Here is a 113,102-nt window from a genome sequence, read left to right on the forward strand (position 1 = left end):
CGCTTGTCCTCACCCATTTCGAGCACGACTACCTACCGGGAATTCGCTGAGATCACGTCACTGATCACGGCTTGTTTTGCTCTCTAGGGCAGACTCGATGTAGCCCAGCTCTCGGCGGCGAACAGCTCTGGATCTCCAGGCAGCTCACCCGCGTTGGCGGCCAGTTCCTTCACCGGCAGACGACCAAGACGGAGGACTCAACCACCTCACTACCGCTCTTCGGCCTTTGCGTTTCGGCCCTCAAGCACCGCCAGCGCGTCCAGGAGGAGGCACGCAAGATGGCCGAGGACGACTGGAAGACCTCGGACCTGACATTCACGACCCGGACCGGTACGCCGATCGAGCCGCGTAACTTCAACCGGGCATTCGAGAGCCATTGCCGTCGAGCGGGCGTTCCGCGCATTCGTGTGCACGACACCAGGCACACCTGCGCCTCGCTCCTGGCCGCCCTCGACGTCCACCCGCGTGTGGCGATGCGCATCCTGCGGCACTCCCAGATCTCGATGACCATGGACGTGTACACCCAGGTACCAAGCCCCGAGACCCGCAAGGCGCTCGACCGGCTGAATAAGAGTCTGGCTACGGATCAGAACGCTTAGCCGCAGGCGTTGCTGTACAACGCTGCTGTACGACCACGAAAAAGGCCCTTCGGACTAGTACCGAAGGGCCTTTGAGCTGGAGCGCGGCCGACAGGAGTCGAACCCGTGACCTTCTGACTGCACGCCGGCCAGGTCGTCACGGTGCACGTCAGCGACAGCACGCTGACCATCGAGTTTGGGCGAGGGCCCGCGCACCGCACCACCGACCTACCGGTCCGCAATGTCAAAGCCCATCGGCCCCGCAAGGTCGACCATGTTTCCTAGATCACCTGTCGCCTATGTCCTGGGACGGAAACGTTGCGCATCTCGTGGGACTAGACACCGCTCTCGCGGTCGAGCGCTGAGCATCGGCTACGCCAGCGGGCGGGGGAAGCCGAGCTGATACAGGCCGGAGCCGAGGCCGTGACCGGCACTATGACGGAGCTGGCGGAGAAGTGCTCGCGCTGTGTGCTTTCGCCGTGTGACATGGGCCTCAAAGTTTGTACAACTTGTTGAACGGTGTAGTGATTCGTTCCTGCCGCGATCCGAAATCGACTATCACAGCGATCTCACCTTCTACAGTGATGACGATTCCGAGACCATATCGATCATGGGTCACTTGGTCGTTCACGATGAACCGCTCGGCAGGCGGGACGGGGGGTGGGGGCTTGAAGGGACTTGTGGGCAGGTGACGATGGGACGCATCGCTGGCTGGCTTCATTCCCTTCAGTATGTGCCGCCCGTGAGACGCTCGCTACCAGGGGATGGAGATCGCCTCTACGCGCACGCCTCTCTCGACGACCACCGACACCCTGACCCACGCCGTTCAGTACGCGGCCAAGACCGTCACCCTCACTGCATCCGCCTATGAGGACGATCCCGAGCGTGCCCTGCCGCAGGCGTTGCTGTACAACGCTGCTGTACGACCACGAAAAAGGCCCTCTGGGATGATCCCAGAGGGCCTTTTACCTGCTGCGCGGCCGACAGGAGTCGAACCCGTAACCTTCTGATCCGTAGGTCCCCAAACGATCTTCATGAGCGTTCGTAGGCATCCGTCACCTCGTCTGGCGGTACTCGCGCAGTACGTCTCCGTCCGCCGCAGTTCATGATCGTCCGCTCAGGTGGCTCCCAAGGTGGCTCCCAGAAAGCTTGACGGATCACCTGCTTGCGAAGACGCATGCCAATCTTTGCTTGACCTGCGAAATCTCAGCTCAGCACCTTGACTGCGCACCCCGCGACTCCCCGCTGTTCCCTCTTGTTTCCCGCCTCAGCGGGCACGGCACGGAGCGACACTCTCTGGAGGGCGATGATCGGAACCAACCTGTTGCCTGCAGACTCGCTGAAAGAATCCTCCACATGCTGATCACCGGATTCGAGAGCTACCCCCTCACCGATGGCTCCTATCTCTTGGGAGATCCGGTGTTCTGGGCGCTCCACCTCGCGCAGATCGGAGCAGGCGGGCTCAATAACCTTGAGGAAGCATTCGGGGCGGACATCGTCGAGGCCGAAGAACTCTACGACCGGATGTTCGATCACGACCACTGGCCCGCCTTCACCGTTCCACTGCGCAGCACAGGCAATATCCACGTCATCTACCGGAACCTGGACGGTGACATGGGCTTGGACTACGTACTGACCCACCCTGACTGGCCCCATGATCTCTGCCTCGCCGCAGTAGAAGGATGCTTCATCGGCCCTGGTCTGTCCTGGCCGGAGCTCGTCACCATCGCCAACCAGCCACCCAGGTCCGGTGATAACACGCTGCTGGACGCTGCCAGTCGACTCCTCATCCTTCTGCCCGCCTTCGGTGACGCCGACCTACCCGTCGCCGCCGTCCCGACCGTGGCTGCGGCACTCTCTGAATTGACCACCAGCCCAGAGCCCACCCGCATCGCGGAGATCCTTCTTCACAACAACGAGGCATACTGGGAACCAGCCAATTGGCAGCAACTGAGCAACGGCGTGATTGTCTGCGACGAGCCCCACAGCCGCCGCTGCCTCCATGGCTCGGGGGCATTCACCACCGACCAAGCCATCGCTGTCACCCGCGCCCTCGCCGACACCTGAGGTCGAAGCATTTGGAGTACCTGGATGAGGATGCCCTGGACCAGATCCCGTACTAGCTTGTGTCGCGCGATGATCAGCCACATTGCTCAGTGGGCCGGGGCTGAGGAACGAAGCCCTGGACCTTCGATCGCCCCCAACCACGTGCCACGGCCAGCCAGGCTTTGGCGATCGTGAGGGCTGTATCTGTGCGGCGGCGTGGCAACCCCGGCCGGTGCGTTCGGCCAGTACGGTGCGGCGGGCGTAAGGCGGCCGGCCCGGTGTCCCGCCGCCGTCCGGGACCGGCCCCCAGGCCGCACGCCCGGACGGCGGGCGGGCGGAGGGCCGGGGGTACGGCGGCGCGCCGCGCCGCCGCTTGATCTCTACAAGAACAATTCGGCAGTGTGATCCGCATGGCCGAGTTCCTTGAGGTCCATGTGACCGTGCCGGATCATGTTGTCGCTGAGCGGATCGCCTCCGCGGTGGTGGCTCAACGCCTGGCCGCCGCAGCGCAACTCGTCGCGCCGATTACGTCCGTCTACTGGTGGGGTGGGGAGATCAACCAGGCCGATGAATGGTTGTTGTTCATGAAGACCACGGCTGAGCGGTTCGACGAGCTGGCCGTTGCGATCCGGGAACGGCACCCCTATGAAGTGCCGCAGATCATCGCCGTGCCGCTGGTCGCCGGGACGGCGGACTACCTGGCGTGGATCAGGCGGGAGACGACCCCAGAGCCCGGCGTGTAGAGACGAGGTCACTGAGGAGTTCGCGAGCGGCAGGATCCTGCTGACTGGCGAGCGCCTTCTCTACGGTGCTCAGGTGTTGCAGGCCCCACGTCGACTCGGTCCGCTGGGCTGTGTCCAGGGCGCGGCGGGCGTAGGTGACACCGGTCGGGATGTCGCCGATCTGGAACTGAGCTTGGGCGACGTCGGCGTAGATGACGGCGATGCGCTTGTGGTCGCCGTCATCGTCAACGGAGCTGAGGGCCTGCTGCCCGGCTGCGATCACCTGCCGTTCGTCGCCCAGCCGCACATGAACGGAGAGCTGGAAGGCGGCCATGCGCCCGGCGTCCAGGAAGCGGGTCCAGGCGCGTTCACGGTGCGGGCGGGCGTGGTCGAACGCCTCTTCCGCCTGTCTTAGCCGTTCGGCTGCTTGCCGGTCCCCCATGGTGGCGAGGTGTTCGGCCTCCAGGCAGAGCAGCCAGGCCCGTGTGGCGTCGTCGCCCTGGGCCGGTAGGAACTGCTGTGCCTGCCGTACCGCCTCGATAGCGGCACGCCCTTCTCGCGCGTACGAGCGGTAGGCGTGTGTGCACGCCTGAATGATTGGGTGTCCGCTCTCCTCGGCCGCGAGCACTGAGACGCGGTCGAACGATGCCGACTGCGCGGGCCGCTTGAGATCCCAGGCAAGCCACGAAGCCAGTGTTGCCGCCTCCCCGGCCGTGGCGGCCAGTCTCCTGCGGAACCGCTCAGGCGCGCCATGGAGAAGGCTGCTCAGCTCGTTGAGGTGGCTGGTCAGTCCTTGGTAGAGGGCGCTGGCCGGGAGTTCGTACTCCAGTCGGTGGAATCCGATGGTCCGGGCTTCGAGGCGTTCAACGGTCTCCTCATCGAGCGCTTGGGGGCCGGCAAGGGCTCGGGTCAGGCGCTCCCAAGGGTCGGTGATGGAGGTGGCGGCTTTGGCAGTCAGTCCGGCTGCGAGCAGAAGCATCGTTCGGCGGTCCACGTGTGCATCCAGCCTTCCCACGATCCAGGCCAGCGTCAGCATGTCAACGTCGCAAGTGTCGTCGGGCTGGCGCGAGCCGATGACTACTTGTTCCACGCTAAGAAGGCTGCTTGCTGGTGTTCCATCCCGTGGCGGGATAGGTGTGGGCGGCAGGGTCACGCCGGTGAGGATCCGCGGGGCGAGGCCGAGAGTGACGCGGGCGGGGTCGGGCATGCCCAGGCCTTCCGCGATGCGCTCGAAGACGTCGAGTGCGGTGACTTGGGCTTTGTCCGTCATGTATTCGCTGACTTTGCCCTGGCTGAAGCCCACGGCGACACCGATGCGAGTTTGGCTGATGCCTGCGTACTGGCGGACGAGCCGGAAGAGGTGGCCGATGTCGCGGTTTGTGAGTGCGGTGTGCATGTCGGGGCGTTGCCACAGGTCGGCCGGTATGACGACCGGTTCGGCCCCGTCTGCGGGCATGTGCCGTTTCCCCTTGTGTCCTTGGACTGCCGGTAACTCCACGCTCACGGTTCGGAGTTATCCCGTCAAGGGATATTGCTGATCCCGTCCGAGGATTCCGGCTCGGGATGGGTTGCCTTGCCGCAGGTGAAGACGCTTGTCCCATGACTCGAAGCGATCAACCGACAAGTGAGAGGTGCCGGGCCTGCCGGGCCAAGGGATGGCGCTGGGTGCGCAGAAGCCGTGCCGATGCGCTGCGCCGTCTTGACGGGACGGCGGTCGAGCTTGTGCAGGTGACCTGCTTCGAGTGTTCCGGAGTCGGCAGAAAGCGGGCCATGTAGTGGAGATCATCACGGGCTGTCTCAGTCCGCACGTCAGCGAGGTTCGGGAGGGGCACATGCAACTGGTCTGGCGCAAGCCGCCGAAGGCCGAAGACCGTGCCCGGGTGGTGGCCTGGTCATGCCACTGCCGGTCAACCGTGTACGAGCTGCGTTGCCTGGGTGGTCAGTCGTACATCCGCCGGACGGAATACGACAGCGACGGCGGGGAGACGATCTACGAGACTCACCGGTGGCCCTACAACAAGGCTGCCGAGGTCTGGGCGACCTTGCTGGAAAGTCAGACGGTGTAGGTGTCGATTGACGGCGCGGTTCCCTGGATGTGGGGGGCTGCGCCGTCGTCGTTTTGGGGTACGTCTATCTGTCGCTAGAAGGGGTTGCCTAAGCGGCATGCGCTGATAGCCTGCTTGGCTAGACAGGCATGTTGAATGTGGAGCCCTGATGTCATTTGAGTACACGCCTCCGAAGTACGCGCAACTGATCGCGGAACTTGAGCGGCGCATCGACTCGGGCGAATACCCGCCCGGCTCCCCGCTGCCCAGTGAACACCAGCTCATGGCCGAATTCGCGATGGCGCGCCCGACCGTCGTCAAGGCCCTCGGTGTGCTGCGCGATCAGGGCTGGATCGTCACCCACCAAGGCAAGGGCCGGTTCGTGCGCGGGCGCCCGGCCATCCCCACCGGCCAGCAGGCACGGGCCGGACGCGAACTCCTCGACCGCAAGGAAGCCCAGGTCTCCAGCCGCTTGCTGGTGACCGGAGAGGTCGAGGCACCCAACCGGATCGCGTCGTATCTGGGGCTCAAGCCCAAGTCGCCGGTCATGCTGCGACGATCGCTGACCGAGCACGACGGCGAGCCGACCGAGATCTCTTCCGCCTGGCTGGCGGTTGAGGCGGCGCAAGGTACGGCGCTGGCCGAGTCGGAGGAGTTGAAGCAGGGCGTTCGGCGCTACGTGGAGAGTGTGGCCGGCGCTTCGCTGGATCACATCATCGAGCACGTCACCGCGCGCAATCCGACCAAGGAGGAGTGCTCGCTTCTGGGGGTCAAGAGTTCGGCTGCACTGCTGGTCGTCTACGCGGTGGCGTGCGATGCCACCAGTAAGCCGTGGGTGGTCGTGGAGTCTGTTCTGCCTGGTGACCGGCACGAATTGGAGGATGCCTACCCAATTCGGTAGCTGGAGTTCCAACTTCTCCCACGAAGCTCACTTGGTGCACTTGACTGGCCAAGTGAGCTTCGTGCTTAATGGGCTTACAACTTGATCAGTCAAGATGGCTGACCGCACAAGAGGAGAAGTGATTCACCATGGCAATGCAGGGACCCATCCCCGTGACGTTCGCTCAGGTCTTCCCGCACGGCTGCTACACGGTCGGGGAGGTCGAGCCGGTCAAGGACTTCGAGGCTTCGACGAACGGCCGGTTCGTTCAGGCGCGGGACAAGCAGACGGGCGAACTCGTCTGGCAGATCCCGGTCATGGACGCCGACCCGTCGCTCAAGGCGGCCCAGAAAACGGTGGCCGTCAAGATCCTCAGCCCCACACAGCCGGTTGCCCCGGCTTCCGTCGCAGGGCTGCCGTTCACGCCGGTCGAGTTCGACGGGCTGACCGTCACCCCGTACGTCAACGGGTCTGGGCGACTCGCCTACTCGATCAAGGCGCGACAGATGCTCGCGCCCCGCACCAACGTCAAGTCCACCAACAACAGCAAGGAGGCCGCCGCATGATCGAGCACCGTCCCTACACCTACGTCACCTTGTCCATGAAGCCTGAGTCCACGCCGTACGTGGGGGTCTCCTTCCACACGCCGCGCCTGAAGGTCAGTGCCGGGATGTTGCTCAGCAACCCGCGCCCATACCTGGAGTTCCGCTCATCGGAGGCGGACGTGCACATCTCCACCACCGGGGCCGGGTCGGTCACCGACGCCGACCTGGACCTGGCCCGCCACATCTTCAACGCCGCCGCCCGCTACCTGGCCGACTGCGAGTGCCTGCACGCCGAACAGTCGGCCCAGGACGCAGCCGACTCGGTGGCCTGACAAGCAAGCGGGGCCGCTGGAACTGGTCCTTCCGGCGGCCCCTCATCTCCCCTGACGCGAATCACGAGAGGTCTACAGCCTAATGTTCAAGAGGCTTCCCGGTGACGAGGCACGCAACCTCGTCACCACCGCCCCGGACACCGCCGTCGTCTTCCAACCGGCCGTCGTCCGCACACCCGCCATCATCACCCTGGTCATCTACCTCTACCGCTTCCTCATCGCCCTGATCCGAACGATCTGGCGGCACCCGGTGGCGACGGCCATACCCGCTGCCCTCGGCTTCACCTGGTACCAGTACGGCTGGCCGCTGGCGACGTCCCTGTTCGGAGTCGTCGCGCTGAGCCTGCTCTCCTGGGCCTTCATCGACCGGCCGTCCTTCGCCCGCCTCGTCGGCTGGCGACTGCTGGCCTGGTGGCGGCTCATGTCGGTCTACCGCCGTCACTGGCAGTCCGTCATGGACGTCTCTGGCCTTGGCAAGCGGGTCTACGGCCGTAACTACTTGCCCCGGCTGATGCGCGTCCAGTGCGACGGCTGGGCCGACCGCATCACCGTGCGCATGCTGCGCGGCCAGGCGGTCAAGGACTGGTCCGACCGCATCGAGAACCTCGCCCACGGCTTCGGCGTCACGTCCTGCCGGGTGGCGCTCATCAAGGGCGGCAGACTGCTGCTCATCTTCCCGCGCCGCGACCCCTTGGCCACGCCAATCCCAGCGCTACCCGTTCCCGACGAACCGACCGTGGGGCCGGTCGAGATCGGCAAGCAGGAAGACGGCCGACCGCTCAAGCTCAAGGTCCATGGAACCCACGTCCTGATCGCGGGAGCGACCGGGGCGGGCAAGGGGTCGTTCCTGTGGGACACAATCCGCGGTTTGCTCCCCGCCATCCGGGCGGGCCTGGCCGAAGTCTGGGCACTGGATCCCAAGCTGATGGAGCTGTCCTTCGGGCGCGAGCTGTTCCAAGGCCGCTACGCCGCCGATCCGGCCGACTGCGCCGATCTCCTCGACGAGGCAGTCAGCGTCATGCAGAAGCGCGCGGCCCGCTTCGCCGGTCTTCAGCGCTCCCACGTCCCGACTGTTGAGGATCCGTTCGTCCTGGTGCTCGTCGATGAGGTGGCGTTCCTGACCGCTTACCAGCCCGACAAGCAGCTCCGGCAGCGGATCTCCGCTGCCCTGGCCACGCTCGCCACGCAAGGCCGATCGGTCGGCGTCGGTGTGATGGCGGCTCTCCAGGACCCGCGCAAGGAGGTCATGAACATCCGCAACCTGTTCCCCGACAAGATCGCGCTGAGGCTCGACGAGTCGGAGCAGGTGGACATGGTCCTCGGGGACGGCGCACGCGACCGGGGTGCCCTCGCCGACCACATCTCACCCATCCCCGAGCAAGGGGCCGGCGTCGCGTACATGCGGCTGGAGACCTCGCCCGAACCGATCCGAGTTCGGGCCGCCTACGTCTCCGACGCCGACATCCGCGCCATGGTCGCGCAGTTCGGGGAGGCCGCATGATGCTCGCTCACTACCTCACGGGCACCGACGAAGGGAGGTCCCTATGACCCAAGCACAAGACCGGGCACTACCCCGCGCGGTACGGCTGGCGATGCCCCTCGCCCGCGATGTCGTCGAAGAGGTCGCCAAGCTCCATGGCGTGTGCATCCGGCCCGTCCCGCTCAAGCGACTCGACACCCACACCGGCAGGTGGGAGATCATCGACGCCCCCTGCGGCTCCTCGATGGACAGCAAGTGCCCGCCGTGCGCCAAGCGCAACAAGCAACTGCGCAAGGCCCAGTGCCGGGAAGGCTGGCACCTCGACGCCGAACCCACGATCACCCCGGACGAGCCCAACGAGGAACAGCGCTGGCTCGTGGAGTTCCGCGCCGACATCCAAGCCCAGCGCAACGACGCTGAAAAGGCCGGCGACGACACAACCGACTTGGACGCGGTCATCGAGGGCCTGGACGATGAGATCAACGCGGCGGGCATGCGCGGCAACGTGCTCGGCCGGACGGCGTCCAAGCGCTCCCGCTCGACCAAGCGGCGGCAGGATGCGCCGGACCTGCCCAAGCGCAAGATGGTGCACACCACGTTGGGCCGGACCTTCCAGGCACCGGACGGCAAGACCTACCGGCCCTCGCTGTTCGTCACGCTCACCTTGCCTTCGTACGGCAGGGTCCGTGACGGCGTGCCCGTCGATCCGGATACTTACGACTACGCGCGGGCAGCTCGGGACGCGCTGCACTTCTCCAAGCTGGTCGATCGGTTCGTGCAGAACCTGCGCCGCGTGGCTGGCTTCGACGTGCAGTACTTCGCGACCGTGGAGCCTCAGAAGCGGCTCGCCCCGCACCTGCACATGGCCATCCGTGGAACGCTCCCACGAGCGGAGATGAAGCAGATCGCGGCAGCCACCTATCACCAGGTGTGGTGGCCTTCCGTCGATCAGGTGGTCTTCGAGGGTGAGCACCTGCCCGTCTGGCAGGAAGGGGCCGGCTACCTCGACCCCGACACCGGAGAGGTCCTGCCCACCTGGGACGAAGCCCTCGACGAGTTGGACGCTGACGAGGACGCCGAACCCCTGCATGTGATCCGCTTCGGGGAGCAGGTGGATGTCAAGGGCGTGCTCGCGGGCACCAAGGACGCCGATCAGTGCATCCGCTACCTGTCCAAGTACCTGACCAAGAGCCTCGGCGACGGGCTCGACAACCAGGCCCAGCACGAGCACGCGGCCCGCTTCGTCGATGCCCTGCGCTACGAACCCTGCTCGCCCACCTGCCCGAACTGGCTCCGCTACGGCATCCAGCCCAAGGGCGCCAAAGCCGGGATTGCTCCCGGCCGCTGCCGCTCCAAGGCCCACAAGCCCGAACACCTCGGCTACGCGGGCCGTCGTGTCCTGGTCTCCCGCAAGTGGTCCAACAAGACCCTGACGGAGCACAAGCAGGACCGCCGTACCTGGGTCCTGGAAGCCCTCGGCAAGACCGACGAGCCCGTAGATCCGCACCGCTACGTCTGGCGGCCTATCCCGCCCGGTGACGCCAACGTCGCCCCTCTGGCCGTCCGGCTCCTGCGATCCGTACGCGAGCGGCAACGCTGGCGCGCTCACATGGCCGAACTCCAGGCCAGAGCAGACGGACAAGATCTTCCGGCAACCGAGTCCACAGGGAGGGCCGCATGACCGCGAACATCGCTCCCCTCCTCCTACGGCCCGAAGAGGCGGCCGACTACCTCGGCATCGGCCGGACCAAGGTCTACGAACTGATCCGCTCCGGCACGCTCAGGTCCGTTCGCATCGGCACTCTCCGTCGAATTCCGGCGACCGCACTTACCGAGTTCGTTACCCAGCTTGAACAGGAAGCAGCATGAGCACCAAGAAGCGTGGCCAGAACGAGGACTCGATCTACAAGGACGGCGACCGTTGGCGTGGTGCCGTCTCCCTCGGCTATGGGGCAGACGGGAAGCGCATCCGCAAGAAGCTCTCCGGCAAGACCCGCGCCGAAGTCGTTGAGAAGGTACGCAAGCTCAAGGAGATTCTCGCCAAGGGCGCTCCCGTCCCAGATGACCGGCTGACGGTCGGCACGTTCCTCGATCGCTGGCTGCTCCACTTGCCCGGCCACGTCTCCGATGGGACCTTGGACGACTACGAGGACACGGTACGGCTGCACCTCAAGCCGGGGTTGGGCCGTCACAAGCTGACCAAGCTCACCGTGGTCCAGGTCGATGCCCTGTGGCAGGCCAAGCGGACGGCTGGCTATAAGGCGAACAGCATCCGGATCATGCGTGCCGTACTCCGGAAGGCCCTCGGACAGGCAGAGCGGGAGGGCCTGGTCGGACGGAACGTGGCCGCGCTGTCGATGCCGCCGCGTGTCCGTACCGAAGAAGGGCGGACGCTTACCGTGGATCAGGCCAAGAAGCTCCTTGACCAGGTGGAAGGTCACCGCATGGGCGTGCTGGTGCTGCTGTCGCTGGTCTTTGGACTGCGGCGCGGTGAGGCTCTCGGGCTCATGTGGAACGCGTTCGACCCAGAAGCGCGTACGCTCCGCATCACGCACGCCGTCAAGCGGATCAAGAACCGTGATTCGGATGCTTCGACGAGGACCAAGCTCGTGATCTCGGAGCTGAAGACGAAGCGGTCACGGCGGCTGCTGTGTCTCACTCCTGAGCTGGTCGAAGCGCTCAAGAAGCACAAGGTCGCGTACAACCAAGAGCGGCTCCAGGCGGGCGAGAGCTGGACGGATCACGGGCTGATCTTCCCCACGGTTTTCGGCAACCCCTCGGATCCGGACACGTTCTCGCACCTGTTCTCCAAGCTCGCCAAGAAGGCGGGGCTCGGGCACTGGCACCCCCACGAGCTGCGGCACTCCGGCGCGTCGCTGATGCTCGCGCAAGGTACACCGCTCCACGTCGTCTCTGAGGTTCTCGGGCACGCCAGCATCTCGATCACGAAGGACGTCTATGGTCACCTGCTGGAGGGTGACAAGCGTGCGGCGACAGAGGCGATTTCCGGCGCTCTCCTGGGGAAACTCCGGCCGGTGGCTCCCAAGGTGGCTCCCGAAGGGGCGGAAGAGACCGGTTGAAGATCGGAAAGCACAAGGCCCCTGACGGCGTAATGCCTGTTCAGGGGCCTTTCGTGTGGAGCGCGGCCGACAGGAGTCGAACCCGTAACCTTCTGATCCGTAGTCAGATGCTCTATCCATTGAGCTACGGCCGCTTGCTGCGTAAGCAAGCATAGCGGGTTCTGGCGAGTGGCTCGAACCAGATACCGCAATCTTGAGGTCGTGGGCTCGGTCTGGGCCGTTGGTTGTGGGTGGGCAGGGGGGTTGGCTGGTCGGGTGTGGTGGTGACCAGGGTGACTGGTTTGGGTGTGTCGGGTTGAGTGGTGGGGCTCGTCTCACATGGCTCGGATCTTGAGGGCGCGCTCGATCATGGCGGTCAGTTCGGTGAGTCGTTGGTGGATGGAGGCGTGCTGGTCCTGGGATTGTGACTGGAGGTTGATGAATTGGTCGGTCGTGTGCCTTCGGGAGCCGCCGATCTCGTCACTCAGGGCGGAGATGTCTTGGTTCAGCTCGGTTTGTAGGTCTTTGATCTGGGCTGTTATGTCGGTCGCCGCCATCGTTGTCGGGGTGATGGCGGTTTGGATGTCCTCCATGGGTGTGCAGTTCTGGGCGGGGAAGCGCATGCGTCGGCGGCGAGTTGCCAGGCGGCGTCGGCGGCTTGGTGCCGGGACTGTGATGCCCGAGCATGCGTTTGCTTCAAGGGCTGCTACACGGAGCTTCAGCTTGCGAATCTCCGTCTCTATGTTCACTGATTTCGACCTTTGCAGTAGCTGGAGGGGATCCTTGCTCTGGGCCGGTGTCCCACGTTCAGTGAGCATATGGTTTCAAGGAGTGCGTGATCGCGGAAGCCCTTTGGCGGAGGCCGGATATGGATTCGTCTGCCGAGGGCGATGGAGGTTCCCGGAGGAGTCGGGTTTTGCTGCTCTGTTTCGAGAGTGGAGGTGTTTCTGTGTGACTTGGCGGTAGTTCGTATGGCTTCGGGGATTTGTGGGGGTTTGCGGGCGGGGCGCGGGTGGCAGCTCGGCCGCACGCCCCCACGCCCACGGTGGTGGGCGGGTTGTGGATACATCGAAGGGTGTATCCACAGGCGGACCTTCGCAGGAGGGAAAGGTTGGCGGGAGGTGGTGGGATGGGGGAATGACGCGAGTGGTGTTGGGGGCCGGGGCGGCCTTCGCCTTGGGTGTGATGCTGATCGCGGGTAGGGCGTTCGTCGATCGCGGTGTGCCTGTCTGGGTGCTGGTCATCCCCTTGGCCCTTACGTGCGTTGGGGTGTTGGTGCGGCAGCGGGCTCCTCTCGCCTCTTTGGGGCTCGGCGTGGCCGGGATCGTGCTGGATGGGTTCGTGGGGCCGTCCTTGGGGACGGTGCTGGTGTTCACCGACAATCTGTACGCCGCCGCGCTCTATGGGCCCGCGCGGTTTGCCCGGGTGCTGCTCGGCATCACCGCGGTGCTGGCGGTCGTCACCGGAGCCGTGGCCGGGTTCCTGGCGAGAGACTGGCGGTTGCTGGCTGTCATGGGCGTGCAGGCCGGGTTGGTGTTCATCACGCCGGTGACCACCGCGCTGGTCCTGCGGGAGCAGCGGGACCGGGCGGCCGCGGAGCGGGCACGGGCCGACCAGGTGGCTCACCTCGCTGAGCTCGACCGGCAGGCCGCTGTGACGGCTGAGCGTACGCGGATGGCTCGCGAGCTGCACGACATGATCGCCAATCACTTCAGCGCCATCGCCATTCAGTCCACAGCCGCGCTTTCTCGTAAGGACCTTGACCGCGAGACGGTTCGGAAGGTCATGGAGTCCGTACGGGAGAACAGCGTCAAGGGCATGGCCGAGATGCGGGCCATGATCGGGCTTCTCCGGCAGGACGGCGACGACGGTGAGAACGAGGTCACCCGGCCCCGTCTGGCCGACGCGGAGACGTTGGTCGACCGGGTGAGGCAGGCGGGGATCGACGTCGAAATGCGGGTCGAGGGCGAGGCCAGGGAGTTGCCCGCGTCCGTGGACATGGCGGGCTACCGGATCTTGCAGGAGTCGCTGACGAACGCGCTCAAGCATGGGCAGTCGCCGGTGTCGGTGGTCGTTGCTTATGAGGGGGAGCGAATTCTGGTGAATGTGGAGAATGCCCTTGGCGGGGAGCGGGACAGCGGATTGCCGGGGGCCGGGGCCGGGCTCATCGGCATGCGGGAGCGGGCCGCGTTGGTCGGCGGGTGTTGCGAGGCGGGTGAGGTCCGGGGAAGGGCCGATGACGCGAGCCGTGATGTGAGTGTCGTCGGTGGCGGGGTCGCCGGTGCCATATCTGGTGATGGTGATGGTGATGGTGATGGTGCGGGTGCGGGGCTTTGGCGCGTGTCGGCGGTGCTTCCTATCGATGAGGAGAGGGCTGCCGCGTGGGGGCCTTCATCGGTTCGCGGTAATGGGGGGATCTCGCAGCGCTGATCTGGTGCTGTTCAGGTAATTCGTTGCTCGAATTGTGGGAGGTGGCTGTGGGCATTCGGGTGCTGGTGGCCGATGACCATGCGGCGGTCAGGGTCGGGATCGTGTTGATCCTGGACGGCGTGGACGACATCGAGGTCGTGGGTGAGGCCGGCGACGGTGAGCAGGCTGTGGCCATGGCTCGTGAGTTGCGGCCTGACGTCGTGCTGATGGACGTACGGATGCCGCGGCTCGACGGGATTTCCGCCACGCGTGAATTGGCCGGGGTTTGTGATGTGCTGATTCTCACCACGTTCGATGTCGACGAGTATGTGTTCGGGGCGTTGCGGGCCGGGGCCGCTGGGTTTTTGCTGAAGAATACGGATGCGGAGTCGTTGGTCGAGGCGGTTCGGGTGGTGGCTCGGGGGGATGGGCTCATTTCGCCGGGGGTTACGCGGAGGCTGATCGCGGCGTTCGCCGAGCAGGTTCCGATGCGGCGGGAAGAGGCGGCGGCGGATCCGGCAGGGTTGACGCCTCGGGAGCGGGAGGTGTTGGCATGTATTGGGCGGGGGTTGTCCAACGCCGATATTGCGAGAGAGCTCGACATGGCGGAGGCCACGACCAAGACCCATGTCAGCCGGGTGCTGAACAAACTGGGACTGAAGAGTCGGGTGCAGGCGGCGATTTACTATTCGGATTACTATTCTGAGGGTGTGTAGGCGGTCGGTTGTTGGTTTGTTGGGCTCGGGGGGTTGGGTTTGTTCGCGGCCCGCGGGCGGGGCGGCTTGTGGTCGTGGCTGTGGCGGGGGCTCCGTGGGGGAGTCGGTGCCCTGGCAGCCGCCTGGTGCTGGGTGGCCGCTTTTTGTGGCGCCTGACCGTCGGGGGTTCGTCCCATAAGGGCCGGGAGCCGGGTATCGCGTGGGAAGGGGTCTCTGGGCAGAGAGGGCGGGTGTGTCGTACGGACCCCCGTCTCAAAGTGCGGCGCCGTACGGAATGGGTATGGGCGGCGCGGTGGCCCAGCGGCCTCGCGCCGGGTCTCGGGGAGCGGAGGCGGTGTCAGAGCCCGAAGGCGCCGCCCTCGACGAGGATGAGCAGGCCGATGCCGACCAGGACCAGGGGCAGCAGGACGTGACCCCACCGGCTGAGGGCCTTGGCGACGACGGGACGGGTGGCGAAGTACCGTCCGGCGGCGCACCATACGGCGACCAGCGCCAGGAACACGACGACGTGCACGCTCGTCGAGCCTGCACCGGCGGTGGCGAAGACCGGCACGTACACGCCGATGTTGTCGCCGCCGTTGGCGAAGGTGACCGCGGCCACCTCCAACGCCGTGGGTCCGTTGGCGCGGTCTCGGGACGGGTCGTCGTCCCCGCCGCCGTCACGGCGGTCCTTCCACGCCTGCCAGCCGGCCTTGAGGCCCAGGGCGAGGGGGAGCAGGCCGAGGTAGGGGATGACCGGGGCGGGCAGGAAGGTGGCGCCGAACGCGCCCGCCGCCGCGACGGCCACGATCGCGATGAACCCGAGGTACTGCCCGGTCACGATCCGGGCGGCGGTGCCGCGCCGTCCGGCGCCCTGGGCGAAGAACAGGGCCAGGACCACGATGTCGTCGATGTTGGTGACGGCGAAGAGCCCGGCCGCCTGCCCGACGATGTCCAGGTTCACGAGCCGAACGCACACTTTCGGGTTGGGAGGGAGCGGACCCGCGGTGCGGCGTCAGGACGTGGCCGACCCGCGGTGCGGTGTCGCGACGTGGCCGACCTGCGGGCCGAGGCTACTCGGCGGGAACGTACAGGCTGAGGGTCTCGGCGACGCAGGCCGCCCGCTTCTCGCCCTCGATCTCGACCGTCATCTTCAGGCTGGACAGGTAGCCCGCGGGGGTGCCCTTGACGTCGGTGAGCTCGCCGACGGCCCTGATGCGCGCCCCGACCGGCACGGGCCGGGGGAAGCGGACCTTGTTGAGGCCGAAGTTGACGCCCATCGCGACGCCCTCGACCTTGAGCAGGGAGAACATGAACGACGGGAGCAACGCCAGGGTCAGGTATCCATGGGCGATCGTGCCGCCGAACGGACCTTCCTTGGCCCGCTCGGTGTCGACGTGGATCCACTGGTGGTCGTCGGTGGCGTCGGCGAAGAGGTTGACCTGGTCCTGAGTGACCGTGCGCCACTCGGTCGGCCCGAACTTCTCGCCGACGGCCGCCTTGAGCTCCTGAACGTTCGCGAAGGTCCGCATGCCCGAACGCTATTGCTCGGGCGCGACGGCTGCCAAGTTGGGTAACCGGCCAGCGCGTTCGGCTTGTTCGCGAAGGCTCCGGGAGCGCGCCGCGCCGTACGGAGTCGTCCGGGACGCCGGCTTTCCCGGAGGCGCAGGAGGCCGCGGGCAGTTGCAAAGATCTTTACTCGAAACCATCGCATAGGTGTTCGAGTCCGCGCTACAGTTCTGTGTACCGCAATCGAACAGAGGTTCGGCCTGGTGAGAGGGGGTGTGTCCGATGACGGTGCTTGCGCCGGCCCCTGCTCGGACACGCCGTAGCACTTTCTTCCCAAATCTAAGACGGCCGCTATATCCGGCAATAAAGTCCGAGAGCGTGGACCCTGTGCGAAACCCCTACGCTCCCGGTGCCGGGCAACGTCCGCCGGAGCTCGCCGGGCGCGATCGTGAGCTGCAACAGTTCGAGGTCGTGCTGGAGCGGGTGGCCCGCGGCCGTCCCGAGCGCAGCATGGTCGTCACCGGCCTGCGGGGCGTCGGCAAGACCGTCCTGCTCAACACGTTCAAGTCCATGGCCATGCAGCGGCTGTGGGGCACGGGCAAGATCGAGGCCCGGCCCGACCAGTCGATCAGGCGGCCGGTGGCGGCCGCCCTGCACATGGCCATCCGCGAGTTGGCCCCGCGCCACCGGGCGCCCGAGCGCATCGAGGAGTTCCTCGGCGTGCTCAAGGCGTTCGCCATGCGCGATCCGTCCGCGGCCAAGGGCACCTCGCACTGGTCGCCCGGCATCGAGGTGCCCGCCAGCCGCGGGCGCGCCGACTCCGGCGACCTGGAGATCGACCTCACCGAGTTGTTCGTCGACGCCGCGAGCGTGGCCACCGACCTGGCGGTGGGCATCGCGCTGTTCATCGACGAGATGCAAGACGTGCAGCCCGCCGACGTCTCCGCGCTGTGCGCCGCCTGCCACGAGCTGTCGCAGTCGGGCGGGCCGCTGATCGTGGTGGGGGCAGGGCTGCCGCACCTGCCGAGCGTCCTGTCGGCCAGCAAGAGCTATTCCGAACGGCTCTTCCGCTACGCGCGCATCGACAAGCTCGACCGAGACGCGGCCGACCTCGCGCTGATCCTGCCGGCCCGCGAGGAGGAGGTGGAGTTCACCCGGGAGGCGCTCGACGCTCTCTACGAGGCGGCCGACGGCTATCCCTACTTCGTGCAGGCGTACGGCAAGGTCGCCTGGGACCTCGCCCCGCGCAGCCCGATCACCATCGACGACGTCAAGGTCTCCGCCCCGGAGGCGGAGGAGGAACTGGCCGTCGGGTTCTTCGGCAGTCGCTACGAGCGTGCCACCCCGGCCGAGCGCGACTACATGCACGCCATGGCGCAGATCGGCGACGAGCCGGTCGCGACCGCGGAGGTGGCCGACGTTCTCGGGCGCAAGCCGTCCAGCCTCTCGCCCGCCCGCGACAGTCTCATCAAGAAAGGGCTCATCTACAGCGCCGAGCGCGGCCTGATCGCGTTCACGGTGCCGCACTTCGGGAAGTTCCTGCGCGCTCAGCCGGTCTGAGCGACGCCCCTAGACCTCTATTGGGCTGTCTAGTGGGGAAGCTAGACAGCCCAATAGAGCTGTATCACTGTGCCTGTCGAGCGGAATCTACCGCTTTCTAGCGTCAGGCCGATACTGGCGTATATTCCGGCAGAGAGCCGCTGTCCGCCGCGCTGACCACCGCCATACGCACCACCGGGCGCCTGCCGCTGAGGTAGACGGCGAAGACCACGTCGTCTTCGTCGTGGTTGCGGAAGGCGAAGAAACGCCAGCACAGCTCGCGCCACGTGTCGTACGGCTCGTCCGTGGCCAGCTCGCCCTGGTGGGCCCGCCAGGTGCCGCTCGACCGGAGCCGCGACAGGGTGACCGACTCGGCGGGGCCGCGGCGCTGCTCGCAGGGGGCGCGATACCGTACGCGGTCGATCAGCTCCTCGATCTCGGGCGACAGCGCCGCGAGCACGACCAAGCCGATGGCCGCGTACCAGGTGGGGTGGGCCGCGGCCGTCCAGCCGGTCACCGGCGCCCACACCGACACCCCGGCCATCCCGGCCAGCGCCACCGTCCGGCCGATCGAACGCAGCCCGACCGGCGCCGAGCTCACCTCGCCGAAGCAGCCGCAGCCCGCGTCGGGCCGCCGTCTGCGCAGCTCCAGCAGCACGTACGTGGACAGCGCGAAGAAGGCGACCGTGCCCCACCGGAACAGCGGATGCGTCGTGACCAGCAGGCCCACGGCCAGCGCCAGCTCACCGGCCGCGCACACCAGCAACGCCGGGGCCTGCAGGCGTCCGGGCACCAGCACCGCGGGCCCCAGCCTGGACAGCGACCCCGGCTCGCCCCCGGAGCTGACAGTGATCACCTTCGCCACCGTGCCGAGCACGAGGATGACGATCAGGAGCGGGAGCTGTGATTCCAGCACGGGCATCACCCCAATCCGATCTGCGCGTTGAAGCACCCTTTGACCAGCTCGCCGCCGAGCTCCACGTAGGAGGACGGCGACAACTCCGCGACCCGCCCGCGCGGCGAGGTGTCGCACTCGACACAACGATCGCAGAACCGTCCCGCCATGCACCCGCAGGCCACCACCGGCACGTTGGCGGAACGGTTGGAGCACACGTTTCTGACCTGGAGCAACGACCCGATCGCGAGGTAGGGCAGCCCGGCGCACGACACGCCCGTCTGCGGGCAGCCGGTGTCGGGGCGTTCGAGCATGGGGTAGGCCGCGCCGCGCTCCTCCTCGTCGAACGTGTCGGACCAGGTGGCGGTGCCGGAGATGCGTGACTGGGTGCCCGCGTACGCCGGGGGCGGAGGCGGCACGGACCGCGACGGGTAGGGGGGCTGCGAGGTGGCGGGCAGCAGGGCCTGGCTCGCGCCCTCCTGCCGGACGCCGATGGCGTCGAAGAGGTAGCCGGGTTCGAACTTGGGGTGGCGTACCTGGATGCGGCCGGAGGCCCGGTAGGGGATGACGGCCGTACGGTGGCCGCGGTGGGGGCCGCAGTCGAGCTCGACGGTCAGGTCTCTGCGGCCCTCTATGGACAGGATCGTCCCGGTTATGCGGGTGGTGTCGGCCCAGATGCGCTCGACCACGCGTCCCTCGCGCAGGGTCCGCATCAGCACCATCGAGCCCGTGGGCACGTCGGCGGGGGTGACCTCGGAGCCGTGCCAGGCGGTGGCCCAGGGCGCGATCACGAGGCGTTCTTCGCCGCCTCCGGGGGTCTCGATGATGATCAGGTGCGGGCTGACGTCCAGCACCTCGCCGGCGACCGCCCGCAGCGGGCCCCCGTCGCCGGGATCGGGGCCGGGAACGCCTCCCTCTCGGCCGAGCGCGGCCGCGGCCAGCACCCTGCGGCGCTCAACCCTCGGATAGCCCATCCGCCCTCCCTCGTCGGTTACCAGATTCACACGAGTCGGGGGGTTCGGTCACACCGTGGAGGCCGGTAGGAGAGCAAAATACGCATCCCTGGGGAAGTGCCTTCACCTACGGCGTCGTACAAACCGCCACCGACCTTGTCTGACCTTTGTCTTCGGTGGGCCGAAACCTGAATTGGGGTTCAGGCGCAAAGGGGCATCTGCCTGCGATTCTGGCCACGATGCAGACCACCGGATGGGAAGACGAGTTCCGCGAGTACGTCAGGGCGCGCGGGCCCGCGCTGCTGCGCACCGCCCACCAGCTCACCGGGCATCCGCTGGACGCGGAGGACCTGTTGCAGAGCGCGCTGACGAAGACGTACCTGGCGTGGGAGCGCATCGAGGACCGCAGGGCGCTGGACGGATACGTGCGGCGGGCCATGGTCAACATCAACATCTCGCAGTGGCGGCGGCGCAGACTGGAGGAGTACCCGTCGGACGAACTGCCCGAGCAGGCGGCGGCCGGTGGCGAGCCGGTGGTGTCGGAGGTTCACGAGGCTCTGGAGCAGGCGCTGCGGGAGTTGCCCGAACGCATGAGGACGGCGATCGTCCTGCGTTACTACGAGGACATGACGGAGCCGGAGATCGCCAGGACGCTCGGGATCAGCGTGGGGACGGTGAAGAGCACGGTGTCACGGGCGATGGCCAAGCTCAGGACGGCGTTGGGACTTCCCGGCTGACGTCGGCTCCCTCGCTCAGTGGCCCGTTCGGCGTCTCGGTGGCGCCGGCGGTCGCGCAGGGTCGTACGACGCTCCTGATCTTCCGCAGGCTGGTGAGGAACGCCTCCAGCTCGTCGGCCGCCAGCAACCCGGTGAAGCTGTCCTGGATGTCCTGTAGGTGCTGCGGCAGGACGCTCTTCAGCCGCTCACGCCCGGCGGCGGTGAGCGCGGCGTACGACGCGCGCCGGTCGGTGGCGCACGCCTCCCTCGTTACCAGCCCTTCGCGCTCAAGGCGATCGACGACCCTGGTCACCCCGCTCGTGGACAGCCCGATCTGGGCGGCGAGATCGCTCATCCGCAGCCGCTGGTGAGGGGAACGCGCCAACCGGATGGCGGTCTCGAAGTCGATCTCCGACAACCCCGCGTCGTTCAGCACAGGAGCCAGCCGGCCCATCAATCCGGAGTGCACCTCGGCCAGCAGCCCGACGGCGGTGAGCCGGGGGTCGTCAAAGTTCATCACATTCATACCTTATCTGATGATAGTTGACGGGAGGAATATTCCTCAGGTAGAAATTTGTTGGCGCAGACATCCGCATGGCAACCTTACTGAGGAGAACCCCGATGACCACTCGTACCTGGGAGTCCCTGACCATCCCGGCCGCCGGTGCCTACAACCTCGACGCCGCCCACACGACCATCGGTTTCGTCGTCAAGCACATGATGGTCAGCAAGGTCCGCGGTCGCTTCCAGACGTTCAACGGCTCGGTAACGATCGCGGAGAACCCGCTGGAGTCCAGCGCCCAGCTCACGATCGAGACCGAGTCGATCACCACCGGCGCCCCCGACCGCGACGGTCACCTGCGCAGCGACGACTTCCTGTCCGCCGAGAAGTTCCCGCAGATCACCTTCAAGAGCACCCGCGTGGTGGGGCACTCGGGCGACGAGTTCACCGTCGTCGGCGACCTCACCATCCGCGACGTGACCAAGGAGGTCGAGCTCACGGTCGAGTACGGCGGCGCCGGCACGAACCCGTGGGGCCAGGCCGTCTGGGGCTTCTCGATCACCACGGAGTTCGACCGCGAGGACTTCGGCCTGACCTGGAACCAGGCGCTGGAGACCGGTGGCGTCCTGGTGGGCAAGAAGGTCAAGATCGAGATCGAGGGCGAGGCCAACCCGGCCGCATAACGATCTCGCCATCCGTGCGACGGAGCCCTCCGGCGTACTGCGGGGTTATCCACAGGCTCGAAGCCCGCTCCAACTCTGGGCGGGCTTCATCCACAGCAAGTTACCCACAGGCTGTTGATAACTCTTGGTGAAGGCTGGGAACGCAATCGCTTTGCCGCCTCGCCAGAAGGCCGGTACGCTGTGCTGAGCCGCGCTGGCTCCGGGAGGATTCGCCTAGTCAGGTCTATGGCGCCGCACTGCTAATGCGGTTTGGTCTTACCGGCCATCCGGGGTTCAAATCCCCGATCCTCCGCAGGTGAAAGGCCCTCTACCGAACTTCGGTAGAGGGCCTTTTTTGATCTCTGCGGACGTCAGGGTCGCGGTTCGGGTTGCAGTTGCCCGTCAGGGCGGGCCCCAGAGTCCCTGGTCCATGCGGTTGCCGGCGTCCTTCATCTGAAGGGTGGCCACGTGGGTGTGGCGCTCTGTGGTCGTGACGCGAGTGTGGCCGAGGATCTCCTGTACGACCCGGATGTGGACGCCCCACTGTCGGCGCAAGTCGGCCTGACCCGGCAGGGCTGGCTCAGGCCGATGACTCTCTCCCCTCAGCGCCCGAAGGCTCGGCATCACCCGGCCCCCATATTGGGCACCCGATGCCTCCGGATGTTGAGGGCTCCGCCCTTGTCCTCGTGGCCCTGGCCCGCTTCCCCGTCGGGCGGGTCGACGGCAGACGGGATGATCAGCTAGGAGGCGTGTGCGTCCGCGCGGGGATGTGGCCGGGTACGTTGTCGCAGCACACGGCGAACCCGCTGTGGCGGGGGCACTCAACCTCTTCCGAAGTGGGGCAGAAGTAGATGTCGGGGCAGCCGCAGTCGTAGAAGACCGGCAGCGGATCGGGGAGCGTTGGAGCGGTCACGTGCCCCAGGATGCATGATCGAGAAGGTTGTCCGTTTTGGCCTGGCACCGGTTCGTCCGAGCGTATGGCCGGCGCACTTGCGGCACCCGCCGGTGGGTGCCGGCTGTCGTAACCGACTTGCGGCGATCGAAGTCCGGGGTTTCCGTTTCTCAGTCCACGTCTACCGGACGATGTGGTTGGCGTGCCCGATGGGACGGGAAAGCAGGGGAGCAGTGGGGAATCGTTGGGGTTGCGATCCCTTTGTTGAGCTGTAGCTACGCCGGTCGAGCAAGATCGGCGCGCGTCCGCGTGCGACGGCCAAGGCCGCGGCTCCCCGTGTGGCAGACATGATCCCATCCCCGATGGGACCTGTGGCTGATCCTTACCTTCTCAGGATGGTGGCTGCCGGTTCTCTACAGTCCTGTCGAACCATGCCATGGTCAGCTCGATCGGGTTGCGGTGAGTACGGCGATGTCACGGTCGAAGCAGACGATGATGTGGCCTTGTGGGGTGGCAGCGACGGCATTGACCAAGCCGGGGAATTCGATGTCAGAGATGATCTTGTTGAAGGTGGTGAGGCTCCATGCCGCCACCGTTCTGTGGCTGGCGGCAACTGCGATGGGGTGGCCGTCGATCGTGGTGGCGGCGAGCGCACCCACGGTTCCCGTGGAAAATTGGCCGATCTGCTGAGCGGTGGCGACGTCCCATACCTTCATCGGTGGGTCGCGCCAGTCATCGTTCGTGGTGATGGCGATGGGTCGTCCGTCCACGATGGTGGCGGCCACGAGGCGTACCGGTTTGCCGTTGCTTCCGGTGGTCTGGAGTCCGGTGTCGCGGTTGACAGTGAGGTCACGGACCCGGAAGCCGCCGCCCCACCGTCCGAGTAGGGCGACGGGCTGGTCGTCGAGCGTGGTGGTGGCGAGGTCGTGTACCCATCGATGGTCGCTCTTGCGGGGGTTGCCGGTCTCTTCGCCGGTGCGGAGATCCCATACCCGGATGGTCTTGTCGTCGCCGGCGGTGATGGCCCGGGGTAGGTCGCCCGTATTGTCGGCCGCGACGGCGGTTATCGGGCGGCGGTGGGAGGTCAACGGCGCTCCGGCCGCTTTCCCCAGTGTGAGGTCCCAGAGTCGGACATTGCCGTCCTTGCCTCCGGTGATCGCCACCGCGCTACCGTCCACTTGGATCGCGGCGACAGCAGTGACGGCGCCGGTGTTGTCCGTGAGTGGCCGGCACACCTGCTCGCCGGTGTCCAGATCCCATGCTCGTACGGTTTCGTCCTCGCTGCCGGTGACCGCCACCGGTCGGCCAGCCACTGAAGTGGTGGCCACCGCCGTGATCGCGGCGTCGTGGCGAACTGATTTGTCGGCCGGTTCGCCGACGACCAGATCGGACACCCGGACCGACCCGCCGTCGCAACTCGACACCACCACCTGCCGGCCATCCACCACTGCCGTCGCCACCGCATGCACCGTCCGAGGATGCTGAGGGAACAGCTCACCCACCAGTTCGGCCGTTTTCAGGTCCCACACCTGGATGGTCGGCTCGTTGGAGTTGCAGGTGATCGTCACCGGCCGGCCGTGCACAACCGTGGTCGTCACGGCCTCCAAGTCGGCAGACAGGGGGAGGTCACCGACCGGAAGTCCGGTGGCTAGGTCCGACACGCGTGTGGTCGTCTGGTAGCCACCAGAGACGACCACCAGATGGCCGGCAGTCGGCTCCGCGACCGCAACCGCGCCCACATGTCCGCTGTGGCCAGTGAACGGGTTACCCACCGGATCACCGGTACCCAGGTCCCATACCCGGACCGTTCGATCGCCGCCCGTGACAGCTACCCAGCGACCGTCCAGCACCGCGGTCGCCACTGCGTACACCGGGCCGGTGTGGCCGCGGATCGGTGCCATCACCTCCTGCCGCGTTTCCAGATCCCATACCCGTACCGTCGTGTCGTAGCAACCGGTGACCACCACCTGGCGGCCATGGCGTTCCGCGATCGCGAGGGCCTCCACGCTGCCAGCCTGAAGGTGGAACGGCTCGCCCACCGGCCTACCGGACGCGAGTTCCCACACCCGCACGGTGTCGTCGTCACCACCGCTGAGCACAACGGGGCGACCGTCCAGAACGGACATCGCCAGCGCCCGCACCGCGTTCGTGTGACCAGCCCATGAGGCTCCGACCTGCTCGCCGGTTGACAGATCCCAGACCCGTACGGTCTCGTCGCCGCCCCCGGTGACCGCCACGGCACGGCCGTCGAAGACCGCGGTCGTCACCGCCGCCACCCAATTGGTGTGACCGTCGGTGGTGCCCAACGGCGGGCATGACGTCACACCCTTCGGCAGCAGACTGGTCCAAGTTTGCCGCACACGCCAGGCAGCAGGACGAACAACCGAGACCTCATGGCGGGACAGTGACGACATGCCGCGCATAGTAGTTGCCGGCACCGGGACACGTCTCCAGAAAGCCCGGGATGATCGTCTTCCTGGGCGGCGGTGCGTGGCCGGAGCTGACGGGTCCTATGGACAACATTGGACGGTCCTTCCGACGCAGGCGAAAGACCCCTCTATCGAACCTTCTCTTCTAATGGTCGTCGCAACATCCCAGATGAGGGGATGCGACGGACTTCGAGATCCGGGAGGACCGGGAACGCAGCCAGGGCCGCAGGGCTCTTTCCTGAGAGCGGGCGGCGTACTTGCGGCTCGTGCAGCAGGGCTTGAGCCGCAAGGAGGCATGCCGGATCGTCGGCATCAACTCCCGGACCGGACGACGATGACGAAGCGGACGCAATCCGACCGGCCAAGCACGTGGGGGCGCTACCGACAACCTTGGCGTCGTCCCCAGACGTGCGTGGCCGCTACCTGAACGAGGCCGAGCGGATCCACATGGCCGACCGGGCGCGGGAGAACGCGTCGATCCGTGAGATCGCGCGCCCTCCATCATCAGCCGGGAGATCCGCCGCAACCGCCACCCTGGCAACGGACAGGACCGGCCGCACGCGGCTCAGGCTCGAGCCGACGCGCGCCGCCCCCGCCCATCGGCAAGAACGGCAACTCCGCCATCGGCACCCTCGCCGAGCGCTCCACCCGCTACGTGATGCTCGTACACCTCCCGCACGACCGCAGCGCCGAACTGATGCGCGAGGCTCTCACCCAGACCGTTACGACCCCTGTCACGCCACCTGCTGCGGGCGGGTACCGAGCGCGTGTCGCGTGGCAGCCGTAGTGGCGCTCGATATGGGGCTGGTGTCGCCTTCGTGCGTGTCGGGAATTGTGCGGGTCGTGTCGTTCCGGACGCTGGCACCGTTGCGCCGCCGGGGACAGGATTTCCTCTGTAAGTCACTTCGAGCGGGTGGGAGCAGGGTTATGGGATCGGGTCGGAACGTGGCGGTGTTCGGGGCCTATGGGCACACCGGGCGGTTCGTGGTCGCGGAACTGCGTGAGCGTGGATACGTTCCGCTGCTGCTCGGCCGTGACCAGGGCAAGTTGACGGCGCTGGCGCAGGCTCAGCCGGGGCTTGAGACGTGGCAGGCATCGGCCGACGACCCGGCCGCGCTCGACCGCGCGCTGAAGGGCGCCGATGCCGTGATCAACACCGCCGGGCCCTTCGCCTCGACCGCCGGCCCGCTGGTCGAGGCGGCGCTGCGGGCCGGTATCCCGTATGTCGACGTGGCGGCCGAGATCGAGGCGAACGTCGACACGTTCGCGCACTTCGCCGAGCGTGCCGGTGCCGCGGGCATCGCGGTGGTGCCGGCGATGGCCTTCTACGGCGGTCTCGGTGATCTGCTGGTCACCACCGCGATGGGCGACTGGACGGCGGCGGACGAGGTGCACGTCGCCTACGGTCTGAGCAGTTGGCACCCCACCGCCGGAACGCTCGCCTCGGGCACGGTCTCGTCGCAGCGGCGGGGTGGTCGCCGGGTCCGCTACTCCGGCGGGCAACTGCAGTACCACGATGACGCTCTGCCGACGCTGGAGTGGCCCTTCCCGGCTCCGCTGGGTCCGCAGAGCGTCATCGGCGAGTTCTCCATGGCCGACGTCGTCACCGTTCCCAGTCATCTGGCGGTTCCGGAGGTGCGTACCTACATGACCGCCAAGGCGGCCGCGGACCTGTTCGCTCCCGACCCCTCGGCGCCGACCGCGGTTGACGAGCGGGGTCGTTCCGAGCAGACCTTCGTGGTCGACGTCCTCGTCCGCTCCGGTGACACCGAACGCCGTGTGGCCGCCGCTGGTCAGGACATCTACGCCATCAGCGCGCCGCTCGCGGTCGAGGCCGTCGACCGCATCCTCACCGGCCGCACCAGGACCACCGGCGTCGCCTCCGCGGGCGCGATCTTCGACGCCCCCGACTTCCTGCGCGCCCTGTCCGCGCACCTCACGGTGCACCTGCCGCTCGACATGCGTGGCTGACCGACGACCCGTATCGGGAGCCAATTTTCTGTTCCGCTCGGCGTCGGTTCGGTCGATGGCGAGGGTGTCCATGGTCACACCCGGAGTCTGCCGTCGGGATCGCGATGCGGCTTTCGAGGCGGGTCGGTCGATCTGGCAGGGTGGACGAGGAGCAGGAGAAGCGGCAGGGCGGAGATGGGCGCGTGGCTGGGTGGAGCGCGATGGCGGGTACGCACGACTTCGTCGTGGCCGACGAGGCGGTGGCGCGGGCGCTCGCCGGGCGACTCGCGGAGTACGGGTTCCCCCGGGTTCTCGCCCGTCCGCATCCGGATGGTGGCTGGCTGGTGATGGCGCTCGACGCGGGGCCCTACCCGGTCGACACCGTGGGACACCGGCAGATCGCGGCGGTGCGCAGGGAAGCCTTGGCGATCGCGCGGACGTACGGTGGCCGACCCAGCGGCGGCAGCCAGTTCGACGTCAGCCAGGCGGCCGAGCATCGCAGATGGACGGCCCCTGTCGAGGTGAGGGGGACGAAGGCGCGTCCGCCGGTTCCCGAGGTCACCGTCGTTCCTGCGCCACCTCGGCGACAGCTGGCGCTCACACCGGATCACGCCACCCCGGGGACCGTGGAACCGGCCGGTCTCGACGACGTGCCGTGGGGGGAACTGGGGCACGCGCACGGGTCCGCCGCCGACGTCCCCGGCCTGCTGCGTGAGCTGGCGGACGGCACGGAGGAGTGGGACGAGGTCCTCGACGAGTTGTTCGGCGACAACCTGCTGCACCAGGGCGACTGCTACGAGGCCACCGCCCCCGCGCTGCCGTTCCTCACCGAGTTGATCGTCGCCGACGTGGTGCCCGCACGGCGGCGCCGGGAGCTCTACCTGTGGCTGGTGGTCGCCGGTGGCCGCCGCAACGACAACCTGGTCGCGTTCGCGGACCTCGCGCTGGACGAGGAGGAGCCGCTCCGGACGGGGGCGTGGACCGAGGAGGTGTTCAGGACCGTCGGTGACCAGGTCCCGGTGCTGCTGGATCGGTGGGAGGTCGAGCCGCCGGGGATCCGGTTCGTGCTCGCCGTCCTCGCCGCGCAGCATCCCGGGCACGGCGTACGGGTCGCCGACCGGATCGCCGCGATGGCCGCCGAACTCGACGGCACGCAGCAGGGGGCGTATCTGAGGCTCGCGGTGGAACTCGTACGCGGGCGCGACGAGCGGGCGCTGGCCCTCGCCTCCGAGATCATCGGCTGGGAGGACCGTCTGAGGCCCGAGTGGCTGGAGGCTCCGGGGGTGCCCGACGGCATCAAGGCGGCGCACGTGCTGGCCGAGGGCGTGCTCTGCACGATCGAATGAATGACGCGGATCGTTCTGATGCGAACGGCGTCTTGAAGGCCGTCTCTCTCAGCCCTCTTCGGAGGAGGGGGCGGCGGGCGGGCTCTGGGGCGAACGGGGTTCTTTTGCGGTAGGACTGTCGATCAACGTTCGATCGACAGGAGTGGGTGGACATGGGAAAGGGAATCGCTCGATTAGAGATCGGGCTGATCGTGGCGGGGCTGGTCGCGATCGCGGTTCTTCGGCCGCACGGGTTGTGGGGGGACGGCGGGGTTCGGTATCTCAATCTCACCGAGTTGTTGACGACCGGTGAGGTGTCTGACGGTAAGTATTCGCTGATCGGTCCGTTGTTGTCGGCCCCGATGTGGTTGGCCGGTCAGTTGGTGGGCGCGCGGGAGGCGTGGGTCGCGCACTACAACGGCGTGGTTCTCGCGCTGGGTCTGCTGGCCTTCTATTGGATGCTGCGCGACAGGATGCCTCGCGAGGTGCTGCGTACGTTCCTGTTGTTGCTGGTCTTCGCCTCGATGTTCGCCAAGCACGTCACCCTTTACTACGGTGAGGTGTTCACGGCCGTCCTGGTCGCGGTCGGGACCATCGTGGTGGTCACCGGGCGTCGCGGTGGCTGGGTGGCGGTCGTCACGGGTGTGGCCAATACGCCTGCCGCGCTGGTCGGCCTGGGGTTGCTGGCGCTGCGGCGGGCGTGGGACACCCGGCGGGCATGGTGTCTGCTGGTGGTCTTCGCGGCGGGTGCCGTCGTGATGGCCGAGGCGTGGATACGGCGCGGCAGTCCGTTCCGCACGGGATATGAGAGCGGGAACCAGGACCACCACACGGTCATGCCGTATTCGGGAGGGGAGGGGTTCAGCTATCCACTGGTCTTCGGGTTGCTGTCGCTGCTGCTGTCGTTCGGCAAGGGGCTCGTCTTCTTCGCGCCCGCCTTCTTCCTGCCGGTGCGCGAGAGGTTGAAGGATCTGCGCGCCCGTGCCGATCTGGGCGCGCTCTACGGCATGTGGATGGCTTTCACCGTTGGGCTGATCCTGCTTTACGCGCACTACTGGGCCTGGACGGGGGCGCATTTCTGGGGGCCGCGCTATCTTCTGTTCGCCTCCCTTCCCGCCTGCCTGGTGTTGGCGGTCCGGATGCACCGGCCCTACGAGTCCCTTCTTCCCAACGTGCTCACCTTGGTGGCTCTCGCGCTGTCGGTCTGGGTGGGGGTGAGCGGGGCCGTGTTCGGTGACAGCGCGGCGACGCCGGCCGGTTGCCTGGTCGACGGGCCCAGGTACGAGGCGCCGCTGTGCTACTACACCCCGGAGTTCAGCGCGCTGTGGTACCCGTTCGTCGAGCCGCCCACCATGGACGCGGCCCAACTGGCCTACCTGGTCTTCGGGCTGGGCGCCGGGGCGTATTTGCTGGCGCGCCCGGCGCTCGTCGTGTTCCGTCAGGTGTCCGCACGGGTGGCGGCTGTGCGGTTCACGCCCGATCGCGGGCTCTGATGGGCGGGGCCGTGCGCTGGTTCTCGTCAGCCGGTCGCACGTTGTACGGTGCGGTGGAGGAAGGCGGGTGGCGAAATGGCGGATGAGCAGATCACGACCATCCACAAATGTCACTTGTGCAAGCGGACCTTCGGCCTCACGCCCGCGAAGGCCATGACGATCATGACGGTCATGATGGACCCCGAGACCAATCTTCCGCTGGGTATGACGGTGTCGGGGGTGCTTCGCGAGCCGACGCCGGAGGCCGCCGCCAGAGCGGTCGAGGCGTACGTCTGCTCCGACTGCGTCGACCGGGTCAAGCAGCTCAAGGAGTTCATGGATCGGCCCGTCGGGCGGTTCGGGACCTGGCGGTGACAGAGCCCCTGGTCGGCCCCTCTTCTCCGAGGTTCGCGACGAAGAGGGGCCCGGGTCGGGTCTACGGCTGCAGGACCGAGAGGATGTTGCCCGACGGGTCGGTGAACCAGGCGATGGGCGGGCCGCCGTCGCCCCTGGCCACGCCCCGTTCGTCCTGCTCGAAGCCCTCGTAGCGCAGGAAGCGCACCCCTCGCGCCGCCAGGTCGTCCACGGCCCGGTCGATGTCCTCCACCGGGAAGTTGAGGATCGTGAAGGTGGCCGGGACATGGCTGTCGCCCTTGGGGTAGGCCAGGACCTCCGTGCCGCCGCCGAGGTGCAGCGTCAGCAGCCCGTGCTCCTCCGTGACCCGGATGCCCAGGGTCTCGCCGTAGAACTGCTTCGCGGCCCCGGTGTCGTTCACCGAGAACCCACTGAACGCCTTCGCTGTGCCGAGCATCGCTACATCCCCCTGCGGTGTTGCTCGCTGAGCTGAATGATCTGTACGTAGTTCCCGTCCGGGTCGATCGCGGTCGCGAACAGGCTGCCGTCGCGGTCTTCCAGCGGGGCCAGCCACCGCGTGCCCGCCTGGTCCATCCGGGTGGCGACGGCCCGAGCGTCCTCGACGTCGAAGTTCAGTATCACCCTGCCGGGCTCCGGGTTCTTGTCGGCCACGTCCGCCCGCGTGTCGATGAACAGGAAGAACTCCCCGAACTTGAGCACCCGGTAGCCGTTGACATCGGCGTCCTCCTGCGGGTCGAGCGCGGAGACGTACCAGGTGCGCAGCCGCCGGGGATCGGTGCTGGACAGCAGCAGGCTGCCCAGGACGGGTCGTTTCATCGCGAAATCCTTTCTCTCGTCGATGTGCAGACCCGCCCTCCGGCGAAAACTCATCGGACCGGGGCAAAAGCGAGCGCGGCGCGCCCCGGGGGAAAGGGCACGCCGCGCCGTCACTGCGGAAGGTCAGCCGGTCGTGAGCGTGAGCCCGTACACGCTCAGGATCTCGTTGACCGGCTGGTGGTACGTGGTGCCGCCGACGGTGCAGTTGCCCGAGCCGCCGGAGGTCACGCCCTGGGCCTGGCTGCCGGAGATGAACGAGCCGCCGGAGTCGCCCGGCTGCGCGCACGCGCTCGTCCTGGTCAGGCCGCTGACGGTGCCCTGCGGGTAGGTGACGCTGGCGTTGTGCTGCTGGATGGTGCCGCAGCGCCAGCCGGTGGTCGAACCGGAGCGGCAGATGGACGAGCCGACCGCGGCCTGCGTGGAGCCGCGTACGGTCACGTTCGCGCCGCCCGAGCCGCGCACGTACGGCGTGACGGTGTTGCCGGGAGCGGCGACCCAGGCGTAGTCGTTGCCGGGGAACGACGAGCCCTGGAAGGTGCCCGTCGGGCTGGTCGTACCGGAGCCGGCCCGGCCGCAGTGGCCCGCGGTGACGAAGCCGGGAGTGCTGCCCCTGGTCACGGAGAAGCCGACGCTGCACCGGGAGGAGCCGATGTAGTACGCGGCCCCGCCGATGATGTTGATGAACGTCGTCGGCCGCTCGGCCGTCGCCGCCACGGTGATCGCGTTCCTGTCGACGCCGGCGGCCGCGACGAGGGACTCCGCGGCCTCGACCGTGGGCGCCTGGACGGAGACGGTGTTGGTGGTCACGTCGGCGTACCAGAGGGCGGCGCCGGACTTGGCCTTCTTCGGGGCCTGGTCGAGCTGCTGCATGATGCCGTTGAGCTGGGCCAGCGAACGCTGCACGACCACGGGCTGCGCGCCCTGCGCCTCGATGGCCTTGGTGGTCGCCGGGTCCGTGGTGGCGACCGAGAGCTTGGACGCGTCCGCGTTCAGCCAGGCGCCGCCGAACGAACCGCCCAGTGCGGTGGTCAGGTTCGACTCGACGGCCGCGGCGCGCTCCTCGTTGGCCAGGCGGGCGATGGCCTGCGCCTCGGTGAGGCCGAGATCGCGCTCGAGCGCGTCGATCATGGAGGGGGGTGCTGGGGAGGCGGATTGAGGTGCCGGGTCAGCCGCTGCTGCCGCTGGGCTCAGGGGGGTGGCCAGGCAGACGGCGAGGATCACGCCGCCTGCCACCGCAGAGCGTTTACTCAACATGTGCACTCCTCGGGTGGGGGTGCTGTCAAGTTAACGGCTGGTAGGGATCCTGCTTAGATACCAATCGGGCTCTATTTCGGTGTTATGGGTGCCTTTCGGTCATAAATCCGGATGGGTAATGGCCAGCCGTAAAGACGAACGTCCTGATGGGTGGCCGGGCACCGGGCGGTGGGAGTCAGCCGGTGCTCCGCTGCAACGGCCGCGTCCGGGCCGTCAGCAGGGCGATCAGCACGTACGGCAGCGTCAACAGCGCGAACGTCACCCCGTGCGAGGCGTACGGCGAGGCCGCCCCGTAGGCGGCGTAGACCCCGAGCGTCACCACGTTGGTGCCCAGCCCGGCGACCGAGGTCACGGTGGCCCGCGCCGGCCCGGTGATGCGCTCCTGGAGACGTACGCCGGCCAGCACCCCGGCCAACTGGAACGCCCCGAAGGCCAGGGCGATCAGCACGAACCCGGCCGGGTGACCGCTGATCGCCCCCGCGGCCATGACGAGCGCCGCCAGCCCCAGCATCAGGGCGTACGGGCGGGCGGGCAGGCGCTCGGCGGCCCCCGCCAGCAGGCCGCCCCCGGTGGCGCCGACCCAGACGAGCAGGATCAGCAGCGGGATGAACGTCTGCGCCACGCCCATCTCGGCTCCCAGGAACGGGACGTACTCCTCCAGCGCCCCCCAGATCGCCGTCACGAACGCGACCAGCAGCACAGCGTGCGTGACGCCCCGGTCGGCGCGCGCCTGCGTGATCCCCTCCTTCAGAACCGACAGGTAACGCCGATCATCGGAGGCGGCGCGCGTCCGGTGCTCGGGGAGCGTCAGGGCCGTGGCCGCGCACAGGACGCAGGCCAGCACGCTGGCCGTGGCCACCGCGGGATAGCCGCCGGTCGCGAAGACGGGGACGGCCAGGCCGATCGCCGCCGCGTTCGCGACGAGACCGAGGGCGCTCGCCCGGCCCATGACCGTCGCGTACCGTCCGGCCTGGCCGCGCCGTTCCAGCTCCTCGTACGCCAGCGCCTCGTAGGCGCCGGACACCAGCGCACCCTGCGCGCCCCACAGCACGAACCCGGCCGCGAAGACCCAGTAGGAGGGGAAGAGCACCCACAACGCGAAGCCCAGAGCGGCCAGCAGCGGGCCGAGGCACAACAGCAGCCGTCTGGACACGGTGTCGGCCCAGGCGCCGGAGGGGATCTCCAGCAGCGTGCCCGTGACCGACCAGATGACGAACAGGGACGACGCCTGGGCGACGGAGAGCCCGGTATCGGTGAACAACAGCGCGTACACCGGGTAGATCAGGATGAATTCACCGAGGAACGCATAGGCGTACAACGATGCGATGAGCATGGGGCCTTCCAGGGGAGAGACGAACGGGGGACTCCGAGTGCTCGCCGCCTCGGAGGCCCGCGCGCCCCGCGCCGGCCCCTGGTTATGGATCAATGTCGCCAGGTCATGCCGAGGATTCTAGGCGGCGAACGCCTTCGACGCACTCAGGAAAAGACCGGCGCACGCTCGTGCTCGGCCGCCCGGGCACGCTCCGGCCTGAGCTACGCTGCCGGACGTGGCGCAGGCACTATGTGTGGTGGTCCGATATCGCAAGGCGGTGACGTACGGCGTGCACGCGCTGCTCGCCGCCCTGGAGACCGCGGGGGTCGAGCACGAGCTGCGGCTCGGCACCACCCCCGAGGAGAGCGCGGGGCACATCGCGGCCACCGGCGCCGACCGGGTGCTGACGCTCTGGTCGTTCTACTCGCCCGACGCCGAGGCCATGGCCGCCGAACTGGCCGCGGTCAGGTCGCTCAGCGGCGGGCGCGGGCTGCACATCGCCGGAGGCGTGCACGCCACGGCCGAGCCCCAGCAGGTCATCGACGCGGGCTGGGACCTGGCGGGCATCGGCGAGGGCGAGTCCACGATCATCTCCCTCGTCCGGGCGCTCCAGCGGGACGAGCCGCTCACCTCCGTGCCGGGGCTGGCGGTCAAGGACGCCGACGGCGTCGCCCTGCGCACCAGGCCAGCGCCGCAGCTCCCGCTCGACGCGTTCCCCTCCTTCGCGGGCAGGAACGGGCCGATCGAGATCACCCGGGGCTGCCGGTACACGTGCCGCTTCTGTCAGACGCCGTTCATGTTCGGCGGGCAGTTCCGGCACCGGTCGGTGGCGAGCGTACGCGCGCACGTGCGCGAGATGGCCGGCCGGGGGATGCGCGACGTGCGGTTCATCACGCCCACCTCGCTCTCGTACGGCTCGCCCGGCCCCGATCCCGACCTCGACGCGGTCGAGGAGCTGCTGGCGGGGGTCGAGGAGGAGCTGCCGCCGCACGGGCGGATCTTCTTCGGCAGCTTTCCCTCCGAGGTGCGCCCCGAGCACGTCACGGTTGAGGCGATGCGGCTGCTCAAACGGTACGTCGCCAACGACAACCTGATCATCGGGGCGCAGTCGGGGTCGGACCGGGTGCTGGCCGCGTCGGGGCGGGGGCACGACACCTCACCCGTACGCGATGCCGTCAGGATCGCGGCAGAACACGGCTTCCGGCCCAACGTCGACTTCATCTTCGGGATGCCGGGGGAGTCGCAGGAGGATCAGGAGCAGTCGCTCCGCCTCGCCGCCGACCTGGCCGACCTCGGCGCCCGCATCCACACCCACACGTTCATGCCGCTGCCGGGCACGCCGTGGCGCGACGCGGAGCCGGCCTTCATCCCGCTGTCCACGATGAGCGAGCTCGACCGGCTGGCCCAGCGGGGCGACGCCTACGGGCACTGGCGCAAGCAGGCCGAGCACGCGGCCCGGCTGGCCGAGACGGCCAAGGCGTACCCGCGCCGCACCCGCCGCCGCCGGGCCACCTGAGCCCCCCACCTGAGCCCCTGGGACAGGTCAGTCGTCGCGAGGGCCGTCGGGGTCCTCCAGGGAGTCCAGGACGCGTTCGAAGGCATCGCTGAGCGGCCGCAGCGCCTGCGAGAAGGCGTTGACCAACGGGCCGAAGATCTCGCTCACCTCGGTCATGAGGTCGGTGTCCTTGGCCTCGGGAGGCGCCCAGCGCATGGCGTCCGCGCTCAGCGTCTCCCACTCCTCGACGACGCCGTCGATCGCGTCGACCACGTGATCAGGATCGCTTGGCATGGCCGTTCTCCGTGAAGTCTGTGGAAGTCAGCCGTGAAACGGGGCCCTCCGCAGGGGAGGGCCGACACTTCCACGGTACGTCAGGCGGGGGTCGACACGCCCACGCCGCCCCGGGTCTGTGCGCCGTAGCGCTGCTTGTCGGCGTTCAGGTCGAGGGGGCGGATGGCGGCGCGGCCGGCGATGATCTCCTCGGTGAGCAGCGTGGCCGGTACCAGCCACGACACCTCGAACTCCAGCCCGTCGGGGTCGCGCGCGTAGAGGGCCTTGGTCGTGCTGTGGTCGGACGAGCCCACCAGCGCGCCCAGCTCGGCCAGCTTGGCCTGCACGCGCTCCAGCTCCGCCAGGGTGTCGACCTCCCAGGCCAGGTGGTAGAGCCCGACGGAGGTGCGCCCGGCGGGCGAGGGGGCCGCGTGCTCGCCGATCTGGAACAGGCCGAGGTCGTGGTCGTTCGACGAGTCGGGGGCCTGGAGGAAGGCGGCGCCCTGCATGCCCATGACGACCTCGAACCCGAGGGCCTCGCGGTAGAAGGCGACGCTGCGCTCCACGTCGCGGACGTAGAGGACCGCGTGGTTGAGCCGCTGGACCGGCATGGTTCGCCCCTTTCGGCAGAGTTCGAGGTTAAGCATATGAGCGTTCAACTAAATTGAGAGGGTGGCCCGATGACTGGACGCGTGCCGGAGTCGGTTCGACGTCCTCACTCCCGAGCGGGTGCGGCGGTTGGCCGAGATTTGCGCGGACGTCAGGGACACGTTGGAGGGGTAGCGAGAAAAGTGTCGTTCGCAGGCCGTAGCGTTCTCCCCGGTACCCGACCGAGGAGAGGCCGATGCACGACACCGAAGAGGCGCTGTTCAGGGCTGTTCACGGGATCGCGGGGCGGTTCGCCGGCCAGCCTGTCCCCGTGGTGATGGACGCTTTGCTGCGCCACCTGCCCAAGGCTCCCGGCCTCGAGGTGACGGAGATCAGGAAGATCGCCGAGGAGATCAGCGTGGGGCGTGACCCCTCGGGGTTGTGAAACGACCGCTTGTGGACATCCGGTCGTCAGGGGAGCATCGAGCCATGCGCGCGCCAACCCCTGACGATCGCTCCACGCGAGGGTCGTGGACGGTCGGTTTCCCCCATTCCCCCCAGCTCGCGCTGGAGCACGTGTTAGGAGTTCACGGGTGACGCTGGTCGCTGGGGTCGATTCCTCCACGCAGAGTTGCAAGGTCGTCATTCGTGACGCGCGGACGGGCGAGCTGGTGCGGCAGGGCAGGGCCGCGCATCCGGCGGGCACCGAGGTGCACCCCTCCCACTGGTGGACCGCGCTGCTGCGGGCCCTCGACGAGGCCGGCGGGCTCGACGGCGTGTCCGCCGTCAGCGTCGCCGGGCAGCAGCACGGCATGGTCTGCCTCGACGAGTCGGGAGCGGTCGTCCGTGACGCCCTGCTGTGGAACGACACCCGCTCCGCCCAGGCCGCCACCGACCTGATCGCCGAGCTGGGCGGGCCGCGGGCGTGGGCCGAGGGCGTGGGACTGGTGCCGGTCGCCTCGTTCACGGTGACCAAGCTGCGCTGGCTGGCCGAGCACGAGCCCGGCAACGCGCGCCGCACGGCCGCCGTGTGCCTGCCGCACGACTGGCTCACGTGGCGGCTGTCGGGCGCGCTCGGCTCCGGCCTCCCCTTCGACGTGGCGGCCTGGGAGAGCGCGCCGCTGCCGCCGCTGTCCCTGCTGACCACCGACCGGGGCGACGCCTCGGGCACCGGCTACTGGTCGCCGGCCACCGGCGCCTACCGTACAGATCTGCTCAAGGCGGCCTTCGGCGCGGTCCCGCTGCTGCCCAGGGTGCTCGGGCCCGCCGAGCCCGCCACCGAGGGCCCGGTGCTGATCGGGCCGGGCACCGGCGACAACATGGCCGCCGCGCTGGGCGTGGGCGCCAGGTCCGGTGACGTCGTGGTGTCGCTGGGGACGTCCGGCACGGTGTTCGCGGTCGCGGAGGCGCCCAGCGCCGATCCCACGGGCGTGGTAGCGGGCTTCGCCGACGCCACGGGGCGCTTCCTGCCGCTGGTGTGCACGCTCAACGCGGCCCGGGTCCTGGACGCCGCCGCCCGCATCGTCGGGGTGGGGCTCGACGAGCTGAGCACCCTGGCCCTGCGGGCGCCCGCGGGGGCCGACGGGCTGACGCTGGTGCCGTACCTGGAGGGTGAGCGCACCCCCAACCGGCCCACGGCCACCGGTTCCGTGCACGGGCTGACGCTGGCCACCTCGACCCCGGCCCATCTGGCGCGGGCGGCCGTCGAGGGCATGCTGTGCGGCCTGGCCGACGCGCTGGACGCGCTGGCCCTGCGGCCTGAGCGGGTGCTGCTGATCGGCGGGGCGGCCCGCTCCGAGGCGGTCCGGCGGATCGCGCCCACCGTCTTCGGCGGGCCGATCACGGTGCCGCCGCCCGCCGAGTACGTCGCCGACGGCGCCGCGTACCAGGCGGCGACGCTGGTGACCCGGCCCGAGTGGCGTTCTGGCGACGTGGAGACGTACGAGGGGGCGGCGGTGCCCGCCATCCGCGCCCGCTACGCGCGCGCCACCGAGCACGTCCTCGACTGAACCCGCTCGCGCGCCCCTGAGCACCCCGGCCCTTGGGCGCGCGGGCCCCAAGGGTACGGGCCCCCCAGGGTCGGTAGGGGACGGGGGTCAGGGTCGGGTCAGGGACGTATCGGGGCAGGAGCCGGATGCCGGGCACCCCGTACGACGGCGAGAGTATCCCCATGACCGCGGCAGCCAAGAGGCTCTCCCCCTACATCGCCTGCGCGTCGATCCTGTTCGCAGTGATCGCCGTGGTGGTGGGCCAGTTCGACCCTGACCCTCACCTCGATCCCTTGAACATCACCATCAGCGAGTACGCCGTGTCCGACCGCGGGGGCGTCACGGAGGTCGCGATGGCGGTGCTCGGGATCGGTTCGCTGGTGTTGCTGGTGGGGCTGCGGGTCGCGGGGGCGCCCGTACGGGGCTGGCCGGAGCGGTTGCTGATGGTGTGGTCGGGCGCCCTGGTGGTGGCCGCGGTGGTCCCGACCACGCCCATCGGCCACGACCTCGACCTGGCGGCCCAGATCCACCGGTACGCCTCGATCGCCGCCTTCGTGAGCCTGCCCGCGGCCGGTGCGCTGATGGTCCCGCGACTGGCTGCGGACGCGGACTGGAAGCCCGTGGCGCGGGTCGTCGAGTGGGTGGCGCTGGCCGGGGGGTTCGGGCTGCTGGCGATCACGTACGTGGCCCTGCCGGGCGACCGGGTGCTGATCGGGCTCGTCGAGCGGGTGCTGCTGGGCGCCGAGGTGGCGCTGCTGTCGGTGCTGGCGGCCTGGCTGGTACGGCTGGCCTGGCGGCGGAGCACCCCAGAGGTCGCAAATTTCCCGACATATCACAGATTTATCGCCAGTCGATCTTAAAAACATCTGTTTCGGTGCTATTCTCTCCGCGATCTTCTATCCGGGAGCAGGTACCATGGCATCGGGCAGATCCATCAGATTCAAGATCTCGACGCTGCTCGTCATCCCTTTGGCCTCCCTGATCGCGCTCTGGGGCTTCGCCGCGAGCACCACCACGGGGGAGGCTCTCAACCTGCTCAAGGTCGAGACCATCTGGACCGGCATCATCAACAATGCCGACGCTCTGATCTCCGACCTGCAGACCGAGCGCCTGGCCTCGGCCGAGCGGCTCGCCGGCACCGCGAAGGACTCCGGCGCCCTGGCCAAGGCACGCGGCGAGGTCGACGCCGACAACCAGACCCTGCGCAGGAACGCGACGTCCGAGGAGACCCGGGCGGTGCTCACCGCCGACATGGAGTCCCAGCTCCAGACGGTCTTCGAGGCGATCGACCGGCTGCAGGACATCCGGCGCAAGGTGGACGAGCGCCAGCTCACCCCCGGCGGCCTGGTCACCGAGTACGCCAAGATCCCCGACGAGATCCACCTCCTGTACTCCCGGCTGGTGGTCAGCACCGACCTGGATCTGTCGCTCCAGGCGCAGGGCCTGATCGCCGCCGACGAGGTACGCGAGCTGCTGGCCCGCGAGCACGCCATCGTCATCGCCTCCAACGGCCGGGCGGACATGCGTGACATGCACCTGCTGGCCGGCATCGACGGCTCCAGGACCTACCTGTTCCCCAAGGCCCTGGCCAACCTCGACACCGAGCTGCGGGCCCCGTTCGAGAAGCTGTACTACTCGCCCCGCTACGTCACCATGGAGAACCTCCTGGAGTCGTACATCAGCGGGCGGCCGCTGGACCTGGACCTCTGGCACGGCATCGCCGACCAGGTGCAGAAGGAGTACCGCGAGGCCGTCTGGAGCACCGGCGACAAGCTGCTGGCCAGGATGGAGCCCGCGGGCACGGCGGTCATCGTGCAGGCCGCGGTCACCGGGGTGCTCGGCCTGGTCGCGGTCGTGTTCTCCGTCGTCGTCTCGATCCGGGTCGGCCGCCGGCTCACCCGCGAGATGGGGGCGCTGCGCCGTACCGCGCTCGACCTGGCCGAGATCCGGCTGCCCGACGTCGTCGCCAAGCTGCGCAAGGGCGAGAGCGTGGACATCGCGGCCGAGGCGCCGCCCATCACCGTCGGCCGGCGCTCGACGAGCGAGGTCGGCGACCTCGCCGCGGCGTTCGACAGCGTGCAGCGCACGGCCGTGGACGCGGCCGTCGGGCAGGCCAGGCTGCGCGAGGGCGTCTCGGAGGCGCTGCGCAACCTGGCCCGGCGCAGCCAGTCGCTGTTGCAGCGCCAGCTCAAGCTGCTCGACGAGATGCAGCATCAGACCGAGGAGCCCGAGGCGCTGGAGCGGCTGTTCAAGCTCGACCACCTGACCACCCGCATGCGCCGCCACGCCGAGGGCCTGGTGCTGCTCTCGGGCGGTTCCGCGGGCCGCAGGTGGCGCGCCGCCATCCCGGTCGAGGACGTGCTCAGCGGCGCCTCGGCCCAGGTCGAGGAGTACACCCGGGTCCGCGTCTACCCGATGCCCGAGTGCGGCGTGTCGGGCTCGGCGGTGGCCGACCTCATGCACCTGTTCGCCGAGCTGATCGAGAACGCGACCACCTTCTCCTCGCCCGGCAACGAGGTCTCCGTGCGCGGCGAGATGGTCGGCAAGGGCTTCGCCGTCGAGATCGAGGACCGCGGCCTGGGCATGGACGAGTCCACGCGCAGGGCCCTCAACGAGCGCCTGGCCAGCCCGCCGGACTTCGACCCCGCGCAGACCGAACGGCTGGGCCTGGCGGTGATCGGCATGCTCGCCGCCAGGCACGACGTCAAGGTCACGCTCAAGCCCTCCCCGTACGGGGGCACCACCGCCATCGTGCTCGTGCCGGCCTCGCTGATCGAGCCCATGACGGCCCCGATGCAGGCGGTGGAGTTCGAGTCCGTCTCCGTCTCGGTCATGCGGACGGACCGGCAGGAGACCACGGAGCCCGGCGAGCTGCCGCGCCGGGTCCGTACCAGCAAGCGGGCCGCCAACGGCGACGGCCATGGCGGCGCGACGGGCCTCGCTGCCCTGCCGCAGCAGGCGGGCTCCACGGACGAAGCGGCGCCACGGCAACTGCCGCGCCCCGAGCGGCCGACCGCCCTGCCGCAGCGCGAGCGGTCCACGGGCCTGCCGCAGCGAAACAGGACGAGCGCTCTGCCGCAGACGCTCAACCAGGCGCCGACCCCCGCCTCACCGGTCGAGGAGCGTTCACCAGAGGAGACCAGGGCGCTGCTCTCCTCGCTCCAGTCCGGCTGGCAGCGCGGTCGGCAGGACAGTGATCAGGATGGGGGAGCTCAATCGTGAGTCGCGAGCACGAGTGGGTCGACGAGGAGGCCGGGCCCGTCGTGCGGCCGTACGCGGTCGCGCGCGGACGCACCAGGTCCGCCTCCTCAGAGGTCGACCTGCTGGCGACCGTCGTCCCGACGGGGGTGCCCGCCCCGGCCAAGGCCGAGCTGAGCGCTCAGCACCGGCGGCTGTTGACCGGGCTGGCGGGGCAGGGCAGGCCGGTCGCCGAGCTGGCCGGGGAGCTCGGCCTGCCCGTCGGCGTCGTACGCGTGCTGCTGGGAGACCTGCTGGAGCACGGCCTGGTGACGGTGCGCCCGCCGCGAGACAAGGCCGCCGCCCCGTCGGAGAGCCTGCTCCGCGAGGTGATCAACGGCCTACGGGCGCTCTGACCCGTGCGCTGTCAGCTCTGACCCGTGACGCGGTCAGTTCGCGGAGGTGAGCGTCCGGAGGGAGTGCTCGACCAGCGTGATCATGACCTCCTTGGCCGACGTGCGCCGCCGCACGTCACAGAGCATGACCGGCACGTCGTCGTCCAGGTCGAGCGCGACGCGCACGTCGTCGATGCTGTGCCGCTCCGCGCCGTCGAAGCAGTTGACGGCCACCACGAACGGCGTGCCGCGCTGCTCGAAGTAGTCGACGGACGGGAAGCAGTCGGTCAGCCGCCGGGTGTCGGCGATCACGACCGCGCCCAGCGCGCCGTAGGACAGCTCGTCCCACATGAACCAGAACCGCTCCTGCCCAGGCGTGCCGAACAGGTAGACGACCAGCCCCTCGCGGATCGTGATGCGGCCGAAGTCCATCGCCACGGTGGTGGTGGTCTTGGACTCGACCCCGTCGATGTCGTCGACGCCGATACCGCGGTCGGAGAGCACCTCTTCCGTGCGCAGCGGCTTGATCTCGCTGATCGCCCCGACCAGGGTGGTCTTGCCGACGCCGAACCCCCCCGCGACCAAGATCTTGAGCGCGACGGGGTCCTCAGAGAGCACGGAGTCCATTGATCACTTCCTTGAGAATGCGCTCATTCGACCGCGACCCTCCGGCGGAGGGCGACGTCACCGAGATGAGGCCGTGGTCACGCATGTCACCGAGCAGCACCCGGACGACACCGACGGGCAGGTCGAGCTCGACGGCGAGGTCGGCCACCGAGATCGGACTACGGGCTGCCCGCAGGATGAGTTGTTGTTCCGGCCCCGATCCGTCACCGGGCTCGCCGATGGCGCGCACGGAGGCCACGAGGTCGAACGCGTCTCCGGAGGAACGCGTGCGACCGCGGATCAGAGCATAAGGCCGGACGACGGGTCCCGCCTCCTCATCGAACCACTGCGGGCTATCGCTCATGACGCCCCAGCGCGCGGATTGGTGGAGATGTGCTGGCCCACCCGCTTGACCAGCATCGCCATTTCGTAGGCGATCTGGCCGACGTCCACGTTCGCCTCGGCGATCACGGCCAGGCAGGTGCCCTGGCCCGCAGCGGTGACGAACAGGAACGCCGACTCCATTTCCACAATGGTCTGGCGTACGTCGCCGCCGCCGAAATGACGGCCGGTGCCGCGCGCCAGGCTCTGGAACCCGGCCGCCACCGCGGAAAGGTGCTCGGCGTCCTCCCTGCTCAGACCCTTGGAATAGCCCACCGCCAGGCCGTCGGTCGACAAGATGACCGCCTGGCGCACCGCCGAGACCCTGCCGGCAAGGTCGTCCAGCAGCCAGTTCAGCTCACCGGTGTTGGTGGTCGGCGCACTCATGCATCCCCCTTAATCATGGCCCCTCCTCAGAGGCTTCTTCTCGGGCGCGTTGCGTTCCCCGCTGGAACGCGGAGAACAGGTCGCGTACCTCGTTGGGAGAGCGTTCGGCCTGTGACTCCGGCTCAGGGGGTGATTCCTTGAGCTGCGGGGCCAGGCTGGCCTGGCGCACTCGCCTGGGCAGCCCCGCGTGGGTGCCCGAGGTCACGACCGCGAGCGCCTTCTTCCGCGTACGGCCGGGCAGCGCGGCCTTGCCGTCACCGCCGACCGGTTCCTGCGCGCTCGGCTCGTTCACGATCGAACGCGGCGCCAGCACGATGGCCGTGGTGCCCCCGAAGGGCGAGCGGCGCAGCAGGACCCTGATCCCGTGCCGCTCGGCCAGCTTGGCCACCACGAACATCCCCAGCCGGTCGCTGTCGGCCAGGTCGAACTCAGGGGGCGCGGCCAGCAGCGTGTTCAGCCGCGCGTAGTCGGTGGCCGACAGCCCCAGCCCCTTGTCCTCGACCTCGATCGCGTAGCCGTTGCTCACGAGGTCGCCGCGCACCAGTACGTGGGTGTCCGGCGGCGAGTAGATGGTGGCGTTCTCGACCAGTTCGGCGACCAGGTGGGTGAGGTCGGCCGCGGCCGTGCCGTCGATCGCGCTGACCGGCATCGACTCCACAGTGACCCTGGTGTAGTCCTCGACCTCGGAGACCGCGGCCCGGACGATGTCGATCACGGGCACCGGCTTGCGCCAGGAGCGTCCTGGGGCGGCGCCGGAAAGGACGATCAGGCTCTCGGCGTGCCGCCGCATGCGGGTGGTCAGGTGGTCCAGGCGGAAGAGCTCCTCCAGCCTGTCGGGGTCGTGCGTGCGGCGCTGCATGCCGTCCAGCAGCGCGAGCTGGCGGTGCAGCAGGCCCTGCTTGCGCCGGGCGAGGTTGAGGAAGACCTGGCCGACCCCGCGGCGCAGCGCGGTCTGGCCCACCGTGGCCCGCACGGCGGTGCGCTGCACGGAACCGAAGGCCCTGGCCACGTCGATGATCTCAGCGGAACCGCTCACCCTGATCGCCCTGGCCTCCTTCCGCACGTCGACGTCCTCGCCCTTGCGCAGCCGCGCCACGAGGTCGGGCAGGCGCTCCTGCGACAGCTCGACCGCGGCGGTACGCAGCCCGGCCAGCTCCGCGGCCAGGCGACGACCGAAGCGTACTGAGATGATGATCGACGCGAGCACGGCGATCAAACCGAGGCCGCCCGCGACGGCGATCTCGACCACGGTGGCGGCGGCGGCCTCGGCCGCGCGGGCCGCCAGGGTGGCGGAGGAGTTCGCGCCGAGCTCGTCGAGGCGGGTGGTCAGCCTGTCGACGGTCTCGCGCCATGCGGCGGCGTCGGGGGGCGGCGCGCCGGACTTGACGACGCGGGCTTCCATGGTGGCGAAGGTGAGGAACGGCTCGGTGGCGAACACCTGCTCGTACGGCCTGCGCAACGCCACTTCGAGCCCGGCCAGGCCGCGCGAGTGCAGGAACTTCCTGGAGGCCGCGTACTCGGTGAAGGCGGTCGCCTCCGGGGCGGTGAACCGCCCGTCTGCCAGGCCGCCGACGACGAGGGCGTGCTCTCTGGCGATGTGCTCCCTGGCCATGCCGATGGCCTGCAACGCCGACGCCTGCTGGAAGATCGACAGGTCGGCGACGGGCACCAGGTGGTCGTAGACCGTGAAGAGCGAGTCGATGACGCTGTTGTACTCGTTGAGGCCGGCCAGGCGGGAGGTCAGGCCGTTGTCGATGTTCGTCCTGATCGTGCCGAGGCGGTCAAGAGCGGTGTCGAGGACGTCGAGCGGCACCCGCAGCTCGCCGTCGACGGCTCCGCCCGCGTCGGCGACGGACTGCCTGAACTCGGCGACGGATCGGTCGGTACGCGCGCGCTGGCCGCCGAGTGCTCCGGACAGATCACGCTCGGTGAGCGATTCGGCGGAGCGGACGCGTTCGGCCTGAAGCTGTAATCCCAGGTCGGTGGAGGTGATGCCGAGAGTCCGGTAAAGGGCGTCCGCGCGAAGTAGTGACTGGGCGTCGCCCATGGTGAGGTTGAGGACGAAACCCCAGAGCGCGCTCAGAGACAGGAGGGGTAGCAGTAACAATAGGAAGATCTTGAACCGAATTGACCGGTTTTGCGAGCCCATGTCCCAACCTCGAGTCGGGGGCATTTCCACACCTTGTGTAAATACACCTCCGGAAGATCGCACAGGAGACTAGCACCGTTTATGGTTCCGGCGCAGTGGGAGGAAGGCGTTCATTACCGTGATTATTGGGGCATGGTCTGGCGATCGCGTCGGGCGGAGGCGAGGAGGCCGCACAGCCACGCGAGCGCGACCAGCGAGATCACGAGGAGTCCCGCCCAGTTCAGCAGCGTGTACACGTGCACCTGCCAGGCCGACACGTGCGGCACCCGGCCGATGCGCAGCAGCTCGAACTGCCAGGGCTGCCCGGTCAGCACCAGCGTGATGGCGATGGCGATGGCGCTCATCGAGTCCCACAGCGCGTGCAGCACCGAGACGCCCAGGTACGTCAGCAAGACCGGAGCGGTGAGCCTCCCGCGCGCGGCGAACAGCGCGCCACCGGCGATCGCGGTCCACAGGCCGTGCCCGACCGGCGTCAGGATGCCGCGCAGCACCTCGGTCTCCACGACCTGGCCCAGCGACAGCCCGTCGGCGGTGAACAGCGCGTTGAAGGCGTAGCCCGCGCTCTCGAAGGCGGCGAAGCCGAAGCCGACGGTCGCGCCGAGCACCACGCCGTCCCTGGTCGAGCGCCTGGCCAGCCGCCTGGTGACGAACATCAGGGCGGCCAGCTTGACGCCCTCCTCGATCAGGCCGACGAGCAGGTACATCAGGATCGAGGGCCGGATCAGCCAGCTCTCCAGCAGCGAGGCGCCGAGCACGCCCAGCACGCCGCCCACCACGAACGCCTGGAACAGCACCTCGACCGTCACGTCCGGCGAGCGGTCCCGCCCGTACGCCCAGACCACGAACGTGACCGGCACCAGGAAGCTGCCGAACAGCACCACCGTCGGCACGAGATTGGAGTTCCCGGTCCATCCGGTGACGGCGACCGTGGCCAGCCAGAGCACCAGCCCGGTCAGGAAGATCCGCAGCCACAGCGACTTGGCCGGCGTCTTCACGGGCGTCCGCATCGGCGGCTTCATCGCGACAGCTCCTCCACTGCTCGCACGGCGGCGGCGACGGCGGCCTCCCCGCGGGCCACGGGCTCCGACGCGGACCCGGCGCACGAGCCCGCGTCGGAGCCGGCGATCGCGATCCGCCCGAACGGCCCGCGCGCGGCCTCGGCGGGGAACGGCCCGTCGGGGTAGAACGGGTGCCACGGCCGGCAGTACTCCGGCGCGAGCGCGTGGCCCCACCGGTGGACGGTGATGGCCGCGATGTCCCCGCCCGGGTCGAAGCCGACGGGGCCGAGCAGCCGGGCGAGCTGGTCGCGGACCGACCGCTCCAGCGACTCGTACGGGGTGCGGAACAACTCCCGACGGCCCGCCGCAGAGCCCTCGCCCGGCCCCAGCTCGGACCGGCACGGCGTGGCCAGCAGCCGCACCCCGCCGGGCGGCGCGAACTCGCACCAGCTCCAGTACGCGCCCGTCCACCGCACCCGGCGCACGCCCAGCCGCCGCCAGGCGCCCGCGTCCCGCAACCGCACGGTCGCCGACACCAGCGGCACCCGTACGGCCTCGCGCAGCGCCCGCCGTCGCGCCTCGGGCAGTGCGGGCACGAGGTACGGGACGACCGCGTTCCAACAGGCGAGGATCACCGCCCCGGCCTCGACGGTACGCACCCGGTGGCCGTCGAAGTAGCCGACGCTCGCCGAGCCGGCCCCGTCGCGTACCGACACCACGGGGCTGGAGGGTCGCAGGCGTGCGCGTTCGTCCGGCGCGGGAGCCGGGGGCACCGGAACGGGGCCGTGCCACTCCCGCCGAACGGTGGGGGAGTTGTACCGCGACGGCTCGTCCCGGCCGAGCCCCAGCCCGCCGAACCCCGGATACCCGGTGCCCCAGGCGTCGATCGCGCCGAACGCCCGGGTGTCGTAGCCCCACTCGGGACACGACATGGTCCGGCAGAACCGCTCGGCGTCCGGATGCGCCCCGCACACCTCACGCAGGAACTCCGAGTACGTCAGCCCCGCCAGCCGCTCCTGCCTGCCCTCGGCCGAGAGCCCTGGAAACCAGTCGGGCGCGTCGCCGTACAGCGTCAGCAGGTCCCGCCGCGCCTGGGCGGCGATCGGCAGCCGGTCGATCCAGCCGGGGGAGGAGAGCCCGACCAGCGTGTCCGTGCCGAAGCTCTCCGCGTCGCACATCACGGCGTCAGGAGCCGTCCCGCGCCGCAGTGGTCCCGCGCCCCGCCCCGCGCTCCGCCGCTCGCCGTGACTGTCGTGCTCGCCGTACTCCTCGCTGGGCTCGCCGTCGCGGTTGTCGAGGACGAGCACGCTCGCCAGGGGACGGCGGCGCAGCCACTCGGCCGCCGCGCTCAGCCCGCCGCGCCCCCCGCCGACCACCACCAGGTCGAAACGCTCCCCGGTCGGCACGGGAGGGCCGGCGTGCTCCCAGAAACGCCCGTCCCGCAGCGCGTGCGGCACGCTGAGCGCCTCTCCGGTGTCCCCGCGGACGGTGAAGGGCGCGGCGCGATCCTGCGCCTCCTGGACGGCCTCGCGGGCCGGTTCCGCGGCGGCCCTCCCCGGCGCGAGCACGCATCCCACGGCGATGCCGTCGAAGAGGTCTCTGCGGGAAATGGGCAGATCCATCCCGAGATCGCGCGCGGTCAAGCTCATGGCGCGATCATCATCAGCCCGGAGAAAAGCCGCACAGCGCCGCGCAGTGCCCGGTGAACATTTTGCGGGCCCTAGGGCGGCTGATGCCGGTTTGGGGCACATATCGCGAGGTGGGACGGCAGCGGTCGGTTCAATACGGGTGAAGCGGAAATCCCTCGCGAAATCTCTTAATCCCTTGAATAGCGACGTTGCGCGGCCCCCGGCATTCCGTTTCCTCTAGCGTTTGAACAATGCCGCTGAAGTCAAATGGAGAACCCATGCGTAAGGCCGTTTCCGGCATATTTCTCAGCACCCTGGTCATCGCCGGATGCTCATCAGCGGAGGAGAGCCCGGCGCCCGCCGCGGCCTCGACACCCGCGACGCCGTCGGGGGCCGACACCACCCGCCTGCGTGCCGCCCTGCTGCCGGTGCCCAAGGGCATGACCGTCGCGTACGGGCCGGAGCTGGGCGCGTTCGGCACGCTCAAGTCCACCCAGCAGGGCCTGGCCGCGGTCCGCCAGGCCAAGCTGCAACATCCCGAGTGCGCGGGCGCCGCCCAGCTCGACGCCGCCAAGCCGGAGGTCGCCAAGTCGCCCGCCGCGGTGATCGCCTTCTCCGCGGCCCGCGGCTCGATCACGCAGGCGGTCGTGTCGCTGCCCGCGGCGGCCTTCCCCGCGCCGCTGCCGAAGCAGTGCGCCGCGTACACGGCCGACGTCGGCGGGACGAAGGTCACGTACAAGACGCGCACGCTGGAGATGCCCACCAAGGGCGACCAGTCGAGCGCCTACCTCACCACGGCGGCGGGTGACAAGAAGAACGCGCAGATCGGCTCGGTCATGATCAGGCGGGGGACGCTGGTCATGAGCATGCTCGTGGTCGGCGAGCGGGTCAAGCCGCAGGGCCTCTACCAGCTCGCCGCCCTCGCCGACCAGAACCTGGCCCGGGTGAGCGGATAGACCCGCCCGATCCCGCGAGCCGGGCGCGTCGCCGTCTCGTACGAGGTGGCGCCACGGCTCCGGGCGCCCTCGTCAGATGAGCACGTGGTCGTCGGGGCGGCCGACGAAGGCGAACTGGGCGTTCCTGGTCAGCTTGATGTGGTCGGCCTGCCAGGTGTGCATCGAGGTGTCGGCGCTGCGCCAGTAGACGAAGTTGAACCGGTCGGCCGAGTAGATCTTGACGCGGTCCTCCTTCAGCCGCCGTACGAGATGGGTGTCCTCACCTCGTGTGATGTCGGCGAAGGGGTACGAGTGGAACAGGTCCGCCTTGCCGAGGAACGTGCCGCCCTGCACCAGCCACGAGTACCGGTGCTCCAGGCCGGGCAGCCGGAGCATCGTGGTGTTGCCGCCCTCGAAGTACGCGTAGTGGGCGCCCTTGCCGGTCAGCTCGGCGTCGGTGTAGTCGAACGCCCGCGCCAAGTCCGACAGGTAGTGCTCGCCGTAGAGGTTGTCGTCGTCCATCTTGGCGATCAGCTCGCCCTCGGCGGCGGCGATGCCCATGTTCATGCACGCCCCCAGCGTCATCGAGGCGTCGGCGGGCAGCACCACGACGTCGATGAGGCCCGCCATCCGCGCCTTGTCGGCCACCACGACCGGATCGATGTCGAGGCCGTGCAGCACCATGACGAGCTGCAGCGGCCGGTGGAGCTGCTTGGCCACCGAGGAGATGGCGTGCTCGATCTGTGAGGCGCGGTTGGTCGGCAGCACGACCGAGATCGAGCGCGACCGTGCCGGCACGCGGTGCCCGAGGTTCTGCAGGATCTGGTCGACCCGGTGCGAGAACAGGTGCTTGTCGAACACCTCCCGCATCGCCAGGTGTCCCATCCGCGCCCGCAGCTCGGGGCTGTTGATCAGGTGCAGCACCTGGTTGTACGACTCGATCGGCTCCCGCGCGATGGGCACGAGGTCGCCGAAGGTCTCCTCGACGGCCCGCGACCACCCCGACACCACGGGGGTCGCGCACGCCGACAGCTCGAAGACCCGCCGCGCGCACATGGTCGGCGAGTCCAGCACGGAGTTGACGTTGAGGAAGACCTTGTACATCCGGTACGCGGCCAGCATCTGGTCGTAGGGCAGCTCGCCGACGATGTGCGGGCGGTACTTCTCCGGCCAGGCGTACTTCTCGTCCACCTCGCCGTTGCGCGCGAAGATGTGCAGGCCCAGCTCCCTGACCGGGTCGATCACGGTCTCCATCTGCTCGCGGCGCTCGGGGTGCTTGTCGCGGAAGTACATCCCGGCGAAGACCACGTCGTGCAGGCGGCCCTTGTTCTGCTGGATCGGGTTGTGCACGCGGGGCTGGGCGGCGAACTGCAGCACGTCCACCCGGTCGTGTCCCAGAATTTCCCGATATTTCGTCAGCATGTCACCGTCGCAGGTGAACACGTAGTCGAACAGCTTGGCCGTGTCGATGAAGAAGTCGAAGTTCGGCGGGTCCTCCTTGTTCCAGAAGACCGTGGGGATGCCCTCCTGCCTGCACCAGGCCACCAGGTCGCGCAGCGGCTCCTTGGGGGCGTTGGTGCCGGTCATCTGGTAGCGCCAGCGGCCCTGGTTCCCGTGCCAGGCCGACTCGCAGAACAGCAGGTCGGGCCGCTTGTCCGCGAAGATCTCCGGCCAGTCCTTGAGCCCGAACTCGATCTGGTCCCACTCGTAGCGGAAGGCCATCCTGGAGAAGTCGTCGAGGATCACCGCGACCTTCAGCTCCGGCCGGTTCACCGGGCCGCCCGGCCACTTGACCGCCGGCACCTCCACCAGCGGCGGCCGGTGGTTCGCCGTCTCGATCGCCTCGGTGACGGGGGCGGGCGGCTTGGGCGCCTTCTCCCTCGACCTGACCGCCTCGACGATCTTCCCCGGGCTCTTCGCGCCCAGTGCCTCGCCCAGCTTGAACGTGCGCTTGGCCTGGGTGGCCTCCAGCTTCCACGTCGCGTACGCGGCCTTGGCCTCGGCTATCTCCAGCCGCCGGCGCAGCTCCCTGACCTCCGTCTCGAAGCGCTCGACGAGCTTGCGCTCCTCTGGCAGCCAGTTGACGGGGCCGAGCCGCTGGTAGGTGGGCTCGTCGGGGGTTTCGGCCATGGTGGTACGCCTATCGCTCAGCGGAGGTCTGTCATAGTACGGCGGTTTCTGCCGCTAATCCTGGCGTTTGCCCTGAGAGGCGGGAGCGAGGTTGTCCCCCTTGAGCCAGGCGGCGATCACCGTGGCGATGCGCGGCCCCGACTTCCCGTCCCACAGCACCGGCGGCTCGCCGGCCGGCGTGGCGGCGCCGTCGGCCAGCGCTTTCTCCGCCGCCGCCGGCAGCAGGGCGGGCGTGACCAGGCGGTTCGTGCCATGGGTGATCGTGATCGGCCGCTCGGTGTTGGGCCTGACGGTCAGGCAGGGGACCTCCAGCATGGTCGTCTCCTCCTGGACGCCGCCGGAGTCGGTGACGACCAGCGCGGCCCCGCGTACGAGTGAGAGGAAGTCCACATAGCCCAGCGGGTCGATCACCCGGACCGAGTCGCCGTCCACCAGGCCGGCCTCGGCCAGGCGAGCCTTGCCGCGCGGGTGGACCGGCACCACGAGCGGGATCTGCCGGGAGACCGCCAGCACCGCGTCCACCAGCTCTTTCGCGGCCTCGGGGGTGTCCACGTTCGCCGGGCGGTGCAGGGTGCCCACCGCGTAACGCTCGGGCAGGCCGAACCGGGCCACCACCGGCGCCGGGTCCAGCTTCGGCAGCGCGGAGAACAGGCTGTCGATCATGGGGTTGCCCACCAGGTGCACCTTGGACGGGTGCACGCCCTCGCTCGCCAGGAACGCCAGCGCCTCCGGAGAGGTGGCGAAGAGCAGGTCGGCGAGCGCGTCGGTGACGACCCGGTTGACCTCCTCCGGCATGCCCCGGTCGAACGAGCGCAGCCCGGCCTCCACGTGCGCCGTCGGAACGCCCAGCTTGGCGCAGACCAGGATCGCGGCCAGCGTGGAGTTGACGTCGCCGTAGACCACCACCAGGTCGGGGTCCTGCTCCTGGACGACCTCCTCCAGGCCGACCAGCAGCGCCGCCGTCTGCTTGGCGTGGCTGCCGGAGCCGACACCGAGGTTCGCCACCGGCTCGGGCAGGCCGAGGTCGGCGAAGAAGACGTCCGACATCAGCGCGTCGTAGTGCTGACCTGTGTGGACGATGCCCTGCCGCACGCCGAGCCCGCCGAGTGCCCGCACCACCGGGGCCGCTTTCACGAAATTGGGACGAGCACCCAATACGTGCAGGACCAGGGGGTTCTCCCTCATTGACCTCGCCTTTCATAGCGGAAGGGAAAAACGCTGCCTATGGTACGGTCCCACCGTGGCATCCGACGCCAGTCGTCAAGACTCCCCCAAGGTTTCCGCGAAGTCCGCCCGTGCCGGCGTCGGTGGACTTCTCAAGGGCTTCGTCCAGCATCCGATCATCGTTTCCCGGGTGGTCATGACGAAGGTCAAGTCCGACCCGGTCCGCGTGGCCCAGGCCGCCGCCGAGTCGCTGCCGCCCAGGCTCCGTCCGATCGTGGGCGGCGTCGCCTGGCCGGCCGCCCGCAGGGCGCGGCGCATCGTGCGCAAGTTCGGCATGCGCGTGGTCAAGGGGCCGTGGAACGAGGCCAAGGAACACTGGAACGCCGGCCGGATCAGCGAGGCCGCCGCACTGCTCGAGGCCCACACCAAATACCCGTTCGTCAAGCGCAGGGCCGCCTACTACCGGGGCGAGCTGGCCGCGATCAGCCCCGGCCCGATCCCGCCCGGGCCCAAGGTGACCCTCCTCGACCGGGTCGACAACCGGGTGCTGCACGTGGTCACGAACGCGCTGCCGTACACGCAGGCCGGCTACACCGTCCGCACCCACCGCATCGTCACCGCCCAGAAGGTCGCCGGGATCGACCCGCACGTGGTCACGAGCTGGGGCTGGCCGATGCTGCAGGGGCACGCCGACGCGGAGCCGTACGAGGAGCTCGACGGCATCCCCTACCACCGGCTGCTGCCCGACGGGCACGGCGAGATGCCGTTCGAGACGCAGGGGCGCATCACCAGGGCCGCCGACCGGGTCACCAAGCTCGTGACCGAGCTGTGCCCGCAGCTCCTGCACGCCGCCACCGACCACCGCAACGGCTCGATCGCCCACGCCGTGCGCGACAGGACGGGCACGCCGTTCGTCTACGAGGTGCGCGGCTTCCTGGAGGAGACCTGGGCCTCGCGCGACCCCGTCCGGGTCGGCAGCGAGCGGCACGTACTCCAGCGCGAGCGCGAGGCGTTTCTGATGCGCGAGGCCGACGCGGTCGTCACGCTGGCCGAGACGATGGCCACCGAGATCGTCGAGCGCGGCGTGCCCAGGGAGAAGATCCACCTGGCCCCCAACGCCGTGGACGACTCGCTGCTGACGGTCCAGTACGACGGCGCCTCGTTCCGACGCCAGTACGGCATCACCGACGGCGAGATCGTGGTCGGCTCGGTGTCGAGCATCGTGGCCTACGAGGGCTTCGCCACCCTGCTGCGGGCCGCCGCGCTGCTGCGTGACGCCCGCACCCCCGTACGCGTGCTCATCGTGGGCGACGGCACCGAGCGCGACAACCTCTTGGAGCTGGTCGAGGAGCTGGGCCTGAAGGACGCCGTGCTGCCCGGCCGGGTCGGCCCCGACGAGGCGCTGCAGGCGCAGGACGCCATCGACATCTTCGCCTGCCCGCGCGAGGACTTGCGGGTATGCCGACTTGTTACCCCATTGAAACCCGTCGAGGCGATGGCGCTCGGCAAGCCCGTCGTGCTGAGCGATCTACCTGCGCTGTCCGAGCTGGTGGGCTCCGACGGCGCCGGGCTGCTGGTGCCGCCGGGCGATCCGGAGGCGCTGGCCAAGGCGATCGCCGGGCTCAGCGAAGACCCGGCCAGGCGTGCGGTGATGGGCGAGGCGGGACGGGCGGAAGTGTCCGCCAAGCGCACGTGGAGCCGCGTTGCCGAGACTTATCGGGCTCTATACCGGTCTCTCGGGAAATGATGACCATGATGAAGGGTGTCTCTTGTGACGGGTTCGCTCGCATTAGGCGTGAGCCAGGTGGACTTGAGATAACCTTTGCGACCATGAAGTGTTGTTTCCGGCTTTCAAAGGCACGGCCGTGACAGAGATCGACCTGGCTGTCATCGGGCTGGGCTACGTCGGCATGCCGCTCGCCAAAGAGGCGGTCGGTGCCGGCCTGCGCGTCGTCGGCCTCGACGTCGACCCCGAGAAGGTGGCCGCGCTCAACGCCGGGCAGTCCTACATCGACGACCTGACCGACGCCGACCTCGAGAGCATGCTGGCCAACGGGTTCAGCGCCACGCTCGACGAGACCGTGCTGGCCAGGAGCAACACGATCGTCATCTGCGTGCCCACGCCGCTGGACGAGGACCACCGGCCCGACCTCTCCGCCGTCGAGGGCGCGACCAAGGCCGTCTCCCGCAACCTCACCGAGGGCACGCTCGTCGTGCTCGAGTCCACCACGTGGCCCGGCACCACCGACGAGGTGGCCCGGCCGATCCTGGAGGTCTCGGGGCTGGTCGCGGGTGAGGGATTCCACCTGGCCTTCTCGCCCGAGCGCATCGACCCGGGCAACGCCAAGTACGGCATGCGCAACACCCCGAAGGTCGTGGGCGGCTACACGCCGACCTGCCGTGACCGGGCGACGGCGTTCTACGGCCAGTTCATCGAGCAGGTGGTGCCGGTCAGCGGCACCCGCGAGGCCGAGATGGCCAAGCTGCTGGAGAACACCTACCGGCACGTCAACATCGCCCTCGTCAACGAGATGGCGATCTTCTGCGACGAGCTGGGGATCGACCTGTGGGAGTCGATCGAGGCGGCCGCCACCAAGCCGTTCGGCTTCCAGAAGTTCCTGCCGGGGCCGGGGGTGGGCGGGCACTGCATCCCGGTCGACCCGTCGTACCTGTCGTACACGGTGCGCAAGCTGGGTTACCCGTTCCGGTTCGTGGAGCTGGCCCAAGAGATCAACGAGCGGATGCCGTCGTACGTGGTGGCTCGCGTGCAGCGCCTGCTCAACAGGCACAAGAAGGCTGTGAACGGCGCCAGGGTGGTTCTGCTCGGCGTCACCTACAAGCCGGACATCGCTGACGAACGGGAGACTCCGGCCCTTCCGGTGGCGCGTGCGCTGCTGGAGCTGGGGGCCGAGCTGTCCTTCGCGGACCCGTACGTCAAGGAGTGGTCGGTCGACGGCACCCCGGTGCCGCGTGAGGAGGATCTTGCCGAGGCCGTGATCAACGCGGACGTGACGTTGCTGCTGCAGCAGCACTCCGCGTTCGACCTCGGGATGATCGAGTCGAAGGCCAGGCTCGTGCTGGACACCCGCGGCGTCCTCGCCGAGGGTGAACGCGTCAAGCGGCTGTAGCGACGGAGGGCTGCGCGCAGTGCACGTGCTCGTCATGACGGTGGTGCATAACCCCGAGGACGCGAGGATTCTGCATAGGCAGATCCGGGCCCTTGTGGACGCTGGTCATGAGGTCACGTATGCCGCGTCGTTCAGCGCGCACGGCGTCGTCCCCAGACCGTGGGTCACCGGGGTGGATCTGCCGCGCGCCGCGCAGCGCAAGCGGGTGGCGGCCGTGCTGGCCGCCCGCCGGTTGTTCAGGCGCATGCGCGACAAGGTCGACCTCGTCCTCATCCACGACCCCGAGTTGCTGTTCGCCGTGTGGGGCGTCCGCAACCGGCCGCCGGTCGTGTGGGACGTGCACGAGGACACCCCCGCCACGCTCTCGCTCAAGCCCTGGCTGCCGTCGCTGCTGCGACCGCCCGTGCGGTTCCTGGCCCGGATGCTGGAGGGCACCGCCGAGCGGCACCTGCACCTGCTGCTGGCCGAGACGGCGTACGCGGGACGGTTCAAGCACGCCCACCTGATCGTGCCGAACGAGACCTGGGTGCCCGACTCCGTGACGCCGCCGGGCGACGACCGGGTGGTCTACCTCGGGTGGCTGTCCAGGGCGCGGGGCGTGTTCGAGGCGGTCGAGGTGGCCAAGCTGCTGCAGCCGTACCGGGTGGCGGTGGAGCTGATCGGGTACGCCGACCCGCAGAGCCGTCCGATGCTCAACCAGGCCGTCACCGAGGGTCTGCTGGAGTGGCGCGACTTCATGCCCAACGACGAGGCGCTCAAGCGGCTCGACGGGGCGCTGGCGGGCCTGTCACTGCTGCACGACGAGCCGAACTACCGGCACTCGATGCCGACGAAGATCGTGGAGTACATGGCGCACGGCATCCCCGTCATCACGACGCCGTCGCCGCGCGCGGTCGAGTTGGTCGAGCGCTACGACAGCGGCGTGGTGGTGCCCTGGGAGGATCCCAAGGCGGTCGCGCAGGCCGTGCTGACCCTGCGGGACGACATACGCGAGCGGCGGGCGCAGGGCGCACGTGGGTACGCGGCGGCCCGCGCGAACCACCACTGGCCGAACTCCGCCAGGAGGTTCGTCACACAACTGGAGTCTTGGGCCGGGGTCAAGCCGTAACCACGAGGGCGGGAAAGGTTTCCTGAACGTGCGCTGGCTCTTCGTGGTCGTGGGCGCTGCCATCCTGGCCGCCGTCGCGGCCGTGATCATCGTGCTGCCCTCCGGCGAGCCCGATCCCACGGCGGCCAAGTCGGCGACGCCCAAGCCGTCGAGCACCGAGCCGACGCCGAAGGTGAGCGAGTTCTCCGACCCTTGTGGAACGTTCGACACCGGGGAGATCGCCCCGTACGCCGTCTCCGGCTACTGGATCACTCCCAAGTCGAACCCCTGCACCTGGCGCAAGCAACTGCAGGAGATCCACCGCGTCGGCGGCGACACGATCATCAGGATCGGCTACGGCCTGCAGTTTCGCACCGTCTCCGACTCCGGCGAGGTGCTGGCCAAGGACGGCACGGTCGACTCGCTCTACAAGGCGTGCGAGGAAGACGGCCTGACCTGCTACGAGGCCGCTGAGCGGGACTTACAGGCGGCCAACCCGGGCAACCGGATCGGCCGCACGTACGTCTACCGGACCGACGAGTCGTTCGGGCCCGACCTGCTCCGGTGCCCGCAGATGGAGCACCCGATCGAGGTCGGCGAGCGGATCTACTTCCGGCTCATCACCCAGGCCGACGGCTCCGACGACGCCACCTGTGACTTCAGCGGCAAGGCCGCGTCGTACGACATGATCCTGGTGGCCGGTTCGAGCAACGACAGCCTGCGAGAGTTGCTCGGCCTTGCCGACCAGTTCGGCATGCGCGTCTTCCCGGCGCTGCCGCTCGCCCCGCGCGACTCGAAGACGCCGATCAGGGCCGAGACGCGCCACCTCGGCACGCTCACCACCCTGACCCGGCGCATCCTTCAGGACTACGGTGTGCGGTTCGCCGGGCGTGACTCGCTCGGCGGCGTGTACCAGCCGTTCGAGGTCCAGATGTCGGACACCCTGGCCACGAACCCGACCCTGGCGGTCTACGCCGACCAGCACACGATCGTCGAGCAGGAGCTGGGCAAGCCGATCCTGATCAGCCCCTACCTGGACGCGCGCAAGAGAGTGGCCTTCGGGCAGACGCCCGCGCAGGTGGCCGAAGGCTTCAAGGCGCTGGTGAAGACCGGGGTGGGCATCATCGCGCCGCAGGACAGCCGGGGGACGGGCAAGGTCGGGCTGTTCTGGCCCGACGAGCGTGACAGCGAGGTGGACGAGCGGCTGCGGCCGGTGGTGGGCGAGTCGACGTACGACACGGCGTACCACGGGTCGACGCGCGACTACTACCGCGAGATGGCCGCGGCCCGGCAGGAGATGATCGACTCCGGTTACCGCGTGGAGCTCTGGGCGAACGTGGAGGCGTTCGAGCCGTCGGGCGAACGGCCGTGCGCGCCGCAGGGGACGCGCGGCAAGACGGACAAGGAACGGTTGGACCAGGCGATCACGATGGCCGGCCGGTACGTCCAGAAGATCGTCTCCTACATGTGGAGCGACTTCATGACCTGTGGCGATCCGTCGCTGGAGAAGGAGATTCTCGCGGACTGGCGGCGTCCGATCGCGGTGGACGCGATCCGGCGCCCGCGCGACATCCAGGACGGCCTGGAAGTACGCGGCTACAACCTCAAGGGCGCCACCATCGCCGTCGAATGGTCGGGAGGCGCCAAGGAGATGGCGGTTGCAGCCGTGGGCTGGCTGGACGAGGACCCGATCGACGAGGAGTTGCCGGACGGGATGGCCACGGCGTGGGTGCCGTTCGACTGGTCGCAGGTGCCGGCGGGGGAGTGGGTGAAGATCGGCGTCAAGGTGCCCTCGGGGCAGACGGCGACGGAGCCCTTGCACGTACGCATCCTCACGTAGCCGCGGCATACGTGTACATGGGCGTATACCGGCGTTGACGTACGGTTCGCTGCTGACGTACGACTGCGTGTAACGTGCCTGCCATGGTCCCGAGCATCCCGGTCAGTGTCGACCTGGTCGTGCTCACTGTGCGTAACCAGGCGTTGAGCGCTCTTGTATGGCGTCGCGACAATCCGCCGTTCCTGCGCCGCTGGTCGCTTCCCGGCGGTTTCATCCACCTCGACGAAGACCTGCCGGCCGCCGCCCACCGCATCCTCGCCGAACGGGCCGGCCTGCCCGGCGCTCCGGTGCACCTGGAGCAGCTCCAGACGTACGGCTATCCCGACCGCGACCCCCGCCAGCGCGTGCTGAGCGTCGCCTACCTCGGGCTCGCCCCCGACCTGCCGGCCTCGGAGAAGGCCCACATGAGCTGGCAGTCGATCGGCTCGCTCACCGTCATGGCCTTCGACCACCGGCGTATCATGCTCGACGGCATCGAGCGGGCGCGCGGCAAGCTGGAGTACACCCCGCTCGGGGCGGCCTTCTGTCCGCCGGAGTTCACGGTGGCCGACCTGCGCCGCGTCTACGAGATCGTCTGGGGCCGTTCCCTCGATCCGCGAAACTTCCACCGCAAGGTCACCAAGGCCGAGGGCTTCCTGCTGGAGACGGGCGGCACGACGACGCGAGACGGGGGCCGTCCCGCCAAGCTCTACCGCAGGGGCCCCGCCGAGTTGCTCCACCCCCCGATGCTCCGCAGCCTCAAGGAGTGACCCCGGCCCTGGCACACCGGCGGGCCGGGATCAGCGGTCTCGAAGAGTGACTCCGTTTCATGAATCCGTGACTCTCGTCCGGTTCGCCCCTACTATCTGATCTATCTGAAATGCCCGCGCCCCGCCGGAGCCGAGGACAGGAGACGACGGATGCCAGGAGACCAGCAGACGCGTCTGTCGGCACAGTTGTCGGCACAGTTGTCGGCACAGTGACGTTGCTCGCAGGCCGCTACCACCTGCTGACCCAGCTCGGCCGGGGCGGCATGGGCACGGTCTGGCGGGCGATGGACGAGCTGCTCCAGCAGGAGGTGGCCGTCAAGGAAGTACGGCTCCCGCCCGACCTCGACGAGGCCGAGCGCGCCGAGCTGGCCGGCCGTACGATGCGCGAGGCGCGGGCGGCGGCGGCCTTACGCGCGCACCCGTCCATCGTGACCGTGCACGACGTGGTCCTCGACGACGGCCGCCCATGGATCGTCATGGAGCTGGTCCGCGGCCGTTCGCTCGACAGGGTCATCCGCGACGACGGGCCGCTGCCGCCGCCCAGGGTCGCCGAGATCGGGCTGCGCATGATCGACGCCCTCGCCGCGGCGCACGCGTCGGGCATCCTGCACCGCGACGTCAAGCCCGCCAACGTCATGCTCACCGACGACGGGCGGGTGCTGCTGACCGACTTCGGCATCGCGACCATCGCGGGCGACGCCGCGATCACCCAGACAGGGCTGCTGACCGGTTCCCCCGGCTACATCGCCCCTGAGCGGCTGCGCGGCGAGGACGACGGCCCGCTCGCGGACCTGTGGGCGCTCGGCGCCACGCTGTACGCGGCGGTGGAGGGCAGCCCGCCGTTCGCCCGCCCGAACGAGGCCGCCGTGCTGGCGGCCGTTCTCATGCAGGAGCCCGCACCGTACCGGCTGGCCGGGCCGCTCGCGCCCGTGCTGGCCGCGATCCTGGACAAGGATCCGGCCACCCGCTGCCCGCCCGCGGAGGCGGTCGAGCGGCTGGCGGCGGTCGCGCAGGGCGGTTACGCGACCGGCGCGCCCCTCGGACCGTTCGTGAGCGGCGCCGCGCTCCAGCAGCCCGCGAGCGGTGCGGCGCTCCAGCAAGCGGCGAGCGGTGCGGCGCTCCGGCGGCCCGGGCCCGTGACCGGCGCGCCGCTCGGACCGGCGCACACCGTACCGGGGCGGAAAGGACGCCGCCGCACCAAGGTCATCGCGGGATCCGCCCTCGCGCTCGTGCTGGTCGTGGCGGCCGGGGTCGTGGTCGTCCCCCGCCTGTTCCCGAACGTCGTCCGCCTGATCGGCTACGCGATCGCCCCGCCCAGCGTCTACACCCCGTCGCCGGTGTTCACCGGACTGCCGGTCCAGCCGTCGCCCAAACAGCCGCTCATCGGCGAGTTCGAGGCGTGCGACCTGCTGACCAACACACAGATACGCTCGCTGTTCGGCCACTCGCTGAAACGCCGGTGGCTGTTGGAAGGGAGCTGCACCTGGAGCGGCACGGACTACGTGATGGTGACCCTGACGACGTTCCGGTCGCCGAGCGCGTCGATCACCACCATGTCGCACAAGTTCACCGTCGACTACATGAAGGACGAGCCCAAGCGCAATCCCGGGACCAAGGTGCGCGAGGGTCCCGACGTGGGCGACGACGGCGCCTACAGTCACACCCGTGAGATGGGCAAGGCGCTCTACGGTTTCGCGCTGTACGAGACGAAGGTCGCCTTCCCGATGTCGAACGTCTCCGTGTCGATCGACGTCCGCGCGCGGCGGTCCGGGTACGGCACCGCCGACAAGATCGCCCAGCTCGTCGAGGCGGCACTCGACAAGCGCCGCCAGCCGGCCGGGACCACCGGGACCGGGTGACCGGCGCGCGGCGGGGACCGGGTGATGCTTCGCCGCGCGACGCCTCTTATGGTGATGGCATGCCTCGTTTCCGCCAGATTCTCGACACCATGACCGCCTACTCGCCGGGCAAGGCGGTCGCCGCTCCCGACGGGCGGTCGTACAAGCTGTCCTCCAACGAGTCCCCCTACGACCCGCTCCCCTCCGTGGTCGAGGCCATCGCCGAGGGCGCGCGGCAGATCAACCGCTACCCCGACCCCGGCTCCGTGAGGCTGACCGAGGCCATCGCCGAGCGCTTCGGCGTGCCCGTCGGGCACATCGCGCTCGGCGCCGGGTCGGTCACCGTGGCACAGCAGCTCTTCGAGTCGGTGGGCGAGCCGGGCGCCGAGGTCGTGTACGCGTGGCGGTCGTTCGAGGCGTATCCGCTGCTGGCCGACCTGGCCGGGGTGAAGTCGGTCACGGTGCCGCTGGCGGGCGAGGACCACGACCTGGACGGCATGGCCGAGGCGATCAACGACCGGACCCGCCTGGTGTTCGTGTGCACCCCCAACAACCCCACGGGCACCGCCATCCACCGGGGCGCGCTGGAGGCGTTCCTCGACCGGGTGCCGGAGCACGTGCTGGTGGTGCTGGACGAGGCGTACCACGAATACGTACGCGACGAGGACGTCCCCGACGGCCTCACCCTCTACCGCGACCGCACGAACGTCGCCGTCCTGCGGACCTTCTCCAAGGCGTACGGGCTGGCGGGCCTGCGCGTCGGCTACCTGATCGCGCAGGAGCCGGTGGCCACGACCGTGCGCAAGACGATCGTCCCGTTCGCCGTCAACCACCTCGCCCAGGTCGCCGCCATCGCCTCGCTGCGGGCCGAGGACGAGTTGCTGGAGCGGGTCGAGCGGGTGGTCAAGGAGCGCACCCGGGTGCGCGAGGCGCTGATCGCGCAGGGCTGGACGGTGCCGCCCACCGAGGCGAACTTCGTGTGGCTCCGGATCGGCGAGCGCACCCTCGACTTCGCCGCCGCCTGCGCCACGGAGGGCGTGGCCGTGCGGCCGTTCGCGCCGGAGGGCGTACGTGTGTCGATCGGCTCGCCCGAGGCCAACGACGCCTTCCTCGCCTGCGCCGCCGCCTTCCCCCACTGAGCGAGCGGGGCACACGCATCCCTCCGGCCCGCGCGCCGGAGGGACGCGCGGACGACGGGACTCGCGGGCGACACGTCACGTGGGCGATGGGCCAGGCGCGTCAGGTGGCCCCGACCTCCTCGGGGACGGGCACCCGGGACTTCGCGCGCCGTTCGGTCGACACCACCAGGGCGACGCCCACCAGGATCACCAGGCCGCCGAGCATGATCTGCACCGTCACGTGCTCGTTCACCACGAGCACACCCAGGATCACGGCGACGACGGGGTTGACGTACGCGTACGTCGAGACCAGCGAGATCGGCGCGTTGCCGAGCAGCCACGTGTACGCGGTGAACCCGACCAGCGACCCCACCAGCACCAGGTAGGCGATCGCCGCCCACGAGCGCCCCGAGACGGCGGCGAAGTCGAGCCGCTCCCCGACGGACGCGCCGACCACGGCCAGCCCCGCGCCGCCGACCAGCATCTCGACCGCGCTGGCCGTCCACACGTTGGCGGGCATGGGGATGCGCCCCGACAGGAACGAGCCGACCGACCACGACAGCGACGCGAGCAGGATCACCACGATGCCCGTCGTGCCGGCCGCCTCGCCGCCGCCGTTCAGCGACAACGCCGCCACCCCGCCGAACCCGACCAGCACCCCGGTCACCGTCAGCACCGCCGGCCGGTCTCTGGCCACGATCCTGAGCACCACCAGCCACAGCGGCACGGACGCCACGAGCAGCGCGGCCAGGCCGCTGGAGATGTGCTGCTCGGCCACCGCGACCATGCCGTTTCCGCCGGTCAGCAGCAGGAGCCCGACCAGCGCCGCGCCGCCGAACTGGCGCAGCGACATCCGGAACGGCGCCAGGCCCTTCCTGATCAGCAGGAACCCGGCGAGCAGCAAGGCGGCCGTCACGAACCGGAGCGCGCCGTGGAGCAGCGGCGGCATGGTCTCGATGGTGATCTTGATGCCGAGGTAGGTCGAGCCCCACACCACGTAGACGATCGCCAAGGCGCTCCAGACCAGGAGGGGGGAACGACCGTCAGTAGCGTTTGCACTCATGGGTCATGACTGTACAGGTGAGACCCGACAAAAGGCTCGCGAGTATCAGACGTTGGACTATGGCGGGATATCAGCGACAGATGGGCCCACCGCTCGTTGGCCGCAGTCCCCGCTCGCCGCCCGCACTCCCCGCCCGCACTCCCTGCTCGCCGTCCGTGCCCGCCGCTCGGCTGACACGCTGACGGCGTCGGTGCCCGGCATCGCACGCGCCCACCGATCTGGGAGACCGCTCACCCGTGGAACGCGCTCCCACCGCCCTCACAGCCCCGCGCAGCCCCATGCTGGCCCTCGGACACATGAGTCATTTCCCCAACGCCCCGGCAAGCTGCCCGAAACCCATCAGATCTCTACCACCAGCCCACAGCGTTGCTCGAAACAGCGTGGAACCCACCAGAACCATTCATCAAGAACGCCGTCACCTCAACGCACCCATGCGGAGAACCGGCGCCGGAAGAATTTGGTGCCCCCGTCCGAATCCCATCGATCGGGGGCGTCCGTGAACATACCCCCATCTACACGGGTCAACCAATTAGTTCACAAGAGTCAATGCGCAAGTTCGCGAACCTGACACCATCCGTCAATGCCGAGGCCACGCAGAGGTGGCCCGCCGCGTGGACAGCGGCGGGCCTCCCCGGAAAAACGCCAGGTCAGCGGGGGCCCAGCTTCTCCACGATCAACCGGTAGAGCTGCCGGGGCCGCCCGGGCTGCGGCGTACGGTTAGGCGGAAGCGGCCACGCGAGTCCCTCGTCAACCAACGTGCGCAGCAACCGCCGGGCCGTACGAGGCGTGACCCCGAGCATCTTGCCCGCGCCCTCGGCGTCGACCACCGTGTCTCCGCCTTCGAGCTTGGCCGCCAGCCTGGCCAGTACCTCCACCCCCTTCGGCTTCAGTGAGTTGGCCCCGGTCGGTGGCATCCGCGGGGCCGGGATGAGTGCCCGCCCCTCGCGGTCCACCGCGAAGCCCTGTGCCTGCTTGCCCGCCTGCGTGCGGGCCAGCGCGGCTCTCGCGTGTGACTCGGCGTCGTGCGTTGTTCGTCCCATCCCCACGCCGACCTCGACCGCCAGCCCCAACTCGTCCCTGATCCTGGCCGCGAACGGCAACACCCTGAACCCGTCGGTGGCCGCCGCGATCGAGCCCCTGGTGGCGGTCACCAGGTAGCTGTGATCGTCGATGGGCCAGACGGTGGCGTTGATCCGGTTCGCCTCCTGGACCAGGAGCCGGTGCAGCGACAGTCGCAACTCGTCGCGCCAGTAGCGGGGCGCGGCGCGGCGCACGGGTTCGCGCAGCGTCGGCACCTCCACCAGTACGACGGTGAGCTGCGACTCCTCCAGCCGGTGGTGCGCTCCGAGCAGCGCCGCGGTGTGCAGCGCCGTACGGACCGCCGCCGACGTCGGCCTGATCCTGATGACCGGCACGCCTGCGGTGTGCAGGCGTTCGGCCACCGCGGGCAGGCAGGTCAGCGCTCCCGTGGTCGTGCCCTGCCGGGCCAGGCGTTCGTGGAAGGCCGCGATCGTGCCGGTGGCACCCGGCTCGTCGCGGTTGTGCACGTCCGCGGCCGGGATGCCGAGATCCGTGTACGCCTCCTCCACATCCGCCCTGCTGACCACGTCGATGCTGACCCGCTGGGGATCCAACCGGGTGTCGAGCGCCGCTTTCGCCAGCGCCGCCACCAGTGCTGCTCCGCCGAGTTGCACGTACGTCGCGGGCATCGTCAGCACGCCGGAACGCCTGGCCAGGTCATAGGGGACCGGGCTGGCGAACAGACATGCGTCGACACCGGGACCGAGCCGCGTCACCTTGTCGGGCGCCTCCTGCTCATCGCGGTAAGCGGCCGCGACCAGGCGACACGGCAGCGGTGCCGCTGCGTGACCCATCAGCATGACTCGCTCGACCAGGTCGTGGGGTCCGACCACGCCGATGGTGAGGTCCGGTGTCATAGCGCCCGGGCGTGACACTCGGGGAGTTTCTTCGGCCCTCTCGACCAATGTTCGTCCCATCCTGCCGTCCGTTGCAGTGTTCTCTTTTGGAACGATCGCTCGCGGGGGCCGTAATGTCACGCCCGACTTTTCCGGAAAGCCGTTCTGGTTGACCGTCCGACAAGATGTCTTAGCAGCTCAACGAGGTATTTCTCGGGTCTTTTAGTGGTCAGAAATCTCTCGTGTAATGTCCGCGCCGAGCGCACGCATTCGCGCCGCGAGATGCGCGTGGCCGCGGTCGATGAGGTATCCCGAGTCGATCACGGTCTCGCCCTCGGCGGCCAGGCCGGCGAGGACGAGCGCGATCCCGGAGCGCAGATCGTGGGCCGTCACCTGAGTGCCCGTCAGCGGGGTGCGGCCGCGTACGATCGCCCGGCTGCCGTCGACCTCCACGTTCGCGCCCATCTTGTTCAGCTCTCCGGCCAGGGCGAACCGGCCGTCGAAGATGCGCTCGTGGATGTAGCTGGTGCCCTCGGCCAGGGCCGCGACGGTCATCATCGGCGACTGCAGGTCGGTGGCGAAGCCCGGGTAGGTGTCGGTGATGATGTTGATCGGCCGCAGCGGGCCCTCACGGCGTACGTGGAGCACGGCGCCCTGCCGGTGGAACTCTACGCCCATCTGCTCCAGCTTGTAGCGCACCACGCCCAGGTCGAGGCCGGTGCCGACGAGGCTCAGCTCGCCTCCGGTGAGCGCCGCGGCCATCGCGAAGACGCCCGCGTCGAGCCGGTCGGGCATCACGGTGTGCTCGACCGCGTGCAGCTCGTCGACGCCCTCCACGGTGATGAACCCGGTGCCGCCGCCGCTGATGCGCGCGCCCATCTTGGTGAGCATGTCGATGACGTCGAGCACCTCGGGCTCCAGGGCCGCGTTCTCGATCACGGTGGTGCCCTTGGCCAGTGCGGCGGCCATGATGAGGTTCTCGGTGCCGGTGTGGGAGGGGGTGTCGAGGTAGAGGGTGGCGCCGGTCAGCCCGGACGCCTTGACGTGGATGACGGTCTCGCCCTCGTCCACGATCGCGCCCAGGCGCTTGTAGCCCAGGTAGTGGAAGTCGAGGTTGCGGCTGCCGAGGTTGCAGCCCCCGACACCCTCCACGATCGCCTCGCCGAGGCGGTGCAGGAGTGCGGGGGTGAACAGCACCGATCCGCGGAAGCGCCGGGCGATCTCGGCGGGCAGGACGGGGCTGTTCACCCTGGAGGCGTCGATGACCAGCGTGCGCTCGGACTCGTGCAGCTCGACGTACGCGCCGATCGCCTCGGCCAGCTCGACCGCGCGGCGGACGTCTTCGATGATCGGCACGTTGCGCAGGACGGTGCGGCCCTTCGCGGCGAGCAGAGCCGCACCGATCATGGGAAGCACGGCGTTCTTCGCGCCCTGGATGAACGCGGTTCCACGCAGTGCGTTGCCACCGCGTACGCGGTAACGGACCATTCGTGCGGCTCCTTGGAATCAACGGTGAGGCTCGATCGGGCCAACAGTAGTCGCTAACACCAGATGACCCAGCCGAATCATCCGCTAAAGGGAACCCCCGTGACGCGCTCATATGCTTCTAGGTATCGCTGCCTGGTGCGCTCGACCACGTGGTCGGGGAGCCTGGGTGGGGGGTTTCCGGAGGATTTGTCCCATCCAGATTCGGGCGATAGCAGCCAATCGCGTACAAATTGCTTGTCAAAAGAAAGCTGCGAACGACCGGGCTGCCATTCGTCGGCCGGCCAGAAGCGCGAGGAGTCGGACGTCAGCACCTCGTCACCCAACGTCAGCACGCCGTCGGAGTCCCAGCCCAGCTCGATCTTCGTGTCGGCGACGATGATGCCACGCCCGGCGGCCAGGTCCGCGCCGCGCCGGTAGACGGCGAGCGTGATCTCCCTGAGCCGCTCCGCGGTCTCCGCGCCGACCTCCGCCACGACCTGCTCGTACGAGATCGGCTCGTCGTGCTGCCCCACCGGCGCCTTCGAGGACGGCGTGAAGATCGGCTCGGGCAGCCGCGAACCGTCTACCAGCCCCTCCGGCAGCGGCACGCCGGAGACCGCGCCGGTGGCGCGGTACTCGTTCAGCCCGCCGCCCGTCAGATAGCCCCTGGCCACGCACTCGACCTGGACCATCCGCAGCGGCCTGACCACCACGCTGCGCAGGTCGTCGCCGCGCGCCGCGACGTGGTTGGGCACGACGTCCTTGAGCTGGTCGAACCACCACAGCGACATCTGCGTGAGAATGGCCCCCTTGTCGGGGATGTCGGGCTCCAGGACGTAGTCGAAGGCGGAGATCCGGTCGGAGGCCACCATCAGCAGCAGGCCGTCGCCGGTCTCGTAGAGGTCGCGTACCTTGCCGGAGTGCACGTGCTTCATCGGGCGATGTCCGTTCGGTGGTGGGAGCCGCGCAGGCCGATCCGGCCGACGAGGTCGTAGGCGGCCCGGCGCGCGCTCTCCTGGTCGGGCCCGTGGCCCACCACGTCGAGCACCCGGCCGCCGGCCGACACCACGTCGTCGCCCGCCCGCCTGGTGCCGGCGTGGATCACGTAGGCGTGCTCGGTCTCCTCGGGCCCGGTGATCACGTCGCCCTTCACGGGAGCCTCCGGATAGCCCTCGGAGGCGATCACCACGGTCACGGCGGAGCCGTCCTTAAAGACCGGGTCGAGCCCCAGTTCGCCGGTCGCGCACGCCATGAGCAGCCCGCCCAGCGGCGTCTCCAGCCGGTCGAGCAGCACCTGCGCCTCCGGGTCGCCGAAGCGCGCGTTGAACTCGACCACCTTCGGCCCCTTCGCGGTCAGCGCCAGCCCCACGTAGAGCACCCCCTGGTACGGCAGCCCGCGCCGGGTCAGCTCCCCGATCGTGGGATGCACGACCTCCCGCATCACCTGCTCGGTCAGCCCGTCGGGCGCCCACGGCAGCGGCGTGTAGGCGCCCATGCCGCCGGTGTTGGGACCCTCGTCGCCGTCGTGGGCGCGCTTGAAGTCCTGGGCGAGTTGCAGCGGCACGGCCGTGCTGCCGTCGCACAGCGCGAACAGCGACACCTCGGGCCCGTCGAGGAACTCCTCGATCACCACCCGCTCGCAGGACAGCGCGTGCGCGAGCGCCTCGGCGCGGTCGCCGGTGACGACGACGCCCTTGCCCGCCGCCAGGCCGTCGTCCTTGACCACGTAGGGGGCGCCGAACTCGTCGAGCGCCGCCGCGGCCTCCTCCTCGGTGACGCACGTCCTCGACCGTGCGGTGGGCACGTCGGCGGCCTGCATGATCTCCTTGGCGAACGCCTTGGAGCCCTCGATCATGGCGGCGTCGCGGGACGGCCCGAAGCAGGCGAAGCCCGCCTCGCGCACCGCGTCGCTCACCCCCGCCACCAGCGGCGCCTCCGGCCCGACCACGACCAGGTCGACCCGTAGCCGCTCGGCCAGCGCGGCCACCTGCCCGGGGTCGAGCGGATCGACGGGGTGAACGGTCGCGACCCGCTCGATGCCAGGATTGCCTGGCGCGCAGTGGAGGTCGGTGACCTGGGGATCGAGGCTGAGCGAACGGCACAGGGCGTGCTCACGCCCTCCGGAACCAATGACTAGAACGCGCACGCGGTCCATTGTCGCAGGCCCCTCGGCCTGCGCAGGCTCCGGTGGCCGGGACAGCACATGCCGGAACAGGCGGCAAACTTTGTGGAGTTCTACGGGAGCCGAGGGGCACTGGCCGAGTATCGTCGGATAGGTTCACCCGCCTGTGGTAAGTTAGGGCGGCTTTGCGGCGTCTCTAGTGATTGGAGGTGGTCCGGGATGAAACCTGGTGATCCCAGCAGTACGTGCTCCGACACGTACAGCCTGCGTACCCCCGACCACTCCAATCCGGCAGCCTGATCGTGCCTCCGCGCTTTTGTGTTGATTGAGGTGACTTCTTCGCGCGTGGAGTGCGCCCGGTCGGGCGGAAAGGGACTCCCATGCGCTCGTCCACCCTTTTCCGTCGTATCAACCGACACTCCGTACCTTCGCGCGCCCCGCGCCAGCTCGTGACGCCGGTGCCTGAGGTGCACCTGCCACCGGGTGACTCCGTCGTCGAGTTCGGCGCCTACCTCCAGGGCAAGAAGGTCTCCGCCGCCGGCATCGTCGAGGCGGTCGACCTCGTACGCGAGCACAACAAGAGCGCCGACGGCGCCAACGCCTTCGTCTGGGTGGGGTTGCACGAGCCGGCCGCCCCCGAGGTCGAGTGGCTCTCCGAGGTCTTCGGCCTGCACCCGCTGGCCGTCGAGGACGCCGTCAAGGCGCACCAGCGGCCCAAGGTCGAGCGGTTCGGCGAGTCGCTGTTCATGGTGCTCAAGACCGTCGCCTACCTCGACCACGACGAGCTGACCGCCACCAGTGAGATCATCGCGACCGGCGAGATCATGGTGTTCCTCGGCGTGGACTTCGTGGTGACGGTGCGGCACGGCGAGCACTGCCCGCTCACCATCGTCCGCGAGCGCCTCGAGGACAAGCCGAAGCTGATGAACCGCGGGCCCGCCGGTGTCCTGCACGCGATCTCCGACCACGTGGTCGACCAGTACCTGCAGGTGGCCGACCTCATGCAGCTCGAACTGGAAGAGGTCGAGGCCACGGTGTTCGCGGACGTCAGCTCCCGCGACATCAACCGGATCTACCAGCTCAAGCGCGAGATGCTGGAGATGAAGCGGGCCGTCATGCCGTTGCAGGCGCCCATGGCGGCGCTGCCCCAGCGGCGGGTCATCCCCTCGGAGATGCGCGAATACTTCCGCGACGTCGGCGACCACCTGTCGCGCGTGTGCGAGCAGGTGGACTCGTCCAACGAGCTGTGCAGCTCGATCCTGCAGGCCGCGCTCGCCCGCTCGAACGCCCTCGCCAACGAGGACATGCGCAAGATCTCCTCGTGGGTGGCCATCCTCGCGGTGCCCACGATGATCGCCGGGATCTACGGCATGAACTTCGACTTCATGCCGGAGACCAAGCAGGTGTGGGGCTACCCTGCGGTCCTCGCCCTGATGATCACCGTCTGCGTGCTGCTGCACCGCGGCTTCCGCCGCAACGGCTGGCTCTGACCCCAGCCCGCTCTGTCGCAGCGGAGCAGGTCAGACGCCGACCGGCCGGAGCGGGCTCACGGGCTCGGGCAGGTCGAGGCCCCGCTCACGCCACACCTCCCGCATCCGGTCGGGGTAGTCGGTGACGATCCCGGCCACCCCCAGGTCCAGCATCCTGCCCGCCAGGGCGGGCTCGTTGACGGTCCACACCACCACGTCGAGCCCGGCCGCCGTGGCCTGCGCCATCAGCGACTCGTCCACCATGGCGTGCTCGGGCGAGAGCGTGGTGGCCCCGGCCGCGCGCGCGGCGGCGGGCACGTCGGCGTCGACCCCGGTGTCGACGCCGTCGTTCCAGTGCAGGGTGTCCAGCTCGATGAGCGCGAAGCGGCGGGTGCCTGGGGCCAGCTCGGCGGCGTGCGTGATGACGCGCCAGTCGAAGCTGAGGATGGCCGCGTTGTCGAGCCGGCCGTGCCGGTCGAGCTCTTCGACGACCAGCTCGGTGAAGAGCCGGGGATCGGCGGTCAGCTCCGGCCTGGTCGGGTCGGACTTCAGCTCGATGTGCAGGCGTACGCTCTCGGCCTCGTAGGCGTTCACCAGGCCGAGCACCGCGCCGAGCGTCGGCATGCGGGTCTCGGGCATGGGCACCTGGGTCAGTGCGAAGGGGTCGTCGGGGTGGCGCGGCAGGCGTACGCCGACGTCGAGCATGCGGAGCTGCGCCAGCGTCAGGGTGTTGATCGCCTTGCCGACGTAGGGGAAGAGCGGGTCGCCCACGTGCACCGGCCGCCGGTCGGCGCTCGTGACCGCGGAGACCGTGAGGTCGTGCGTGAGCACGAGGCGGCGGTCGGCGGTGAGCGCGACGTCGAGCTCGAGTGCGTGGACGCCCAGCTCCATCGTGCGGCTCATACCGGGCAGGGTGTTTTCCGGCCAGAGGCCCCGTGCCCCCCGGTGACCATGAATCTCAACGCGCACAACCGGGACACTACCTGGCGCGGGGCGCCTCTAGGCAGTGCCACGCCGTGTCCTTTTTATCCTGCTACGCGCCGTCGTGCGGTTCTGGGCAGACAATAGGCTGTTCTCCATGATGGAGGTTCTCAAAACAGCCCATTACCCGACAGTTCGGGCATGGGTTGAAGGGTGGGTCATCTCCCGCAACGCCCCCCGGCCCGTACGCGAGCCGTGGGGTCTGCGCGTGGACGTCGGCCTGCCCGGCCACGTCGCCCGTCACGTCGTCTCCGCCCCGACGCCCGAGGTCCTCCGCCGCCTGACCGCCAGGCTCACCACCCCAGGCACCTGGCTCAAGCTCTGCGCACCGGCCGAGGCCGTGATCCCGCTGCTGCCGACCCGCTGGGCCGTGCAGGACCCGGAGTTCATGATGACCGCGTCCCTGCTCGGCCGCACCCCGCCGGCGGCGCCGCCCGGCTACACGCCGGCCGTCACCACCAGGGCGGGCGTCACGGTGGTCCGGCTGCTGACCGCGGCGGGCGAGGTGGCCGCGCGGGGACAGTTCGCGATCGCGGGCACGACGGCGGTCGTGGACCAGGTGGAGACGGCGGGCGACCACCGCCGCCGCGGCCTCGGCACCGTCGTCATGACGACGATCGCCGCCACGGCCGCCTCGATGGGGGCGCGCACGGGCGTCCTGGTCGCCACCGCCCAGGGCCGGGCCCTGTACGAGACGGTCGGCTGGACGCTGCACACCCCCATGACGGCGGCCGTACTTCAGCAGTGAGGGGCGGTCAGACCAGCGGGCGCACCACGATGGTCTGGTCGCGCCCCGGGCCCACCCCGATGGCCGAGATCGGCGCCCCGCTCATCTCCTCCAGGGTCCGCACGTACGCCTGCGCGTTCGGCGGCAGGTCATCGAACGACTTGGCGCTGGTGATGTCCTCCTGCCAGCCGGGGAACTCCTCGTAGATCGGCTTGGCGTGGTGGAAGTCGGTCTGCGTCATGGGGATCTCGTCGTGCCGCACCCCGTCCACGTCGTAGGCCACGCACACCGGGATCCGCTCCAGACCGGACAGCACGTCGAGCTTGGTCAGGAAGTAGTCGGTGACGCCGTTGATGCGGGTGGCGTACCGGGCGATCACCGCGTCGAACCAGCCGCAGCGGCGGTTGCGGCCGGTCGTGACGCCGTACTCGCCGCCGGTCTGGCGCAGCCACTCGCCCATCTCGTCCGTCAGCTCGGTCGGGAACGGGCCCGAGCCGACCCGCGTGGTGTACGCCTTCAGAATGCCGATGATCTTGGTGAGCCGGTTCGGCGGGATGCCGGCACCGGCGCACGCCCCGCCCGCCGTGGGCGAGGAGGAGGTGACGAACGGGTACGTGCCGTGGTCGATGTCGAGCAGCGTGCCCTGCCCGCCCTCCAGCAGCACGAACTTCTCCTCGTCCAGCGCCTTCGACAGCACCAGCGAGGTGTCGGCGATGTGCGGCTTGAGCCGCTCGGCGTAGGCGAGGTATTCCTCCAGCACCGCCGCGGGGTCGATGCCGCGCCGGTTGTAGACCTTGGTCAGCACCTGGTTCTTCTCGGTCAGCGCGACCTCGATCTTCTTCTCCAGGATGCCCGGGTCGAGCAGGTCCTGGACGCGCACGCCCATCCGGGCGATCTTGTCGCCGTACGCCGGGCCGATGCCGCGGCCGGTGGTGCCGATCCTGGCCTTGCCCAGGTAGCGTTCTGTCACCTTGTCGAGGGCCTTGTGGTGCGGCATGATCAGGTGCGCGTTCGACGAGATCAGCAGCCGCTCGGCGGAGATGCCCCGCTCGGCCAGCCCGTCGATCTCGCCGAGCAGCACACCCGGGTCGATCACCACGCCGTTGCCGATGACAGGCACCACCTCCGGCGACAGGATCCCGGTCGGCAGCAGGTGCAGCGCGTATTTCTGGTCACCGATGACCACGGTGTGACCCGCGTTGTTGCCGCCTTGATAGCGGACGACGTAGTCGACGTCGCCACCGAGCAGGTCGGTGGCCTTGCCCTTGCCCTCATCGCCCCACTGGGCACCAACGAGAACGGCAGCCGGCATGGTTCAGTCTCCCGAGCACACAAACGAAAACCCCTGGCGCAAGCGCGACAGGGGCTCTTGCGTGGAGAGACTACCCGAACGTGTCTATTCGTCCCAAGGGTTAACCCTTGGTCAGCGCGTCGTGACCGGTTTCTGAACTGTCCTTGAGGAACTGCAGGCACCGTTCGGCCTCGTCCTTCTCGCCGATGGCCTGGGCGGCCCTGGACAGCGCGTACAGGCAGCGCAGGAAGCCCTGGTTCGGCTCGTGCTCCCAGGGCACGGGCCCGTGCCCCTTCCAGCCGTTGCGGCGGAGCTGGTCGAGCCCGCGGTGGTAGCCCGTACGGGCGAAGGCGTAGGACGTCACGGCGTGCCCCTGGGCGAAGTACTCCTCCGCCAGCACGGCCCACGCCCCCGGGTAGGCGGGGAATCGGGCTGCCACGTCGGCGGCCTTGGCGCCGGATTCCAGCGCCTGCCTGGCCTCGGGCAGATCCGGCAGGTGAGTCGGGGGCGGCCCGGCGAGAAGGTTATCCATAGGACAAGTCATACCCGCCGAGCCGCACACGTGGCTAGGAGATCTTCGTTCCGGCGCTCTTGAGGCTCTGGCACGCCTCCACGACGCGGGCCGCCATCCCCGCCTCGGCCGTCTTGCCGTACGAGCGCGGGTCGTAGACCTTCTTGTTGCCGACGTCGCCGTCCACCTTGAGCACGCCGTCGTAGTTCTTGAACATGTGGTCGGCGATCGGCCGGGTGAAGGCGTACTGGGTGTCGGTGTCGACGTTCATCTTGACGACGCCGTAGGAGATGGCCTCGTGGATCTCCTCGAGCAGCGAGCCGGAACCGCCGTGGAAGACCAGGTCGAACGGCTTGTCCTGGCCGTATTTCGCGCCCACCGCGTCCTGGATCTCCTTCAGCACGCTCGGCCGCAGCTTGACGTGGCCCGGCTTGTAGACGCCGTGCACGTTGCCGAACGTGGCGGCCAGCATGTAGCGGCCCCTGTCGCCGATGCCGACGGCCTCGGCGGTGGCCAGCGCGTCCTCGGCCGTCGTGTAGAGCTTCTCGTTGATCTCGCCGACGACGCCGTCCTCCTCGCCGCCGACGACGCCGATCTCCATCTCCATGATGATCCGAGCCCTGGCGCACTTCTCCAGGAGCTCCTTGGCGATCTCAAGGTTCTCCTCCAGCGGCACGGCCGAGCCGTCCCACATGTGCGACTGGAAGAGCGGGTCGAGGCCCTTGGCGACCCGCTCCAGCGAGATGTCGAGCAGCGGCCGCATGAAGCCGTCGAGCTTGTCCTTCGGGCAATGGTCGGTGTGCAACGCGATCGTGACGGGATATCCGGCCGCCACCACCCTCGCGTACTCCGCCAGCGCCGTGGCGCCGGTGACCATGTCCTTGACGGTGGCGCCCGAGAGGAACTCCGCGCCGCCGGTGGAGACCTGCACGATGCCGTCGCTCTCGGCCTCGGCGAAGCCACGCAGGGCGGCGTTCAGCGTCTGCGAGGAGGTCACGTTGATCGCGGGGTAGGCGAATCCGCCGGCCTTGGCCCGGTCGATCATCTCAGCGTAGACCTCTGGAGTCGCAATAGGCATGTTTCATCTCCCTGAGAAGTTACGTCTTCGCGCCAGGCCCAGTATCTCGGGTCACTACCCGCTGGGGTAGAGACAACGCGTGCTCAATGGTCCCGGTGCGCATCTCCGCTCCAGGTAGGCTCTCCGGGTGGACTGGCTTTGGAATCTCCTCGACCCGACGTGGTGGCTCACGATTCTCGGTGCTTTCGCCACCATCGGCGTTCTCGCGATCATCTTCGCGGAGACGGGTCTGTTGCTCGGGTTCTTCCTGCCCGGTGACTCGCTGCTGGTGGCCGCGGGGATTTTCAGCTCGGCGTCGGTGGCGGGGGGAATGGGCATCGAACCGCTCTCGTTCCCCGTGCTGTTGATCGGCACGCCGTTGTGCGCGATCGGCGGGGCCCAGCTCGGCCATTTCCTCGGGGCGCGATTCGGCCGCAGGCTCTTCGACAAACCCGACTCGCGGTTGTTCAAGAGAGAGCACGTGGTCAGGGCCGAGGAGTTCTTCGAGAAGTTCGGTCCCGCCAAAGCGGTGATTCTGGCGAGGTTCGTGCCGATCGTCCGTACGTTCATGAATCCCGTCGCGGGCGTGCTCGAGATGACCCCCAAGCGTTTCCTGCTGTGGAACGTCGTCGGCGGCCTCGTCTGGGTCGAGAGCCTCCTCCTGCTCGGCCATTTCCTCGGCGGCCAGGTCGACCCCAAGCAGATCGACAGGTACATCCTGCCGGGCGTCTTCCTGATCGTGCTGATCTCGCTGATCCCCATCTTCGTCGAGGCGATCAAGCACCGCCGGTCCGGCAAGCGGCTCCCCGAGCCCAACGGCAAGCACCACCGCGTGCCGACGAACTGGGACGGCCAGTCCTGACGCGGCACCGACGGAGGAGCTGACCCCGCGGTCACGGGAACGGCGCAGCGCCAACGGGTACGCTGCCCCCTGTGGGACGCCACAGGTCAGCTCCGATGGGGTTCGGCCGACTGGCGCTCGCCGTCGTGGCCGCAGGGGCCGTGGTGACGCTCCTGGTCATCGGTGGCCGCGCGCTGATCGGCCCGCTCGGCGCGGCCGAGCGTACGCCCGTCTCCAGCCCCACCGCCGGGCCCACCGCCGCGTCCACGGCAGGGTCCACAGCGGGGGCCACGGCGCAGGCGCCGACCGTACGCATCGAGTGCCTCGCCGAGACCTGCCCCCTCGTCACGGTCCGCGTGCCGGGCGGCGACGTGCTGCAGTACCGCGAGATGAGCAGGGGCGAGGAGGTCAGCTACTTCGAGCCGGAGCTCGACGTCGTGCTCAGCGACGCCGGCACCGTACGCGTCACCGAGAACGGCGAGCCGCGCCCCCAGGGCGAGCACGGCGCCCGCGAAGCCTTCACCGTACGCGCCCCCGGCTGACCATCCCGCGCACGCCCGCCGCCGCGCCTCAGAGCCCGAGGTCCCGCTGCGTGTACGCGGTGCGGTATTCGAGGCCCTCCGCGACGAGCCGCTCCGTGGCGCCCCGGTCGACGATGGTCGCCACGGCCACCACCTCGGCCCCCGCCTCGCGCAGCGCCTCCACCGCCGTCAGGGGTGAGGAACCCGTGGTGGAGGTGTCCTCGACGACCAGCACCCGGCGGCCCTTGACCTCCGGCCCCTCGATCCGCCGCTGCATGCCGTGCGCCTTCTGCGTCTTGCGCACCACGAACGCGTCCAGCACCCGCCCGCGCGCCGCCGCCGCGTGCACCATCGCGACGGCCACCGGGTCGGCCCCCAGCGTGAGCCCGCCCACCGCCTCGTAGTCGAGGTCGGCCGTCAGGTCCAGCATCACGCTGCCGACGAGCGGCGCGGCCACGCCGTCGAGCGTGATCCGCCGCAGGTCGAAGTAGAAGTCGGCCTCCTTGCCCGAGGACAGGATGACCTTGCCGTGGATGATGGCCTTGAGCTTGATCTCGGCCAGCAGGGTGTCGCGATCCGTCATGGCCCCAAGCTTAGGGCCGCCCAGGATCCGGGCCTCTGGGCGTCACGGGTCCGGGCCCAGCGTCCTGAGCACGGCCAGGGCCTGCCCGTACGCCCCCCGCCCCCGCCCGCGCGGAACCCAGCGCCCAGCACGCCTGCGCCAGGTCGCAGCCGCCGCACACCGCCTTGGCCACCACGTCCACCTCGGGCGTCCACCAGTCGTCGGCGAGCGACCAGCCCGCCGCCAGACTCCTGCCGCGCCAGCGCGACAGCACGTCCCTCTCCATCGGTCCTCCATCGGAAGTCCTCGCAGTAAAGACGCGGGCGCGGTTTAGCCATGACGGGGAATGCGGAATGATTGCGCCTGGCAACCCCGCGTAATCGTGAGGTCACTATGGGTGTCGAATCTCCGCAAAGCGATGCACACCTGCTTCAGGCGGTCAGAGGGGGCAATGCGGCTGCCTACGGGGAGCTCTACGAGCGCCACGTCGCCGCGGCCCGCGCGCTCGCCCGGCAACTCGCCAGGGGAGCGGAGGTCGAGGACGTGGTGGCGGAGTCGTTCACCAAGATCCTCGAGCTGGTGGGCAGGGGCGGCGGGCCCGACTCCGGCTTCCGCACCTACCTGCTCACCGTCGTGCGGCGCACGGTCTACGACCGCTCCAGGGTCGAGAGCCGCCAGGTGACCACGGGCGAGATCGAGCTGTACGACCCGGGGGCGCCCTTCGTCGATCCCGCGCTCGTCGGGCTGGAGAAGTCGCTGATCGCCAGGGCCTACCTGTCGTTGCCCGAGCGCTGGCGGGCGGTGCTCTGGCACACCGAGGTCGAGCGGGTCAAGCCGGCCGACGTGGCGCCGCTGCTGGGGCTGTCGGCCAACGGCGTGGCCGCGCTGGCCTACCGGGCGAGGGAGGGGTTGCGGCAGGCGTACCTGCAGATGCACCTGGGCGTCGCGCCGCAGCACGAGTGCCGTCCCGCGCTGGGCAAGATGGGCGCCTACGTACGCGGCGGGCTGGCCAGGCGCGACTCCAAAGAGGTGGACGAGCACGTCAGCACGTGCGAGGAGTGCCACGGGGTGCTGCTCGAGCTGACCGACGTCAACCGCGGGCTGCGGGTCATGGTGGGGCCGCTGATCGCGGGGCCGCTGTTCGGCGGCTACGCGGCGGCGCTGGCCAAGGCGGCGGCCGGGGGCACCGGTGCGGGCGGGGCGCTGCGGCTGTTCGGCCTGCTGCGGCGGGTGCCCCGGCAGCAACAGGCGGTCGTGGCCGGCGGCACCGCGGTGGCGGTGGCCGTGGCGGTGGCGTTCCTGCTGGTCTCCGACGAGCAGCCGATCAGGACACCGCCCGCGGCCTCGCCGGTCGCGCAACCGCCCGCCTCGGCGGCCCTGGAGCCCGTGCCGGTGCCGGTGCCGAGTCAGCCGCCGGCGCAGGTGCCGCCGCCGGTCCGCGAGGACGAACCGGGCAAGGCGAAGCTGCGGGCCACGATCGACGCGCTCGGCGCCCTCGTACGCGCCCGTCCCGGCATCGTCGCCATCCGCCTGCGCAACTACGGCGAGGGTCCCAGCGAGAAGCTGGCCGCGCTCGTGGACCTGCCGCCCGGCGTGACCCTCGTCCCGACCGTCCGGCACGGTCCAGGCGCCGCCGTCCACGTCCCGGTGGGCACGGTCGACGGCTGGTCCTGCCGCCCCACCAAGAGCGGCGCGCGGTGCGCGCGAGAGCCGCTGGAGGCGGGGCAGGGCACGGCGGTGTTCCTGCGGGTGCTGGTGGCCGACGAGGCGCCGCAGGGCGCGGGCCCGGTCGTCCGGGTCGCGTCGGGGTCGCTGCGGGTGCGGGCGCGGGCCGAGCAGGGCGTACGCACGACGGGCGCACCCGCCAGGTTCGCCACCGACGGGAAGGTGGTGGTCAGGGCCGTCGGCAACGCCCTGCTGAGCTGCCCGCAGGAGCGGGCGGGCTGCCAGGAGGCCAGGCGCCGCCAGGGCGCGCAGCGCGACAACGACCTGTGGCCGATGACCGCCCTCGACCAGGACGACCGGCCCGAGACCGAGTCCTCCAGCGGGGCCGCGCTGTCCCTGCCGAAGGGCGGCGAGGTCGTGTGGGCCGGGCTCTACTGGTCGGCGGCCACCGAGAAGGCCGGGCCGATCAAGCTCAGGCCGCCGGGGCGGCGCGAATACCTGACCGTCCAGCCCAGCCAGGTGACGGTGCGCGAGCTGCCGCTTGGCCCCGCCTACCAGGCGTTCGCCGACGTGAGCGACCTGGTCGGCGACGTACGCAGGAACGGCACCTGGTGGGCCGCCGACGCACCCATGGAGGAGGGGGTCTCGCGCCATGCCGGGTGGAGCCTGGTGCTGATCGTCACCGATCCGTCCGAGCCGTACAGCCAGGCCGTGGTGCTCGACACGGCGACCGTGGTCGGCGGCCGGTCGCGGCGGGTGCGGGTCCCGCTGGGCGGTCTGAGCCCTGCCGCCGCTCCCGCCAGGGCCGAGCTGGTCACCTGGGAGGGCGACGCCGACCTCGGGGGTGACAAGGTCTCGCTCGGGTCGGGCGCGCTCACCCCGGCCGGTGGCGACCGCGAACGTTCGAACGTCTTCGACGGGTCGTCCAACGGCGTGGCCGAGCTGACGTTCGGCGTCGACGTCGACACGGTCAGTGCGGAGCTTGGGGTCGATCCGGGGCTGACGATCGTGACGGACAAGGACGTCGTCCTGTTCGGTGTGGTCGCGCTGAGCGTACGGGCCCGATCGTGACGACAAACAGGACAAAATGGTACGGTCTGCCTGATTGGTCTGGCCTGACGCCGAGCGGTTGCCGAATCGTCGGGATTAACCCCCGCGCGATCACCTGCTTTCATTACCCTGAGAGAGGGCCGCCGAGTCCGGTCTCTGACGGTGCAGAGCCAGCAAGGTCGGACCACCAGGAAAGGGGCGGTGTCAGTGGATCGCTGTGCGCTGTTCGTGGACGCTGGCTATCTGCTGGCTGATGGAGCGATGGCCGTGCACGGCACGCGTCATCGCGAGGCGGTTTCCTGGGACTATCCAGGGTTGCTGCAGCTCATGACCGGCCTGTCACGCGAACGCACCGGCCTGCCGCTGCTGCGGTGCTACTGGTACGAAGCGACGGTCGAGGGCCGCCGCACGCCGGAGCACGACGCGCTGGCCGACATACCGGGCCTCAAACTCCGGCTGTCCCGCATCAGGCCGGGCCGCCGCGAGGGCGTCGACGCGCAGGTCCACCGCGACCTGATGACCCTCGCGCGCAACAACGCCATCTGCGACGCGGTCGTGGTCAGCGGCGACGAGGACCTGGCACAGGTCGTGTGCGACGCCCAAGACCTCGGCATCAGGGTGAGCGTCATCCACATCGCGACCGACGGCGGCTGGGCCGTCGCGCGGTCGCTGCGGCAGGAGTGCGACGACCTGGTGGAGCTGGGAGCGGTCCACCTGCGGCCGTACGTCAACCTGGTGACCGGCGTCGCCGAATCCTCCAACGGGCATCACCACCAGCCCATCAGCAACGGGCAGGCCGCCCACGCGCTGACCCCCGCGCAGCCGTCCCTGCCGCCCACCTCACTGCCCAACTCGCTGCCCGCGTCGTTGCCGCAGGCTCCCGCCGCCAGTGGCGGGCACGCGGCCGGGCCGCCGTCCGGGGCGAACAACCTGCCGTCGCCCGCCGCCGGTGGGCACTCGCAGAACGGGTCGTCTCCGAACGGGCCCGCGCTGAACGGGCCCTCGTTGAACGGTCCCGCCTCGGGGCGCGGCCAGTCGTCCACGCCGCCGGTGCTGCCGACGTACCCCAACTACCAGCCCGAGCAGCAGCCCCCGGCCCAGCCGCCGCCCGCCGCCCCGGTCACCGGGCCCATCCAGGCGCAGCCTCCGTCGAGCCCGAACCTGGGCCAGTTCGCCGCGCCGCCGAGCGGGTCGTACCAGCCTTCGCAGCTCGGGCCGTACACGGGGCCGCAGGCCGCCCCGGTCTCGCCGCCCCCGGCCGCCACGGCGGGCGCCACGACGCTGGCCGACGCCGTCAAGGCCGCCCACCGCGAGGGCCACGACTTCGGCGAGTCGGTGGCCCGCGACGCCCCCGCCCTGTGGCTGGAGGCGGTGCTCGCCAGGAAGCCCCGCATGCCGTCGGATCTGGAGGCCCGGCTGCTCCAGGGCTCTTCGCTGCCGATCGACTTCCTGCTCCACGACGAGGTACGCCACGCCCTGCGCCGCGGCTTCTGGGACGCTTTGGAACGCGCCCGCCACTGACCCCCCGCCTCTCTCACCACTACCCTTGAGCCTCTTCCATCGAGGCCCCTCCTCCGGCCGCCGCGGCCGTCGAGCCTTCCACCCCGCTGAGCCTTCCACCCCACGCCCCACCGTCCGGCTGGCGCGTCAGCCCGCCCAAGGCACCCCGGTCACGGCGCGCAGGACCGTCCCCGCGAGGCCACCCTCACAGGACCGGTGCCAGGTCAGGAGAGCGCGTCGAAGCCCGCGCGCAGGTGGGTGACGCGGTCGGTCAGGTCGGCCAGGGGGACGGCCAGCGCCGGATCCTGCGACTTGCGGGCCAGCTCTCGGACCCGCGCCAGCTCGTCCTCGACCGCCGTCAGCCGCCGCGACAGCTCCGGCAGCACCGACGCGTGGTCACCGGCCCCGGGCGGCAGCTCACCGGTGAGCCGGTCACGCAGCATCGACGCCTGCTCGGCCAGGCGTTTGTTCATGTTGTACAGCTCGGCGAACACCGACACCTTCGCCCGCAGCACCCACGGGTCGAACGGCTTGGTCAGATAGTCCACCGCGCCCGCCGCGTAGCCGCGGAAGGCGTAGTCGGGCGCGCTGTCGACCACGGTCAGGAAGATGATCGGGATGTTGCGCGTACGCTCACGCCGCTTGATGTGGGCGGCCGTCTCGAACCCATCCATGCCGGGCATCCGCACGTCCAGCAGGATGAGCGCGAACTCGGTGTTGAGCAGCGCCTTGAGCGCCTCCTCGCCCGACCGGGCGCGCACCGGCACCAGGTCGAGCGAGCTGAGGATGGCTTCGAGGGCGATCAGATTTTCCTCGCGGTCATCGACGAGGAGAATCTTGGCACGATCCGGCATCGATCACGACCCTCCGGCTGGTGGGGCTGACGAGTCGGACGCGGAGCCCCGCCCGCGGCTGAGCCAGCCGCGCAGTCGTTCGAGCAGGCGGTCCACGTCGACCGGCTTGGGCACGTAGTCGGAGGCGCCGGACGCGATGCTCTTCTCCCTGTCGCCCCGCATGACCTTGGCGGTCAGCGCGATGATCGGCAGGTCGGCGAACTGGGGCATGCGACGGATGGCCGACGTCGTGGCCCAGCCGTCCATCTCCGGCATCATGATGTCCATCAGCACGAGCGCGACATCCTCGTTCCGTTCGAGCTGTTCGATACCCTCCCGCCCGTTTTCAGCGTAGACGACCGTGGAGCCATGGCGTTCCAGCACGCTCGTCAACGCGAAGACGTTGCGGATGTCGTCGTCCACGATGAGGATCTTGGCGCCGTTGAGCGGATCGTCGCCCTGCCACTGGCTGGGCGTCTCGACCGGCGGCTCGACCAGCTCGGGCATCGGCAGGTCGAGCGGCATCGGCGGCTCGGGCGCGGTGGCGGCCGGTTGTTCGTCCGACGGCTGCGTCATGAGCTGCCTGCGCGTCGCCACCCCGCCGTCGGTCGCGGCCAGCGGGCCGGTGTAGGAGGCCGGCAGGTAGAGCGTGAACGAGCTGCCCTTGCCCAGCTCGCTGTCCACGTGGATCTCGCCGCCGAGCAGCCGGGCGATGTCGCGGCAGATGGCCAGGCCGAGGCCGGTGCCGCCGTATTTCCTGCTCGTGGTGCCGTCGGCCTGGCGGAACGCCTCGAAGATGACGTCGCGCTTGTCGGGCGCGATGCCGATGCCGGTGTCGATCACCTGGAACGCCAGCAGATCGTCGGCGTCGTGCAGGGTGTCGTCGTCGAAGTCGACCCCGGCGGGCGGCGTCGAGACCCGCAGCTTCACCTCGCCGCGCGGCGTGAACTTCACCGCGTTGGACAGCAGGTTGCGCAGCACCTGCTGCAGACGCTGTTCGTCGGCCCGCAGCTCCTGCGGCACGTCGGGCTCGACCTCGACGGTGAACGCCAGCCCCTTGTCCTGCGCCAGCGGTGCGAACGCGGCCTCCAGCAGGTCGACCATCTTCGGCAGCGACACCTGGATCGGGTGGATGTCCATCCGGCCCGCCTCGACCTTCGACAGGTCGAGCATGTCGTTGATGAGCTGGAGCAGCGCCGAGCCCGCGCTGTGGATCGTCCGGGCGAACTCGACCTGCTGCGAGGTCAGGTTGCCCTCGGCGTTCTCGGTCAGCAGCTTGGCCAGCACCAGCAGGCTGTTGAGCGGGGTGCGCAGCTCGTGCGACATGTTGGCGAGGAACTCGGACTTGTAGCGCGAGGACACCGCGAGCTGCTCGGCGCGCTCCTCCAGCGTGCGGCGGGCCTGCTCGATCTGGAAGTTCTGGATCTCGATCGCGCGGTTCTGCTTGGCCAGCAGCGCCGCCTTGTCCTCCAGTTCGGCGTTGGACCTGCGCAGCTCCTCCTGCTGGCGCTGGAGCTCGTCGGAGCGCTCCTGCAGCTCCCGGGTGAGCCGCTGCGACTCGGTCAGCAGGTCTTCTGTGCGGGAGTTGGCGATGATCGTGTTCATCGTGACGCCGATGGTCTCGACGAGCTGGGTCAGGAAGTCGAGGTGCACCTCCCCGAACGGCGTGAACGAGGCCAGCTCCAGCACACCGAGCACCCGGTTCTCGAACAGGATCGGCAGCACCACGATCTGCGCCGGCGTGGAGCGGCTGAGCCCGCTGTCGATGGTGATGAACTGCGGCGGCACGTCGTCGAGCACGATGTGCCGGCCCTCGGCCGCCGCCTGCCCGACGATGCCCTCGCCGATCGCGAAGCGCGGGCGCGGCCCCCGGTCGGGGCGTACGCCGTAGCCGCCGATCAGGATCAGCTCGTGGTCGCCCTCGGGGTCGATGCTGTAGAAGGCGCCGTAGCGGGCCGACACCAGCGGCGTCAGCTCGCTCATCGTCAGCTTGGCCACTTCCAGCAGGTCGCGGTGGCCCTGCATGAGCCGGGAGATGCGGGCCAGGTTCGACTTGAGCCAGTCTTGCTCCTGGTTGGCCTGCGTGGTCTCGCGCAGGCTGCTCACCATCGAGTTGATGTTGTCCTTCAGCTCGGCCAGCTCGCCCTGCGCCTCGATGGCGATGGAGCGGGTCAGGTCGCCGCGCGCCACGGCGCTGGTCACGGTCGCGATGGCGCGGATCTGCGTGGTGAGGCTGCCCGCCAGCTCGTTGACGCTCTCGGTGAGCCGCTTCCACGTGCCCTCGACGCCCTCGACCCGGGCCTGACCGCCGAGCTGGCCGTCGGAGCCCACCTCGCGGGCGACTCGGGTGACCTCGGAGGCGAACGACGAGAGTTGGTCGACCATCCGGTTGACGGTGGTCTTGAGCGCCAGGATCTCGCCCTGGGCGTTCACGTCGATCTTGCGGGTCAGGTCGCCGTTGGCGACCGCGGTGGTCACCTCGGCGATGTTGCGTACCTGGTAGGTGAGGTTGTTGGCCATGGAGTTGACGTTGTCGGTGAGGTCCTTCCAGACGCCCGACACACCCTTCACCCTCGCCTGGCCGCCGAGCTGCCCCTGCGTGCCGACCTCGCGGGCGACCCGGGTGACCTCGTCGGCGAAGGACGAGAGCTGGTCGACCATCGTGTTGAGGGTGTCCTTCAGTTGGAGGATCTCGCCCTGCGCGTCAACGGTGATCTTCTTCGACAGGTTGCCCTGCGCCACCGCGGACGACACCGCCGCGATCTGGCGCACCTGCGAGGTCAGGTTGTTGGCCATCGAGTTGACGTTGTCGGTGAGGTCCTTCCAGACCCCCGACACCCCGCGCACCTGCGCCTGACCGCCGAGCTGGCCCTCGGTGCCGACCTCGCGGGCGACTCGGGTCACCTCGGAGGCGAACGAGGAGAGCTGCTCGACCATCGTGTTCATGGTCGACTTCAGCTCGAGGATCTCGCCCTGGGCGTCGACGTCGATCTTGCGGGTGAGGTCGCCGTTGGCCACGGCCGTGGTGACCTGGGCGATGTTGCGTACCTGGTAGGTGAGGTTGTTGGCCATGGAGTTGACGTTGTCGGTGAGGTCCTTCCAGACGCCCGACACGCCCTTCACCTCGGCCCGGCCGCCCAGCTTGCCCTCGGTGCCCACTTCGCGGGCGACTCGGGTGACCTCGTCGGCGAAGGACGAGAGCTGGTCGACCATCGTGTTGAGGGTGTCCTTCAGTTGAAGGATCTCGCCCTGCGCGTCAACGGTGATCTTCTTTGACAAATTGCCCTGGGCCACCGCCGTCGCCACGGTCGCGATGCTGCGTACCTGCGAGGTGAGGTTGTTGGCCATGAAGTTGACGTTGTCGGTGAGGTCTTTCCACACGCCCGACACGCCGGTCACCTGCGCCTGGCCGCCGAGCTGCCCCTCGGTGCCGACCTCGCGGGCGACTCGGGTGACCTCCTCCGCGAAGCCGGAGAGCTGGTCGACCATCGTGTTGACGGTGTTCTTCAGCTCGAACATCTCGCCCACGGCGTCGACCGTCACCTTGCGGCTCAGGTCGCCCTTGGCCACCGCGGTGGTCACCACCGCGATGTCGCGCACCTGCGCCGCCACGCGGGAGGACATCGTGTTGACGGCCTCGGTGAGGTCGCGCCAGCTTCCCGACATGCCGCGCAGGTTGGCGCTGCCGCCCAGCCTGCCCTCGGTGCCCGCCTCGCGGGCGACCCTCGTGACCTCGGAGTTGAACAACGCGAGCTGGTCGACCATGCCGTTGATGGCCTTGCCCAGCCGCCGCACCTCGCCGCGCGCCGAGCGATCGAGGTCGATGCGGCGCGACAGGTCGCCCTTGGCGACCGCATCGATGACGTCGGCGGCCCCGCTGACCGGGCTCACCAGGGCGTCGATCAGGATGTTGACCGACTCGACGCTCTCCGCCCACGCGCCGACCCCCGGCCCGGGCGTCAGCCGCTCCCCGAAGCGGCCTTCCTTGACGACTTCCTTGCGTACGCGGACCAGCTCGTTCGCCAGGTGCTCGCGACGGTCGGCCACCTCGTTCAACAGCAGCTGCACCTCGCTGAGGATGCCGGGCGGCGCGTGGGGCACCCGACGCCGGAAGTCGCCGTCACGCCAGGAGAAAAGAGTCTCCAGGATGGGCACGAGATCCGACTCGGTGTACGTCCTCTCCTCGGGGCTTGGCGCGGCCTTGGCCGTGGTCATGGGGCCTCCTTCACTCGCGGCTGCCTCCGGCGAGTGATTCAAGTCTGTCACGATGAGTAGCTCGTAGTCCTGTCCTTGGATTTACCCCAAGTCAGCGGGAAGTGTGGTAGGCACGGTGGGATGACTGCTTCTCCCCATGCGGTGCTCGCTGCGACGTTCGCGCCGGGCGATACCGCTGTGACGGCTGCGATGAGGTTCACGCGCGAGGTAATGACCGCGTGGGCCACCGGTGGCCTGCTCCATGCCGCCGAGCAGGCCGCCGGAGATCTTGCCGAGCAGGTCGCTGACGAGCCGTTTGAGGTGATTTGGAAGCATTTTGGGGACGCAGTCCAGGTGGAGTTGCGGCAACGGTACCTCTCCCAGAGCGATCCAAAAGCTCCTTCCGTGAACGTCGAGGAGTGGGGAGTCACCTTTGCGGGCGATTCCCGTGTCCATTGGGCTAGGCTCACGCTACCTGGCTCCCCCGATCGGGTGGCAGCCGAATGGCTGGAGGAGAGCAGCAGAGGGCCACATTGGCTGGGGTTCCTGGCCGACGCGAGCGACCTGCTCGCGGGCACCCTCGACCCCGACATGGTGCCGGCGATCATCGCCCAGGTCGTGGTGCCCCGGCTGTCGAGCTGGTGCGCCGTCTACACCTCCGACCACTCCGGCCCGCCGCGCCTGGTCTACCTCTGGCACGCCGACGAGGCCAGGATCGACGGCCTGCGCGAGCAGCTCACCGAGATGGACGTCGGCGCCGCCGACACCCGTGTCACCTCCGCCCTCCACCTGGCCGAGTCGCAGGTGCTGGCCGTGCCGCTGATGGCCAGGGGCCGCAGCCTGGGCATGATGTGCCTGGGCCGGGCCGACCGCTTTCCCGACGAGGTCATCCAGTTCGCCGAGGACATCGGCAGACGCGCCGCGCTGGCCATGGACAACGCCCGCCTCTACGCCCAGCAGGCCGCCGCCAACCGCGCGCTCCAGCGCAGCCTGCTCCCGCCCCACGAGCCCGAGGTCCCCGGCCTCGACTACGGCGTCATCTACGAGCCCGCGGGCGAGGCCAACGAGGTCGGCGGCGACTTCTACGACCTGTTCAAGGCGGGCGACGACTCGTGGCGGTTCGCGATCGGCGACGTCTGCGGCACCGGCCCCGAGGCCGCCGCCGTGACCGGCCTGGCCCGCCACACGCTGCGCCTGCTGGCCAGGGAGGGCTACGGCGTGGCGGCCGTGCTCGGCCGGCTCAACCAGGCGATCTTGGAGGAGGGCGAGCGGGCGAGGTTCCTCACGCTGCTGCACGGCGACATCACGCACGTCACCGGCGGCCTGGAGGTGCGCCTGGTGTCGGCCGGGCACCCCGAGGCGCTGCGGCTCAAGCCCAACGGCAAGGTCGAGGCCGTGACCACGCCGCAGTCGCTGCTCGGCGTCTTCCAGGAGGTCTTCTTCGAGGCCGACACCATCCGCCTCGACCACGGCGACGTGCTGCTGGCCGTGACCGACGGGGTGACCGAGCGCCGCTCCGGCGGGCGACTGCTGGACGACGACGGCGGCCTGGCCAAGCTGCTGGCCGAGTGCGCCGGGCTGTCGGCCAGGGCCGTGGCCGAGCGCATCCGCCGTGGCGCGGCCGACTTCGCCTCCGAGCCGAGCGCCGACGACCTGGCGATCCTCGTGTTGCGGGCCCGCTAGGCGGGGCGCGCGGGCGCGCTCGGACACGGCGGACGTCACGATCGCCGGTGGTGCCGTCGAGGGCTCACGGGGGTGCTCGTCAAGGCGCGTCTTTCCGGCCGGGTACAGGTGGCCGGAATGGTGACAGCCGAACGGGCTGACGGTCAAGAGCGTTCGTCAGGAAATTTCTTACAGGTTGTCAACCCTCAGGGTGAACCCACGTGCTTGCGTGCGAAGTCGAGCTGGAGCGCCGTCTGCGTGATGCGTTCGGAGACCACGAGCGGGCCGCTGACGGCGTCGTAGGTGTAGACCTCGTGCTCGCGGCCGTGCTCGGCCAGCATGGCCACGTATTTCTCGATCTGGCGCAGCGGTGAGCGCGTGTCGTTCTCGCCGGCGAGGATCAGCACCGGGCTCTTGATCTGGTCGACGTACGTGATCGGGGAGCTGGCCGCGTACCGGTCGGGCTGTTCGTCGGGGGAGCCGCCGAGCAGCGCGCGATGGTAGGCGCGCAGGCTCTCCGCCTCGTCCTCGTACGAGGTGCGGTGGCAGGCGATCGGCACCGCGGCGATGCCGCACGCCCACAGGCCGGGCTGGGTGCCGAGGCCCAGCAGCGTGAGGTAGCCGCCCCACGCCGCGCCCGCCAGCACGGTCCTGACCGGGTCGACCATGCCCTGGTCGATCACCCACTGACGGACGGCCGCCACGTCGGCCAGCTCGATGTGCCCCACCTCGTCGTGCAGGGCGTTGCGCCAGGCCGAGCCGTAGCCGGTCGAGCCCCGGTAGTTGACCCGGACCACCGCGAACCCGGCGTCCACCCAGGCCGCGACCTCCGGCGAGAACGCGTCGCGGTCGTGCGCCGCCGGGCCGCCGTGCAGCAGGAACACCGCCGGGTGCGGGGCCGTGCCCACCTCGGGCTTGGAGACCAGCGCGTGGATGCGGCCGCCCGCGCCCTCGACGTCGATGTCCTGCACGGGGACGCTCGGCGGGGCGGGCGGGCCGCCCGAGTTGACCACGACCTGGCCGTTGCTCGACCGGATGATCGGCGGGTGGGAGGCGCTCGACCAGGCGTACTCGACGTGGCCGCCGGGCCGGGGCGCGGCCTCCTCGATCACCCCGTGGGGCGTGTCGATGAGGGTCAGGCCGCCGCCGGCGAGGTCGTAGCGGTGCAGGAAGCTGCGGGCGCGGTCGTCGCGCAGGATGAGCAGGGCGCGGCCGTCGTCGTACCACTCGGCGGCTAAGTCCCCCGAGTCGCGCAGCCAGATCTCGCGCTGCTCGCCGGTGGCCGGGTCCCAGACGATGGGCTCGTGTCGCCGGCGGCGCTCGTGCAGGGCCAGCAGGCGGCGGTCGCCCACGACGGGGGCGAAGCTGAGGCCGGTCACGCCCTTGCCGGGGCCGTCATGGAGCTCGCCCACCGTGTCGCCGTTCTGGCGGACGACGCGCAGCGCGGGGTGCCGGAAGTCGCCGTACTCGCCGTGGTTGATCGCGACGAGGGAGCCGTCGAGTGACATGTCGGCCACCCAGGCGGCCTCCGTGTGCTCGTACAGGGTCTCGGCGGGTTCGCCGGGGCGGACGAGGTGGATGCGGAACATACCCTCGCTGGCGAGGCTGAGCGCCGCGACGCCGGTCGTGGACAGCGAGATGCCGCCCGGCTGGCCCGGCGGCAGGTCGGGCGCGACCGGCTCGGCGGGGCCGCCCGTGAAGCGCTGGCGCCACCAGCCGCCGAACTCGTCGCCGTCGGTGTCGGCGAACCAGTAGATCCACTGGCCGCCGGGGTCGATCGCGGCGAACGCGGTGCCCTTGGGTCGGTCGGTGACCTGGCGGGTGGCTCCCGTCACCCGGTCCGAGGCGTAGACCTCCCACTTGCCGGTCGCGTTGGAGCGGTAGATGGTGCGGTTCGGGGCCTGGCGTGCCCAGGACGGCAGCGTCGTGCGCGACGCCCGGAACCTGGCCTGCCAGCGTTCCTCCGCCTTCATCCCGCGCGCCCCCTCCCATTGATGTCCCGCGCCTCCGGGCCCGGGATGTCGTCCAGTATTGCGCCTGCGCCGGGGAAATGCTCCGAGAATGTGGGGGAATTTCGGACTAAATGCCCCATCAGTAACACCAGCCGCACTTGTCCGTCAAGGAACAGGGCTTGATCGAGACGTCGGCTCGTAGATGGATAGGTGAAACGCCGCGTGCGTTACTACTTTTTGCTGTCTTTTCGCGACATTTCGGGAGACAAATGCGGCAATTCGCTCATCCAGCGTAGTTGCCTCGTTATGCCATGCATTCGGGCCCATCCCGACAACCTCCGCGATGTCGTCATGTCCCAGCTCCATCTCGAACGCGATCGAGCGCCGCTCGGACTCCGCGAACCCCTCCAGGCTGCGGGCCACCCGGCGCTCCTTCTCCTCGTCCACGGAGAGCAGCCCCAGCTCCTCGACCAGCGGACTCAGGTGCTCGGGAGCGGGGGTGACGACCACCGCCACGCCTCCCGGCCGCAGGATCCGCCGGAATTCGGGGCCGTTCCTGGGTGCGAACACGTCGATCACCACGTCGGCCACCCCGCTCCTGATCGGCAGCGGTCGCCACACGTCGGCCACGAACGCCCCTGCCCTGGGATGCACCCGCGCCGCCCGGCGCACAGCGTGCTTCGACACATCGAACGCCATCCCGATGCCATCGTTCACCGCGTTGAGCGCGGCCACCAGATAATGCCCGGTGCCCGCGCCGGCGTCGACGATCAGCGCGGCCCTGCCCTCCGCGTCACGACCCTCGACGATTCCCGGCTCCCGCCCGGGAATTCGTGATCCCGCGCCGCAACCGGTTTCCAGTCCCGCCCCACGGTACGCCCTCAACTCGCCGCCGTCATTGGTTTCGGTAGAGGACTCATGTTTTCCTGGAACGATCTGAGCTCCCACGGCGTCCACCACGGCGTCGGCCACCGCATCGGCCACCGCATCGGCCAGTGGCGCGTAGTGGCCCCGGTCGAGGAAGGCGGCCCGCGCGGCCACCATGGCGGGGCTGTCGGCGGTGCCGGGCGGCCGGGATCCGACGAGCAGGCTCACGTATCCCTGCTTGGCCACGTCGAAGGAGTGCCCGTTCGCGCACCGCAGCGCGGTTTCGTCCAGCCGCACGTCGGCTCGGCAGACGGGGCAGATGAGGAACTCGACGATGTCGGCCAGCATGCGGCCATTCTCGTGCACCGGCGTACGACCGGTTCGGGCGGCCCGATCGGGTGGACCGGTCACGCGGCCTTCGCCTCCATGAGGAACGCGGCGTTGGAGGGGGTGGAGCGAAGCCTGTCCACGAGCACCTGCAGACCCTGCTGCTTCTCCAGCGTCGTGAGCATGCGGCGCAGCCGCCAGACCACCTGCCGCTCCTCGGCGTGCAGCAGGATCTCCTCGCGCCTGGTGCCCGACGCGTCGAGGTCGACGGCGGGGAACAGCCGGCGCTCGGCCAGTTCGCGGGTCAGGTGCACCTCCATGTTCCCCGTGCCCTTGAACTCCTCGTACAGGCTGTTGTCCATCCGCGAGCCCGTGTCCACGAGCGCGGTGGCGATGATGGTGAGCGAGCCGCCGCCCTCCACGTTGCGGGCGGCGCCGAAGAACCGCTTGGGCGGGTAGAGCGCGCCGGCGTCGATGCCGCCCGTGAGCACGCGCCCGCCGCCCGGCGCCGTGTTGTTGTACGCCCGCCCCAGCCGCGTCAGCGAGTCGAGCAGCAGCACCACGTCGCGGCCCGACTCCACGAGCCGCTTGGCGCGCTCGACGGCCATCTCCGCGACGGCGGTGTGGTCACGGTCGGGGTGGTCGAAGGTCGAGGAGAAGACCTCGCCCGCGATGGTGGCGCGCATCTCGGTGACCTCCTCGGGCCGCTCGCCCACCAGCACCACCATGAGGTGCACCTCGGGGTGGTTGCGGGCGATCCCGGCGGCCAGCGCCTGGAGGACCATGGTCTTGCCGGCCTTGGGCGGCGCCACGATGAGGCCGCGCTGCCCCTTGCCGATGGGCGCGAACAGGTCGATGACGCGGGTGCTGAGCGACTCGGTCTCGATGTTGAGCCGCTCTGCCGGATGTACGGGCGTGAGGTCGCCGAAGTGCGGCCGCCCGCGCCATTCGGCCGAGCCGTTGACCGACTCGACGCCGACCAGCTTGTTCCCGGCGAACGACGCGACCACGTGGTCACCGGTACGCAGGCCGTGGCGGCGTACCTGGTCGGGCAGCAGGCGTACGTCGCCGGGGGCGGGCAGGTGTTCCGCCCGGATGAACGCGGACTTGTCGCGTACGTCCACGAGGCCGCTGACCTGGCGGACGGCGGCACGCTGTTCCTGAGGAACGGCGGCTAGCTGAGGAACGGTGGTTTGCTGAGGAACGGCGGCACGCTGTTCCTGAATGGTGTGCACAGACATGGTGAGCCCCTTGAGGGAAATGCGCCGGACCGGCGAAGGCCGGGCGGCGGGTGACGAAAGAGGGCCGGGCCGCTCACTCGCGAGTCCTCGCGAAGAAGTGAGAGGTGTGGCCTCGGAAGAGGTGGATCGGCGGAGCAGACGCTCAACGCTTAGTGGGAAGATACCACACGATCTAACCCATGAAACGCCTAGCCCTCTTGGACTATTCCCGGGTTGTTCTCGTGTCTTCGCCCGCGCGGGAGGGCGCAGGGGTGACAATGTTCTTCTCGGCACCGTACTGCGAGGAAAATTACCGCGCCCGGTCTGCCGAGCGACACACAACCCCCATCGGCGCAGCGTCATCGTGTCAAGTGGCATGCAGGGTCCCTGCAACTCGGTGAGGGTTCCATAGGGACGAACTAGAGAAAGACTCCTTGGGGGAGCACCGAATGAAGACCGTCAACCGCTGCCCGCGGTGCCACCACGAGCTGGACGAGGGCCCGATCATGTACCGGTGCGCGCACTGCTGCCGCGCCGTCTACGCCGCCGACCTCGAGAACGAGTACGTTCCGCGGCAGCCGGTCGCCGCCTGACCACCTCGCCTCCCGCCGGTCGGCCGAGGTCTCCTGGGACGAAGGGTTGAGGCGGCCCCGAGCCGCCTCCCCATCCCTCGCCGCCTGCCTCCCCGCCGCCCGTCTCGCCGCCCGTCGGCCGAGGTGCCTGGTGCCCGGAGGGCCTAGGCTGGCGGGGTGCCGCATCAACCGATCAGGGTGTCCGGCGTCGAGGTGACGCCGCTGTGCGACGCCGTCGGGCCCATGGGCCCGACGATCCGCCGCCCGCCGGCCGAGACGTTCGTCGGTTCCGAGCTCCGCGACGAGCCCTGGATCCTGCACTTCCACTGCTACCTGATCCGCGACGCCGCCGACCGGCTGACCCTGGTCGACACCGGCATCGGCGGCGTGGACTCGCCGGCGTCGAGCTGGGCGCCCGTTCCTGGGACGCTGACGGGCGAGCTGGCCGCCGTGGGCGTCGCTCCCGCCGAGATCGGCACCGTCGTCCTCACCCACCTGCACAGCGACCACGCCTCGGGCGCGGTGGCCGACGGCAGGCCGGTGTTCGGCAACGCCCGCCACGTGCTCCAGCGGGCCGAGCTGGACGCGGCCGGCGGCCCGATGCTCGACCAGGTCGTCGCCGTGATCAAGGATCACCTCCACGTCGTCGAGGGTGACGCGGAGGTCGCCCCTGGCGTCCACGTACGCTCCGCGCCCGGGCACACCCCTGGCCACCAGATCGCCAGGGTCGGCGAGCTGGCCATGACCGGCGACCTGGTCCTGCACCCGGTGCAGCTCGACGATCCGGCCATCCGCTACGTCTACGACGACGACCAGGAGGCCGCCGCGCGCACCAGGACCGAGGTGCTGGCCGCGCTCAGGGCCGAACGCGCGATTCTGGCAACGGCCCACTTCAGCGAGCCGTTCCTGCGTCTGTGATCCCGGTTGGGGCAACATGGCCTTCCATGAGGATTCGTGTTGCGACTGGTGTCGCGCTCGGCGTCGTCCTGGCCGTGCCGCCGGCGGTGTCCGCCGCGTCGACCAGGGCGACCCCGAAGGCGGCGCCCGCGCTGTCCGGCGCCGCCGTCTATGCGAGCGGCTCCGGCGACCGGCTCAGCAGGTACGCGGACGGCGAGTGGAGCACGCTCGTCAAGTCGGAGGCCATGGCGCAGTACACCGTCTCGCCCGACGGCAAGAAGGTGGCCTGGGTGTCGTCGGGCGGCCGGCTGCAGATCAGGCAGGGCGGCCGGACCATGACGCTCGTGAGCGGCCTACAGGCCGGCACACCCTGTCTCACCCCGGCCTGGTCCGCCGACTCGGCGAAGGTGGCCTACCCGCAGAGCGGCGGCACGATCATGTCCGTCAAGGCCGACGGCACGGGCGCGCCGCACCGGCTGGGCACGTCGCCGGGCGTGTGCCACCTGGCCTGGTCGGCGGACGGCCGCTACCTGGCGGGCTACACCGGCGAGGCCAACGCCCTCTACCGGCTCGACACCAGGACCGCTGAGTCGGCCCCCGTCAAGGGCGTCAAGTGGATCACCCACGTGCAGAGCCTGTCGCCGAACGGGCGCCATGCCATCGTCGAGTTCCCGCAGCAACCCGGCACGCTGGGCGACGGCACCTGGCCCACCGCGTTCAAGCCGGTCGTCCTGGACATGGTGACGGGCAAGAGGCGTACGCCCGCGGTCAAGGGGCGGCTGCTGGGCGCGTTCTACCTGGCCGACGGGCGCATGGTCGTACGCGTCGCAGGAGAGGAGCACAACACCCTGGTCGTGCTCGGCACCGACGGGAAGGAACTCCAGCGCGTCGCCGAGCCGGCCAGGGCGAAGAAGCAGGCGCTGCTGCAGGTTCTGCCATAGTGCCGGGGTGAACGATGATTTCTGGGCCACGGTCAACCGGGTGATCGCGGGGGCGGCGGCGTACATCACGGACGAGCGCGGCCGGGTGCTGCTGGTGGATCCCAACTACCGGGAGCACTGGTCGTTCCCCGGCGGCGTGATCGACGCGGGCGAGCATCCCGCGCAGGCGTGTGCCAGGGAGGTCGCCGAGGAGGTCGGGCTCACGGTCGAGGTCGGCAGGCTGCTGACCGTCGCCTGGGTCGACCCGCAGCCGGCCGTGCCCCATCCGCTGGTCAACTTCGTCTTCGACTGCGGCGTGATCTCGTCGGGCACCCCCATCACGTTGCAGACGGAGGAGCTCGACGACTACGGCTTCTTCACGCTGGAGGAGGCCGGCGGGCTGCTGGCCCCGCATGTGTACGACCGGCTGCTGTCGGCGTCGGCCGCCCGCGACTCGGGCGCGTTGTCGTATCTACCGCCCCGCCGCGACGGGCTGCTCGGCGAGCAGGGCTGAGGGCAGGGCCACCGTCGCGGTCAGGCCGCCGTACGGCGAGGGCACGAGCGCGACCTTGATGCCGTGCCTGGCCGCGAGCCTGGAGACGACGAACAGGCCGAGCCGGTCGCTCTGCGCCAGGTCGAACTCGGGCGTGTCGGTCAGCCGGTCGTTCAGCTCGTCGAGCTCGACGCGGGGCAGGCCGAGCCCGCGGTCCTCCACCTCGACGACCAGCCCATGCGGGGTACGGCCGGTGCGTACGTCCACCTTGGTCATGGGCGGGGAGAAGAGGGTGGCGTTCTCGACCAGCTCGGCCATCAGGTGGGCCACGTCGGTCACCGCCGAGCCCACGAGCGCGACCGGGGGCGGCGTGAGCACTTCCACCCGGTCGTACTCCTCCACCTCGGCCACGGCGGCGCGCAGCACGTCGAGGATCGGCACCGGGTTGCGCCAGGCGCGGCCCGGGGCCTGGTCCGACAGGATGATGAGGCTTTCGGCGTGCCGGCGCATGCGCGTGGTGAGGTGGTCGAGCTTGAACAGGTCCGCCAGCTCCCCCGGCTCCTCTGTGGCCCGCTCCATGCTGTCGAGCTGCAGGAGCTGCCGGTGCAGCAGCGACTGGTTGCGCCTGGCCAGGTTCACGAAGACCTGGCTGACGCCGTGGCGGAGCCTGGCCTGGCTCACGGCGGCCTCGACGGCCGTGGACTGCACGTCGTTGAAGGCGCGGACGATGTCGTGGACCTCGGAGGTCTCGACCTTGACCTCCAGCGGCGCCACTTCGGCGGCCGTGGGCGGCGCGGTGTTCGAGCGCAGCCGCTTGACCAGCGCGGCCAGCCGCACCTCGGCCAGCTCCGTGGCGGCGTCGCGCAGCCCGGCCAGCTCGCGGACGAGGCGCCTGCGGAAGCGCAGCGACAGCAGGATCGAGGCGACGACGACGACCAGGCCGACGCCGCCCGCCACGCCGAGCTTGACGAGCATGCCGATGGCCGTCGGCATCACCCGCTCGGTGATGCCCCGCACGGCCAGGGCCTGGTTGCGCTCGACCGCGGCCCACAGGTTCTGGCCGTCGATGGGCCAGGTGGCCGCGCCCACGGGCAGCCCGTTGGCCGCCGCCTGCCCCCTGACGAGCTCCTCGGCCTCCAGGAACTCCATGTAGACCGGCGAGGCGGCCATCTGCGCGTACGGCCCGCGCAGGCTGTCGTCCAGGTGCGACATCGCCTGCGAGAACAGCAGCCGCCTGGTGGCCACCATGCCCGTGAACGACTCCCGCTCGGCGTCCTCGACCCTGCCCTTGGCCAGCACGATGGCGATCAGCGCCCGCTCCCTGGACAGCACGTCCTTGGCCTCGCCCAGCATGGTCACCGCCCTGGCCTGCTGGTAGAGGGCCATGTCGGGCACCAGGACCATGGTGTCGTACATGCGGAAGGAGGCGTCCACGATCTGGCTGTAGCGCTCGATGACGTCGAGCGGCTCGGCGCGGGCGTCGTCAACGTCGCGGCGCAGCTCCGCCAGCTCGTCGAGCTTGACGTGGAGCCCGTTGAGCTGGGCGATCAGCTCCGGCGACAGGTCGCGCAGGTTGCCGGACAGCGTGCGCAGCTTCGTCACGGCCCGGTCGGTCCGCTCGCGTTGCCCGGCCAGCTTGTTCGCGCCCCGGGTGGTCACCAGGAGCTCCACCGAGGCCAGCCGCTCGTTCTGGAGCTGGATGTTGACCTGTTCGGACGGATCGGCCAAGTTGGTGGCCAGGTCGTTCATCGACAGCAGGCGCATGCCTTGGCCGCCGGTCAGGCTCGCCGCGAACGCCCACAGGCCCACCAGGGACAGCAGTGGAACGAGCAGGAGCACGAGAAGCTTCAGTCCGATGGGGCGGCCACGCGTGGGGGGCATGCGACCTCCGGGTGCATGATGAGAGCGCCTCGCAGATTACACCCCCCATTGGAAGGATTTCTGTGCGTCTTCCGCGTTCTTTCTCCGGCTGGACCATGGCGGTGTTCGGCGTCCTCGCCTTCGTGCTCGGCGTGCTCGGGCTGATCTCCCCCGACACGCTGCTGGTCATGCTCGGTTTCGAGGTCGTCGACGTACGGCCGGTCGGCGACTACACGCTGGTCTACATGGCCGCCTCCTCGATGGCGGCCGTGAACATGGGCGTCTACTACGTGTTCGCGGCCTCGGCCGACTACACGCCGTTCTTCCGCTGGACGGTGCCGTTCCGGCTCGTCACGTTCACGGTCTTCACCATGCTGGTCGTGACCGGCGCCGCGCCCGCCGAGTTCTTCGGCGTCGGGCTCTGGGAGGGCCTGGGGGCGTTGATCACCGGGTTCGCGCTCTGGCGCGAGGGCAAGCTGCTGCCCGCGCGCCAGAGCGCCGAAGCGGCCTAGCGCTCGTCCGGGCCGCGGGCGACGAGCCGGTCGCCGGTCGCGGGCTCGCGTTCGAGCCGCCGTTCCAGGTCGCGCTTCTCGTCCTCCAGCCGGGCCACCCGGCTGGAGGACTCGGCGCGGGCGTGGCGCAGCCGGCGGTGTCGCCTGGCGGACCTGCGCGAACCCGAGCCCATCAGCCAGAGGCCCACCAGCGCGAGGGCCGCGGCGGCCGCTCCCGCGAGGAACATCTCCACGTGATCGAGCTCGAAGGCGTGTCCGAACAGGAGGTACCTGGCGCTCTCCTCGGTGAGCACCAGGGCGAAGGCGCCGCCGGCGAGCAGGATCAGGAGCAGTCCCAGTAAGATCATCCAACTCACCCCTTGTCGAGAGCGTTTCCACTGCCCGGAGATCGGCGGGATATGCGCGATGATGGCGTTCATGAGACCCGAGCCAGGGCAGGTCCTGCACTTCTCCGAAGATCCGGCGATCGAGAGGTTCGTGCCGCACGTGGCGGTGACCAGCACGCTCACCGAGCCGTACGTGTGGGCGGTCGACCACGACCGCTGCCCCGACTACTGGTTCCCGCGGGCCTGCCCGAGGGCCATGGCCTGGCCCGGCCCGCGCACCACCGACGACGACGTCGTCCGCATCGTCGGCGCGGGCTGCGGGCAGCGGGTGCACGCGATCGAGTACTGCTGGCTGAGGGCGCTGATGGAGGTGCGCCTCTACGCCTACCGCCTGCCGGCCGACGGGTTCGCGCCCATCGGCGACCCGCCGCACGCCGTGGTCTCGCGCGACCCGGTGGCGCCGCTCGGCCCGCCCGAGCCGGTGGGAGACCTGTTCGAGCTGCACGAGCAGGCCGGGATCCAGCTCAGGGTGCTGGACAACCTGTGGCCGTTCTGGAATGAGGTGACGGCCAGCAGCCTCGAGTTCAGCGGGATCCGGCTGCGGAACGCTCGTCGATGAGGGCCCGCAGGGTCTCGGGCGGCATCGAGCCGGGCGGCAGCTTCTCGCGCGCGTACCGGTTGGCCTCGCGCCGCAGCGTCTCGTTGACCGGCGTGGGCACGCCGTGCTCGCGGCCGAGCAGGACGATCTCGCCGTTGAGGTAGTCGGCCTCGATCGAGCCGCTGGCCCTGGCCAGGCTCTGCCACGACGATCCGCCGCCGCGGCCGATGCCGTCGATGGGCCGGGCGACCACCTTGTCGCCGCGCACCTCGGCCTCGTCGTCGGGGGTGGCGTAGGCGATGCCGGCCCGCTCCAGCACGGCTCTGGCCTCGCTCCTGGCCGACTCGACCAGCTCGACCTGGCCGGGGGCGTGGCCGATCAGCGCCTCGACGGCGTTGTTCAGGTTTCCGAGCAGCTTGCCGTACTTCCAGCGCATCACGTCGGGCGAGGTACGCGCCAGCAGGCCGTGCTTGCCGAGGTCGGTGACGATCTGCTCGCTGAGGTCGTCCACACCCTGTGGATAGCGTCCGACGTGCAGCATCCCCGAGTACGGGCGCGCGTGCGCGGCCACGACGCCCGGCGCGGGAATCTGGGCGGGCAGCCAGACGCACACGCCGTAGACGCGCTCGAACCGCCGCAGGACCATGCGCTCGTTGGCCACGCCGTTCTGGGCGCAGACCACGGGCAGGTCGGGCGACCAGGGGGCCAGCGCGGCGATCGTGTCCTGTGACTTGGTCGCCAGGACCAGCACGTCGTCGTCGCGCGTGGGCACGGGGCCGTCGGCAGTGGGGACGTCGAGGGTCTCGGAGGACTCGGGGGTGATCAGACGCAGGCCGTCGCGCCTGAGCGCCTCGTAGTGCGCTCCCCGGGCGACGAGCAGGACGTCGTGCCCGCCCTGATGCAGGCGGGCGCCGATGGTGCCGCCGACTGCTCCTGCTCCGATCACGATGTAGCGCATCGTCCGAGGATGTCACTCCTCACTTGGCGAGTGCCACTCCGACGACCTCGGGGGCCGGGGCGGGCACGGCCGCACCGTGGAGCCGTTCGCGCCAGATCGTCCTGAACACCCGCCAGCCGTCGCGCAGCGCGTGCAGGTTGCTCTCGCCGTGGATGCGGCAGCGCTCGTGGCTGGGGACCTCGCGGATGACGAGGCCGGCCTGGGCGGCGCGGACGTTCATCAGCGTCTCGATCTCGAAGCCGTCGCAGTCGAGGTCGAGGACCTCCAGGTGGCGGGCCCAGAAGGCGTTGTAGCCGTAGCAGAGGTCGGTGTAGCGGGTGCCGTAGAGGAGGTTGGTCAGCCCGGTGAGGAACCTGTTGCCGAGCGAGCGGATCGGACTGAGGTCGTCCGAGCCGCCGCCAGGGGCGTACCTGGAGCCCTTGGCGAAGTCGGCGCCGTTGACGAGCGCGGAGACGAAGGAGCGGATCTCCCGGCCGTCGGTGGAGCCGTCGGCGTCGATCATGACGATGATGTCGCCCCGAGCGGCCCTGAAGCCCTCGATGAGCGCGTTGCCCTTGCCGCGGCGGGTCTGCACGACGACCCGGAGGTCCGGGCGGAGCCTTCGCGCGACGGCGACGGTGTCGTCGGTCGAGTTGCCGTCGACGAGGACCACCTCGTCGATCCAGTCAGGCAGCGTGGCGAAGACGTGAGGAAGGTTCTCGGCCTCGTTCATCGCGGGAACGATGACACTGACGCCGACGGCGAAAGGCTGCTTGTTCATGGCATCAAGGTGCGCCTCCATGCATGCAGGTCACTTGACAGTTCCTTGCAGCGGAACGGGTTATTGGTGAGGCGCCTGAATTTCCGCCTCCCCGGCCCGGGAAATGATCTCGTCCACGGTTTCTTCCGGCGTTTGCGCGGAGGTGTCCAGCCATAGTCCGAGTCGTGGGGTCTCCTCCCGCAGAGCCCTGTCTAGCTGGGCGATCGTCCATTCTGCGCCGTAGCCGGTCTTGGCTCGCGCGTGTTCCCGCCGTTCGATCGCGGCGGGATTCGGGGCGAGCACGATCACGTACAAAGGGCGGCTGCGGATAAGTCTGGTAAAGCCCTCCAGCTCACTGCCGATAATGATGTCTTGGACAATTGCCGTGAATCCGGCCTCGTAATACAAATCCGCCGTATTCGCGGCGATCTGATGGCGCAGCCTGAGCTGGCGGACGGCCTCGGCGTTCACCTCCGGCGTCATCTCGGCGCGCCCGCTGACCACCATGCGCCGGAACGTGTCGCCCCGGACGTGGGCGGCCCGCGGCAGGCGCTCGGCCAGGGTCTGCGCCACCGTCGACTTGCCGGCGGCCGAGACGCCGGTGATCACGACGACGCCCTTCACCCGCCCGCCCGTCCGCGCGCTGTCCTCATTCACGTGCCCACCAGCTTGCGTACCCGGTCGGCGCCCACGGCCATCAGCAGCGTGGGCAGGCGGGGGCCGGTGTCGCGGCCGACGAGCAGTTTGTAGAGCAGGGCGAAGAAGGCCCGCTGCGCCGCCTTCAGCTCGGGCGTGGTGGCCTTGGCGTCGGCGGGCAGCCCGGCCTGGAGCTTGGGCACGCCGTAGACCAGCGCCGTCAGGCCGTCGAGCGTCCAGTCGTCGAGGCCGTCGGCCAGCAGCCGCAGCGCCTCGCGCTCGCCGCTGCCGAGCGAGCCGACCAGCTCGTGGTCGGGCGTCTCGCGGACGCGGGTGCGCTGGTCGGCGGGCACGTGGTCGTCGACCCAGCGCTGCGCCCGGTCGAGCCGCGGGCGGGCCTCGTCGAGCGCGGACACGCCGTCGAGGTCGCGCAGGATGCGCAGGGTCTGCTCGGCGTGCCCGGTCGTGATGTCGGCGACGGAGGCCAGCGTGCGGTAGGCGACCGGGTGGGGCGTGGCCGGCAGCGGGCCCGCCGCCGTGCCCACGGCCCTGCGGTACGCGGCCAGCTCGGCGGGCTGGGCCTGCCCCGCGGCGACCTTGCGGCCCAGGGAGTCCCACTCGTCGTAGAGCCGCTGGATCTCGTGGTCGAAGGCGATCTTGAAGGACTGGGCGGGCTTGCGGCGGGCGTACAGCCAGCGCAGCACCGGCGCCTCCATGATCCGCAGCGCGTCGCCAGGGGTCGGCACGTCGCCCTTGGAGCTGCTCATCTTGGCCATGCCGGTGATGCCGACGAACGCGTACATGGGGCCGATCGGCTGTTGCCCGCCGAAGACCTCGCCCACGATCTGGCCGCCGACGACCCACGCGGAGCCGGGAGAGTGGTGGTCGACCCCGGACGGCTCGAAGACCACGCCCTCGTGGGCCCAGCGCATCGGCCAGTCGACCTTCCACACCAGTTTGCCGCGGTCGTGCTCGGCCAGCCGGACGGTCTCGCCGAAGCCGCACTCGCAGGTGTAGGCCAGCTCGGTGGTCTCGTCGTCGTAGGCGGTGACCGTGGTCAGGTCGCGCTCGCACAGGTCGCAGTACGGCTTGTACGGGAAATAGTCGTCGGCCTGCCGCTCCCCGCCCTGCTTGGTGCGGTAGCGCGACAGCACGGCGTCGATCCGGGCCCGCTCGCGCACGGCCACCAGGATCTGCTCCCGGTAGGCCCCCGAGGTGTACTGCTCGGTCTGGCTGATGCCGTGCACCTCCACGCCCAGCTCGGCCAGGGCGGCGGTCATGGGCGCCTTGAAGTGCTCGGCCCAGTTGGCGTACGCGCTGCCGGGAGGGGCGGGCACCGAGGTCAGCGGTTTGCCGATGTGCTCGGCCCACGACGGGTCGATGCCCGCGGGCACCCTGCGGAAGCGGTCGTAGTCGTCCCACGACAGCAGGTGGACGCACTCCAGGCCGCGCCGCCTGATCTCGTCGGCGACCAGGTGAGGAGTCATCACCTCACGCAGGTTGCCCAGGTGGATCGGGCCCGACGGGCTCAACCCTGAGGCGCAGACGATCGGTTTGCCCGGCGCGCGTCGCTCCGCCTCGGAGATCACCTCGTCCGCGAACCTGGAGACCCAGTCGGTCTCGGCACTGTCAGCCATCGCGCCATTCTCGCGGGTAAGGGAGGTTCAAGCCAACGTGGCCGCCGATCACCCCGGTCCGGGTGCCCGATCGGCCGGGCGGCGGGGTCGCCGCCCAGCCGTCAGGCCAGGGCTCAGGACAGCGTGGCGGCGTACGGGTCCCAGTCGTCCGGCAGCGGTTCCGGCGCCGCCGCGGTGGAGACGACCCGGCGGAACTCCGACCGCTCGCCCGACTCCGTGATGGCCGACATGAGCTCCAGCACGTGGTAGGCCAGCTCACCCGACGCGCGGTGCGGGGCGCCCGCGCGGATCGACCTGGCCAGGTCGAGGACTCCGATGCCCCGGCCGGCCATGGTCCCCGACACCGGCAGCTCCCGCCAGTCCGCGTCGCGCGCGCCCCGGACCAGCAGCGGGCCCTCGAAGGTGTTGGGGTCGGGCAGCGACAGGGCGCCCTCGGTGCCGATGATCTCGATCATGCGGCGGCCGACGGCCGAGTCGAAGCTGAACGTGGCCGTCGCCGTGGCCGTGCCGGGGAAGTCCAGCAGGGCGTTGACGTGGGTGGGCACCTCGACGGGGAAGAGCGTGCCCTCCTTGGGACCCGAGCCGATCACCCGCTGGTCGCGCGCCCTGCGCAGGCCCGCCGCCACCCGGGAGACGGGGCCGAGCAGGGAGACCAGCGCGGTCAGGTAGTACGGGCCCAGGTCGAACAGCGGCCCGGCGCCCGGCTGGTAGAGAAACTCGGGGCTGGGGTGCCACGACTCGGGGCCCAGGCTCTGCACGGCCGCCGTGACGGCGACCGGGGCGCCGATGAGGCCGGAGCGCAGGGCGTGCACGGCCGACTGCAGCCCGCCGCCGAGGAACGTGTCGGGGGCGCCGCCCACCCTCAGCCCGCGCCCGGCGGCCTCGGCCATGACCTTCGCGGCCTCGTCCAGGTCGAGTGCGAGGGGCTTCTCGCCGTACACGTGCTTGCCGGCGCGCAGGCTCTCCAGCGCCACGGCCGCGTGCGCGGAGGGGACGGTGAGGTTGACGACGAGCTCGACCTCGGGCAGCGCGAGGATCTCGGCGAGGGTGCCGGACACCGGTACGCCGTGCTCCCCGGCCGCGGCGGCGGCCCGGCCGGTGTCGAGGTCCGCGACGGCGATCACCCGCACGTCGGGGAAGGCGGTGAGGTTGCGCAGGTACTGGCCGCTGATCACCCCGGCGCCGACCAGGGCGACGCCGACCGGGCCGTTGCTCAAGAGTCCTCCAGAGAGGTGAGGTACGTGTGGCTGTCGGCGAGGGCGGCGAACACGTCGGTCGCGCACTCGTCGAGCTCGACGACGCGCACGGCGCCGGGGGCGGCGGCGAGGATCTCGGGCACGGGCATGACGCCCCTGCCGACCGCGGTGTGCGGCTCGCCCTTGATCACGGGGCCGTCCTTGACGTGCAGCGCCTCGACCCGGCCCGACAGGCGGCCGAGCAGGGCGGGCACGTCCGCGCCGCCCACGGCCGCCCAGTACGTGTCGATCTCCAGGAACACCTCGGGAGCGAGCAGGTCCGCCAGCACCTCGATGGCGTGCCTGCCCTCCACCTCGGGCTCGATCTCCCACCAGTGGTTGTGGTAGCCGATCCGCAGGCCGTGCCCCGCGGCCTGCTCGGCCAGGCCGTTGAGCAGGTCGGCGGCCCGCTGGAGGCCGTCGCGGGTGGTGAACTCCTCGTGCGCGACGCCGGCCGGGATGATCACCTTGTCGGTGCCGATCGTGGCGATCGCGTCGAAGACCTCCGCGGGCTCCCTGTGGAGCAGCGCGGACGCGTGCGTGCCCGACACGCTCAGCCCTAAATCGTCGGCGACCTGGCGGAAGCCCTTGGGGTCGGTCGTGGGGTCGTAGGGCTCGACGGCGCGGTATCCGATCTCCGCGAGGCGGCGCAGCACCGTGTCGCGGTCGGCGCTCAGCGCGTCTCTGACGGTGTAGAGCTGGACACTGATGGGTTCGCTCATCCGCGTACTCCCAGGAGGTGCTCGAGCGCGAGCTGGTTGAGGTGGCTGAAATGGAAGCCGCGGGCGGCTGCCGCCTCGACGTCGAAGTCGTCCTTGGCCAGGTCCTGCCAGGTCTCTCCGGCGGCGAGGGTGGGCCGGGCCAGCTCGTCCACCCGGGAGGCGCTCAGGGCCTGGCGCACCTCGGGGTCGGCGCGGAAGGCCCGCGACTTCTCCTTCAGAATCAGGTACGTGCGCATGTTCGCCGCCGCCGAGACCCACACGTCCTCGGGGTCCTCGGTGCGCAGCGGCTTGTAGTCGAAGTGGCGGGGGCCGTCGTAGCCGCCGTTCTCCAGCAGGTCGACCAGGAAGAACGCGCTCTTCGTGTCACCGTGGCCGAAGATCAGGTCCTGGTCGTACCTGGGCCCGTGCTGGCCGTTGAGGTCGATGTGGAAGAGCTTGCCGTGCCACAGCGCCTGGGCGATGCCGTGCACGAAGTTGAGCCCGGCCATCTGCTCGTGGCCGACCTCGGGGTTGAGTCCCACCATCTCAGGGTGCTCCAGCTCGCCGATCAGCGCCAGGGCGTGGCCGATCGTGGGCAGGAGGATGTCGCCGCGGGGCTCGTTCGGCTTGGGCTCCAGGGCGAAGCGGATGTCGTAGCCCTGGTCGATCACGTACTGGCAGAGGAGGTCCAGGCCCTCCTTGTAGCGGTCGAGCGCGGCCCTGACGTCCTTGGCCGCGTCGGACTCGGCGCCCTCGCGGCCGCCCCAGCACACGTACGTCCTGGCGCCGAGCGAGGCGGCCAGGTCGAGGTTGCGCATGACCTTGCGCAGCGCGTGGCGGCGGACGTCGCGGTCGTTGCTGGTGAACGCGCCGTCCTTGAAGACCGGGTGGGTGAACAGGTTCGTGGTGGCCATCGGGACCTTCATGCCGGTCTCGTCGAGGGCCTTCCTGAAGGCGGCCACGGCCCTGTCGCGGTTGGGCTCGACGGCGAGGAGGTCGTCGTCGTGGAAGGTGACGCCGTACGCTCCCAGCTCTGCCAGGCGGTGGACGCTCTCCACGGGGTCGAGGGCGGGCCGGGAGGCGTCGCCGAAGGGGTCACGGGCCTGCCAGCCGACCGTCCACAGGCCGAACGTGAAGCGGTCGTCGGGGGTGGGAGTGAATGCGGTCATTTCGCCGGTTCCTTATTTTTAGTCCATAATCTGAACATAATCCTGAGGAGGTGGGCGCCATGTCGTCAAGAGGGGTTCGGCATGATTCCATGCGCGCCCGAAACCTGGCCGTGGTGCTGGCGACCATCCACCGATCGGGACCGCACACCCGGGCCGCGCTGGCCGAGCGGACCGGGCTCACCAAGACCACCGTATCCAGCCTGGTCGCCGACCTGCTGGAGGCGGGCGTGGTGACCGAGAGCGGCGCGGTACGGGGCGGCGAGCGCGGGCGGCCCGGCGTGGCGGTGAGCCTGAGCGGGCACCGGGTGGCCGCGATGGGGCTGGAGATCAACATCGACTATCTGGCCGCCTGCGTCGTCGACCTCACCCGTACGGTGCGGCTGCGGCGCACCAGGCCCGCCGACAACCGCAACTCCGCCCCCGCCCGGATCCTCGCGGAGCTGCGCGACCTGGTGAAGGAGACCACGGCGGAGGCCGAGTCGGCCGGGTTGCGCGTCATCGGCGCGGCGCTGGCCGTGCCCGGCACGGTCGAGGGCGGCGTGCTGCGCAGCGCGCCCCACCTCGGCTGGCGGGACGTACGCGTCTCCGGGCTGGTGGACGTGCCCTTCGCGCTCGACAACGAGGCCAACCTGGCGGCGCTCGGCGAGCTGTGGTTCGGCTCGGGCGCGAACGACTTCCTCTACGTCTCCGGCGAGATCGGCGTCGGCGCCGGGCTGGTGGTCGAGGGGGACCTGTTCCGTGGCACGTTCGGGCTGGCGGGCGAGCTGGGGCACGTCGTGGTCGTACCCGACGGGCCCGACTGCCGGTGCGGGGGGCGGGGCTGCCTGGAGGCGTACGCGGGCCAGGACGCGCTGCTCGGCGAGCTGACCTCGGTGCGCGAGCTGGTCGCGCGCCTGGAGTCGGGCGACCCCGGGGCCGCCCAGGCGGTCGAGCGGGCCGGGCACGCGCTCGGCGTGGCGCTCACCTCGGCCGTGCACCTGCTGGACCCCGGCCGGATCGTGCTCGGCGGCATCTTCGCGCCGCTGTTCCGTTGGCTGGCGGAGCCCGTGTCGGAGGAGCTGCGGGCCAGGCTGGGGCCGATGCGCGGGACCCCGCCCGCCCTGGTGGTCTCGGGGACCGGCGCGGACGCCGCCGTGCTCGGGGCGGCCGGGCTGATCATCCAGCGCATCATCGCCGAGCCCGCGCAGCTTCTCGGCATGTAGCCCCGGCGGCCCGGCAGCCCGGCAACGGCCTCGCGGGGCCTGGGGGTGGCCCGGCAGCGCGCGGGAACCCGGCGGAGACCTACGGCTGGGGTGGCGGCTCCACGGGGAACAGTTCGTCCGTCACGGTGACCTCGCGTTTTCCGCAGCCGGCGCAGTCGTCGAGCCTGGGCAGCAGCACGCCGTACCACCGCAGCACGCTCAGCTCGTCCACGGACACCCCCATGGGCGCGAGCCCGGCGTGCGCGGCCTCCCGCCGGTTGACCCACTGGTACAGCGGGGCCACCAGGTCCTGGCTGAGGCCGCGGAAGGCGGGCGACTCCTGCCCGAGCAGCTCCACCAGGGACAGCTTGACCATGTGCAGCGCGATCGGGATGACGTCGGTGGACAGGCCCGGCTGCGGCAGCACCGCCCGGTCCGTGTAGGAGAACCGGGCGGCGTCGGCCTCGCTGCTGATCTCGGTGTCGCCGGCCTGGGCGGGCAGCGCCTGGACGTAGCACTGGTAGCAGGCGGTCAGCCCCGGTATGACGCGCTGGACGATGCCGCCGTAGGCCCGCTGGAAGACCCCGCCGATGACCATCGGCAGGCCGTTCTCCACGCAGAGCCGGTTGACCAGCAGGCGGCTCTCGCGCGAGTCGGTCGCGCAGACCACCAGGTCGGCCTGGAGCTTGCCGATCAGCGCCAGCACCTCGTGCCGGGTTTTCCCGTCGATGTGCAGCGTGCTCGTCACCACCTCGGCCGCGGGGTTGTGCCGGTGCACCAGGTCTCGTACGGCCAGCGCCTTCAACCGGCCCACGTCGTTCAGGCCGCACTCGTGGCGGGAGACGTTGCCCGGCTCCAGCCGGTCGTGGTCGAGCAGCAGGAACCTGCCCACGCCCGCCTTGGCCAGCTCGCGGACGATGAAGCTGCCGCCCGACCCGAGCCCGAGCACGGCCACGGCCCGGTCGCGGAGCACGTCCGTCTCGAAGATCCCGCGTACCCGGTCGAAGACGTCGATGGAGGCGGGCACCACCGTGACGGGCACCTCCTCGCCGGGCTCGCCGTCCACCACCCGTCGGCAACGTACGGCGTCCGCCTCCACCTGGCAGACGAGCACCGCGCCGTCGGCCGTCGCCGCGGAGTCGCCGCGGTCGTCGGACTCGGACTCGCGCACGACCACGACGTCGGTGCCCGCCGTGCCGTCGATGACGCCGAGGTCGCCGTCGTCGAGCAGCCTCAGCGCCAGCCTGCCCACGTCTTCCGCCAGTGCGGCCCCGTGGACGACGACGTGCCGCGGGGCGCTCATGACGCGAAGGCCTTCATGTCCTCGGCGTCGATCTCCGGGACCATGTCGCCCGTCCGTTCGCCGGACGAGCGCACCTCCCATTTCCCGGTCTGCGGGTTGAAGACCATGCGCTTTCCGCGCGGCATGGCGCCTTTGGCCGCCTGCTCCATGAAAGCGCGAATGTCGTTGTGTCGGTCAGTGGCCACGGACTCTCTCCCTTTCAGGCGTCCATCAGGAATCGTGAGATGGGACTGCCGTCCTGCAGGTGGCATTCGTAGGCGGTCACCCAGAGCATTGCCTTGCGTACGACCTTGTTGAGGGAGATCGCCGCCGACCATTTCTCCGGCCGGTACGTGCAGACCTTCACCCAGCCCTCGCGGTCGCTCTCCCAGGTGTGCATGTCGTGGCTGGTCTTGTACGAGATGATGGGCTTCGTGTAGCCGAGGAGGGGGAGCGGGTCGGTGACGTAGGTCGCCGGGCACTCGTCCGGATATCCGGCGGGCAGATAGATCCGCAGTCCGTAGGGATAACCGTTGTTGCTGTAGTAGGTACCGTGCACGAACGTGTCTCCGAGCGGGTTGAAGAAGTCGAAGGCGGGAAACTGCTGGCGTAGTGCCTTGCGATCGGCCGCCAGCCGATACCGCTGCCACTCATCCCATACCAATGGAGTCTCCTTGCTTCTTACTGCTCCTTCAGGTTTCGGATCCCCCAGGCGAAGACCTCCGGCAGGAGATATCTGTCCTCCGGAGCCTTGGGGGTCCATTCGAGGCTTTGGCGGCCGGTCTTGAGAATCGCGTGCCAGACGAATGGCTTTTCGCCGTCCCAGCCCAGCGTGTAGAGGAAGACGGCGCGGTGGCGGTGTCCGTGGACGATGATCGAGATGAGCTGCTCTCCCAGCGGGCGCAGCTCCGCCTCGTACCCGCTGCCGTGCATGAGGGGGTTGACGTACCGCGACAGGAAGGTGGTGTGGTCGGGGATCGGGACCGGCTCCAGCCGGCCGGGGCGCGGCTCGTCGGGCGTCTCGCGGCGTCCGCCGGGGCGCGGGTCGGCGGGCGCTTCGCGGCCCTCTTCCCGGTGGGCGGCCTCCGGGAGGAGAGTGCGTTCGCGGGCCCGCGGCAGTTCGGCGCTCGCCCGGGGCTCGACTTCGTGCCGCGCCGCCGAGGTCCCTAGCTGATAGCGGGTCCGCGCCCGCGACCTGGCCTCCCGCAGGAGATCGGAGCCGATTCCCGACGGGAGTTTCAGCCGGTCGGCCTCCTTGCGCACCGGGCTCTCGCCCGGGATCACGGCGAACGAGGCCGCCGCGCGGTCGAACGTCTCGATGTCGGGATAGAAGAACGGCGCGAGCCGCACCACGGCGTCCCTGGACGACTCGCCCCGGCCCCAGAACCGCGACCGCTGCTCGGGCGGCGGCGTGCCGTCTCCGTGGACGAAGTTGGCGAGGATCTCCACGTGGCGCAGGCGTTCTGCCTTGGCCGCCAGCCGCTGGGCGCGGTGCCGGTCGCCGGAGCTCGGCTCGAACAGGTTGATCCAGTGGTGCGAGTGCCACATGCCCAGGCATTGCAGCCCGAACGTCTCCCACATGCCGTTCTCCATGATCCGGGCGACCTCCGGATCGAGTTCGAGCGCGGTCTCGTGACGGGTGACGTGCCCGGCCGGGCGGGTGGCCAGGAAGATGGTGGCGCTGCCGCCGTGGCTGAAGAGGCCGTACAGGCTGCCGCCGGTCTCGATCTTCTGGTGCTCGAACGTCTCGTCGCAGATGACTTCGAGTTCGGACTCGTAAATCCTGATGACGTAGTGGTCGCTCATCGAAGGCTCTCCACGATCTCGAGAAGGGTACGGTCGGGGGACCACCCCGACTCGTCGAGGTCAAGGCGCTCACCTTCGGCTCCCGACTGCACGAGCACCAAGGGCGGGGTCGCGGGATAGTCGGCGGTCACGATGAGCGCGACCTGGCTGTCCTCCAGCTCCACGATGACCGCCACCTGCTGGTCGGTGAAGGCCGCGACCTCGGGCTCGTACCCCGCGTGGATCAGCTCGCCCAGCTCGGTCTCCAGCCGGTAGCCGAACACCTCGCCGAGCGGCGGCTCCTCGGGCGGCGTGGGGACCGTTTGCGCGGTGTCGGGCGCGGCCTGCAGCACCTCGCCGAGCAGGTCGGCGTCGTGCACCCCGCGGGCCTGCCAGTGGCTGTCCAGGCACGCCAGTACGAACCAGGCGATCACCGCCGCGACCACCCTGTCCTCCGGCTGCGGGGCCGCCGCGAGATTGATGTACTGCCAGGTCGGCAGATCGCCGTCGCCGGGCAGGCTGTGCCGCGCGCCCGGGGCCTGGTCCCATCCGAAACTCGCCACCCGCAGCGAGAAGCCGAGCGACCCGTCGACGGTCGGGAAGAGCGAGTTCAGAAACGCGAAGGCGGAAAGGGTGTCACCGTCGCGTTCGAAATACAGAATGATCGCCGGTTGCCCGGGAAACTCCAGCGCGCCGATCTCCTCCGCGCCCACCGATCCCGTGATCGCCCGCGGCACCCCGTTGTCGGAGACGAAAGAGCCGGTGTGCAGATCCGCGAATTTCGCGAACGCCGAGACGCCGCGCAGCGCTTCGTGCACCAGACCGGGGACCCGGTTCCCGGCCAGCCGCCCGCCGGCGGGCACGGGCGAGATCAGCACCGACGGCCGGAAGTTCGGCGTCTTGTGCTGGAGCCGGCCGACCAGGCCGAGCGGGTAGTGCGCGTTCCGCAGCCGGTAGCGCTCCAGCAGGAGATCGCGTTCGTGCTGCTCGCGGGCGAACGACTGGCGCGAGGTCTCCAGCCGTTCCTCGGCGACCTGGTTGACCGACGCCTGTTGGTCGACCAGCGCCTGCTCCTCGGCCGCGCGCCGGTTGCGGACGTGGTCGATGATCAGCTCAGGAATTTTGCCTGCGAGAGTGCCGACGACAGATGTGACGATCGCAACGAGCCATTCCATCGTTCCCCCACCCAACCGCCAGGTTGGAAGGCCCCCCGATGCCCTCACGGTGACGCCATATCTATCACAGCAATCGAGGCAAGTCTGCTGGATTATGCGAGGCTTTGGAACGGTTCAACATGTGGGCGGCCGGAATGACATTTACAGTCGTGGAAATTTGTGAAGGTCCTGCGTATCGCCGATTTACCTGTCCACATTTGGACATGCCTGCTTGGGGCATGCCTGCTTTGGACATGGCAGGGCGGGCGGCATCGCGCCGGGTGGGGCCGGGCGGCTGAGGCCCGGCCCTCCTTCGAGCTATCGGGTGATCTTGACGTCGTCGATGCCCGCCTCGACCAGCGAGGCCGTGGAGGCATCGGCCGCGTCGACGAGGATGCGCACCGTCTGCCCGGCGAAGGCGTTCAGGCTCGCGGTGGCCGCGGCCCAGGCACCGTTGCGGTTCGTCGCCGCGCCGGCCTGCTGGAACACCGTGGTCGTGGTGCTGCCGGCCACGCGGATCCTGAGGTAGTCGGCGCTGGAGGAGTTCGAGCCGTGTGCCAGGTACCACGACCACGACAGGTTCAGCGGGCCGGTCGCGGGCAGGGTGATCGGCGGTGACTGGATGGAGGTGACGCCGCCGTCGAGGTCGTACGCGCCCGCGGAGGAGCCCGCCAGCCGCCCGGTGACCAGGCCGTTCGTGCCGCTGACCGTGGTGCCGAGCTGCTTGGCGCCGCTGGAGTCGGTGGCCTCGGGGTCGCCGCGCTCCCACTGGCCCAGGGTGGCGCCGTCGGTGCCCGACGGGTTGGCGGTCCAGCCGGTCGCCGTCTCGAAGGTGTCCTGCCAGACCACGACCGGCGGTACGGCGGTGCCGATCGTCCAGACGGCGTGCGCGATGGCGTCGGCGTTCCGGTCGAGCGCGGTGTCGTTGATGTTGGCCGTGGTGTCGCAGGCGCGGTGATAGCAGACGTCGAACGCCTGACCGGCCGTGCCGCCCCAGAGCGTGGCCTGCGCCGCGGACTTGATGCCCTCCGCGCCCGTGAACGTGCCGCCCGCCGGGATGCCGACGGCGATGAACGGGCCGTAGTCGGAGCGGCCGTCGAAGTCGGTGCCCCGGGTCTGCACGCCGATCGAGGTGAAGTAGCCGATGATGGTCTGTTCGAGCGCCGCAGAGCCGGCCGGGCCTGGACCGGCTCCCACGCCGTCCGAGTTGTCGCCGTCGTACACGAAGTAGCCGGCGTTGGGGGAGCCGACCATGTCGAAGTTCAGGTAGCCCTTTATCCGCGCGCGTTCGGCGGCCGGCAGGTTGTTCACGTAGAACTGGGATCCGCGCAGGCCCAGTTCTTCGGCGCCCCACCAGGCGAAACGCAGGTGCTTGGTCGGCTGGAGCGACTGGCGCGACACCTCCAGCGCGGTCTCCAGGATGGCCGCGCTGCCGGAGCCGTTGTCGTTGATGCCGGGGCCGGCGGTGACGCCGTCGAGGTGGGCGCCGACCATGAGGACGTCGTCGGGGTTGCCGCCGGGCCAGTCGGCGATGACGTTGTAGCCGGTGGCGCCGTTGTAGGTGAAGCTCTGCAGGGTCGTGGTGAAGCCGGCGGCGTCCAGCAGGCCCCGGACGTAGTTCGCCGAGGCGAGGTAGCCGGGCCGCCCGTGGGCCCTGTTGCCGCCGTTGGCGTTCGCGATCGACTGCAACTGGGCCAGGTGGGCCTTGACGTTGGCGAGGGGGATGTCGGGCGGGGCGGCGGCCTGGCTCGGTACGTGGAGCAGGGACGAGCACAGGGCCGCGACGGCTGCGGCGACTGCTAATCGGGCGCCATTTCTCCAGGTGAGCGGCATGGGGTCGGCTCCATCCGAAGGTTGAGGGATAGATAGGAACGTAACCCCGCAAAAGGGATTCGCCTAGCCGGGCTGCCCGCCACCCTGGGCCATCGGTATGTTTCAGGTCCGTGATCCAACAGATACATGGGAAATCTTCCCTTTTGGGCGGATTGATTAATACGTTCGGGCAACGCGCGATTTGACCGGGGGTTCTCCCTCCACGTTCCGAGGAGCAAGCATGCGTTCCCGACTGCGCAAGGGTGTGCTCGGCGGCATCACCGCCGCTGCCGTCGCCCTTTCCCCCTTAGCCTTCACCGGCACAGCCGACGCACACCGTGGCGGAGACAGCGCCGTCCGCAAGCTCGTCAAGGAAGTTTCCGGCAAGAACGTCAAGAAGCACCTCCAGGCCCTCCAGTCGATCGCGAACGCCAACAACGGGACCCGCGTCTCGGGCACGCCGGGCTTCGACGCCTCCCGCGACTACGTGGCGCGCAAGCTCCGCGGCGCCGGATACGACGTGACGATCCAGCCGTTCGAGTTCACCTTCGACGGCTACCGGACGCCGCCCGTGCTCAAGCGGACCAGCCCCGACCCGAAGACGTACTCGTACGGGTTCTTCAGCGACTTCGTGTCGATGGGCGACGCACCGGCGGGCGCGGTCAGTGGCACGGTCCAGGCCGTGGACCTCGTGCTGCCGCCCGGCCCGGCCAACAGCTCCACCTCCGGCTGCGAGGCCGCTGACTTCGCCGGGTTCGTGGCGGGCAACGTCGCGCTCCTGCAGCGCGGCACCTGCAACTTCCGCGTCAAGGTGGAGAACGCCATGGCGGCGGGCGCGAGCGCGGCCATCGTGTTCAACGAGGGCCAGGAAGGCCGTACCGAGGTCGACCTCAACCCGGTGCTCGGCGGGCCCGGCATCACGATCCCGTCGTTCTTCGCCCGGTTCTCGGTCGGCCAGGAGCTGGCCGCGGCGGCGGGCGCCGCCGTGCAGATGAACTGGGACCCGATCGTCGAGACCAGGACCACGTACAACGTGATCGCCCAGAGCCGGAAGGGCAACCCGGACAACGTGGTGATGCTCGGCTCCCACCTCGACGGCGTCCAGGAGGGGCCCGGCATCAACGACAACGGCTCCGGCAGCGCCGGCCTCCTCGAGGTCGCGCTCCAGGCGGCCAAGATCAAGCCGAAGAACCAACTGCGCTTCGCCTTCTGGGGCGCCGAGGAGTTCGGCCTGCTCGGGTCGGAGCACTACGTCACGTCCTTGACCGCTGAGCAGCGGGCCAAGATCACTCTGTATCTCAACTTCGACATGATCGCCTCGCCGAACTACACGTTCGGGATCTACGACGGTGACGGCGACGCGTTCGGCACCGCCGGGCCTCCGGGATCGG

Annotated in this window: 104 protein-coding genes, 2 tRNA genes and 2 pseudogenes (1 of these 108 running past the window's edge); 52 read left to right on the top strand and 56 right to left on the bottom strand. The window is 69.6% G+C overall.

Annotation, left to right across the window (positions count from 1 at the left end):
• Positions 1–278: 278 nt before the first annotated feature.
• The 3 genes from ABD844_RS28710 to cutA all read left to right on the top strand — a co-directional run bounded on the left by ABD844_RS28710 (position 279) and on the right by cutA (position 3,367).
• Positions 279–599 carry a tyrosine-type recombinase/integrase gene (locus ABD844_RS28710; RefSeq protein WP_344884731.1) on the top strand — a complete coding sequence of 107 codons (321 nt, stop codon included), beginning with the start codon at positions 279–281 and terminating at the stop codon, positions 597–599.
• 1,335 nt (positions 600–1,934) lie between these two features.
• Entirely contained in the window at positions 1,935–2,645 is a 711-nt protein-coding gene (locus ABD844_RS28715) for a hypothetical protein (RefSeq protein ID WP_344884734.1), read from the top strand.
• Positions 2,646–3,034: 389 nt separating this feature from the next.
• Complete coding sequence (gene cutA, locus ABD844_RS28720; protein ID WP_344885257.1) at positions 3,035–3,367, top strand: divalent-cation tolerance protein CutA; 333 nt, start codon at positions 3,035–3,037, stop codon at positions 3,365–3,367.
• Here cutA and ABD844_RS28725 read toward each other — a convergent pair.
• On the bottom strand, positions 3,333–4,802 hold the full coding sequence (locus ABD844_RS28725; protein ID WP_344884737.1) for a helix-turn-helix domain-containing protein: 1,470 nt from the start codon (positions 4,800–4,802) through the stop codon (positions 3,333–3,335). The two genes, cutA and ABD844_RS28725, sit on opposite strands and share 35 nt — an antisense overlap.
• A 376-nt stretch (positions 4,803–5,178) precedes the next feature.
• Between ABD844_RS28725 and ABD844_RS28730 the strand changes: the two genes are divergently transcribed.
• The 8 genes from ABD844_RS28730 to ABD844_RS28765 all read left to right on the top strand — a co-directional run bounded on the left by ABD844_RS28730 (position 5,179) and on the right by ABD844_RS28765 (position 11,708).
• Positions 5,179–5,412 carry a hypothetical protein gene (locus ABD844_RS28730; protein ID WP_344884740.1) on the top strand — a complete coding sequence of 78 codons (234 nt, stop codon included), beginning with the start codon at positions 5,179–5,181 and terminating at the stop codon, positions 5,410–5,412.
• Positions 5,413–5,560: 148 nt separating this feature from the next.
• Positions 5,561–6,292, top strand: a complete 732-nt coding sequence (locus ABD844_RS28735) for a GntR family transcriptional regulator (RefSeq protein ID WP_344884743.1) — start codon at positions 5,561–5,563, stop codon at positions 6,290–6,292.
• Between the two features lie 128 nt (positions 6,293–6,420).
• On the top strand, positions 6,421–6,837 hold the full coding sequence (locus ABD844_RS28740; protein WP_344884746.1) for a plasmid replication, integration and excision activator: 417 nt from the start codon (positions 6,421–6,423) through the stop codon (positions 6,835–6,837).
• Complete coding sequence (locus ABD844_RS28745) at positions 6,834–7,148, top strand: hypothetical protein (RefSeq protein ID WP_344884749.1); 315 nt, start codon at positions 6,834–6,836, stop codon at positions 7,146–7,148. Before ABD844_RS28740 ends, ABD844_RS28745 begins: the two co-directional genes overlap by 4 nt.
• 82 nt (positions 7,149–7,230) lie before the next feature.
• Positions 7,231–8,649: an FtsK/SpoIIIE domain-containing protein gene (locus ABD844_RS28750; RefSeq protein WP_344884752.1), complete on the top strand. Its 1,419-nt coding sequence runs from the start codon at positions 7,231–7,233 to the stop codon at positions 8,647–8,649.
• 43 nt (positions 8,650–8,692) lie between these two features.
• On the top strand, positions 8,693–10,309 hold the full coding sequence (locus ABD844_RS28755; RefSeq protein ID WP_344884755.1) for a replication initiator: 1,617 nt from the start codon (positions 8,693–8,695) through the stop codon (positions 10,307–10,309).
• Positions 10,306–10,497: a helix-turn-helix domain-containing protein gene (locus tag ABD844_RS28760; RefSeq protein WP_344884758.1), complete on the top strand. Its 192-nt coding sequence runs from the start codon at positions 10,306–10,308 to the stop codon at positions 10,495–10,497. Before ABD844_RS28755 ends, ABD844_RS28760 begins: the two co-directional genes overlap by 4 nt.
• A complete protein-coding gene (locus ABD844_RS28765) occupies positions 10,494–11,708 on the top strand; it encodes a tyrosine-type recombinase/integrase (RefSeq protein ID WP_344884761.1) in 1,215 nt (404 codons plus the stop codon). Before ABD844_RS28760 ends, ABD844_RS28765 begins: the two co-directional genes overlap by 4 nt.
• 61 nt (positions 11,709–11,769) lie before the next feature.
• On the opposite strand, the gene ABD844_RS28770 is transcribed toward ABD844_RS28765, so the two are convergent.
• Together ABD844_RS28770 and ABD844_RS28775 are read right to left on the bottom strand one after the other, a co-directional pair.
• Positions 11,770–11,842: transfer RNA gene (locus ABD844_RS28770), tRNA-Arg, on the bottom strand.
• 180 nt (positions 11,843–12,022) lie between these two features.
• Positions 12,023–12,436, bottom strand: coding sequence for a hypothetical protein (locus ABD844_RS28775; protein WP_344884764.1), 414 nt, complete (start codon positions 12,434–12,436; stop codon positions 12,023–12,025).
• 388 nt (positions 12,437–12,824) lie between these two features.
• On the opposite strand from ABD844_RS28775, the gene ABD844_RS28780 reads away from it, so the two are divergent.
• Both ABD844_RS28780 and ABD844_RS28785 read left to right on the top strand, forming a co-directional pair.
• Entirely contained in the window at positions 12,825–14,117 is a 1,293-nt protein-coding gene (locus ABD844_RS28780) for a sensor histidine kinase (RefSeq protein WP_344884767.1), read from the top strand.
• Between the two features lie 47 nt (positions 14,118–14,164).
• On the top strand, positions 14,165–14,812 hold the full coding sequence (locus ABD844_RS28785; protein ID WP_344884770.1) for a response regulator: 648 nt from the start codon (positions 14,165–14,167) through the stop codon (positions 14,810–14,812).
• A 337-nt stretch (positions 14,813–15,149) separates the two neighbouring features.
• Here the strand turns inward: ABD844_RS28785 and ABD844_RS28790 are convergent, their stop codons facing one another.
• Together ABD844_RS28790 and ABD844_RS28795 are read right to left on the bottom strand one after the other, a co-directional pair.
• Positions 15,150–15,755, bottom strand: coding sequence for a cadmium resistance transporter (locus tag ABD844_RS28790; protein WP_344884773.1), 606 nt, complete (start codon positions 15,753–15,755; stop codon positions 15,150–15,152).
• A 109-nt stretch (positions 15,756–15,864) separates the two neighbouring features.
• Positions 15,865–16,323 carry a MaoC family dehydratase gene (locus ABD844_RS28795; RefSeq protein ID WP_344884776.1) on the bottom strand — a complete coding sequence of 153 codons (459 nt, stop codon included), beginning with the start codon at positions 16,321–16,323 and terminating at the stop codon, positions 15,865–15,867.
• A 355-nt stretch (positions 16,324–16,678) separates the two neighbouring features.
• Here ABD844_RS28795 and ABD844_RS28800 point away from each other — a divergent pair, with 355 nt between their 5' ends.
• Positions 16,679–17,860 (top strand): AAA family ATPase, encoded by a 1,182-nt coding sequence (locus tag ABD844_RS28800; RefSeq protein WP_344884779.1) that lies wholly within the window; start codon positions 16,679–16,681, stop codon positions 17,858–17,860.
• Between the two features lie 103 nt (positions 17,861–17,963).
• On the opposite strand, the gene ABD844_RS28805 is transcribed toward ABD844_RS28800, so the two are convergent.
• Positions 17,964–18,761, bottom strand: a complete 798-nt coding sequence (locus ABD844_RS28805) for a MauE/DoxX family redox-associated membrane protein (RefSeq protein WP_344884782.1) — start codon at positions 18,759–18,761, stop codon at positions 17,964–17,966.
• Positions 18,761–19,708, bottom strand: a complete 948-nt coding sequence (locus tag ABD844_RS28810) for a hypothetical protein (protein ID WP_344884785.1) — start codon at positions 19,706–19,708, stop codon at positions 18,761–18,763. The genes ABD844_RS28805 and ABD844_RS28810 overlap by 1 nt, the downstream gene beginning before the upstream one ends.
• Before the next feature lie 218 nt (positions 19,709–19,926).
• Here ABD844_RS28810 and ABD844_RS28815 point away from each other — a divergent pair, with 218 nt between their 5' ends.
• Complete coding sequence (locus tag ABD844_RS28815) at positions 19,927–20,424, top strand: SigE family RNA polymerase sigma factor (RefSeq protein WP_344884788.1); 498 nt, start codon at positions 19,927–19,929, stop codon at positions 20,422–20,424.
• On the opposite strand, the gene ABD844_RS28820 is transcribed toward ABD844_RS28815, so the two are convergent.
• The gene (locus ABD844_RS28820) at positions 20,396–20,920 is read right to left on the bottom strand and encodes a MarR family winged helix-turn-helix transcriptional regulator (protein WP_344884791.1); all 525 of its coding nucleotides are present in this window, start codon (positions 20,918–20,920) and stop codon (positions 20,396–20,398) included. The genes ABD844_RS28815 and ABD844_RS28820 overlap by 29 nt on opposite strands.
• Before the next feature lie 104 nt (positions 20,921–21,024).
• Here ABD844_RS28820 and ABD844_RS28825 point away from each other — a divergent pair, with 104 nt between their 5' ends.
• Positions 21,025–21,588 carry a YceI family protein gene (locus ABD844_RS28825; protein ID WP_344884794.1) on the top strand — a complete coding sequence of 188 codons (564 nt, stop codon included), beginning with the start codon at positions 21,025–21,027 and terminating at the stop codon, positions 21,586–21,588.
• A gap of 202 nt (positions 21,589–21,790) precedes the next feature.
• Positions 21,791–21,880 (top strand) — tRNA-Ser (locus ABD844_RS28830).
• 423 nt (positions 21,881–22,303) lie between these two features.
• Here ABD844_RS28830 and ABD844_RS28835 read toward each other — a convergent pair.
• Both ABD844_RS28835 and ABD844_RS28840 read right to left on the bottom strand, forming a co-directional pair.
• Positions 22,304–22,480, bottom strand: coding sequence for a hypothetical protein (locus ABD844_RS28835; protein WP_344884797.1), 177 nt, complete (start codon positions 22,478–22,480; stop codon positions 22,304–22,306).
• A gap of 419 nt (positions 22,481–22,899) precedes the next feature.
• Entirely contained in the window at positions 22,900–24,873 is a 1,974-nt protein-coding gene (locus tag ABD844_RS28840; RefSeq protein ID WP_344884800.1) for a WD40 repeat domain-containing protein, read from the bottom strand.
• Between the two features lie 209 nt (positions 24,874–25,082).
• On the opposite strand from ABD844_RS28840, the pseudogene ABD844_RS53305 reads away from it, so the two are divergent.
• The 6 genes and pseudogenes from ABD844_RS53305 to ABD844_RS28860 all read left to right on the top strand — a co-directional run.
• Positions 25,083–25,487 (top strand): annotated as a pseudogene (locus ABD844_RS53305) (IS30 family transposase); the annotation flags it as partial.
• Positions 25,487–25,618: pseudogene (locus tag ABD844_RS53310) on the top strand (IS30 family transposase); the annotation flags it as partial. The pseudogenes ABD844_RS53305 and ABD844_RS53310, both read left to right, overlap by 1 nt.
• 197 nt (positions 25,619–25,815) lie before the next feature.
• Positions 25,816–26,859: a saccharopine dehydrogenase family protein gene (locus tag ABD844_RS28845; protein WP_344884803.1), complete on the top strand. Its 1,044-nt coding sequence runs from the start codon at positions 25,816–25,818 to the stop codon at positions 26,857–26,859.
• A gap of 200 nt (positions 26,860–27,059) precedes the next feature.
• Positions 27,060–28,184: a hypothetical protein gene (locus ABD844_RS28850; RefSeq protein ID WP_344884806.1), complete on the top strand. Its 1,125-nt coding sequence runs from the start codon at positions 27,060–27,062 to the stop codon at positions 28,182–28,184.
• Between the two features lie 152 nt (positions 28,185–28,336).
• Positions 28,337–29,656: a hypothetical protein gene (locus tag ABD844_RS28855; protein ID WP_344884809.1), complete on the top strand. Its 1,320-nt coding sequence runs from the start codon at positions 28,337–28,339 to the stop codon at positions 29,654–29,656.
• A gap of 114 nt (positions 29,657–29,770) precedes the next feature.
• Positions 29,771–30,010 (top strand): hypothetical protein, encoded by a 240-nt coding sequence (locus tag ABD844_RS28860; protein WP_344884812.1) that lies wholly within the window; start codon positions 29,771–29,773, stop codon positions 30,008–30,010.
• Positions 30,011–30,071: 61 nt separating this feature from the next.
• Here the strand turns inward: ABD844_RS28860 and ABD844_RS28865 are convergent, their stop codons facing one another.
• The 4 genes from ABD844_RS28865 to ABD844_RS28880 all read right to left on the bottom strand — a co-directional run bounded on the left by ABD844_RS28865 (position 30,072) and on the right by ABD844_RS28880 (position 33,413).
• A complete protein-coding gene (locus ABD844_RS28865; protein WP_344884815.1) occupies positions 30,072–30,446 on the bottom strand; it encodes a VOC family protein in 375 nt (124 codons plus the stop codon).
• A 2-nt stretch (positions 30,447–30,448) separates the two neighbouring features.
• Positions 30,449–30,826 (bottom strand): VOC family protein, encoded by a 378-nt coding sequence (locus ABD844_RS28870; RefSeq protein WP_344884818.1) that lies wholly within the window; start codon positions 30,824–30,826, stop codon positions 30,449–30,451.
• Positions 30,827–30,949: 123 nt separating this feature from the next.
• Entirely contained in the window at positions 30,950–31,954 is a 1,005-nt protein-coding gene (locus ABD844_RS28875) for a S1 family peptidase (RefSeq protein ID WP_344884821.1), read from the bottom strand.
• 301 nt (positions 31,955–32,255) lie between these two features.
• Positions 32,256–33,413, bottom strand: coding sequence for an MFS transporter (locus ABD844_RS28880; RefSeq protein ID WP_344884824.1), 1,158 nt, complete (start codon positions 33,411–33,413; stop codon positions 32,256–32,258).
• 214 nt (positions 33,414–33,627) lie between these two features.
• Here ABD844_RS28880 and ABD844_RS28885 point away from each other — a divergent pair, with 214 nt between their 5' ends.
• Positions 33,628–34,908, top strand: a complete 1,281-nt coding sequence (locus tag ABD844_RS28885) for a TIGR04013 family B12-binding domain/radical SAM domain-containing protein (RefSeq protein WP_344884827.1) — start codon at positions 33,628–33,630, stop codon at positions 34,906–34,908.
• A gap of 27 nt (positions 34,909–34,935) precedes the next feature.
• On the opposite strand, the gene ABD844_RS28890 is transcribed toward ABD844_RS28885, so the two are convergent.
• On the bottom strand, positions 34,936–35,181 hold the full coding sequence (locus ABD844_RS28890) for a hypothetical protein (protein WP_344884830.1): 246 nt from the start codon (positions 35,179–35,181) through the stop codon (positions 34,936–34,938).
• A gap of 80 nt (positions 35,182–35,261) precedes the next feature.
• Complete coding sequence (locus ABD844_RS28895) at positions 35,262–35,771, bottom strand: VOC family protein (protein ID WP_344884833.1); 510 nt, start codon at positions 35,769–35,771, stop codon at positions 35,262–35,264.
• 233 nt (positions 35,772–36,004) lie between these two features.
• Here ABD844_RS28895 and ABD844_RS28900 point away from each other — a divergent pair, with 233 nt between their 5' ends.
• From ABD844_RS28900 to ABD844_RS28920, 5 genes are all read left to right on the top strand, one after another.
• Positions 36,005–36,193, top strand: coding sequence for a hypothetical protein (locus ABD844_RS28900; protein WP_138690643.1), 189 nt, complete (start codon positions 36,005–36,007; stop codon positions 36,191–36,193).
• Between the two features lie 148 nt (positions 36,194–36,341).
• Positions 36,342–37,757 (top strand): xylulokinase, encoded by a 1,416-nt coding sequence (locus ABD844_RS28905; RefSeq protein ID WP_344884840.1) that lies wholly within the window; start codon positions 36,342–36,344, stop codon positions 37,755–37,757.
• Between the two features lie 161 nt (positions 37,758–37,918).
• The gene (locus tag ABD844_RS28910) at positions 37,919–38,596 is read left to right on the top strand and encodes a DUF998 domain-containing protein (protein WP_344884844.1); all 678 of its coding nucleotides are present in this window, start codon (positions 37,919–37,921) and stop codon (positions 38,594–38,596) included.
• A 55-nt stretch (positions 38,597–38,651) separates the two neighbouring features.
• Positions 38,652–40,958, top strand: coding sequence for a sensor histidine kinase (locus tag ABD844_RS28915; protein ID WP_344884847.1), 2,307 nt, complete (start codon positions 38,652–38,654; stop codon positions 40,956–40,958).
• Positions 40,955–41,329 carry a DUF742 domain-containing protein gene (locus tag ABD844_RS28920; RefSeq protein WP_344884850.1) on the top strand — a complete coding sequence of 125 codons (375 nt, stop codon included), beginning with the start codon at positions 40,955–40,957 and terminating at the stop codon, positions 41,327–41,329. The genes ABD844_RS28915 and ABD844_RS28920 overlap by 4 nt, the downstream gene beginning before the upstream one ends.
• Positions 41,330–41,362: 33 nt before the next feature.
• On the opposite strand, the gene ABD844_RS28925 is transcribed toward ABD844_RS28920, so the two are convergent.
• From ABD844_RS28925 to ABD844_RS28950, 6 genes are all read right to left on the bottom strand, one after another.
• Positions 41,363–41,935, bottom strand: a complete 573-nt coding sequence (locus ABD844_RS28925) for a GTP-binding protein (protein WP_344884853.1) — start codon at positions 41,933–41,935, stop codon at positions 41,363–41,365.
• A complete protein-coding gene (locus ABD844_RS28930; protein ID WP_344884856.1) occupies positions 41,916–42,278 on the bottom strand; it encodes a DUF742 domain-containing protein in 363 nt (120 codons plus the stop codon). The genes ABD844_RS28925 and ABD844_RS28930 overlap by 20 nt, the downstream gene beginning before the upstream one ends.
• Positions 42,275–42,682, bottom strand: coding sequence for a roadblock/LC7 domain-containing protein (locus tag ABD844_RS28935; protein ID WP_344884859.1), 408 nt, complete (start codon positions 42,680–42,682; stop codon positions 42,275–42,277). Before ABD844_RS28935 ends, ABD844_RS28930 begins: the two co-directional genes overlap by 4 nt.
• Positions 42,683–42,695: 13 nt before the next feature.
• Positions 42,696–44,789 (bottom strand): sensor histidine kinase, encoded by a 2,094-nt coding sequence (locus tag ABD844_RS28940; protein WP_344884862.1) that lies wholly within the window; start codon positions 44,787–44,789, stop codon positions 42,696–42,698.
• Positions 44,790–44,953: 164 nt separating this feature from the next.
• Positions 44,954–45,838 (bottom strand): PrsW family intramembrane metalloprotease, encoded by an 885-nt coding sequence (locus ABD844_RS28945; RefSeq protein ID WP_344884865.1) that lies wholly within the window; start codon positions 45,836–45,838, stop codon positions 44,954–44,956.
• 8 nt (positions 45,839–45,846) lie between these two features.
• Positions 45,847–47,478, bottom strand: coding sequence for a hypothetical protein (locus ABD844_RS28950; RefSeq protein WP_344884868.1), 1,632 nt, complete (start codon positions 47,476–47,478; stop codon positions 45,847–45,849).
• Between the two features lie 257 nt (positions 47,479–47,735).
• Here ABD844_RS28950 and ABD844_RS28955 point away from each other — a divergent pair, with 257 nt between their 5' ends.
• The gene (locus ABD844_RS28955) at positions 47,736–48,413 is read left to right on the top strand and encodes a hypothetical protein (protein WP_344884871.1); all 678 of its coding nucleotides are present in this window, start codon (positions 47,736–47,738) and stop codon (positions 48,411–48,413) included.
• 72 nt (positions 48,414–48,485) lie between these two features.
• On the opposite strand, the gene ABD844_RS28960 is transcribed toward ABD844_RS28955, so the two are convergent.
• Together ABD844_RS28960 and wecB are read right to left on the bottom strand one after the other, a co-directional pair.
• Positions 48,486–50,522 carry a glycosyltransferase family protein gene (locus ABD844_RS28960; RefSeq protein WP_344884875.1) on the bottom strand — a complete coding sequence of 679 codons (2,037 nt, stop codon included), beginning with the start codon at positions 50,520–50,522 and terminating at the stop codon, positions 48,486–48,488.
• Between the two features lie 54 nt (positions 50,523–50,576).
• Positions 50,577–51,707, bottom strand: a complete 1,131-nt coding sequence (gene wecB, locus ABD844_RS28965) for a non-hydrolyzing UDP-N-acetylglucosamine 2-epimerase (protein ID WP_344884878.1) — start codon at positions 51,705–51,707, stop codon at positions 50,577–50,579.
• A 55-nt stretch (positions 51,708–51,762) separates the two neighbouring features.
• On the opposite strand from wecB, the gene ABD844_RS28970 reads away from it, so the two are divergent.
• The 7 genes from ABD844_RS28970 (at position 51,763) to hisC (ending at position 61,467) form a co-directional block, all read left to right on the top strand.
• Positions 51,763–53,433, top strand: coding sequence for a glycosyltransferase family 4 protein (locus ABD844_RS28970; protein ID WP_344884881.1), 1,671 nt, complete (start codon positions 51,763–51,765; stop codon positions 53,431–53,433).
• Between the two features lie 118 nt (positions 53,434–53,551).
• On the top strand, positions 53,552–54,814 hold the full coding sequence (locus ABD844_RS28975) for a nucleotide sugar dehydrogenase (RefSeq protein WP_344884883.1): 1,263 nt from the start codon (positions 53,552–53,554) through the stop codon (positions 54,812–54,814).
• Between the two features lie 19 nt (positions 54,815–54,833).
• Entirely contained in the window at positions 54,834–55,922 is a 1,089-nt protein-coding gene (locus ABD844_RS28980) for a glycosyltransferase (RefSeq protein ID WP_344884886.1), read from the top strand.
• A 28-nt stretch (positions 55,923–55,950) separates the two neighbouring features.
• Positions 55,951–57,741, top strand: coding sequence for a DUF4434 domain-containing protein (locus ABD844_RS28985; RefSeq protein WP_344884889.1), 1,791 nt, complete (start codon positions 55,951–55,953; stop codon positions 57,739–57,741).
• A gap of 83 nt (positions 57,742–57,824) precedes the next feature.
• Positions 57,825–58,490: an NUDIX hydrolase gene (locus tag ABD844_RS28990; protein WP_344884893.1), complete on the top strand. Its 666-nt coding sequence runs from the start codon at positions 57,825–57,827 to the stop codon at positions 58,488–58,490.
• Positions 58,491–58,699: 209 nt separating this feature from the next.
• Complete coding sequence (locus tag ABD844_RS28995) at positions 58,700–60,349, top strand: serine/threonine-protein kinase (RefSeq protein WP_344884896.1); 1,650 nt, start codon at positions 58,700–58,702, stop codon at positions 60,347–60,349.
• A gap of 59 nt (positions 60,350–60,408) precedes the next feature.
• Positions 60,409–61,467: a histidinol-phosphate transaminase gene (gene hisC / locus ABD844_RS29000; RefSeq protein WP_344884899.1), complete on the top strand. Its 1,059-nt coding sequence runs from the start codon at positions 60,409–60,411 to the stop codon at positions 61,465–61,467.
• 100 nt (positions 61,468–61,567) lie between these two features.
• Here the strand turns inward: hisC and ABD844_RS29005 are convergent, their stop codons facing one another.
• From ABD844_RS29005 to purD, 5 genes are all read right to left on the bottom strand, one after another.
• The gene (locus tag ABD844_RS29005; protein ID WP_344884902.1) at positions 61,568–62,509 is read right to left on the bottom strand and encodes an EamA family transporter; all 942 of its coding nucleotides are present in this window, start codon (positions 62,507–62,509) and stop codon (positions 61,568–61,570) included.
• Positions 62,510–63,156: 647 nt separating this feature from the next.
• Entirely contained in the window at positions 63,157–64,446 is a 1,290-nt protein-coding gene (locus tag ABD844_RS29010; RefSeq protein WP_344884905.1) for a GTP cyclohydrolase IIa, read from the bottom strand.
• A gap of 201 nt (positions 64,447–64,647) precedes the next feature.
• Positions 64,648–65,913 carry a UDP-N-acetylglucosamine 1-carboxyvinyltransferase gene (gene murA, locus ABD844_RS29015; RefSeq protein WP_344884908.1) on the bottom strand — a complete coding sequence of 422 codons (1,266 nt, stop codon included), beginning with the start codon at positions 65,911–65,913 and terminating at the stop codon, positions 64,648–64,650.
• Between the two features lie 77 nt (positions 65,914–65,990).
• Entirely contained in the window at positions 65,991–66,827 is an 837-nt protein-coding gene (locus tag ABD844_RS29020) for a phosphoribosylaminoimidazolesuccinocarboxamide synthase (RefSeq protein ID WP_344884911.1), read from the bottom strand.
• On the bottom strand, positions 66,824–68,038 hold the full coding sequence (gene purD, locus ABD844_RS29025; protein ID WP_344884914.1) for a phosphoribosylamine--glycine ligase: 1,215 nt from the start codon (positions 68,036–68,038) through the stop codon (positions 66,824–66,826). The genes ABD844_RS29020 and purD overlap by 4 nt, the downstream gene beginning before the upstream one ends.
• 434 nt (positions 68,039–68,472) lie before the next feature.
• On the opposite strand from purD, the gene corA reads away from it, so the two are divergent.
• Positions 68,473–69,504 (top strand): magnesium/cobalt transporter CorA, encoded by a 1,032-nt coding sequence (gene corA / locus ABD844_RS29030; RefSeq protein ID WP_344884917.1) that lies wholly within the window; start codon positions 68,473–68,475, stop codon positions 69,502–69,504.
• A 30-nt stretch (positions 69,505–69,534) separates the two neighbouring features.
• On the opposite strand, the gene ABD844_RS29035 is transcribed toward corA, so the two are convergent.
• A complete protein-coding gene (locus ABD844_RS29035; RefSeq protein ID WP_344884920.1) occupies positions 69,535–70,452 on the bottom strand; it encodes a glycerophosphodiester phosphodiesterase family protein in 918 nt (305 codons plus the stop codon).
• 109 nt (positions 70,453–70,561) lie between these two features.
• On the opposite strand from ABD844_RS29035, the gene ABD844_RS29040 reads away from it, so the two are divergent.
• Positions 70,562–71,212: a GNAT family N-acetyltransferase gene (locus tag ABD844_RS29040; RefSeq protein ID WP_344884923.1), complete on the top strand. Its 651-nt coding sequence runs from the start codon at positions 70,562–70,564 to the stop codon at positions 71,210–71,212.
• A 7-nt stretch (positions 71,213–71,219) separates the two neighbouring features.
• Here the strand turns inward: ABD844_RS29040 and ABD844_RS29045 are convergent, their stop codons facing one another.
• The 3 genes from ABD844_RS29045 to fbaA form a co-directional block, all read right to left on the bottom strand.
• The gene (locus tag ABD844_RS29045; protein WP_344884927.1) at positions 71,220–72,503 is read right to left on the bottom strand and encodes an adenylosuccinate synthase; all 1,284 of its coding nucleotides are present in this window, start codon (positions 72,501–72,503) and stop codon (positions 71,220–71,222) included.
• A gap of 100 nt (positions 72,504–72,603) precedes the next feature.
• Positions 72,604–73,014 (bottom strand): DUF3151 domain-containing protein, encoded by a 411-nt coding sequence (locus ABD844_RS29050; RefSeq protein ID WP_344884930.1) that lies wholly within the window; start codon positions 73,012–73,014, stop codon positions 72,604–72,606.
• A gap of 34 nt (positions 73,015–73,048) precedes the next feature.
• Positions 73,049–74,071, bottom strand: a complete 1,023-nt coding sequence (fbaA, locus tag ABD844_RS29055; RefSeq protein ID WP_344884933.1) for a class II fructose-bisphosphate aldolase — start codon at positions 74,069–74,071, stop codon at positions 73,049–73,051.
• A 127-nt stretch (positions 74,072–74,198) separates the two neighbouring features.
• On the opposite strand from fbaA, the gene ABD844_RS29060 reads away from it, so the two are divergent.
• The gene (locus ABD844_RS29060) at positions 74,199–74,912 is read left to right on the top strand and encodes a DedA family protein (RefSeq protein ID WP_344884936.1); all 714 of its coding nucleotides are present in this window, start codon (positions 74,199–74,201) and stop codon (positions 74,910–74,912) included.
• A gap of 95 nt (positions 74,913–75,007) precedes the next feature.
• A complete protein-coding gene (locus tag ABD844_RS29065) occupies positions 75,008–75,433 on the top strand; it encodes a hypothetical protein (protein ID WP_344884939.1) in 426 nt (141 codons plus the stop codon).
• 28 nt (positions 75,434–75,461) lie between these two features.
• On the opposite strand, the gene pyrE is transcribed toward ABD844_RS29065, so the two are convergent.
• Together pyrE and ABD844_RS29075 are read right to left on the bottom strand one after the other, a co-directional pair.
• The gene (gene pyrE / locus ABD844_RS29070; RefSeq protein WP_344884942.1) at positions 75,462–75,995 is read right to left on the bottom strand and encodes an orotate phosphoribosyltransferase; all 534 of its coding nucleotides are present in this window, start codon (positions 75,993–75,995) and stop codon (positions 75,462–75,464) included.
• A gap of 10 nt (positions 75,996–76,005) precedes the next feature.
• A complete protein-coding gene (locus ABD844_RS29075) occupies positions 76,006–76,260 on the bottom strand; it encodes a hypothetical protein (protein WP_344884945.1) in 255 nt (84 codons plus the stop codon).
• A gap of 107 nt (positions 76,261–76,367) precedes the next feature.
• Between ABD844_RS29075 and ABD844_RS29080 the strand changes: the two genes are divergently transcribed.
• Both ABD844_RS29080 and ABD844_RS29085 read left to right on the top strand, forming a co-directional pair.
• Positions 76,368–78,710, top strand: a complete 2,343-nt coding sequence (locus ABD844_RS29080; RefSeq protein ID WP_344884948.1) for a sigma-70 family RNA polymerase sigma factor — start codon at positions 76,368–76,370, stop codon at positions 78,708–78,710.
• A gap of 186 nt (positions 78,711–78,896) precedes the next feature.
• Complete coding sequence (locus tag ABD844_RS29085; protein ID WP_344884951.1) at positions 78,897–80,210, top strand: NYN domain-containing protein; 1,314 nt, start codon at positions 78,897–78,899, stop codon at positions 80,208–80,210.
• 203 nt (positions 80,211–80,413) lie between these two features.
• Here the strand turns inward: ABD844_RS29085 and ABD844_RS29090 are convergent, their stop codons facing one another.
• The 3 genes from ABD844_RS29090 to ABD844_RS29100 form a co-directional block, all read right to left on the bottom strand.
• Positions 80,414–81,043, bottom strand: coding sequence for a response regulator (locus ABD844_RS29090; protein ID WP_344884954.1), 630 nt, complete (start codon positions 81,041–81,043; stop codon positions 80,414–80,416).
• Positions 81,044–81,046: 3 nt separating this feature from the next.
• Entirely contained in the window at positions 81,047–85,237 is a 4,191-nt protein-coding gene (locus tag ABD844_RS29095) for a HAMP domain-containing protein (protein ID WP_344884957.1), read from the bottom strand.
• Positions 85,238–85,318: 81 nt separating this feature from the next.
• Positions 85,319–85,672 (bottom strand): hypothetical protein, encoded by a 354-nt coding sequence (locus tag ABD844_RS29100; RefSeq protein WP_344884960.1) that lies wholly within the window; start codon positions 85,670–85,672, stop codon positions 85,319–85,321.
• Positions 85,673–85,708: 36 nt separating this feature from the next.
• On the opposite strand from ABD844_RS29100, the gene ABD844_RS29105 reads away from it, so the two are divergent.
• Positions 85,709–86,899, top strand: a complete 1,191-nt coding sequence (locus ABD844_RS29105) for a PP2C family protein-serine/threonine phosphatase (protein WP_344884963.1) — start codon at positions 85,709–85,711, stop codon at positions 86,897–86,899.
• Positions 86,900–87,084: 185 nt separating this feature from the next.
• Here ABD844_RS29105 and ABD844_RS29110 read toward each other — a convergent pair whose 3' ends face one another.
• From ABD844_RS29110 to rho, 3 genes are all read right to left on the bottom strand, one after another.
• On the bottom strand, positions 87,085–88,851 hold the full coding sequence (locus ABD844_RS29110; protein WP_344884966.1) for a S9 family peptidase: 1,767 nt from the start codon (positions 88,849–88,851) through the stop codon (positions 87,085–87,087).
• A gap of 144 nt (positions 88,852–88,995) precedes the next feature.
• On the bottom strand, positions 88,996–90,045 hold the full coding sequence (locus ABD844_RS29115; RefSeq protein ID WP_344884969.1) for a putative RNA methyltransferase: 1,050 nt from the start codon (positions 90,043–90,045) through the stop codon (positions 88,996–88,998).
• 59 nt (positions 90,046–90,104) lie between these two features.
• Positions 90,105–91,265, bottom strand: coding sequence for a transcription termination factor Rho (gene rho / locus ABD844_RS29120; protein ID WP_344884972.1), 1,161 nt, complete (start codon positions 91,263–91,265; stop codon positions 90,105–90,107).
• 428 nt (positions 91,266–91,693) lie between these two features.
• Here rho and ABD844_RS29125 point away from each other — a divergent pair, with 428 nt between their 5' ends.
• From ABD844_RS29125 to ABD844_RS29140, 4 genes are all read left to right on the top strand, one after another.
• On the top strand, positions 91,694–91,837 hold the full coding sequence (locus tag ABD844_RS29125; RefSeq protein ID WP_344884975.1) for a hypothetical protein: 144 nt from the start codon (positions 91,694–91,696) through the stop codon (positions 91,835–91,837).
• 156 nt (positions 91,838–91,993) lie between these two features.
• Positions 91,994–92,734 carry an MBL fold metallo-hydrolase gene (locus tag ABD844_RS29130; protein ID WP_344884978.1) on the top strand — a complete coding sequence of 247 codons (741 nt, stop codon included), beginning with the start codon at positions 91,994–91,996 and terminating at the stop codon, positions 92,732–92,734.
• A 26-nt stretch (positions 92,735–92,760) separates the two neighbouring features.
• Positions 92,761–93,654 (top strand): TolB family protein, encoded by an 894-nt coding sequence (locus ABD844_RS29135; protein WP_344884981.1) that lies wholly within the window; start codon positions 92,761–92,763, stop codon positions 93,652–93,654.
• A 7-nt stretch (positions 93,655–93,661) separates the two neighbouring features.
• Positions 93,662–94,147 carry an NUDIX domain-containing protein gene (locus tag ABD844_RS29140; protein WP_344884984.1) on the top strand — a complete coding sequence of 162 codons (486 nt, stop codon included), beginning with the start codon at positions 93,662–93,664 and terminating at the stop codon, positions 94,145–94,147.
• On the opposite strand, the gene ABD844_RS29145 is transcribed toward ABD844_RS29140, so the two are convergent.
• Positions 94,106–96,007, bottom strand: a complete 1,902-nt coding sequence (locus tag ABD844_RS29145; RefSeq protein ID WP_344884988.1) for a sensor histidine kinase — start codon at positions 96,005–96,007, stop codon at positions 94,106–94,108. The genes ABD844_RS29140 and ABD844_RS29145 overlap by 42 nt on opposite strands.
• Positions 96,008–96,069: 62 nt before the next feature.
• Between ABD844_RS29145 and ABD844_RS29150 the strand changes: the two genes are divergently transcribed.
• Positions 96,070–96,498, top strand: a complete 429-nt coding sequence (locus tag ABD844_RS29150; RefSeq protein WP_344884991.1) for a hypothetical protein — start codon at positions 96,070–96,072, stop codon at positions 96,496–96,498.
• Here the strand turns inward: ABD844_RS29150 and ABD844_RS29155 are convergent.
• The gene (locus ABD844_RS29155) at positions 96,495–96,845 is read right to left on the bottom strand and encodes a hypothetical protein (protein ID WP_344884994.1); all 351 of its coding nucleotides are present in this window, start codon (positions 96,843–96,845) and stop codon (positions 96,495–96,497) included. The genes ABD844_RS29150 and ABD844_RS29155 overlap by 4 nt on opposite strands.
• Positions 96,846–96,915: 70 nt before the next feature.
• On the opposite strand from ABD844_RS29155, the gene ABD844_RS29160 reads away from it, so the two are divergent.
• Positions 96,916–97,443 carry a DUF6886 family protein gene (locus tag ABD844_RS29160; protein WP_344884997.1) on the top strand — a complete coding sequence of 176 codons (528 nt, stop codon included), beginning with the start codon at positions 96,916–96,918 and terminating at the stop codon, positions 97,441–97,443.
• On the opposite strand, the gene ABD844_RS29165 is transcribed toward ABD844_RS29160, so the two are convergent.
• The 7 genes from ABD844_RS29165 to xylA form a co-directional block, all read right to left on the bottom strand.
• Positions 97,409–98,380: a ketopantoate reductase family protein gene (locus ABD844_RS29165; protein ID WP_344885000.1), complete on the bottom strand. Its 972-nt coding sequence runs from the start codon at positions 98,378–98,380 to the stop codon at positions 97,409–97,411. The two genes, ABD844_RS29160 and ABD844_RS29165, sit on opposite strands and share 35 nt — an antisense overlap.
• 19 nt (positions 98,381–98,399) lie before the next feature.
• Positions 98,400–99,140, bottom strand: a complete 741-nt coding sequence (locus ABD844_RS29170) for a glycosyltransferase family 2 protein (RefSeq protein ID WP_344885003.1) — start codon at positions 99,138–99,140, stop codon at positions 98,400–98,402.
• Between the two features lie 60 nt (positions 99,141–99,200).
• Positions 99,201–99,776, bottom strand: coding sequence for an AAA family ATPase (locus ABD844_RS29175; RefSeq protein WP_344885006.1), 576 nt, complete (start codon positions 99,774–99,776; stop codon positions 99,201–99,203).
• Entirely contained in the window at positions 99,773–101,392 is a 1,620-nt protein-coding gene (gene lysS, locus ABD844_RS29180; protein WP_344885008.1) for a lysine--tRNA ligase, read from the bottom strand. The genes ABD844_RS29175 and lysS overlap by 4 nt, the downstream gene beginning before the upstream one ends.
• Positions 101,393–101,505: 113 nt before the next feature.
• The gene (locus ABD844_RS29185) at positions 101,506–102,609 is read right to left on the bottom strand and encodes a Gfo/Idh/MocA family protein (protein WP_344885011.1); all 1,104 of its coding nucleotides are present in this window, start codon (positions 102,607–102,609) and stop codon (positions 101,506–101,508) included.
• Positions 102,606–103,349 (bottom strand): sugar phosphate isomerase/epimerase family protein, encoded by a 744-nt coding sequence (locus ABD844_RS29190; RefSeq protein ID WP_344885014.1) that lies wholly within the window; start codon positions 103,347–103,349, stop codon positions 102,606–102,608. The genes ABD844_RS29185 and ABD844_RS29190 overlap by 4 nt, the downstream gene beginning before the upstream one ends.
• Entirely contained in the window at positions 103,346–104,497 is a 1,152-nt protein-coding gene (gene xylA, locus ABD844_RS29195) for a xylose isomerase (RefSeq protein WP_344885017.1), read from the bottom strand. Before xylA ends, ABD844_RS29190 begins: the two co-directional genes overlap by 4 nt.
• 89 nt (positions 104,498–104,586) lie before the next feature.
• Here xylA and ABD844_RS29200 point away from each other — a divergent pair, with 89 nt between their 5' ends.
• Positions 104,587–105,699 (top strand): ROK family protein, encoded by a 1,113-nt coding sequence (locus tag ABD844_RS29200; protein ID WP_344885020.1) that lies wholly within the window; start codon positions 104,587–104,589, stop codon positions 105,697–105,699.
• Between the two features lie 79 nt (positions 105,700–105,778).
• Here ABD844_RS29200 and ABD844_RS29205 read toward each other — a convergent pair whose 3' ends face one another.
• The 6 genes from ABD844_RS29205 to ABD844_RS29230 form a co-directional block, all read right to left on the bottom strand.
• Complete coding sequence (locus ABD844_RS29205) at positions 105,779–106,981, bottom strand: ThiF family adenylyltransferase (RefSeq protein ID WP_344885023.1); 1,203 nt, start codon at positions 106,979–106,981, stop codon at positions 105,779–105,781.
• The gene (locus ABD844_RS29210) at positions 106,978–107,166 is read right to left on the bottom strand and encodes a hypothetical protein (protein ID WP_344885026.1); all 189 of its coding nucleotides are present in this window, start codon (positions 107,164–107,166) and stop codon (positions 106,978–106,980) included. Before ABD844_RS29210 ends, ABD844_RS29205 begins: the two co-directional genes overlap by 4 nt.
• 14 nt (positions 107,167–107,180) lie before the next feature.
• Positions 107,181–107,624, bottom strand: coding sequence for a hypothetical protein (locus ABD844_RS29215; protein ID WP_344885029.1), 444 nt, complete (start codon positions 107,622–107,624; stop codon positions 107,181–107,183).
• Positions 107,625–107,641: 17 nt separating this feature from the next.
• Positions 107,642–108,766, bottom strand: a complete 1,125-nt coding sequence (locus ABD844_RS29220; RefSeq protein WP_344885032.1) for a hypothetical protein — start codon at positions 108,764–108,766, stop codon at positions 107,642–107,644.
• On the bottom strand, positions 108,763–109,920 hold the full coding sequence (locus ABD844_RS29225; protein WP_344885035.1) for a hypothetical protein: 1,158 nt from the start codon (positions 109,918–109,920) through the stop codon (positions 108,763–108,765). Before ABD844_RS29225 ends, ABD844_RS29220 begins: the two co-directional genes overlap by 4 nt.
• Before the next feature lie 297 nt (positions 109,921–110,217).
• Positions 110,218–111,732 carry a M28 family metallopeptidase gene (locus ABD844_RS29230; protein WP_344885038.1) on the bottom strand — a complete coding sequence of 505 codons (1,515 nt, stop codon included), beginning with the start codon at positions 111,730–111,732 and terminating at the stop codon, positions 110,218–110,220.
• A gap of 220 nt (positions 111,733–111,952) precedes the next feature.
• On the opposite strand from ABD844_RS29230, the gene ABD844_RS29235 reads away from it, so the two are divergent.
• On the top strand, positions 111,953–113,102 hold the 5' portion of the coding sequence (locus ABD844_RS29235; RefSeq protein WP_344885041.1) for a M28 family metallopeptidase. Its footprint extends 407 nt past the window's final position; 1,150 of the gene's 1,557 nt are visible here — the first part of the coding sequence; it begins with the start codon at positions 111,953–111,955; its stop codon lies beyond the right edge, outside the window.

Origin of the sequence: Nonomuraea antimicrobica, from assembly GCF_039536965.1 — a bacterium.
Classification (GTDB): Bacteria; Actinomycetota; Actinomycetes; order Streptosporangiales; family Streptosporangiaceae; genus Nonomuraea; species Nonomuraea antimicrobica.

Excerpts from the sequence above, each read along its gene's own strand:
- ABD844_RS28710 (WP_344884731.1), top strand. The coding sequence starts at position 279 with ATGGCCGAGGACGACTGGAAGACCTCGGACCTGACATTCACGACCCGG.
- ABD844_RS28715 (WP_344884734.1), top strand. The coding sequence starts at position 1,935 with ATGCTGATCACCGGATTCGAGAGCTACCCCCTCACCGATGGCTCCTAT.
- cutA (WP_344885257.1), top strand. The coding sequence starts at position 3,035 with ATGGCCGAGTTCCTTGAGGTCCATGTGACCGTGCCGGATCATGTTGTC.
- ABD844_RS28725 (WP_344884737.1), bottom strand. The coding sequence starts at position 4,802 with ATGCCCGCAGACGGGGCCGAACCGGTCGTCATACCGGCCGACCTGTGG.
- ABD844_RS28730 (WP_344884740.1), top strand. The coding sequence starts at position 5,179 with ATGCAACTGGTCTGGCGCAAGCCGCCGAAGGCCGAAGACCGTGCCCGG.
- ABD844_RS28735 (WP_344884743.1), top strand. The coding sequence starts at position 5,561 with ATGTCATTTGAGTACACGCCTCCGAAGTACGCGCAACTGATCGCGGAA.
- ABD844_RS28740 (WP_344884746.1), top strand. The coding sequence starts at position 6,421 with ATGGCAATGCAGGGACCCATCCCCGTGACGTTCGCTCAGGTCTTCCCG.
- ABD844_RS28745 (WP_344884749.1), top strand. The coding sequence starts at position 6,834 with ATGATCGAGCACCGTCCCTACACCTACGTCACCTTGTCCATGAAGCCT.
- ABD844_RS28750 (WP_344884752.1), top strand. The coding sequence starts at position 7,231 with ATGTTCAAGAGGCTTCCCGGTGACGAGGCACGCAACCTCGTCACCACC.
- ABD844_RS28755 (WP_344884755.1), top strand. The coding sequence starts at position 8,693 with ATGACCCAAGCACAAGACCGGGCACTACCCCGCGCGGTACGGCTGGCG.
- ABD844_RS28760 (WP_344884758.1), top strand. The coding sequence starts at position 10,306 with ATGACCGCGAACATCGCTCCCCTCCTCCTACGGCCCGAAGAGGCGGCC.
- ABD844_RS28765 (WP_344884761.1), top strand. The coding sequence starts at position 10,494 with ATGAGCACCAAGAAGCGTGGCCAGAACGAGGACTCGATCTACAAGGAC.
- ABD844_RS28780 (WP_344884767.1), top strand. The coding sequence starts at position 12,825 with ATGACGCGAGTGGTGTTGGGGGCCGGGGCGGCCTTCGCCTTGGGTGTG.
- ABD844_RS28795 (WP_344884776.1), bottom strand. The coding sequence starts at position 16,323 with ATGCGGACCTTCGCGAACGTTCAGGAGCTCAAGGCGGCCGTCGGCGAG.
- ABD844_RS28805 (WP_344884782.1), bottom strand. The coding sequence starts at position 18,761 with ATGCCCGTGCTGGAATCACAGCTCCCGCTCCTGATCGTCATCCTCGTG.
- ABD844_RS28810 (WP_344884785.1), bottom strand. The coding sequence starts at position 19,708 with ATGGGCTATCCGAGGGTTGAGCGCCGCAGGGTGCTGGCCGCGGCCGCG.
- ABD844_RS28815 (WP_344884788.1), top strand. The coding sequence starts at position 19,927 with ATGCAGACCACCGGATGGGAAGACGAGTTCCGCGAGTACGTCAGGGCG.
- ABD844_RS28820 (WP_344884791.1), bottom strand. The coding sequence starts at position 20,920 with ATGAACTTTGACGACCCCCGGCTCACCGCCGTCGGGCTGCTGGCCGAG.
- ABD844_RS28825 (WP_344884794.1), top strand. The coding sequence starts at position 21,025 with ATGACCACTCGTACCTGGGAGTCCCTGACCATCCCGGCCGCCGGTGCC.
- ABD844_RS28840 (WP_344884800.1), bottom strand. The coding sequence starts at position 24,873 with ATGTCGTCACTGTCCCGCCATGAGGTCTCGGTTGTTCGTCCTGCTGCC.
- ABD844_RS28845 (WP_344884803.1), top strand. The coding sequence starts at position 25,816 with ATGGGATCGGGTCGGAACGTGGCGGTGTTCGGGGCCTATGGGCACACC.
- ABD844_RS28850 (WP_344884806.1), top strand. The coding sequence starts at position 27,060 with ATGGCGGGTACGCACGACTTCGTCGTGGCCGACGAGGCGGTGGCGCGG.
- ABD844_RS28855 (WP_344884809.1), top strand. The coding sequence starts at position 28,337 with ATGGGAAAGGGAATCGCTCGATTAGAGATCGGGCTGATCGTGGCGGGG.
- ABD844_RS28865 (WP_344884815.1), bottom strand. The coding sequence starts at position 30,446 with ATGCTCGGCACAGCGAAGGCGTTCAGTGGGTTCTCGGTGAACGACACC.
- ABD844_RS28870 (WP_344884818.1), bottom strand. The coding sequence starts at position 30,826 with ATGAAACGACCCGTCCTGGGCAGCCTGCTGCTGTCCAGCACCGATCCC.
- ABD844_RS28875 (WP_344884821.1), bottom strand. The coding sequence starts at position 31,954 with ATGATCGACGCGCTCGAGCGCGATCTCGGCCTCACCGAGGCGCAGGCC.
- ABD844_RS28880 (WP_344884824.1), bottom strand. The coding sequence starts at position 33,413 with ATGCTCATCGCATCGTTGTACGCCTATGCGTTCCTCGGTGAATTCATC.
- ABD844_RS28890 (WP_344884830.1), bottom strand. The coding sequence starts at position 35,181 with ATGCCAAGCGATCCTGATCACGTGGTCGACGCGATCGACGGCGTCGTC.
- ABD844_RS28895 (WP_344884833.1), bottom strand. The coding sequence starts at position 35,771 with ATGCCGGTCCAGCGGCTCAACCACGCGGTCCTCTACGTCCGCGACGTG.
- ABD844_RS28900 (WP_138690643.1), top strand. The coding sequence starts at position 36,005 with ATGCACGACACCGAAGAGGCGCTGTTCAGGGCTGTTCACGGGATCGCG.
- ABD844_RS28910 (WP_344884844.1), top strand. The coding sequence starts at position 37,919 with ATGACCGCGGCAGCCAAGAGGCTCTCCCCCTACATCGCCTGCGCGTCG.
- ABD844_RS28915 (WP_344884847.1), top strand. The coding sequence starts at position 38,652 with ATGGCATCGGGCAGATCCATCAGATTCAAGATCTCGACGCTGCTCGTC.
- ABD844_RS28925 (WP_344884853.1), bottom strand. The coding sequence starts at position 41,935 with ATGGACTCCGTGCTCTCTGAGGACCCCGTCGCGCTCAAGATCTTGGTC.
- ABD844_RS28930 (WP_344884856.1), bottom strand. The coding sequence starts at position 42,278 with ATGAGCGATAGCCCGCAGTGGTTCGATGAGGAGGCGGGACCCGTCGTC.
- ABD844_RS28935 (WP_344884859.1), bottom strand. The coding sequence starts at position 42,682 with ATGAGTGCGCCGACCACCAACACCGGTGAGCTGAACTGGCTGCTGGAC.
- ABD844_RS28945 (WP_344884865.1), bottom strand. The coding sequence starts at position 45,838 with ATGCGGACGCCCGTGAAGACGCCGGCCAAGTCGCTGTGGCTGCGGATC.
- ABD844_RS28950 (WP_344884868.1), bottom strand. The coding sequence starts at position 47,478 with ATGAGCTTGACCGCGCGCGATCTCGGGATGGATCTGCCCATTTCCCGC.
- ABD844_RS28955 (WP_344884871.1), top strand. The coding sequence starts at position 47,736 with ATGCGTAAGGCCGTTTCCGGCATATTTCTCAGCACCCTGGTCATCGCC.
- ABD844_RS28960 (WP_344884875.1), bottom strand. The coding sequence starts at position 50,522 with ATGGCCGAAACCCCCGACGAGCCCACCTACCAGCGGCTCGGCCCCGTC.
- wecB (WP_344884878.1), bottom strand. The coding sequence starts at position 51,707 with ATGAGGGAGAACCCCCTGGTCCTGCACGTATTGGGTGCTCGTCCCAAT.
- ABD844_RS28990 (WP_344884893.1), top strand. The coding sequence starts at position 57,825 with ATGGTCCCGAGCATCCCGGTCAGTGTCGACCTGGTCGTGCTCACTGTG.
- hisC (WP_344884899.1), top strand. The coding sequence starts at position 60,409 with ATGCCTCGTTTCCGCCAGATTCTCGACACCATGACCGCCTACTCGCCG.
- ABD844_RS29005 (WP_344884902.1), bottom strand. The coding sequence starts at position 62,509 with ATGAGTGCAAACGCTACTGACGGTCGTTCCCCCCTCCTGGTCTGGAGC.
- ABD844_RS29010 (WP_344884905.1), bottom strand. The coding sequence starts at position 64,446 with ATGACACCGGACCTCACCATCGGCGTGGTCGGACCCCACGACCTGGTC.
- murA (WP_344884908.1), bottom strand. The coding sequence starts at position 65,913 with ATGGTCCGTTACCGCGTACGCGGTGGCAACGCACTGCGTGGAACCGCG.
- ABD844_RS29020 (WP_344884911.1), bottom strand. The coding sequence starts at position 66,827 with ATGAAGCACGTGCACTCCGGCAAGGTACGCGACCTCTACGAGACCGGC.
- ABD844_RS29040 (WP_344884923.1), top strand. The coding sequence starts at position 70,562 with ATGATGGAGGTTCTCAAAACAGCCCATTACCCGACAGTTCGGGCATGG.
- ABD844_RS29045 (WP_344884927.1), bottom strand. The coding sequence starts at position 72,503 with ATGCCGGCTGCCGTTCTCGTTGGTGCCCAGTGGGGCGATGAGGGCAAG.
- ABD844_RS29050 (WP_344884930.1), bottom strand. The coding sequence starts at position 73,014 with ATGGATAACCTTCTCGCCGGGCCGCCCCCGACTCACCTGCCGGATCTG.
- fbaA (WP_344884933.1), bottom strand. The coding sequence starts at position 74,071 with ATGCCTATTGCGACTCCAGAGGTCTACGCTGAGATGATCGACCGGGCC.
- ABD844_RS29065 (WP_344884939.1), top strand. The coding sequence starts at position 75,008 with ATGGGGTTCGGCCGACTGGCGCTCGCCGTCGTGGCCGCAGGGGCCGTG.
- pyrE (WP_344884942.1), bottom strand. The coding sequence starts at position 75,995 with ATGACGGATCGCGACACCCTGCTGGCCGAGATCAAGCTCAAGGCCATC.
- ABD844_RS29075 (WP_344884945.1), bottom strand. The coding sequence starts at position 76,260 with ATGGAGAGGGACGTGCTGTCGCGCTGGCGCGGCAGGAGTCTGGCGGCG.
- ABD844_RS29080 (WP_344884948.1), top strand. The coding sequence starts at position 76,368 with ATGGGTGTCGAATCTCCGCAAAGCGATGCACACCTGCTTCAGGCGGTC.
- ABD844_RS29090 (WP_344884954.1), bottom strand. The coding sequence starts at position 81,043 with ATGCCGGATCGTGCCAAGATTCTCCTCGTCGATGACCGCGAGGAAAAT.
- ABD844_RS29095 (WP_344884957.1), bottom strand. The coding sequence starts at position 85,237 with ATGACCACGGCCAAGGCCGCGCCAAGCCCCGAGGAGAGGACGTACACC.
- ABD844_RS29100 (WP_344884960.1), bottom strand. The coding sequence starts at position 85,672 with ATGGACACGGGAATCGCCCGCAAAGGTGACTCCCCACTCCTCGACGTT.
- ABD844_RS29110 (WP_344884966.1), bottom strand. The coding sequence starts at position 88,851 with ATGAAGGCGGAGGAACGCTGGCAGGCCAGGTTCCGGGCGTCGCGCACG.
- ABD844_RS29115 (WP_344884969.1), bottom strand. The coding sequence starts at position 90,045 with ATGCTGGCCGACATCGTCGAGTTCCTCATCTGCCCCGTCTGCCGAGCC.
- rho (WP_344884972.1), bottom strand. The coding sequence starts at position 91,265 with ATGTCTGTGCACACCATTCAGGAACAGCGTGCCGCCGTTCCTCAGCAA.
- ABD844_RS29125 (WP_344884975.1), top strand. The coding sequence starts at position 91,694 with ATGAAGACCGTCAACCGCTGCCCGCGGTGCCACCACGAGCTGGACGAG.
- ABD844_RS29135 (WP_344884981.1), top strand. The coding sequence starts at position 92,761 with ATGAGGATTCGTGTTGCGACTGGTGTCGCGCTCGGCGTCGTCCTGGCC.
- ABD844_RS29145 (WP_344884988.1), bottom strand. The coding sequence starts at position 96,007 with ATGCCCCCCACGCGTGGCCGCCCCATCGGACTGAAGCTTCTCGTGCTC.
- ABD844_RS29155 (WP_344884994.1), bottom strand. The coding sequence starts at position 96,845 with ATGATCTTACTGGGACTGCTCCTGATCCTGCTCGCCGGCGGCGCCTTC.
- ABD844_RS29160 (WP_344884997.1), top strand. The coding sequence starts at position 96,916 with ATGAGACCCGAGCCAGGGCAGGTCCTGCACTTCTCCGAAGATCCGGCG.
- ABD844_RS29165 (WP_344885000.1), bottom strand. The coding sequence starts at position 98,380 with ATGCGCTACATCGTGATCGGAGCAGGAGCAGTCGGCGGCACCATCGGC.
- ABD844_RS29170 (WP_344885003.1), bottom strand. The coding sequence starts at position 99,140 with ATGAACAAGCAGCCTTTCGCCGTCGGCGTCAGTGTCATCGTTCCCGCG.
- lysS (WP_344885008.1), bottom strand. The coding sequence starts at position 101,392 with ATGGCTGACAGTGCCGAGACCGACTGGGTCTCCAGGTTCGCGGACGAG.
- ABD844_RS29190 (WP_344885014.1), bottom strand. The coding sequence starts at position 103,349 with ATGAGCGAACCCATCAGTGTCCAGCTCTACACCGTCAGAGACGCGCTG.
- xylA (WP_344885017.1), bottom strand. The coding sequence starts at position 104,497 with ATGACCGCATTCACTCCCACCCCCGACGACCGCTTCACGTTCGGCCTG.
- ABD844_RS29200 (WP_344885020.1), top strand. The coding sequence starts at position 104,587 with ATGCGCGCCCGAAACCTGGCCGTGGTGCTGGCGACCATCCACCGATCG.
- ABD844_RS29205 (WP_344885023.1), bottom strand. The coding sequence starts at position 106,981 with ATGAGCGCCCCGCGGCACGTCGTCGTCCACGGGGCCGCACTGGCGGAA.
- ABD844_RS29220 (WP_344885032.1), bottom strand. The coding sequence starts at position 108,766 with ATGAGCGACCACTACGTCATCAGGATTTACGAGTCCGAACTCGAAGTC.
- ABD844_RS29225 (WP_344885035.1), bottom strand. The coding sequence starts at position 109,920 with ATGGAATGGCTCGTTGCGATCGTCACATCTGTCGTCGGCACTCTCGCA.
- ABD844_RS29230 (WP_344885038.1), bottom strand. The coding sequence starts at position 111,732 with ATGCCGCTCACCTGGAGAAATGGCGCCCGATTAGCAGTCGCCGCAGCC.